This is a genomic window from Streptomyces sp. NPDC058307, from assembly GCF_042880295.1.
In the GTDB taxonomy this organism is placed as follows: domain Bacteria; phylum Actinomycetota; class Actinomycetes; order Streptomycetales; family Streptomycetaceae; genus Streptomyces.
In genome coordinates, this window is record NZ_JBHVYZ010000012.1 from 1 (window position 1) to 111910 (window position 111910).

Genomic DNA, 111910 nt, shown 5'->3' on the forward strand with positions numbered 1-111910 from the left:
CGCCCGCATGTGGGAACTCCAGGAGGTCGCCCAGCGCTACGACGACTGCAAGACCGTCCTGCATCCCGAACTCGGCCGCATCGACGTCGACGCCCAGCTCCTGTACACCGAGAACCGCGCCCAGACCCTGGCGGCACTGACCACCCGCCCCGGCACGGACAGCCACAGCAAACTCGAACTGCTCTCCGTCATCGGACACCAACAGCTCACCCCCTGACGTCCCGGACCGGGGACCCGAGCCGGTCGTCAGCCGCGCGTTCAGCGATCTCAGCGGTTGCCTGGCGGACGCAGAGGAAGCGACTGACGACCATGGCAGGCGGTTCGGGGGCCGGCTCGACCAGCGCGGTGCCGCGTGCCATCCGGAGCCGGATGCCGTGAGCGTGCAGTCCGCGCATCACCTGGCTGCGGCTGAAGGGGCGGCCTGGGTATCGACCGGGGAATCATCAGCGCTCGGCCGCGGTGGAGTCCGCCATCGCGTCGGCGTGAAGGGCGAGCAGGACGTCGTCCAGAGGCGGAGGAGTCCGGGCCGGGACGCTGCCGAGCCGCAGCGCCACCGCATCGGCGGGGCCGGCGCTCGCATAGGCTTCCGAGCCTCGACCAACGCACCCGGGAGACACGTTGACCACGCGCCCCCTCGACCCCGAGTCCGTCAACGCCGAGGCATGGCACGCCTACGGCGACCACCATCTTCGGCACGGCACGGTGCTGCCGGAGCTGGCGCGGTTCGACTGGGGGCCGCGGGGCACCGGCCAGGGCGCCGAGATCCTCGGCGAACTCGCCGGGCGGCGGGTGCTGGACCTGGGCTGCGGTCCGGGGCGGCACGCGGCGCACCTGGTCCGGACGTACGGAGCCTCGGTGGACGCGGTCGACTCCTCCCCCACGCAGCACGCACGCGCCGGCGCCCGCTACGACTCCCTGCCCGGCCTGCGCCTGATCAGGGCCGACGCCGTCGAGCACCTCCGCACTGCGGAGCCGTACGACGTCGTCTACTCCGTCGACGCGGTGCCGTACATCGAGCCCCGCCGGCTGCTGCCCGCCCTCGCCACGGCACTCAGGCCCGGCGGGAGGCTGTGCTTCACCGTGCTGCACACCAACGCGCGCGGCGACGGGCCCTCCTCGGTCGTCGAGTCCCGGCCCGAGATCCTGCGGCTCGCCGGGGGCGGGGAGGTGACCGTGCGGATGTGGGTGCTGACCCCGGAGCTGTGGACGGACATGCTCGGCGAGTACGGCCTGCGGGTCGAGGGCGTCGACGTCCTGGACGCGCCGGCGGAGGGCAACCGCGCCTCGTACCGGATCTTCCGGGTGACCCGGCCGGTCCGGGTCTCCTCCCGCGAGCGCAGCGCCCGCGGTCCGGTACCGCACGCGGCGATCGGCGTCGGCGCCATCCTGTACGGGCCCCGGGGACTGCTCCTCGGCCGGCACCGGCGCGGCACCTGGGAGCTGCCCGGCGGCACGGTGGAGCCCGGGGAATCGCTGGCGGAGACGGTCGTGCGGGAACTGCGCGAGGAGACCGGGACCGAGGCCCGCCCGGCCGACGTCCGGCTTCTGGGCACGCTCCTCGACGAGGTCGCCGGCGTGGTGCGGATGACCGTGGCGGCCCAGGTCACGGCGTGGCGGGGCGAGCCGTCGGACCAGCCGGACGAACGCGTCGGCGACTGGCGCTGGTTCGCGCTGGACCGGCTCCCGGAGAACCTCTTCGTGTGCAGCGCCCAGGGCCTGACCGCCTGGCGCCCGGACCTGCCGATCGACCACACTCCGGCCCACTTCACGCCGTTCGCCGGCTGATCGACTTGGTCAAGCGGATGTTCTGGGTGGGCCGATCGCAGCGGGGTTCCACTTGTACCGCGTTGAAGCACCGCGTCGTGCAACCCCCTCGCGACCTTCCCCGTGCTGCACTCGACGACCATGGACGACGATTTCGCACGTGCCGGATACGACGAGGTGCCGCGCGTCGAGTTCACGGCCGCGGCAGCCGAGCTGCTGCGGCGGTTGCGCGAGGCGCACGGGCCGCTGATGTTCCATCAGCCGGGCGGCTGCTGTGACGGCAGTGCGCCGCTGTGCCTCACGGCGGGCGAGTTCCGCACCGGCGGCTCGGACGTGCTGCTCGCCGAGCTGGACGTGGCGGGGGCCGGGGAACCGGTGACCTTCTGGATGTCGAGGAGCCAGTACGAGGTGTGGGCCCACGCCCGGCTGATCGAGTGTGGGCCCACACCCGGCTGATAGTCGATGTCGTCGAGGGCCGGGGCGGCGGATTCTGCCTCAAGGCACCCGAGGGGGTGCGTTTCCTCGTCCGTTCGCGTGTGGTCGGCGCAGAGCAGCCCCACGGGTCGCCGTCGTCTGGTGCACTTCCCCTGAGTTCTGGGACAGTCGACACGACCTCAGGGAGAGCTGTGTGACGCACCGTCAAAGACGTTTTGGCGCAGGCAGATCGGTACTGACACTTCTCGCGGCACTGGGCACGCTGGCCGGTGCGGCCCTGGTGGGGGCGGCACCGGCCGGCGCCGCGCCGGGGTGGACACAGCTCGCGGCGGGCGTGGACTACGAACAGTTCGACGTCTCCGCGGCCGCGGGGGTGGCCCACGCCCATGTGATCCGCGTGGACCTGGGCGATCCGCGGGTGCGGGTGGAACTGCTGTATCCGGGGGCGGTGGCCGCGCGGGCCACGGTGTCCCGGCTGGCCACCGCGCAGGGGGCGCTCGCGGGGGTGAACGGCGACTTCTTCAACGTCTCGGAGACCCAGCACCCGGGCGTCGAGGCCACCGGCGCGAGCGTGGGCCCGGCGATCGCGCAGGGCCGGGCGCTGAAGGCGGCGGTGCCGAACGGGCAGCGTTTCGGGCCCGCGCTGCCGCCCGGCACCAGTACCAAGGACGTGTTCGGCGTGGGCACCGACCGCCTGGCCCGCCTGGACGCCCTGGCACTCGACGGGTCGGTGAAGACGCCCGAGGGGCAGCTGCCGCTGCGCGGGCTGAACCAGTACGCGCTGCCCGTCGGTTCGGTCGGGGCGTTCACCTCGGACTGGGGCGGCGCGTCCCGGGTGCGGGCGACGTGCGGGACGGACCGGGACCGGGCCGCCCCGTGCAGTACGGACACCCACGAGGTGACGGTCCGTAACGGGCAGGTCGTCGCCACGGCCGACACCCCGGGCAGCGGGCCGATCGCCGACGGCACCACCGTGCTCGTGGGCCGGGAGGCGGGCGCGCAGCAACTGCGGAAGCTCTCGGTCGGCTCGGCGGTGACGGTGCGGCACCAACTGGTCGCGGCCTCCGCGGGAACCCCGTACCGCTTCGCGATCGGCGGTTATCCGGTGCTCGAAGGCGGCCGACCGCTGCCCGGCCTCGACGACACCACGTCCGCTGTGCGCACGGCGGTGGGCATCGCGGACGGCGGCCGGCGACTGTACCTCCTCGCGCTGGACGGCGCGCCGGACTATCGCGGTGGGCTGACGATCGCCGAAGTCGCGGACACCATGCGGACGTTGGGATCGGTCGACGCCTTCAACATGGACGGGGGCGGCTCCACGACGATGGCCGCCCGTAAGCCGGGCGCCGGCGCCGTCACCGCCCTCAACCACCCCTCGGGCGGTGCCGAGCGGGCCGTGGCGAACGGCATCGGGGTCTTCTCGACGACCTGACGCGGCGCCGGTCAGGGGCGCAGACCGCTGACGATGTCCGCCGTCGCCGCGACGCCGCTGTGAATGGTGGGCGCGAGGCTCGTACTGGCCAGATAGAAGCCGAGCAGCGCGCACACCAGCGCATGGGAGACCTTGAGGCCGCCGCTGCGCAGGAAGACCACCGCCAGGATCAACAGCAGCACCAGTACAGAAAGGGAAATCGCCATGGACAGCCTCCTCCGCCACGCCGACAAGTCCGTTTCGCGGCGTTCGGCCGCAAGTGTGGCGTAGCGGAGGGTTCGTCCGGGCGGCTGAAGTGTCCTCCGAACGAGTGGTGTCCACGCCCTCTCGAAGGCGCCTACCGGTGGGCGTCCAGGAAGGCCTCCAGGCCCGCCAGGTCGTCGGTGTTGAGGTAGTCGACCCCGGCGGCGAGGAGTTCGGCCCACAGCGCGTCCCGGGCGGGTCCGGCGAGGTCCGGGGTGGCCCAGAACCGCACCTTCTGCCCGTGCGCGTGGGCCTGCTGGACGAGGCTCCGCAGCTTTAGCCGCTCGGCGTCGGGGAAGACACCCGCGCCGAGCCAGGTGAAGTTGAGCGTCCAGTTGTCGCTGATCAGCGGGATGAGAGAGGCGGGCGCCGAGCTGCCGAGGTCGGTGAGCCGGCCGTCGTAGAAGGCCCGGCGGACGGGCTGGGCCTCCATGGGGATGCGGGCGGCGCGGTCGCCGGAGATCACGGCGGTAACCGGACCGGGAACGACCTTGCCGTGCACGTACGTCGTGAACAGGTGCCGGTGGTGGCGCAGATGGCGGTCGAGTTCGAGGTAGGTCGAGGAGCCCTCGGTCTTGATGTCGACGAGCAGTTGGAGGGGCCGGCGGTAACCGCGGTACACGGAACCGTGGTTGGCCTTGACGATCCTGGCCAGCGGGTCGAGGTAGAGGGACTCCAGGGTGCGCGTCGGGTCGAGGTCGTCCACGGTGTGGCCGATGAGGAGCTGGTCGCCGACGAGGAAGATGTCGGCCTCGACACTGCCGAATCGGTGGTCGAGCGCGTCGAGGAGGGGGCGCGGGTGCTCGTAGTCGTTGTGGGCGTGGGCCCGCCACAGCGGACGGGGGCGGTGCCTGTGGCCGTCGGCCCATGCGTTGCCGACGGGCGGGGCCAGGGTCGCCGCGACCGCGGCGCCAACGGTGGTGAGGGCTCTGCGGCGGGTGATGAGGGCCATGTTCTGCCTCCCTGTGGGGCGGGTCGCAACCACAGGGAGTATGGGGCCCTTCGGCCCCCAATGGACCTGTACGTGCCAGGAGTTGGCCGGACTGCCGCCGCCCGTTCACTCCTTCCGCGCGGGCGCACGGAAAAGCCCGCCCCAGGTGGGGCGGGCTTCACCGGCGTTCACCGGGTGACGCTCAGGGCGCCTGGAGGTCGACGAGTTCGGCCAACCGGGCGCGATGGGCCCCCGTCGTACCGTAGGCGATCGAGTCGGCCTTGGCCCGCTTGAGATACAGATGGACCGGGTGCTCCCACGTCATGCCGATCCCCGCGTGCAGCTGGAGCGCCTCCTCGGCGGCGTGGACGGCGACGGACGCCGCGTAGGCCTGCGCGACGGCGACCGCCACCTCGGCGTCCTCACCGGTGGCCAGCGCGTCGGCGGCGTTGCGGGCGGCGGCCCGGAGGTTGACGACCTCCAGCCACAGCTGGGAGAGCCGGTGCTTGAGCGCCTGGAAGCCGCCGACGGGCCGGTTGAACTGCTTGCGCTCCTTGAGGTAGCGCACGGTCTCGGTCAACGTCCATTCGGCGAGCCCGAGTTGCTCGGAGGCGAGCAGTCCGGCCCCGGCCCGCAGCGCCCGGTGCACGGCGACTTCGGCGTCACCCAGCAGACGGCCCCGCGCCCCGTCGAGGGTGACGGTCGCGAGCGGGCGGGTCAGGTCGAACGAGATCTGCGGGGTGACGGTCGCGGAGGAGGCGTCCACCGCGTACAGACCACCGTCGTCCGCGGGCACCAGCAGCACGTCGGCCGCCCGCGCGTCCGCGATCGCGGTCAACTCCCCGTGCAGAGCCCCGCCTTCGTGGCGTACGACCTTGTAGGCACCGCCCGGAGCGACGTTCAGGGCGACGGCGAGGGCGCCGATCCTCCGCCCGGACGCGAGCTCGGCGAGCAGCTCGTCGGCGTTACAGGCGAGCAGGGCCTCGGTGGCGACGACCGCACTGGTGAGATAGGGCACGGGAGCGACCGCGCGGCCCAACTCCTCCAGGACGACGGCGACTTCGCGGTGCGAGGCGCCCTGGCCGCCCTTGTCCTCCGGGACCAGGAGTCCCGCGAGGCCCATGCCGTCGGCGAGGGCCTTCCAGGCGGCGAGGTCGTGCGGGGTGTCCGACTCGGTGCGGGCGATCACACCCGGCGCGTCGCAGTGGTCGGCGAGCAGGTCCCGTACGGCGGCCCGCAGCGCCTCTTCCTCCTCCGAGTACAGCAGATCGGGCTGTGCGCTCATCGGGACAGGTCCTTCCAGGCGACGTCCTTGTCGGTGCGCGGCTCGGCCGGCAGGCCCAGGACGCGCTCGGCGACGATGTTCAGCAGGACCTCGCTGGTCCCGCCCTCGATGCTGTTGCCCTTGGAGCGGAGGTAGCGGTAACCGGCGTCGCGGCCGGTGAAGTCCACCAGTTCGGGGCGGCGCAGGGTCCAGTCGTCGTACAACAGGCCCTCCTCACCGCGCAGTTCGACCTCCAGGCCGCTGATCTCCTGGTTGAGGCGGGCGAAGGCGAGCTTCATGCCGGCGCCCTCGGGTCCGGGCTGTCCGGCGACGAGCTGCTGGCGCAGGCGCTCGGCGGTGAGGCGGGCGACCTCGGAGTCCACCCAGAGCTTCAGCAGCCGCTGGTGCAGGTCCTGGGTGCGCAGTTCGGGACGCTCGCGCCAGGTCTTGGAGACCGGGCCGATCATGCCGCCCTCGCGGGGCAGCCGCATGCCGCCGATCGCGACGCGTTCGTTGTTCAACGTGGTCTGCGCGACCCGCCAGCCGTCGCCGACCTCGCCGAGGCGGCGGGAGTCGGGGATGCGGACGTCGGTGAGGAAGACCTCGTTGAACTCGGCCTCGCCGGTGATCTGCCGCAGCGGGCGGACGTCGACGCCGGGGTCGGTCATGTCGCAGATGAAGTAGGTGATGCCCGCGTGCTTGGGCACGTCCGGGTCGGTGCGGGCGATGAGGATGGCCCAGCGGGAGTTGTGGGCGCCGGACGTCCACACCTTCTGCCCGTTGACCACCCAGCTGTCGCCCTCCCGCACGGCCCGGGTGCCGAGCGCGGCGAGGTCGGAGCCGGCGCCGGGCTCACTGAACAGCTGGCACCAGATCTCCTCCCCCACCCACAGGGGCCGCAGGAAGCGCTGCTTCTGCTCCTCGGTGCCGTACCTGAGAATCGTCGGCGCGGCCATGCCGAGGCCGATGCCGTTGCGCCGCGGGTCGTTGTCGGGAGCGCCGGCGGCCTCCAGCTCGGCGTCCACGACGGCCTGGAGGGAGCGGGGCACACCCAGTCCGCCGAGCCCCTCGGGGTAGTGCACCCAGGCGAGCCCGGCGTCGAAGCGGGCCTTCAGGAAGTCCAGGCGGTCGGTCGCCGCCGGCGGGTTCGCGGCCAGCAACTCGGCGGTGCGGCGCCTCAGTTCGGCTGCGTCGGTCATGCCTGTGCTCCCGTGGGTACGACGGCGATCCGGCCCGTGGTCACCCCGTCGCCGAGGCGCTGCACGGCGTCCGCAGCCCCCGTCAGGGGCACCCGCTCGCTCACCAGCGGCTTGATGGCGCCCCGGGCGGCCAGTTCGGTGAGCTGCTCGTGGCAGTGCTGGACCAGCTTGGGGTTCTTGGTGTTGTACAGACCCCAGTGCAGGCCCAGGATCGCGTAGTTCTTCACCAGGGCGTGGTTGAGCGACGGGCTGGGGATCGTGCCGCTCGCGAAGCCGACCACGACGATCCGGCCCTCGAAGGCGACGACCTTGGTCGACTGCGTGTAGGCCTCACCGCCGACCGGGTCGTAGACCACATCGGCGCCCCGACCGCCGGTGGCCTCCTTGACAGCGCCGATGACGTCCTCGCTCCGCCGGTCGATCACCACGTCACAGCCCAGCTCCCGGGCCACGACGGCCTTGTCGGCGCCGCCGACGACACCGATGACGGTGGCCCCGGCCGCCTTGCCGAGCTGTACGGCCGCGCTGCCGACCCCTCCCGCGGCAGCGTGGACGAGCAGCGTCTCACCGGCCTCCAGATGAGCCCGCCGGTGCAGACCGAACCAGCCCGTCTGGTAGCCGATGTGCAGCGCGGCGGCCTCGGCGTCGTCCAGCGAGTCCGGCGCGGACAGCAGAGCGGCGGCGTCCGCGACGGCGTACTCGGCGAAACCGCCGTGCGGCAGCGCGGGGTTGGCGATCACGCGGCGCCCGTCCTCGGTCTCGCCGCAGATCTCCACGCCCGGCGTGAAGGGCAGCGGCGGGCGGACCTGGTAGTGGCCGCGGCACATCAGCACGTCCGGGAAGTTGATGTTCGCGGCGCGCACCTTCAGCAGGACCTGGCCGTCGCCGGGCACGGGCCGCGCCACGTCCGCGAGGCGCATCACCTCGCTCGGCTCACCGTTCTCGTGCACTTGCCAAGCCTGCATGGGGGGCCTCCACGGGACTGCGTCGTCATGCCGGGTCTGACCGGGGTCCTCCGCATACTAAGCGGTCGCTTGCCGATCAGGGAACAGTCGACCGGGGAAAGTGTCGGCATCCACAAAAAGGGGGGCCGGCCGAGGCCGGCCCCCTGGGCCCGAACCGGGTCGCTCAGCCCGTCTTCAGTGCTCCAGCCGGTGCGGATGGGCCGGGTACACACCCAGAAGGCGCACCTCGGTGGAGAAGAACCGCAGTTCGTTCAGGGCGAGGGCGACGTGCGGCTCGTCGGGGTGGCCCTCGATCTCGACGTAGAAACGGCTGGCGTTCAGGCCCGCGCCGATCTGGTAGCTCTCGATCTTCGTGAGGTTCACCCCGCTGGTGGCGAACCCGCCGAGCGCCTTGAAGAGGGCGCTGGGGATGTTGCGCACGGAGAAGAACAGGCTCGTCATCGTGGGCTGCCCGGTGTCCGGGGCCACGACGGCCTCCCGGGACAGGACGACGAACCGGGTGGTGTTGTCGGGGTCGTCCTCGACCCCGGCGCGCAGCACGTCCAGGCCGTACAGTCCGGCCGCCGCGGGCGGGGCGAGCGCCGCGTGCCGCGGATCCGTCAGCTCGGCCACCTCGCGCGCCGCTCCGGCCGTGTCGTCGGTGACGAGGGTGCGCCAGCCGCCCTCCCGCAGCACCTTGCGGCACTGCCCGAGGGCGTGCACATGGCTGCGTACGCACTCCACCTGGTCCGCTGTCGCCCCGGGCACGCCCATCAGGTCGAAGCGGATGGCGAGGAAGTGCTCGGCGATGATGAACAGCCCCGACTCGGGCAACAGGTGGTGGACGTCCGCCACCCGTCCCGCCGCGGAGTTGTCCACCGGGATCACGGCGACGTCGGCCGTGCCGAGCGTCACCGCGTCCAGCGCCTGCTCGAAACCCGTGCAGGGCTGCTCGGCGCACCCGGGGTACAGGGTGTGCGCGGCGGTCGCCGAGTTGGATCCGGGTTCACCTTGGTAAGCGACGGTCGTCACGGGGTTCGGTCTCTTGTCGTCGGGCGGCAGAAGCTCCGTAACGTATCAGGGAGGCCCCGTCCTCAGATCCAGGTGTCCAGCCACATCCGGGAGTGCCAGCCGGCGTACGGGATCGTCTTCCCGGTGTAGAGCGGGAAGAAGTACACGAAGTTCCAGGCGATCAGCAGCACGAGGGTGCCCGCGGCCACCGCGCCTCGTGTGCGCCGTCCGCGGCCCGCCCCCGGTGGTCCCACGATCGCGCCCAGCGTCATCGTCACGGCCAGGCACAGGTAGGGCACGAAGACGACCGCGTAGAAGGAGAAGATCGTACGGTCCTGGTACAGGAACCAGGGCAGATACCCCGCGCCCACCGCGCACAGGACGGCCCCTGCCCGCCAGTCGCGGCGCAGCGCCCAGCGGAAGAGCAGGTAGATCAGGGCGCCGCACGCCGACCACCACAGGAGCGGGGTGCCGAGGGCGAGCACCGTCCGGGAGCAGTCGACCGCCGTGGTGCAGCCGTCCTGGCCGGGTTTCGGGGACTGGTAGTCGAACAGCACGGGGCGGCCCTGGACGAGCCAACTCCAGGGATTGGACTGGTACTTGTGCGGGGTATGCAGGCCCACGTTGAAGTCGTACACGGCGGACTCGTAGTGCCACAGGCTGCGCAGTGGGGCGGGGATCCAGGACCAGGTGCCACCGCGGCCGTCGGCCCAGTGGCGGTCGTAGCCGTCGTCGGACAGGAACCAGCCGGTCCAGGTCGCCAGATAGGCCGTCAGCGCGACCGGGACGAGGGACAGGAGGGACCAGCTGAGATCCCTGTTCAGCACCGCCAGGTAGGGGCGGGGCGAACCGGCCACGCGGCGGGAGCCGACGTCCCACAGCACCGTCAGGACCACGAAGAAGACCAGGACGTACAGGCCGTTCCACTTGGTGGAGGCCGCCAGCCCCAGGAGGACGCCGGCGGCGAGCCGCCAGGGACGCCATCCGGTCCCGGTGTGGTCGGCGGTCTGCTCGTCCGGGCGCGCGCGGCCGTCCTCGCCGGCCGGCAGGGCGGCCGCGAGCCGGGTGCGCGCGTGGTCCCGGTCGGCCAGCAGGCAGCCGAACGCCGCCAGGACGAAGAACATGACGACGAGGTCCAGCAGCGCGGTACGGCTCATCACCACATGCAGACCGTCCACCGCGAGGAGCGCGCCCGCCAGACAGCCCAGCCAGGTCGAACGGAACAGCCGGCGTCCGATGCGGCACAGCATCAGCACCGACAGGGTGCCGAGAGCCGCCGTCATGAAGCGCCAGCCGAACGGGGTGAGGCCGAACATCCACTCGCCGAGGGCGATCACCCACTTGCCCGTCGGCGGGTGCGCGACGAACGCCCCCGTGTCGGAGAGCGAGACGACCTGCGGGTGGCCGAGGATCTGCGGGTCGGCGATCTTGCGGTCCGGCCAGCTGCCCTCGTAGCCGAGCCGCAGCAGCGACCAGGCGTCCTTGGCGTAGTAGGTCTCGTCGAAGACCACGGCCCGCGGCCGGCCGAGGTGCCAGAAACGGATCCCCCCGGCCAGGGCGGCGACGAGCACCGGACCCAGCCAGTCCCACACCGACCGCTTCGGAAAACGCGGAACGAGGCGCTCGCGGAGGTCGGGACCCGGACGGGCCGCGTACCCGAACCGTCGAAGGCGCGCCTCCCAGTCCCGGGGCGCTGTCGTCGAAGAAGGGGTGTCCACGACGGGGGAAGTAGTCACGTCGCTGCTCGTCACCGGGCGACCTGCCGTGCCGTCACCTGTGCCCGGGGCGGTATCTCGTCCATCCGGTGAACCTACCTGCCGGCGGGCGGAGTTCCTCACGCCTTCCGGGGACGGGCCCGTACGTGCATCCGCTCCCCCTGCGGCCCGAAGAGACTGAGGAACTCCGCCGGGCCCTCCCCCGTCGACCCGAACCAGTGCGGCACCCGGGTGTCGAACTCGGCCGCCTCCCCTGCCGTCATCACCACGTCGTGGTCCCCGAGCACCACCCGGAGCCGCCCCGCCAGCACGTACAGCCACTCGTAGCCCTCGTGGGTGCGCAGTTCCGGCTCCTCCTCGCGGCGCGGCACCAGCACCTTGAAGGCCTGGAGACCGCCGGGCTGCCGGGTGAGCGGCCAGAAGGTGCGCCCGTGCCGTTCCAGCGGCGCCGACCGCACCCGGGGGTCCCCGACCGGCGGGGCGCCGACCAGTCCGTCCAGCGGCACCTGGTGGGCCTGGGCGATCGGCAGCAGCAGTTCCAGGCTGGGCTTGCGCAGGCCGGACTCCAGACGGGAGAGCGTGCTCACGGAGATGCCGGTCGTCTCCGACAGGGCCGCGAGGGTCACCTCCCGGTCCTTGCGCAGCCGCCTGAGCCTGGGTCCCACTTCGGCGAGAACGTCGTCGGTACTCATACCCGTATTGCAGAATCGGCAAAGCAGTTTGTCAATCCCGCATCCGCGGAGCGACCGTGACGGCATGACCGAGACATACGACGAGACCTACGACGAGACCTACGAAGTGATCGTGATCGGTGGCGGCGCGGCGGGGCTGTCCGCCGCCCTGGTCCTGGGCCGGGCCCGGCGTCGCACCCTGGTCGTCGACGCGGGCGAACCACGCAACGCGCCCTCCGCACACCTGCAGGGCTTCCTCACCCGGGACGGCATCCCGCCCGCCGAGTTCCTGGCGCTCGGCCGCGAGGAGATCAGGGGCTACGGCGTCGAGCTGGTCCGGGACCGGGTGACCGAGGTCGCCCCGGGCTTCGCCGTGACCCTGGCGAGCGGACGCGTGGTCCGGGCCCGTCGCCTGATCGTCGCGACCGGCCTCGAGGACGTGCTCCCGGACATGCCCGGGGTCGCCGAGCGCTTCGGCAAGGACGTCCTGCACTGTCCGTACTGCCACGGCTGGGAGGTCCGCGACCGGGCCTTCGGCGTGCTCGCCACGACCCCGCTGAGCGTGCACCAGGCGCTGATGGTCTCCCAGTGGTCGAAGGACGTGACCTTGTTCCTGCACCAGGTCACGGAGGAGGCGTTGACGGACGACGACCTGCGCAGGCTGGCCGCGGCCGGCGTCCAGGTGGTGCCGGGCGAGGTCGCCGGGCTGGTGGTGACCGAGGACCGGCTCACCGCCGTGCGCCTCACCGACGGCACGACGCACGCGCGCGAGGTCGTGTTCACCGCGCCCCGGGCCGTCCCGCGCACCGGCCTGCTGGAGCGCCTCGGCGCCGAACTCCAGGAAACGCCCTTCGGCAGCTATCCCGTGGTCGACGGGAACTGGCAGACCACCGTGCCGGGCGTGTACGCCGTGGGCAACGCGGCCGGCTTTGGCGAGCAGGTGATCAACGCGGCGAGCGCGGGCTACCGGGCGGCGGCCACGATCAACGGGGAGCTGCTGATGACCGATCTGGACGCGGCCGTAGGGACATAGTCGGGGTGTGGCCGGGGTGTAGACCCGCCTCCTCCGGTGCACCCTGGATGCATGCTGCTTGCCCGGCTGGCCCACGTGTCCCAGGAGGTCGCCGCCACCTCGGCGCGGTCCCGGAAGATCGCGCTCCTCGCCGAGCTGTTCCGCGACGCCGAGGCGGACGACGTGCCGATCGTCATCCCGTACCTGGCGGGACGGCTCCCGCAGGGCCGGCTCGGCGTCGGCTGGAAGGTGCTGAGCCGCCCGGTCACCCCGGCCGCCGAACCGACCCTGACCGTGCGCGAGGTGGACGCCCTGTTCAGCGAGCTGGGCAAGGTCGCGGGCGCGGGCTCCCAGGCCGAACGCACCCGGCTGGTGGGTGAGTTGATGGGCGCGGCCACCGAGGAGGAGCAGCGGTTCCTGTTCGGGCTGATCAGCGGGGAGGTACGGCAGGGCGCGCTGGACGCGGTCGCCACGGAGGGACTCGCCCAGGCGACGGCAACACCTCCCGCCGACGTACGCCGTGCCGTGATGCTCGCGGGCTCGCTCCAGACGGTGGCCGAGGCCCTGCTCGCCGAGGGCCCGTCCGCCCTGGACCGCTTCCGTCTCACCGTCGGCCGCCCGGTCCTGCCGATGCTCGCGCACAGCGCCTCCTCGGTGGCCGAGGCGGTCGACAAGCTCGGCACCTGCGCGGTCGAGGAAAAGCTGGACGGCATCCGCGTGCAGATCCACCGGGACGGCGATGTCGTACGGCTGTACACGCGCACCCTCGACGACATCACCGACCGGCTGCCCGAACTGACGGCTGCCGCACTGGAGTTGAGGGGTGAGCGGTTCATCCTGGACGGCGAGGTGATCGCCTTCGACGAGGACGGGCGGCCGCGTTCCTTCCAGGAGACCGCGGGCCGGGTCGGCTCCCGTGTGGACGTGACGACGGCCGCCGAGGCGGTCCCCGTCTCCCCCGTCTTCTTCGACGCCCTGTCCGTCGACGGCCGCGACCTCCTCGACCTGCCCTTCGCCGAGCGGCACGCGGAGCTGGCCCGGCTGGTGCCGGAGCCGATGCGGGTGCGGCGCACCCTGGTGTCGGGACCGCAGGAGATCCCGGCGGCCGAGGAGTTCCTCGCCGAGACCCTGAAGCGCGGCCACGAGGGAGTCGTCGTGAAGTCCCTCGACGCGCCCTACAGCGCGGGCCGGCGCGGCGCGTCCTGGCTGAAGGTCAAGCCCGTGCACACCCTCGACCTGGTCGTGCTGGCCGCCGAGTGGGGCCACGGCCGCCGCACCGGCAAGCTCTCCAACCTGCACCTAGGCGCCCGCACGGCCGACGGCGGCTTCGCCATGCTCGGCAAGACCTTCAAGGGCATGACCGACGCGATGCTCACCTGGCAGACCGAGCGGCTCCAGGAGCTGGCCGTCGACAGCAGCGGCTATGTGGTGACGGTACGGCCCGAACTCGTCGTCGAGATCGCGTACGACGGCCTGCAGAAGTCGACCCGCTACCCGGCCGGCGTCACCCTCCGCTTCGCCCGCGTGGTCCGCTACCGGGAGGACAAACGGCCGGAGGACGCCGACACGGTCGAGACGCTGCTGGCCGCGCATCCCGAGGTGAGGCCGTGAGGACGAGCGCGGGCCTGCTGTTGTTCCGGCACACCGGTGACGGCCTGGAGGTGTTGCTGGGCCATATGGGCGGCCCGTTCTTCGCGCGGCGGGACGCCGGAGCGTGGACGATCCCGAAGGGCGAGTACGAGCCGGACTCGGAGGCGGCCTGGGCCGCGGCCCGCCGGGAGTTCCAGGAGGAGCTCGGGCTGCCGCCGCCCGACGGGGAGGCCGTACCTCTGGGAGAGGTCCGGCAGACGAACGGGAAGGTCGTCACGGCGTGGGCGGTCGAAGCGGACCTCGATCCGGCGACCGTGGTTCCGGGGGTGTTCGCCATGGAGTGGCCGCCGAAGTCCGGGCGGACCCAGGAGTTCCCCGAGCTGGACCGGGTGGAGTGGTTCGGGCTCGACCGGGCCCGGGCGGTGATCGTGAAGGCGCAGGCCGCGTTTCTCGACCGGCTGGCTGAGCACTCGGCCTGATGTCCACGCGTTGCGGTCGCCCCCGCCGCGCGGGAAGGTCGAAGCACAGTCAGCTCTTCAGGAGGTCGGTCATGCCCATCGCGACGGTGAACCCGGCGAACGGCGAGACGCTCAAGACGTACGAGGCCATGGGCGAGGAGGAGATCGAGCGCAGGCTCCAGCTCGCCCAGGCCACGTTCCGCACCTACCGCACCACGTCCTTCGCCGAGCGTGCCGGTCTCCTGAACCGGGCCGCCGAGCTCCTCGACGACGCCACGCAGGACATCGCCAGGGTCATGACCACCGAGATGGGCAAGCCGGTCAAGCAGGCCCGCGCGGAGGCCGCCAAGTGCGCCAAGGCGATGCGCTGGTACGCCGAGCACGCGGAGTCGCTGCTGGCCGACGAGGAGCCCGCCGCGTACGACGTCAAGGACTCCGGGGCCTCCCGCGCCCTGGTCCGCTACCGGCCGCTCGGCCCCGTGCTCGCGGTGATGCCGTGGAACTTCCCGCTGTGGCAGGTGATCCGCTTCGCCGCGCCCGCGCTGATGGCGGGCAACGTCGGCCTGCTCAAGCACGCCTCGAACGTGCCGCAGACCGCCCTGTTCCTGGAGGACCTCTTCCATCAGGCGGGCTTCCCGGAAGGCTGTTTCCAGACCCTGCTCGTCGGGTCCGGCGCGATCGACGACATCCTGCGCGACGAACGCGTCAAGGCGGCCACGCTCACAGGGAGTGAGCCCGCGGGGCGGGCCGTCGCCTCCACCGCCGGGGACATGGTGAAGAAGACCGTCCTTGAGCTCGGCGGCAGCGACCCGTACATCGTCATGCCGTCCGCGGACGTCGACCGGGCCGCCGAGATCGCGGTGACCGCGCGCGTGCAGAACAACGGGCAGTCCTGCATCGCCGCCAAGCGGTTCATCGTGCACACGGACGTCTACGACCGGTTCGCCGAGCGGTTCGTCGAGGGCATGAAGGCCCTCAAGGTCGGCGACCCGCTGGAGGAGGACACCGAGGTCGGGCCGCTCTCCAGCGAGCAGGGACGGACCGACCTGGAGGAACTCGTCGACGACGCCCGGCGCAGCGGGGCGAGCGTGCTGTGCGGCGGGGAGCGGCCCGACGGGCCCGGCTGGTACTACCCGCCGACCGTCGTCGCCGACGTGAACCGCGAGATGCGCATCCACCGCGAGGAGACCTTCGGTCCGGTGGCCACGCTGTACCGGGCGGCCGACCTGGACGAGGCGGTGTTGATCGCCAACGACTCGGCGTTCGGGCTGAGTTCCAACGTGTGGACCCGGGACGAAGCCGAGGTCGACCGGTTCGTACGGGATCTGGAGGCCGGCGGGGTGTTCGTCAACGGGATGACCGCCTCGCATCCGGCGTTCCCGTTCGGCGGGGTGAAGCGGTCCGGGTACGGGCGTGAGCTGTCCGGGCACGGAATCAGGGAGTTCTGCAACATCACGACGGTTTGGCACGGAGCGTGACACTTGCGCGGTTACCATCCCGGGTGTGAACCGCGAAGTGACTCTGCCTCTGATCGTCGACGACCGCGGGACCCTACAGGTGGCCGCGGCCGATGTGAGCAAGCTGCTCCGCAGTCTTGGCGGGCGGTGGTTGCACCTGGTCGAGGCCGGGGCCGACGGGCTGGACGAGGACACGGTCGCCGCCCTGACCATCGAGCTCGCGAAGCTCGCCGACCGGATCGACGTGGCGTGCATCGCGCACAGCAGCGGTGGGACGCCGTAGGAGCTGCGGTCCCGGCTTCGGCCCGCGCTGCGGCCGGGGCGCCCGTGCCCCGGCCCGGCGCCGTCAGCGGATGGACATGCCGGACAGGGTCCGGGCGATGACCAGTCGCTGGATCTCGCTCGTGCCTTCGAAGATGGTGTAGATCGCGGCGTCGCGGTGCATGCGCTCCACCGGGTACTCCCGGGTGTAGCCGTTGCCGCCCAGGATCTGGACCGCCTGCGCCGTGACCTTCTTCGCCGTCTCGCTCGCGAAGAGCTTCGACATCGAGCCCTCGGCGGCGGTGAACTGCTTCCCGTTGATCGCCATCCAGGAGGCACGCCAGACCAGGAGCCGGGCCGCGTCGATGGAGGTGCGCATGTCCGCCAGCTGGAAGGCCACGCCCTGGTTGTCGATGATCGGCCGCCCGAACTGCTCACGGGTCTTGGCGTAGTCGAGGGCGACCTCGTAGGCGGCCCGGGCGGTGCCCACGGCCATCGCGCCGACGGCGGGCCGCGACGCCTCGAACGTGGCCATCGCCGCGTTCTTCACGCGCTCGCCGCCGCTCTTCGCCCGCTCCCGGGCCCGGGCGAGACGCTGGTCGAGCTTCTCCTTGCCGCCGAGGAGGCAGGAGCCGGGCACCCGGACGTTGTCCAGCACGACCTCGGCGGTGTGCGAGGCGCGGATGCCGTGCTTCTTGAACTTCTGGCCCTGGGACAGCCCGGGGGTGTTCGGCGGCACGATGAAGGAGGCGTGGCCCTTGGAGCCGAGCTCCGGGTCGACGACCGCGACGACGACATGGACGTTGGCGATACCGCCGTTGGTCGCCCAGGTCTTGGTGCCGTTGAGCACCCACTCGTCCTTGGCCTCGTCGTAGACGGCACGCGTGCGCATGGAGGCCACGTCGGAACCGGCGTCCGGCTCGGACGAGCAGAACGCGGCGACCTTGACGTCGTTGGCGTCGCCGTACATCTGGGGGATCCAGGTGCCGATCTGCTCCTCGGTGCCGTTGGCGAGGACGCCGACGGCGGCGAGACCGGTGCCCACGATCGACAGGGCGATGCCCGCGTCGCCCCAGAACAGCTCCTCCATCGCCATCGGGATACCGAGCCCGGTGGGGTCGAAGTACTGCTGGGCGTAGAAGTCGAGGGAGTAGATGCCTACCTTCGCGGCCTCCTGGATGACCGGCCAGGGAGTCTCCTCACGCTCGTCCCATTCGGCGGCCGCGGGGCGGATGACGTCGGCGGCGAAGCCGTGCAGCCAGTCCCGGACCTCCTTCTGTTCGTCGTTGAGCTCCATGGTGAACTCGGCCATGTCCCCTCCAGCGGCGACGCACGTGCGTGTTACTTGCGGTAACCCGAGTCTGTTACCCACGGGTAGTAAAAGTCAACTCCCCATGGCCAGTCAGCAGCCTGTTCGATGCCGAGCGCCGGTCGAGTGTTAGTTTGCGCAGGCGTTACCGATTCAGTACGGGTGGGGAGAGCTCATGGACACCACACAGCGGACCGATCAGCAGCGGTCCGCCGACCGCCGCCGGCGCGAACTGCTGGAGGCCGCGGACAGAGTGGTGCTGCGCGACGGCCCGCATGCCTCCATGAACGCCATCGCCGCGGAAGCCGGCATCACCAAGCCGATTCTGTATCGGCACTTCGGTGACAAGGGAGGACTTTACGCTGCGCTTGCCAAGCGGCACACCGACGCCCTCCTGGACTCGCTGCGGGCGGCGCTGGACGCTCCCGCGGACCGGCGTGAGCGGGTCGAGGCCACGTTGGACACGTACCTGGCCGCGATCGAGGCCCGGCCCCAGGTGTACCGGTTCCTGATGCACCCCGCCGAGGGGGGGCAGGTCGGGGAGCAGGGGTTCGATGTCGGTAAGCATTCCGCGCCCTTGCTGCGCAGGATGGGTGAAGAGTTGGGGCAGGTCATCGAGGAACGGCTGGACCTCGGGCCCGGGAGCCAGCTGCTGGCCCGCGTGTGGGGGCACGGGATCGTCGGGATGATGTACGCGGCGGGTGACTGGTGGCTGGGGGAACGGCCTTGCCCGCGGGCGGAGTTGGTGAAGAGTCTGGCGGATCTGCTGTGGGGGCGGCTTGCGGCCGTGAGGGACAAGGTCGGAGGTCCGGGGTTCTGATCGTCGTGTGACGTCTGCGGGGCAGTGGGGGCTGGTCGCGCAGTTCCCCGCGCCCCTAAGTGGGATCAGGCCCCGTGTGCCAAGCGGCTCGCCCAACCTGTCGTAGCAATCGGCCACGGCGCCAACCCTTCACACGGTCCGCGTAGACCCTGCCCTCCAGGTGGTCCATCTCGTGCTGTAGGCATCTCGCGAAGAACCCCGTGCCGTCGATCGTCACGGGCTCGCCCGTCATCGTGAAACCCTCCACGACAGTGTGGTCGTGACGCTCCGTTCCCGCCTCCAGGCCCGGCAACGACAGGCAGCCCTCGGGGCCCCTCAGCACCACACCGTCCGTCTCCACCAGGCGTGGGTTCACCACATGTCCCAGGTGGCGGACCTCCTCGTCGTCCGGGCAGTCGTAGACGAAGACGCGCAACGGCACGCCCACCTGGTTCGCCGCCAGGCCGACTCCCTGCGCCGCGTACATCGTCGCGAACAAGTCCTCCACCAGCGTCGCCAGTTCGGGGCCGAAGTCCGTGACGTCCTCGCAGGGGGTGTGCAACACCGGGGTGCCGAGCAGGGTGACCGCGCGGACGCGCCCCCGCGTGCCCGGAATGGAGCCGTTTCGCATGGCCGCAAGGGTACGGCGATTCGGGAGTGCCTACGGATCTCGATAGGCTGAGGTCCACACCACGTGGCCGGAGGCTGAGGCGCGGCGCGTACGCAAGGAGGATCGAGATCTGATGACAGGCAACTCGGACCCGCTCTCGCCGCGGGCCAAGCTGGCCGTGACGGCGGGCAAGGCCGTCGCGGCGGCATCCCGGGCCGCGGGTCGCGGCAGCGGTTCGGTCATCGGCGGCAAGGTGGCCCTCAAACTCGACCCCGACCTCCTCGCCCGGCTCGCCCAGCACCTGGACGTCGTCCTCGTCTCGGCGACCAACGGAAAGACCACCACCACCCGGTTGATCGCGGAGGCGCTCGGGGCCGCCGGGCCCGTCGTCTCCAACGCCCTCGGCGCCAACATGCCCGCCGGCATCACCTCGGCGCTCGCCGGTGGCTCGGACGCCCGGTACGGCGTCATCGAGGTCGACGAGAAGTACCTCGCCGGCGTGGCCCGGGACACCGACCCCAAGTGCATCGCCCTGCTGAACCTCTCCCGCGACCAGCTCGACCGCGCCGCCGAGACCCGCATGCTCGCCGAGAACTGGCGCGAGGGGCTCGCGGGTTCGAAGGCCGTCGTCGTCGCCAACGCCGACGACCCGCTCGTCGTGTGGGCCGCCTCCTCCTCCCCCAACGTCATCTGGGTCGCCGCAGGCCAGATGTGGAAGGACGACGCCTGGTCCTGCCCGTCCTGCGGTGGCGTGATGCAGCGGCCGGGCGACGACTGGTTCTGCGGCGAGTGCGGGTTCCGTCGGCCCACGCCCAGCTGGGCGCTCTCCGGTGACCATGTGCTCGACCCGCACGGCTCCGCCTGGCCGATCCACCTCCAGCTGCCCGGCCGCGCCAACAAGGCCAACGCCGCCTCCTCCGCCGCCGTCGCCGCCGTCTTCGGTGTGCCGCCGCAGGTCGCCCTGGAACGCATGTACCAGGTCCAGGCCGTGGCCGGACGGTATGACGTGGTCCAGTTCCAGCAGCGCGACCTGCGGCTGCTGCTCGCGAAGAACCCGGCCGGCTGGCTCGAGACGTTCAGCCTGATCGACCCGCCGCCCACCCCGGTGATCCTCTCCGTCAACGCCCGCGGCGCCGACGGCACCGACACCTCCTGGCTGTGGGACGTGGACTACACCCGGCTCACCGGCCACCCGATCTGCGTGATCGGCGACCGGAAGCTGGACCTCGCGGTGCGCCTCGAGGTCGCGAACCAGAACTTCCAGGTCTGCGACAACCTCGACCAGGCCGTGTCGATGAGCCCGCCCGGCCGCATCGAGGTCATCGCGAACTACACCGCCTTCCAGGACCTGCGCCGCCGCGTCGGCAACTGAGACACAGGGGACTTTTGTGAGCGACAACCAACTGCGGATCGTCTGGATCTACCCCGACCTGCTCAGCACCTACGGCGACCAGGGCAACGCCCTCGTCATCGAGCGCCGGGCCCGTCAGCGCGGTCTCGACGTGGCCCGCCTGGACGTGCGCAGCGACCAGCCGATCCCGACCTCCGGCGACATCTACCTGATCGGCGGCGGCGAGGACCGGCCCCAGCGGCTGGCGGCCGAGCGGCTGCGCCGGGACGGCGGTCTGCACCGGGCCGTCGGCAACGGCGCCATCGTCTTCTCGGTGTGCGCCGGCTACCAGATCCTCGGCCACGAGTTCATCAACGATCTCGGCCAGCGCGAGCCCGGCCTCGGCCTGCTCGACGTGGTCTCCGTGCGCGGTGAGGGCGAGCGGTGCGTCGGTGACGTGCTCGCCGACATCGACCAGCGCCTCGGCCTGCCCCCGCTGACCGGCTTCGAGAACCACCAGGGCGTCACCCACCTCGGCCCCACCGCCCGCCCCTTCGCCAACGTCCGCCTCGGCAAGGGCAACGGCACCGGGGACGGTACGGAGGGGGCGTACAACGACACGGTCTTCGGTACGTACATGCACGGACCCGTGCTGGCGCGGAACCCGCAGATCGCGGACCTGCTGCTCAAGCTGGCCCTCGACGTGAACGCACTGCCGCCCACCGACGACCGCTGGTACGAGGCCCTGCGCAACGAGCGCATCACGGCCGCTCAGCAGCCCGCCTGACCGGAAGTTCACCTGGGTTCCAGGCGTTTGTCACCGGCCCGTCTGACGAGAAGTCCGCACAGGTGAGCGGGGCCGTCCAGCAGGCGGACGCGTTCTTCGGCCCCGCCCCCTCCTGCCGTTAGGGTGGCGGGGTTCGAGCCGGACAGCGTGGTCCGGACCCGTGCCACGTCCCCTCGCTGAGAAGGTTCCCGCGGCTATGCGCATTGGTGTCCTCACGTCCGGCGGCGACTGCCCCGGCCTGAACGCCGTCATCCGGTCCGTCGTGCACCGTGCCGTCGCCGACCACGGCGACGAGGTCATCGGCTTCCGGGACGGCTGGAAGGGCCTCCTGGAGTGCGACTACCTCAAGCTCGACCTCGACGCGGTGGGCGGCATCCTGGCCCGCGGCGGCACGATCCTCGGCTCCTCCCGCGTCCAGCCCTCGCATCTGCGGGACGGCGTGGAGCGGGCCAGGGGGCATGTCGAGGAGCTCGGACTCGACGCGATCATCCCCATCGGCGGTGAGGGCACGCTCAAGGCGGCCCGGCTGATGTCGGACGCCGGTCTGCCGATCGTGGGCGTGCCGAAGACCATCGACAACGACATCGCGGTCACGGACGTCACCTTCGGGTTCGACACGGCCGTCGGTGTCGCGACCGAGGCCCTCGACCGGCTGAAGACCACCGCCGAGTCCCACCAGCGGGTGCTCGTCGTCGAGGTCATGGGACGGCACACCGGGTGGATAGCGCTGCACTCCGGGATGGCGGCCGGCGCGCACGCCATCGTCGTACCGGAGCGTCCCTTCGACATCGAGGAGCTGGCCCGGCGGGTCGGCGAGCGGTTCGAGGCGGGAAAGCGGTTCGCGATCGTCGTCGCCGCCGAGGGGGCCAAGCCGGCCCCCGGCTCCATGGCCTTCGACGAGGGCGCCAAGGACATCTACGGCCACGAGCGCTTCGCCGGGATCGCCCGCCAGCTGTCGATCGAGCTGGAGCAGCGGCTGGGGAAGGAAGCCCGGCCGGTCATCCTCGGTCATGTGCAGCGCGGCGGTACCCCGACCGCGTACGACAGGGTGCTGGCCACCCGGTTCGGCTGGCACGCGGTGGAGGCCGTGCACCGTGGGGAGTTCGGCCACATGACCGCTCTGCGGGGGACCGACATCGTGATGGTGCCGCTCGCGGAGGCGGTCGAGACGTTGAAGACGGTGCCGGAGGACCGGTACGCCGAGGCGGAGTGCGTGCTGTAGGCCGCAGCGCGGTGGTGGGCCCCGGTCCCGGAGGTGACCGGGGGCGGTCTTAGTCTGGGTCCGGACAGACTTGCACAACCCCCACGAATCAGGAGCCGCCGCGATGGACCACAGCGGGCACGGCATGACGCACGATCTGCCGCCGTTCACGCTGGGACGAGGGCTTCAGTGGTCGACCGACCCCTTCTTCCTCGTCGCCTGCCTCCTCGCCCTCGGTCTGTACGTGTGGGGAGTCGTGCGGCTGCGGCGACGGGGCGACTCGTGGTCCGTGGCGCGGACCGTCTCCTACGTGGTCGGTGTGCTCACCATCGCGCTGATGATGTGCACCGGGCTGAACGACTACGGAATGGTCATGTTCAGCGTGCACATGGTGCAGCACATGGTGATCAGCATGCTGTCGCCGATCCTCATCCTGCTCGGTGCCCCGGTCACCCTGGCTCTGCGGGCGCTGCCCGTCGCGGGCCGGGGGCGCAAGGGGCCCCGTGAGCTGCTGCTCGCGCTGCTGCACAGCCGGTACATGCGGATCATCACGCATCCGGCGTTCACCATCCCACTGTTCATCGCGAGCCTGTACGGCCTCTATTTCACGCCGATCTTCGACTTCCTGATGGGGTCGAAGACCGGACACATCGCGATGATGGTGCACTTCCTCGCCGTCGGTGTCGTCTTCTTCTGGCCGATCATCGGCGTCGACCCGGGGCCGCAGCGGCCCGGGTATCTGATGCGGATGCTGGAGCTGTTCGCGGGGATGCCGTTCCACGCGTTCTTCGGCATCGCGCTGATGATGGCGTCCGAGCCCATGGTGGAGACGTTCAAGAACCCGCCCGCCTCGCTCGGCATCGACGCGCTCTCCGACCAGAACTACGCCGGCGGTATCGCCTGGGCGTTCAGCGAGATTCCGTCCGTACTCGTCCTGATCGCACTGTTGTTCCAGTGGTACGGCTCCGAACAGCGGCAGGCCAAGCGCACGGACCGGGCCGCCGACCGGGACGGCGACAAGGAGCTCGAGGCGTACAACGCCTATTTGGCCTCATTGAGCACCCGCGAGCAGTGAAAGGCTTCGCCTTTCCGAAGCATTCAGTAGCATGAAGCGCGTTGGGGGAACCGCCGGGGGGAGCGGTCATGGCACTTCGCGCATTTATGCACAGGGTCATCTTGCTCGCGATTTTCTCGCTGCTGCTGAGCGGCTGCGAGAAGGGAAATCCGCTGACGGTGGTCAAGGCGGCCGCCGTCGGTGTGCCCTCGCTCGCACCGTTCTTCGAGGAGAACAGCGGCCTGGGCAGGGACGCCGCGGCCGTGCGGTCACAGCCCGTCCAGGGAAGTCTCCAGCAGGGGGACACGCCCGGCCTGTACGGCGGCAGCAAGCAGCCGACCATCTGTGACGTCGCCAAACTCGAACGATTCCTCACCGATCCCAGGAATCACAAAAAGGCGCAGGCGTGGGCCGAGGTACTGAACATCGGCACGGACCGGATACCGGAATATCTGCATCGACTCACACCGGTTCTGTTGCGTCACGACACTCTCGTCGAGAACCACGACTACAAGAAGGAAAATGCCGTCCCGTACAACTCCTTGCTGCAGGCGGGAATCGCGATTCTCGTCGATGAACAAGGGCTTCCGGCTGTGAAGTGCTCGTGCGGAAATCCGCTCCGGCCCTTCAAGGGTGACACCGGCAGGATTTCCGTCCAGTTCGAGGACGGCAACAAGAAGTGGGCGGGATACGAGCGGGAGTCGGTGGTGGCCGTGAAGCCCGCGCCGCGGAAACTGGAACGGGTCGCTCTCGTGGACGTCCGGGAACCAGCCCGCGGCATCAACCGTCCGGTCGGCACCACCGGTGAGAAGGACAGCACCTTCAACGCCGGGATGCGGCGCACGGTGCCGGACCTCGCCGGGAGGAGCTTCGCCCAGGCCGGCCGGGAGCTGATCGGCGCCGGGCTGGCGGCCGGGTACGCCGGGCAGGAGTCTCCGCCGGGCGGCGCGAAGGTCACGGCGACCGATCCGCCCGCGGGGACGGAGTTGCCGTTCGGGCGGTACGTGCTGCTGACCGTGGCCGGGGGCGGCACGAGTGGCTCCGACGGGGGGACCGGGCCGACGACCACTCCCCCGCCACCGTCGACCGGGCCCAGGACACCGCCGTCCAGCGGCCGGGCCGGGGTGTCCTCCTCGCCCCCTCCGTCATCGTCGCCTCCGTCCTCGTCGAGCGGCAGGCCCAGGGGGTCGTCATCGTCGCCGCCGCCGCCATCGGCGAGTACGGCTCCCGTCTCGCCGTCGCCCGAGAAGTCGAGCAGCTGGCCGAGCCCACCGTCCTCGACCAGCTCACCGCCGACCGGCTCACCGCTCACCAGCAGCGCGCCGCCCCCTCCTCCGCCGTCGACACCGCCTCCTCCGTCAACGGCCAGCGCACCCGTCACCAGCCGGCCGGCGACCAGCGAACCCGCGACATCGCAGCCCGCCACCAGCCAGCCCGCCACCAGTGAGCCGGCGACCAGTGAGCCCGCCGGCGACGGGCCGAGCGCCACCGTCGCCACGTAGCGTCCCGCAGAACCGGGGAGTCACCGGATGCCTTCAGGATCACCGACGTCGGGAGTGGGCCGGGTCATCGCCGACCGGTATCTGCTGCTGCACCCGCTCGGCAGCGGCGGCATGGGCCATGTGTGGCTCGCCCACGACCAGAGACTCGCCTGCGAGGTCGCACTCAAGGAGATCCTGTTCCGGGACCCGGTGGAGGCGGTCGAGCGGGAGGCCCGGGTGGCGCGGGCCCGCGCGGAGGCCCGGCACGCGGCGGGACTGCGCGGCCACCCGCACGTGGTGACCGTGCACGACGTGCTGGAGCACGACGGGCTGCCGTGGATCGTCATGGAGTACGTGGCGGACGCCGTGGACCTGCGCGACCTGGTCGACTCCCGCGGACCGCTCGCCCCGGCGGAGTGCGCCCGCGTCGGCCTCGCCGTGCTGGACGCGCTGACCGCCGGGCACCAGCGGGGCGTGATGCACCGGGACGTGAAGCCGGCGAACATCCTGCTGGCGCCGGACCGCGCGGGATCGCCGTACGGACGCGTCCTGCTCACCGACTACGGCATCTCGGTGCAGCCGGACGCCGGGGAGACCCGGTACACGCTGGCGTCGGTGCTGGTGGGCACGGCGGGCTATCTGGCGCCGGAGCGGGCCACGGGCGGCACGCCCACCCCGGCCGCCGACCTGTTCTCCCTGGGCTGCACGCTGTACCACGCGGTAGAGGGGGTGGGTCCCTTCGAGCGGGACTCGCATCTGGCCGAGGTGACCGCGGTGGTCATGGAGGAGCCGCGGCCCGCGGTGCGCGCCGGTGCGCTGGGTCCCGTACTGCAGGCGCTGCTCGCGAAGGACCCCGGGCGGCGGCTGTCGGCGGCGGAGGCGGAGGCCGCGCTGTCACGGATCGTGACGCCGCAGCCCGAGCCGTACGTCCGGACGCAGACCGACCTCGGTTCCCAGCCGCCCTGGGCGGGAGTGCAGGTGCCGTCGCCCGGGCCCCCTTCGAACGGACAAGGGCTCACACCTCCGTCGCCGCAGGGCGGCCGTCGGCGGCGGGAGCGCTCGCACGCCCTGCGGGCCGTCCTCGCCTGTGGTCTCGGGCTGCTGCTGGCCCTGGGCGGTGTGTGGTACGCCATGGCCGACCGGTCCCCGGACGGCGGGAGCGGTCAGCAGGGTTCGGGGCAGCCGTACGGCGAGACGGTCGGGCTGACGAAGCCGCTGCGGGACGGCGACTGTGTGATCGCCGACTGGCCGGGGGCGGAGCGGTTCCGGGGGACGCCCCGGCTGCGGCTGGATCCCACCTGTGGCACGGTCCCCGACGGTCAGGTGGTGGCGTTCGCCGCGGCCAACTCGGCGGACGAGGCGCGGCGGACGGGGTCTGCGCAGTGCGAGGAGCGGACGCGGGAGGTCCGGGAGCGGCTCATGGACGTCCGCAGCCAGGCCGTCGTACCGACCGACGGGGGGTTCGCGGCCGCGGGACGGCGTACCGCGTGTCTGGTGCTGGGCGGGAACGGGCCGGTGTACGGGCCGATCGGTGCCCGTCGCAGGCTGGGCTCGGGGTTCGCGGACACGGCGACCATGCAGCGGCGGGACTGTCTGGACGTGCGCACCAACCGGGACGCGCGGCTGGTCTCCTGCAAGGGCTCCCACGACGAGGAGGTGCTCGGATTCACCCGACTGGACCCCGACGTCACACTGTCCGAGGCGCGGACCGATTCGGACACCGCGTGCGCGCGTGACGTGCCGCCGGCCGACTACGGCTTCGATCCGTCCGTGTACACGGCGGGCTCCTGGACCAGCCAGGGCCCCTGGAAGAACGGCACACATTTCGTCGTGTGCACTGTCCGCAGGCAGAACGGGGGCACCATGGAGGGGGACGAATCCTGAGGAGGGTGTTGCGATGCCCGGTAGCGGTTCCACGGATGGCTCGACCCGGACGATGGGGGTGCTCACCGTCGGCGGTCTCGTCGCGGTGACCGCCTACACGGTGGCGCTCGGCAGCAACGGCTGGCTGTGGTTCGGCTGGGTCGTGCTGGGACTGATCACTCTCGGCATGGTGGCCACCAGCAGTACCTGACCATCAGCCGTCGGTGAGACGGCCCGCCGAGTGCACGCCCGGCTGGTACTTGGGCAGCCGGGCGGTGATCTTCATGCCGGCGCCGACGGCCGTCTCGATGACGAGGCCGTAGGAGTCGCCGTACACCTGGCGGAGCCGGTCGTCGACGTTGGACAGTCCGATGCCGCCCGAGGGGCTGACCTCGCCGGCGAGGATACGGCGGAGCAGGACCGGGTCCATTCCGGCGCCGTCGTCCTCGATGACGACGAGGGCCTCGGCGCCGGTGTCCTGGGCGGTGATCTGGAGCCGGCACGTGTCGGTCTTGCCCTCCAGGCCGTGCTTGATGGCGTTCTCGACGAGCGGTTGCAGGCACAGGAACGGCAGGGCGACCGGCAGTACCTCCGGGGCGATCTGGAGGGTGACGGAGAGGCGGTCGCCGAAGCGTGCCCTGACGAGCGCCAAGTAGTGGTCGATGGCGTGGAGTTCCTCGGCGAGGGTGGTGAAGTCGCCGTGCCTGCGGAACGAGTAGCGGGTGAAGTCGGCGAATTCGAGGAGCAGTTCGCGGGCGCGTTCGGGGTCGGTGCGGACGAAGCTGGCGATTACCGCTAGCGAGTTGAAGATGAAGTGCGGGGAGATCTGGGCCCGAAGTGCCTTGATCTCGGCCTCGATCAGGCGGGTCCGGGACTGGTCCAGGTCGGCCAACTCGAGTTGGACGCTGACCCACCGGGCGACCTCCCCGGCCGCGCGGACCAGGACGGCGGATTCGCGGGGCGCGCAGGCGACCAGGGCGCCATGGACGCGGTCGTCGACGGTCAGCGGGGCGACGACCGCCCAGCGGACCGGGCAGTCGGGTGTGTCGCAGGTGAGCGGGAAGGCCTCGCCGCGGCCGGTCTCCAGCGGGCCCGCGAGGCGTTCCATGATCTCGGTGCGGTGGTGACCGCCCACGCCGTCCCAGACCAGGACCTGTTTCTGGTCGGTGAGGCACAGCGCGTCCGTGCCGAGCAGCGAGCGCAGTCTGCGGGCCGCCTTGCGGGCGGTCTCCTCCGTCAGTCCCGCCCGCAGCGGGGGCGCGGCCAGGGAGGCGGTGTGCAGGGTCTCGAAGGTGGCGTGTTCGACGGGGGTGCCGAGGCCGCCGAGGGTCTGCGGTCGGGCCGTGCGCCGGCCGAGCCAGAAGCCGGCGGCCAGCAGCGGGAGGATCGCCACGCACAGCCCGGCCAGGAATCCGCTCATGCCACCACCTGCCTCATGCCTTGGCCCGCCTCATGCCTTTGCTCGTCTCATGCCTTTGCCCGCCTCATGCCTTTACCTCCGCCCGGAGTTCCTCCGCCCGCAGTTCCTCCGGCAGGTGGAAGCGGGCCAGGATCGCCGCCGTGCCCGCCGGTACCCGGCTCGCGGTGGCCAGGGACACCAGCACCATGGTGAGGAAGCCGAGCGGCACCGACCAGAGCGCGGGCCAGGCGAGCAGGGCGTGCTGCGGGCCGCCGGCCGGGAAGCCGGCCATGGTCGCGGCCACGGCGAGGAACGCGGAGCCGCCGCCGACCAGCATGCCCGCGGCGGCGCCGGGCGGGGTCAGCCGCCGCCACCAGATGCCGAGCACGAGCAGCGGGCAGAACGAGGACGCGGAGACGGCGAAGGCGAGTCCGACCGCGTCGGCGACGGGCAGTCCGCCGACCAGGACGCTCGCGGCCAGCGGGACGCACATCGCGAGGACCGTGCCGAGCCGGAAGTGCCGTACGCCGCGCGAGGGCAGGACGTCCTGGGTGAGCACGCCGGCCACGGCCATGGTGAGTCCGGAGGCCGTGGACAGGAACGCGGCGAAGGCGCCGCCCGCCACCAGCGCGCCCAGCAGGTCGCCGCCGAGGCCGCCGATCATCCGCTCGGGGAGCAGCAGGACGGCGGCGTCGGCGTTGCCGGTGAGGGTGAGTTCGGGCGCGTACAGGCGGCCGAGGGCGCCGTAGATCGGGGGCAGGAGGTAGAAGCAGCCGATCAGGCCGAGGACGGCGACCGTGGTGCGCCGGGCGGCGACGCCGTGCGGGCTGGTGTAGAAGCGCACGACGACGTGCGGCAGGCCCATGGTGCCGAGGAAGGTGGCGAGGATCAGTCCGTACGTGGCGTACAGGGGCCGGTCCTCGCGGCCCGCCGCCAGGGAGGTCGACATGCCGTCGCTGGTGCCGCGGTCGGCGGCGGGGACGGTGGTGCCCTTGGCGAAGGTGAGGCGGGTGCCCTGTTCGATGTGGTGGGTGCCGGTGGGCAGTTGGAGCCTCTGGTCGGTGTGGCGGCGGCCGTCGACCGTGCCGGTGACCGTGACGGTCAGGGGGCGCTCCAGCGTGAGGTCGAGGGTGGAGCCGACGCGGACCACCCGCTGTTCGCGGAAGGTCGCCGGTTCCTCGAAGGCGTGGCTGGGGGCGCCGTCGCCCTGCCAGGCGAGGATGAGGAAGAGGGCGGGGACGAGCAGGGCGGTGAGTTTGAGCCAGTACTGGAATGCCTGCACGAAGGTGATGCTGCGCATGCCGCCCGCGGCGACGGTGGCGACCACGACGGCCGCGACGATGACTCCGCCGAGCCACTGGGGAGCCCCGGTCAGCACGGTCAAGGTCAGCCCGGCGCCCTGGAGTTGGGGCAGCAGGTAGAGCCAGCCGACGCCGACGACGAAGGCGCCCGCGAGCCGTCGTACGGCCTGTGAGGCGAGCCGGGCCTCGGCGAAGTCGGGCAGGGTGTAGGCGCCGGAGCGGCGCAGCGGGGCGGCGACGAACAGGAGCAGGACGAGATAGCCGGCCGTGTAGCCGACCGGGTACCAGAGCATGTCGGGGCCCTGGACGAGGACCAGGCCCGCGATGCCGAGGAAGGACGCGGCGGAGAGGTACTCGCCGCTGATGGCGGCCGCGTTGAGGCGGGGGCCGACGGTGCGGGAGGCGACGTAGAAGTCGGAGGTGGTGCGGGAGATGCGCAGGCCGAAGGCGCCTACGAGCACGGTGGCGACCACGACGAGCGCCACGGCGGGGACCGAGTAGCTGGAGTTCATCGGTCCTCGACCAGGCGCACGAAGTCCCGTTCGTTGCGCTCCGCGCGGCGCACGTACCAGCGGGCCAGCAGGACCATCGGGACGTAGAGGCCGAAGCCGAGGGCGGCCCATTCGAGGCGGTGGGCGTCCGGCATGGCCGCGAAGAGCAGCGGGAGCGGTCCGATGAGCAGTCCGAGGAAGGCGAACACCGCGAGGGCGGCCCGCAGTTGGGTGCGCATCAGGGAGCGGACGTAGGTGTGGCCGAGGGTGGTCTGTTCGTCGATCTCGGTGCGCGGCCGGTAGTACCCGGAGGCGGGGCGGCCGCGTCGGGGCGGCCCGGTGACGACGACCCGGCGCTCCACGGGGTCCTGGGGCATGGCTACGGCCTCCTCATCAGCAGGTCCCGCAGCTCGCGCGTGTGCCGGCGGCTGACCTGGAGCTCCTCGCCGCCGACGAGGACGCTCACCGTGCCCGCGTCCAGGCGGAGTTCGCCGACGTGGCGCAGGGCGACGAGATGGCGGCGGTGGATGCGGACGAACCCTCGGGAGCGCCAGCGTTCCTCCAGCGTGGACAGCGGGATCCGGACGAGGTGGCTGCCCCTGTCGGTGTGCAGGCGGGCGTAGTCGCCCTGGGCCTCGACGTGGGTGATGTCGTCGACGGCCACGAAGCGGGTCACGCCGCCGAGTTCGACGGGTATGTGGTCGGGGTCGGGTTCGTGCACGGGTATGCGGGGCGCGGCGTCGAGGCGTTCGGCGGCGCGGCGGACGGCTTCGGCGAGGCGTTCCTTGCGGACCGGTTTGAGGACGTAGTCGACGGCCTTGAGGTCGAAGGCCTGGACGGCGAAGTCCTCGTGGGCGGTGACGAAGACGACCAGCGGCGGCTTGGCGAAGCCGGTCAGCAGCCGGGCGAGGTCGAGGCCGTCAAGGCCCGGCATGTTGATGTCGAGGAAGACGACGTCGATCGCCTCGGGTCCGTCCGGCCCGGACTCCAGCGCGCGGTTGATGCGGCGCAGCGCCTCGGTGGCGTCACCGGCGCCCTCGACACTGCCGATCCGGGGGTCGGCGCTCAGCAGGTAGAGCAGTTCCTCCAGCGAGGGGCGTTCGTCGTCGACAGCCAGGGCGCGCAGCATGACCCCGGAGTCTAGGAGTAATTCGTACGACTGGACACGTGCCGAGATACGGGCGCCCCCGCTGGATACAGTGCCGACATGAACAGCAGGACCGTCTCCTTCGACGAGCTGGACCGGAAGATCATCACCGCGCTGATGGCGAACGCGCGGACGTCCTTCGCGGAGATCGGTTCGGCGATCGGGCTGTCGTCCACGGCGGTGAAGCGACGCGTGGACCGGCTGCGGGAGACCGGGGTGATCACCGGGTTCACCGCCACGGTGGAGCCGTCGGCGCTGGGCTGGCGCACGGAGGCGTACGTCGAGGTGTACTGCGAGGGCGCGGCCCCGCCGCGGCGGCTCGCGGAGGTGGTCCGCAACCATCCGGAGATCACCGCGGCGATGACGGTGACCGGGGGCGCGGACGCACTGCTGCACGTGCGGGCGCGGGACGTGGAGCACTTCGAGGAGGTGCTGGAGCGCATCCGCGTGGAGCCGTTCATCCGGAAGACGATCAGTGTGATGGTGCTGTCCCATCTCATCCCGGAAAGCCCCGAGGCGGGCGCGACCCACGCCGCTCCCGAATAAACATCCGGGGGCGCAGCACTCGTGCGTCATGTCCGTCGAATACGCAGCGTTTCTGCGCGGACACGCAATCCCTGTTCCTTGTCGGGCGTGACCGTCACTTTCTACCGTGGTGTCAACCCCAGTCGACACCGCAGGAAGCGGAGGAACCCCTCTGTGTCCGACCCCCGTGTGCCGCGCCGGCGGCGATTCCTCGTCTGCGAACCCAGACACTTCGCCGTGCAGTACGCGATCAATCCCTGGATGCATCCCGACACCCATGTCGACGTGGACCTCGCGCAGGAGCAGTGGCGGACGCTGATCCGCGCCTACGAGGACCACGGGCACGGCATCGACGCCGTGGAGCCGGTCCCCGGTCTCCCGGACATGGTCTTCGCGGCGAACTCGGCGGTCGTCGTCGGCGGCCGTGTCTTCGGTTCCCTCTTCCACGCGCCGCAGCGGCGCCCCGAGTCCACGCACTACGACCTGTGGTTCAAGAAGGCGGGCTACGACGTCCGGCGCCCCGGGTCGGTCTGCGAGGGCGAGGGCGATCTCGTGTGGACGGGCCGGTACGTGCTGGCCGGCACCGGGTTCCGCACGACCCGGGAGGCGCACCGTGAGGTCCAGGAGTTCTTCGGGCACCCGGTGATCAGCCTGACGCTGGTGGATCCGCACTTCTACCACCTGGACACCGCGCTGTTCGTCCTCGACGACTCCGAGGGCGGCAACAACATCGTGTACTACCCGGAGGCCTTTTCGCCGGGCAGCCGCGCGGTACTCGCACAGCTGTACCCGGACGCGGTGCTCGCGACCCGCGACGACGCGACGGCGTTCGGCCTGAACTCCGTGTCCGACGGCCGGCACGTCTTCATCGCCCCGCAGGCCGAGGCCCTCGCCCTGCGCCTCGACGACCACGGCTATGTCCCCGTCCCCGTCGACCTCTCCGAGTTCCACAAGGCCGGCGGCGGCATCAAGTGCTGCACCCAGGAGATCCGCTCATGACCGCACCCGTAGGCACGCGTTCCTCCGCCGATCTCATCAGCGCCGAGGAACCGGTCCTCGCGCACAACTACCACCCGTTGCCCGTGGTCGTCGCCCGGGCCGAGGGCAGCTGGGTCGAGGACGTGGAGGGCCGCCGCTACCTCGACATGCTGGCCGGGTACTCCGCCCTCAACTTCGGCCACCGCCACCCGGCACTGGTCGAGGCCGCGCACCGGCAGCTGGACCGCCTGACGCTGACCTCCCGGGCCTTCCACAACGACCGCCTCGCCGAGTTCGCGGAGCGCCTGGCCGAGCTGACCGGCCTGGACATGGTGCTGCCCATGAACACCGGCGCGGAGGCGGTGGAGAGCGGCATCAAGGTGGCCCGCAAGTGGGCGTACGAGGTCAAGGGCGTCCCGGCCGACCGGGCGACGATCGTGGTGGCGGCGGAGAACTTCCACGGCCGGACGACGACGATCGTGTCGTTCTCCACCGACGAGACGGCGAGGGCGGGCTTCGGCCCCTTCACCCCGGGCTTCCGGATCGTGCCGTACAACGACCTCGCGGCGCTGGAGGCGGCCATCGACGAGACGACGGCCGCGGTGCTCCTGGAACCCATCCAGGGCGAGGCGGGCGTGGTCATCCCGGACGACGGCTATCTGACCGGCGTCCGCGAGCTCACCCGCCGCAAGGGGTGCCTGTTCGTCGCGGACGAGATCCAGTCGGGCCTCGGCCGCACGGGCCGCACCCTTGCCGTCGAGCACGAGGGGGTCGTCCCCGACGTCCTGCTCCTGGGCAAGGCCCTGGGCGGCGGCATCGTCCCGGTCTCCGCGGTGGTCGCCCGCCGTGACGTCCTCGGCGTACTGCGCCCGGGCGAACACGGCTCGACCTTCGGAGGCAACCCCCTGGCGGCAGCGGTAGGTACGGCGGTGATCGAGCTCCTGGAGACGGGCGAGTTCCAGCGCCGGGCGGCCGAGCTGGGCACGGTCCTGCGCGACGGCCTGGCGGACCTGGTCGGCAAGGGCGTCGTCGGCTTCCGGGCCCGGGGTCTGTGGGCCGGCGTCGACATCGACCCGTCCCTCGGCACGGGCCGCGAGGTGAGCAGGCTGCTGATGGACGGGGGCGTCCTGGTCAAGGACACCCACGGCTCCACGATCCGCCTGGCACCCCCGCTGACGATCACTGCGGAGGAACTGGTGTCGGCACTGGGAGTGCTGGAAAGGGTACTGAGGCGGTAGGTTCACCCGCTTCTCCCCGGCCGCGCGGTCCACCACACCGGGTGAAGATGTGACGAAGAGGTGATAGACCACTCTCAGCGACAGAGAGGTCGGCCGTGGGCGCTCAGGAGGAGCACGACACCGCGCGGCACCGGTTCGACGTGGCCGATGCCGCACCTCTGCTGCTCGACGCCCACGGCACGGTGACGGGCTGGACCAGGGACGCCGAGCGCCTGCTGGACTACCCCGCCACCGAAGCCGTCGGACGGAGCGTCGCGAGCCTTCTCGCCCCCGAGGACGCCCGTCGGCTGCCGGAGATCACCGCGCGCTGCCGGACCGACGGCAGCTGGGCGGGGCTGCTGACCGCCCTGCACAAACACGGCCGGCCGGTCCCGGTCATGGTCCGGATCGCGGTGGCCGAGAACTCCCGCAACCCAGACCGCTCGGAACGCTGGCTGGTCCTGCTCTCCGAGATGGCGCAGGCGCCCGGCTGGGACATGAGCCGCCGCGTCCTGGAACAGATGGTCACCCGGTCCCCCATCGGCATCGCGATCGTGGACACGGACCTGCGCTGCGTGTGGTCCAACCCGGCGCTGGAGCAGTTCGGCAGCGCCCCGGCCCAGCGGCGTCTGGGACTGCGGTTCGCGGAGATCCAGCCGGGTCTGGACGCCGAGGCGATAGAGGCTCAGATGCGGCGCGTGCTGGAGACCGGTGAGCCGATCGTGGAGTACGAGCACGTCGGCCGGGTCCGCTCCGCCCCGCACCGCGAGACCGCGCACACGATGTCGTTCACCCGGATCGACGACGACCGGGGCCACCCGATGGGCGTCTACTACACGGTCGTCGACATCACCGAGCGGCACCGGGCCCGGCAGCGCCTCGCCCTCCTCGACCGGGCCGGCGAGTACATCGGCCGCAGCCTGGACATCCGGCGCACCGCGCAGGAGCTGGCCGACGTGGCCGTACCGGCGCTCGCCGACTACCTGACCGTGGACCTGCTGGAGTCGGTGCTGCGGGGAGCGGAGCCCACCGCGGACGTGACGCTGCTGCGGGCCGGGCAGCAGTCGGTGAACGAGGGCGTCCCCGAGGCCGTCGTGGAGGTCGGCGAGGTGGCCGCCTACCGGCCAGGGTCGCCCCCGCTGCGGTGTCTGGCCGAGGGCACGCCCTGGCGGGAGGAGCGACTGGACCCGCTGGCCGCGGAGTGGGCGACCGGGATACCGGGCGACCGCCGGGCGACCTTCCTGGAGCTGGGTCTGCACAGCGTGCTGGTCGTGCCGATCCGCGCGCGGGGCGTCACCCTGGGCGTGGCCACCTTCTTCCGCCGGCGCCGCCAGGAACCCTTCGACGAGGACGACCTGAACCTCGCCGAGGACCTCGTCTCCCGGGCCGCCGTCTGTGTGGACAACGCCTGGCGCTACACCCGTGAGCGCGAGGCCGCGCTCGTCCTGCAGCGCAGTCTGCTCCCCCACCGGCTGCCCGAGCAGGACGCCGTGGAGGTGACCGCCTGCTACCGCCCCGCCGACGAGCTGACCGGCCTGGGCGGGGACTGGTACGACCTCATCCCGCTCTCCGGCGCACGGGTGGCCCTCGTGGTCGGCGAGGCGCCCGGGCACGGGATCGGCGCCGCCGCGGCGATGGGCCGGCTGCGGACCGCCGTACGGACGCTGGCGGCGCTGGACCTGCCGCCCGAGGAGGTGCTGGGCCATCTGGACGACCTGGTCGCCCGCGCGGCGCGCGAGGAGGGGGCGGGGCCGGAGACGGAGGACACCGACAGCGCCCTCGGCTCGGGATGCGTGTACGTCGTCTACGACCCGGTCGACGGGCAGTGCACGATGGCCGCCGCCGGCCACCCCGGGCCCGCCGTGATCCTGCCCGACGGCACGGTCGCCTTCGTGGACCTTCCGCAGGGTCCCTCGCTCGGCGTCGGCGGTCCGCCCTTCGAGTCGGTCGAGGTGGCCCTGGCGGAGGGCAGCACCCTGGCGCTGCACACCGACGGACTGCTCGCCCACGGTGAGGGGTGGGCCGCGGACGCGGGCCGCAATCGGCTGCGCCAGGCCCTGGAGAAGTCCACGTCCCCGCTCGACCTGCACTGCCGATCCGTGGTCGACGCCCTGGCCCCGGACCGGCCGCACGACGACGTGGCCCTGCTCATGGCCCGCACCCGGTTGCTGGGCCCCGACCAGGTCGCGGACTGGGACGTGCCCGTCGATCCGGCCCGGGTCGCCGAGGCCCGCAAGACGGCGTCCCGGCAGCTGACGGAGTGGGGCCTGGAGGAGTTCGCCTTCACCACGGAGCTGGTCGTCAGCGAACTGGTCACCAACGCCATCCGGTACGCCGTCGGCCCGATCCGGCTCCGGCTGATCCGTGAGCGGTCCCTGATCTGCGAGGTGTTCGACAGCGGGGACACCGCGCCCCATCTGCGCCATCCGCGCACCACCGACGAGGGCGGCCGCGGGCTGCTGCTGGTCTCCCAGTTCGCCCGGCGCTGGGGCACCCGGTTCGTACCCGACGGAAAGATCATCTGGGCCGAGCAGTCCCTCGCGGATCCACCGGACTGACGGCCGAACCCCGCATACCGTGGGAAAATGGTGCGATCCCGGCAGGGAGGCGGCAGCCATGAGCGACATACCCAGCGACACCGACTCCATCGACTACCCAGCCGTGTTCCAGGCCCTGCCAGGCATGGTCGCCCTCCTCACGCCCGACCTGGTGTACGCGGACGTCAACGAGGAGTTCCTGCGCACGACCGGGCGCCGGCGCGAACAGGTCGTGGGCCACTATCTCTTCGACGTCTTCCCGGACAACCCGAACGAACCCGCGTCGACCGGCATGCGCAATCTGGCCGCCTCCCTGCGCCGGGTGCTGGAGACCGGGGAACGCGACTCCATGGCCGTCCAGCGCTAGGACGTGGAGGCGCCGGGCCGGCCGGGGGCGTGGGAGGAGCGCTACTGGAGCCCCTGCAACGCGCCGGTGCTCGACACCGACGGCAAGGTCCTGCTGCTCGTGCACCGGGTCGAGGAGGTCACCGAGCTGATCCGGGCCCGCGGCGGTCCGAGCGCCGGCCAGGATCGCGTCCTGGAGGCCGAGCTGTACACCCGCGCCCGTGAACTCCAGGAGGTCAACGACCGCCTGCGGCAGGCCCACGCCCGTGACCGCGAGGTCGCCCTCGCCCTTCAGGAAGCCATGCTGCCCACCGGCAGGCAGACGTTGCACCCGAGGGCCGCCGTGCGCTACCGGCCGGCGGTCGGCGCGCTGCACGTGTGCGGGGACTGGTACGACCTGGTCGACCTGGTGGGCGGCCACCGCGTCGGTGTCTCGGTCGGTGACGTGGTGGGCCACGGTCTCGCGGCCGCCGGGGTGATGGGCCAGCTGCGCAGTGCCCTGAGCGCCGCCTCCCGGGTCGCCGCGGGACCCGGTCAGGCCCTGGACGTCCTTGGCCGGTACGCCCATGTCGTCGACGGCGCCGAGTCCGCCACGGCGGTCACCACCTTCATCGACCTCGACCACCGCACCCTCACCTACAGCAGCGCGGGGCACCCTCCGCCGATGCTGGTGCACCCCGACGGACGGGTGGAGTACCTGGACAAGGCGACCGACCCGCCGCTCGACGCCCGTCCCGACCCGATGCCCCGGCCGCAGGCCTCGACCACCTTCACCAGCGGCGCCACCCTCGCGCTGTACACCGACGGCCTGGTGGAGCGGCGCCGCGAGGACATCGACACGGGGCTCGCCCGGCTCGCCGACTCCCTCGCCCGGCACCGCGAGGACGACCCCGAGACCCTCGCCGACGCGGTCCTGCTGGAGCTGCTCCCGCCCGGCGGCGCCACGGACGACACGGCGTTGGTGATCGTACGGCTGTGAACAGGCCAAGGTCCGGTGAGACCTCTCCTCGTCCTGTTCCGGGCGTCGCCGCCTGCGCCTACACTGGCAGCCCCGCCTCACGCCGGTTGACCAGCCAGAACGCGGAGTTGAGCCGTCCGCCCGACCGAGGAGCGCCCCCTCTTGTTCTACTACCTGCTCAAATACGTGCTGTTGGGGCCGTTGCTGAGACTGGTCTTCCGGCCCCGAATAGAGGGTCTGGAGCACATCCCGGAGTCGGGTGCGGCCATCGTCGCCGGGAACCACCTGTCCTTCTCGGACCACTTCCTGATGCCCGCGGTGCTCAAGCGGCGCATCACCTTCCTGGCGAAGGCCGAGTACTTCACCGGCCCCGGCGTCAAGGGCCGGCTGACCGCCTTCTTCTTCCGCAGCGCCGGGCAGATCCCGGTCGACCGCTCCGGCAAGGAAGCGGGTCAGGCCGCCATCCGCGAGGGTCTCGGCGTGCTGAGCAAGGACGAACTGCTCGGCATCTACCCGGAGGGCACCCGCTCCCACGACGGCCGCCTCTACAAGGGCAAGGTCGGCGTCGCGGTGATGGCGCTCAAGGCGCAGGTCCCGGTCATCCCCTGCGCGATGATCGGCACCTTCGAGGCCCAGCCGCCCGGCAAGGTCATCCCCAACGTCCATCCCGTGGTGATCCGCTTCGGCAAGCCGCTGGACTTCTCCCGCTACGCCGGGATGGAGAACGAGAAGGCGATCCTGCGGGCCATCACCGACGAGATCATGTACGCCATCCTGAAGCTGTCCGGCCAGGAGTACGTCGACCAGTACGCGGCCGTGGTGAAGGCCGAGGAGACCGCTGCGGCCAAGGAGCGCAAGTTCCCGCGGCTGCCGCTGGGTTGAGGTCTGCCGTCGGCAGAACCCCTGGAGGACGAGCGGGTGATCGCCGTACGGTCGCCGCATGACACGACGTGCTGTGGTGGTCGGAGCGACGGGACAGATCGGGCGGGTGGCCGTGGGCGCGCTGGCCCGGGACGGCTGGGAGGTGACGGCCGTCTCCCGGGGCGGCGGCCTGGACGAGAGCTGGCCCGCCGAGGTCCGTACCGCGCGGGCCGACCGGGCGGACGAGACCGCGCTGGCCGCCGCCGTGGGCGAGGGCTGCGAGGTCCTGGTGGACATGGTCGCCTACGGCCCCGCCCACGCACGGCAGTTGGTGTCGCTGGCCGACCGTGTGGGCTCGGCCGTGGTGATCTCCAGCGTCTCGGTGTACGAGGACGACAAGGGCCGGAGCTTCGACACCCAGGACGAGCCGGACGGCTTCCCGGAGTATCCGGTGCCCGTGACCGAGGACCAGCGGACCGTCACGCCGGGCGACACCTCGTACAGCACCCGCAAGGCGGGGCTCGAGCGTGAACTCCTCGCGGCCGGGGAGCAGTTGCCCACCACGCTGCTACGGGCCGGCGCGATCCACGGACCGCACTGCCTGACGCCGCGTGAGCTGTACTTCGTCAAGCGCAACCTGGACGGCCGGTCCCGGCGCGTCCTGCCCTTCGGCGGCAAGAGCCGCTTCCACACCGCGAGCGTCCACAACATCGCGGAGCTGATCCGGCTCGCAGCTGCGAAGCCGGGCACCAGGGCCCTGAACGCCGTCGATCCGGACGCCCCGACGGTGGCGGAGATCGCCGGCGCGATCGACGCCGTCATGGGCGTGCAGACCGAGACGGTCCTGCTGGACGGGCCACCGCCGTCGTCGGCCGTGGGCGAGACCCCGTGGTCGGTGCCGGTGCCGGTCGTCTGCGACATGTCCGCCGCGGAACGGGAGTTGGGCTACCGCGCGGTGGTGCGGTACGCGGACCGGCTGCCGGAGACCGTCGCCTGGATCGAGGCGCGCCTGGCTGGACGGGACTGGCGGGAGGCGTACCCGAAGATGTTCCAGGCCTACGGCGACCTCTTCGACTACGCGGCGGAGGACGCGTATCTCGACTCGCTCGGCGCATGAGGATCGGTGGATGAGGATCGGTGCATGCACTTCGGCGTGTGAGAAAAGGCGGCCGGTGGCTCCGGCCGCCTTGTCCCGTGGTGCGTGCTATGTACTACGGCTTGGGCGTGGCGTGCGGGGCGCACGTCACGTCGGCCTTGTCCAGCCTGCCGGTGAGCAGGTAGGCGTCCACCCGCGGGTTGATGCACGGGTTGACCAGGCCGGTCACACCGTGCGAGCCCGCGTCCTTCTCGGTGATCAGGCGGGAGCCCTTGAAGCGCTTGTGCAGTTCGACGCCGCCCTCGTACGGGGTCGCCGCGTCACGCTGGGACTGCACGATGAGCACGCCGGGCAGGCCCTTGCCGGTGCGGACCTCGACCGGGGTCTGCTGCTTGACCGGCCAGGTCGCGCAGGGCAGGTTCAGCCAGGCGTTGGCCCAGGTCATGAACGGGTACTTCTTGTTGAGCGCGGTGTTGTCCCGGTCCCACTTCTTCCAGCTGGTGGGCCACTTGGCGTCGGTGCACTCGACGGCCGTGTAGACGGCGTTGCCGTTCTCCGAGGAGATGTTGCCCGCGGTGTCGGTGAGGTCCGGGGCGGCCGCGTCGACGAGCGCCTGGGTGTCACCGGCGACGTACTTGCTGAAGACCGTCGCGACCGGCACCCACGAGGAGTCGTAGTACGGGGCGCTCTGGAAGAAGCCGATCAGCTCGGCCGGGCCGACGACCCCGCCGATGGGGTTCTTCTTGGCGGTGGCGCGCAGTTCGAGCCACTTCGCCTGGACCGCGGCCCGGGTGGTGCCGAGGTGGAAGGCGGCGTCGTTGGCGGCGACCCAGTCCTCCCAGTCCTTCCAGCGGCCCTCGAAGGCGATGTCCTGGTCGAGGTTGGCCTCGTACCAGATGTTCTTCCTCGACGGGTTGACGACGCTGTCGACGACCATGCGACGGACGTGGCCGGGGAACATCGTGCCGTAGACGGCACCGATGTAGGTGCCGTAGGAGACGCCCAGGTAGTTGAGCTTCTTCTCGCCGAGCGCGGCACGGATGACGTCCAGGTCGCGCACGGTGTTGGGCGTGGTCATCTGCTGGAGCATCGCCTTGCCGGTGCGCTCGGCGCAGCCCTCGGCGTACTCACGGGCAAGCTTGCGCTGGGCGCGCTTGTCGGCCTCGGTGTCCGGCACCGGGTCGGCCTTGGGCGCCTTCACGAACTCCTGCGGGTCGATGCAGGAGATGGGCGCGGAGTGGCCGACACCGCGCGGGTCGAAGCCCACGAAGTCGTACGCCTTGGCAACGTTGGCCCAGATCGGGTTCTTGGTGGTGACCCGGAGCGGGAAGCGCATGCCCGAGCCACCGGGTCCGCCCGGGTTGTAGACGAGGGCGCCCTGGCGCTCCGCTGCGGTGCCGGTGTTGCCGATGTGGTCGACGGCGAGCTTGATCTGCTTGCCGTTCGGCTTGGCGTAGTCCAGCGGCACGCTGACCCAGCCGCACTGGACCGGCTTGGCGATCCCCCAGTCGGCGGGGCAGTCCGTCCAGTCGATACCGGCCTTCGCGGCGCGGGCGGCGGCGATCGTGGCGCCGACGGCCTCGCGCTCCTGTCCGTGCCGGGCCGTCCTGTCGGACGTGTTGGCGCCGGACGCGGGTGCCGCGACGGCACCGGATATCAGCGTGGCCGTGATGAGCACGCCGGCCGAACCGAGTGCCGTCGTGCGCCACTTCGGTTTCGTCTCCCTCAAGAGGGATCCCTCCCCGTACGTCGTTTCGATTTCGTACCGGGATCCTCGTGGTTGTGAAGTCGCTGTGAACAGGGTTTGTCGAGCTTCTTTGCCAATCCGATAAACGGAAGAAGCTGTTCGCTCGGCGGACTAGGGCCCTAGGGGGCAAGCGTCAGCAGCGCCGCGTCCAGCACCCGGCGCAGCAGCCGGGCGTCCGGGGCCACCGCGGTGACGAGCGCGGCGGGTCCGGCGAGCGGCATGACGGCGGCACCCTCGCCGAGCACCTGCGCCGGCACCGGCTCGTCGGCGAACTCCGGCCGTACGACGAGGAGCTGGCCGACCGCCCGGTGGCCCGCGAGCACGGCGGGGCCGTCCCAGCCGCCGGGCGCCCCCGGGCCGCAGGACAGCTCCTGGTCGAGCACGGTCCGGCCCGCGACCCGCAGCACGAGCCGGCTGCTGAGCCGCCCGGGCTCCTCCCCCACTCGCCCGAGGACCTGCTCCTCGCGCAGCACGAGCCGGCTCGTCGATGCGAGGTCGATCCGCGTGGTGACGTACAGGTCACTGCCACCGGCGGAGATCAACTGCTCGGGAAGCCAGCGCAGTTCGCCGCCGTCGGCGACGGTGAGCCGTACGTCGTAGCGGGCCTCGCCCTTGGTCTGGCCCGGCAGGGCGATGGTGGCGGCGGCCGATCCGACGCGCAGTCGAGCGCCTGTCAGGACGTTCGCCTGCACGGTGAAGTGGTCGCCGCCGAGTGGTCCGCTCATCGCGCCGACGAGCACGACCCGCGTCTCGGCGCCGCTCCCCCGGGTCCGCCGCAGCGCCAGCGGCCCGTCGCTCTCCAGTACGGGCAGGGCCGTGCCGCCACGCCCGTCGTCCCGCGCGACCATCCGCGCGGTGGCCCGCACCCCGGTCACGGCCGCGCTCACGCCGTCCACGCGGCGAGCCGCGCCCGCACCCACGCGGCAACGTCCTTGACGCCGGCCTCGCTGCGCAGGGACTGGAAGACGACGGGCAGTTCGGCGCGCTGGGCCTTGGCGTCGGCGGCCATCCGCGCGAGGTCGGAGCCGACGTACGGGGCCAGGTCGGTCTTGTTGACGATGAGCAGGTCGGCGGTGGTGACGCCGGGGCCGCCCTTCCTGGGGATGTCGTCCCCTCCGGCCACGTCGATGACGAAGATCTGGGCGTCGACCAGGCCCTTGGAGAAGGTGGCGGTGAGGTTGTCGCCGCCGCTCTCCACGAGGATGAGGTCCAGGGGTCCGACCTCGTCCTCCAGGTCCTCCACGGCTTCCAGGTTGGCGGAGATGTCGTCTCTGATCGCGGTGTGCGGACAGGCGCCGGTCTCCACCGCGGTGATCCGCTCCGGGGGCAGCACGGCTTCCCTGAGCAGGAACTCGGCGTCCTCGCGGGTGTAGATGTCGTTGGTGACGACGGCGAGGGACAACTCGTCGCGCAGGGCCCGGCAGAGGGCGGCGACGGTGGCGGTCTTGCCGGAGCCCACGGGGCCGCCGAGGCCGATGCGCAGGGCACGGCGGGAACCGTCGGGGCGGTGCGCGTCCGCGCTGAGGGCGGCGGGGGTGTCGTGGTGGTGGTCCAAGTGCATGTACGGCTCCTGGGGTTCGTTGTCGGGTGCGGATTCGTGGGGGCTTGTCGCGCAGTTCCCCGCGCCCCCAAAAAGCGGGTGCCCTGGGCCCTCTACGATGCGAACAGGCGTACTGGCCACGCCGCGTGCAGCTCGGCGGCGATCTCCAGCAGGGGCGCTGAAGCCGCGGGCAACGCGTCGGTCCCCTCGTCTACAGCCCTCCGTGCCGCCTCGACCGCCAGGCCGGCGACACGGTCCAGGTCCATCGTCAGGCGGGCCAGCGCCCCCGTCGCGTCGAAGGGGTCGAGGCTCAACAGGCGGACCGTGGCGCTCGCCGGGCCGCTCACGCTCTCGTACGCCGCGCAGTAGGCCGCGTCCAGGGGCTCCAGGCCCGCCGCCCGGGCTGCCAGCCCCAACACCACGGGCTGGTGTGCCCCTTTGGGGAACTCCCTTGCCACCGCTTCGAGTTCGTCCGACGGCCAGGTCGCCCGGGCGGCCCGCATCAGCTGTCGGCCCAGCTTCCGCGCGGCGGCCCGCAGCGCGGGCGACGGCGTGCGGGCGTCCGCCGCCGCGTCCAACTCCCGTGCATCCACACCGAGTACGGCCGCCGCGGCCAGCGCCGCCGACACCAGCCCCGCTGTGTGCAGCCGCCCCCGGCAGAAGGACTCCAGGCTCTCCGCCCCGGTGATCTGCCCCGCCTTGACGGCCGCCTCGGCCCCGCCGGAGTGCGCGTGGCCCCCGGCGGGAAAGCGGCCGTCGGCCAGGACGAGCAGTGCAGCCCTGGACATCAGAAGAGGAAGTAACGCTGGGCCATGGGCAGTTCGGCCGCCGGTGTGGCCTCCACCAGCTCGCCGTCGATGTGCACGGCGAAGCTGTCGGGGTCCACCTGTACGTCGGGCCGCGCGTCGTTCTCCCGCATGTCGGCCTTGGTGACCCCGCGCGTCGACTCGATGGCCACGAACCGCTTCCCGAGCTGGAGCCGCTCGGGAAGCCCGTCGTCTATGGCGAGCGGTGCCACGAAGTTGAAGGAGTTCGAGGCGGGGGCCCGCCCGATCGCCCCGTACATCGGCCGGGGAAGGATCGGCTGCGGGGTCGGGATGGACGCGTTCGCGTCGCCCATCTGCGCGTAGGCGATCTGGCCGCCCTTGATCACGAGATGCGGCTTGACCCCGAAGAACGCGGGCTCCCACAGCACCAGGTCGGCGAGCTTGCCCGTCTCCACCGAGCCCACCTCGTGTGCGAGCCCCTGCGCGACGGCGGGGTTGATCGTGTACTTGGCGACATAGCGCCGCACGCGGTGGTTGTCCGCCCGGCCGTCGCCCGGCAGGGCGCCCCGGCGCCGCTTCATGACGTGGGCGGTCTGCCAGGTCCGCATGATGACCTCGCCCACGCGTCCCATGGCCTGCGCGTCGGAGGAGATGATCGAGATGGCGCCCAGGTCGTGCAGGATGTCCTCGGCGCCGATGGTCGTGGGGCGGATGCGGGACTCGGCGAAGGCGAGGTCCTCCGGCACCGCCGCGTTGAGGTGGTGGCACACCATCAGCATGTCGAGGTGTTCCTCGGCGGTGTTGACGGTGAAGGGCCGGGTCGGGTTGGTCGAACTCGGCAGCACGTGCGGCTGGGAGACGACGGTCATGATGTCCGGCGCGTGCCCGCCGCCCGCACCCTCGGTGTGGTAGGCGTGGATGCCCCGGCCGGCGATCGCGGCGAGGGTGTCACCGACGAACCCGGCCTCGTTGAGGGTGTCCGTGTGGATGGCGACCTGGATGCCGGTCCGCTCGGCGACGGTCAGCGAGGCGTCGATGACGGCGGGGGTGGAGCCCCAGTCCTCGTGCAGCTTCAGGCCGAGCGCGCCCCCGCGGATCTGCGACAGCATCGCCTCGTGGGAGACGGTGTTGCCCTTGCCGAGGAAGCCGATGTTGAGCGGGTACTGCTCCATCGCCTCCAGCATCCGCGCGAGATGCCAGGGACCGGGGGTGACGGTGGTGGCCTTGGACCCCTCGGCGGGGCCGGTGCCGCCGCCGACCAGGGTGGTCACGCCGGACGCCAGCGCCTCGTCGGCGATCTGCGGGCAGATGAAGTGGACGTGCGCGTCGATGGCGCCCGCGGTCAGGATCCGGCCGTTGCCGGCGATGATCTCGGTCTCGGGGCCGATCACCAGGTCCGGGTGGATCCCGTCCATGGTGTCGGGGTTGCCCGCCTTGCCGATCCCGGTGATCCGGCCGTCGCGGATGCCGACGTCGGCCTTGACGACACCCCAGTGGTCCACGACCACCGCGCCCGTGATGACCGTGTCGGGGGTGCCTTCTGCGCGCGTAGCACGCGACTGGCCCATCGACTCGCGGATGACCTTGCCGCCGCCGAACACGGCTTCGTCACCGGCGAGTCCGGGGCCGCCGGAACGGTCCTCCTCGACCTCGATCAGCAGATCGGTGTCCGCGAGCCGGATGCGGTCGCCGGTGGTGGGGCCGAACAGGTCGGCGTAGGCGGCACGGGAGATCTCAGGCATCGAGGGCACCTCCGGTCTCTCCGCGCAGTCCCGGCACCACGCGGGCGCCGCTGAGCGGGACGAGTTCCACGTCGACCGGGATGCCGGGCTCGAAGCGGACGGCGGTGCCGGCGGCGACGTTCAGCCGCTTTCCGCGCGCGGCGCCGCGGTCGAACTCCAGGCCGGGGTTGGCCTCGGCGAAGTGGTAGTGGGAGCCGACCTGGACGGGCCGGTCGGCGGCGTTGAGGACGGTCAGCCGGGTGACCTCACGGCCCTCGTTGTAGGCGATCGGACCGTCGGCGAAGAGGATCTCTCCGGGAATCATCGGGGCCCCTAGACGATCGGATCGTGGACGGTGACGAGCTTGGTGCCGTCCGGGAACGTCGCCTCGACCTGGACGTCGTGGATCATCTCGGGGATGCCCTCCATGACGTCGTCGCGGGACAGCAGCGTCCGCCCGGAGGCCATGAGTTCGGCGACGGTACGGCCGTCACGCGCGCCTTCGAGGATGTGTGACGTGATGAGGGCGACCGTCTCGGGGTGGTTGAGCCTGAGCCCGCGGGCCCGGCGCTTCTCGGCCACGTCGGCCGCCACATGGATGAGCAGCCTCTCTTGCTCGTGCGGGGTCAGTTGCACGTCCCACCTCACAGTCCTCGCTCCGGGCCGTGCGGGGCCCGGTTGCCTCAGCCCCGGGGCAAAGTCCCTGGTGGCGTGGATCCGCAGGCTAATTGGATCCGGTTTCAGGCACGTTAACCGAGCTGTGATCCATCAGCGCGTGTCGGCTTCGTCCCGGGTGCTCATCAGCGCCCGCAGACCGTCGCTCAGGACCTCGGCGGGGGTCGGCCCGAACAGGGCCTGCTGCGCGAGAAAGCCCATCGCGGCCGCCATCATGGTGCGGGCCACGTGCTCCGGGGGCACGTCCGAGCGCATCGTCCCGGCGTCCTGGTACGCCCCCACGATCCGCGTCCAGGTCTCGCGCACGGCGCCGTAGCCCTCGCGCAGGACGGCCGCGAGCTCCTCGTTGCGGAGTGTCTCGGTCCACACCTGGACGACCAGCCGCGGGAACGCGGGCCGCCCGTCCACGGTCACGGACTCCTTGGTGGCGAGGACACGGCTGAGCACCGACGCCACCAGGACGTCCGGGGGCGGGGGCGGGCTGCTGCGGGCCGCCTCCTCGAACCCGTCATGGACCTGGCCGAGGACCTCCTCGACGATCGCGCCGATGAGCTCCTCCTTGCCGCTGAAGTAGCGGTACACGGCTCCGGCCGAAAGGTCGGCCTCCTTCAGGACGTCCTGCATGGAGGTGGCGTGGAAGCCGTTGCGCGCGAAGCAGACCGCGGCGCCGTCGAGGATCTGCCGACGCCGGGCGTCGAGGTGTGCCTGGGATACGCGAGCCATGCCAGCCAACGTAGAACGAACATTCCTTCTTGACAAGGCGCGGCAGTGGCGGGACGGTGTGAGCGAACCTAAAACGAACGATCCTTCTTTTTGGAGACCTCATGTCCACCCGCCGCCTGCTCGGGGTCGTCGTCCTAGTGCCGCTGCTCGCCGCCCTGGCGCTGTGGGCCTTCGCCTGGCCCGCCGCCCGGACCGCCCCTCGCGATCTGCCGCTCGGCGTGGCCGGACCGGCCGCCGCGACCGCACCCGTGGAGCAACGACTCCGGCAGCACCAGGGCGCCTTCGAGATCCACCACTACGCCGACGAGAGGGCCGCGCGGGCTGCGATCGAGGACCGGACCGTATACGGCGCGGTCGTCGTCACGGCACAGGGCCCCGAACTGCTCACCGCGTCGGCCGCGAGTCCGGTCGTGGCCCAGCTCCTCCATCAGGCCGTGACCCGGCAGGCCGCGGCGAGCGGCGCCGAGGTGAAGACCGTGGACGTCGTCCCGACCCCGGCGTCCGACCCGAGGGGCGCGGCCCTGAGCTCGTCCGTGCTGCCACTGGCACTGAGCGGGATCGTCGCGGGCGCGGTCGTGACCCTGCTCGGGCTGCGCGGCGTGCGTGCCGTGACCGCTCTAGTCCTCAGCGCCGCACTGGTGGGCGTCGTCGCGGCCGCCCTGGCCCACAGCTGGCTCGGCGCGCTCACGGGGAACTGGTGGGCGGAGGCGGGGACGCTGGGCCTTGCGACGCTGGCGGTGAGCGCGGCTGTCGCGGGACTCGCCGCCCTGGCCGGACCCGCCGGGATCGGCGCCGTCGGGTTCCTGGTGATGTTCCTCGGCAACCCGTTCTCCGGTGCCGCCTCGGCCCCGCGGCTGCTGCCCGAGCCGGTGGGCACGATCGGCCAGTGGCTGCCGCCGGGGGCGAGCGCGACCCTGCTGCGCTCGGTGTCCTTCTTCGACGGCGCGGCGGCGACCGGGCCCGCCCTGACGCTCATCTGGTGGGCCGCGCTGGGCCTGGGGGCCGTGGTGCTGGGCAACGCACTGAAGGCGCGGACGAAGGGCACCGCACCGGCCACCGGCGAACGTGAGCTCACCGCCGTCGGCTGACCGAAGGCACTGTCCTGCACCCCCGGCCCCGGTGGTCGGGGGCACCCGCATCTCTACGAGGCGCCCGGCCCCCGGTGGCGCGCCGCGATGCCGAACCGCTGTTGTTCGCGAGGAGCGGACGCGACCTCGCGCACGGTGGAGACCGCACTGATCACCGGTGCCTCGACGGGCTCCTTCGACTCCTCCAGCCGTTCGAGGTCGGCGGCCGAGACCAGGGCGACCAGCGGCTTTCCGTGCCGTGTGACGACGACGCGCTCACCGCCGTACACCACCCGGTTGATCAGGTCGGCGAGCTCAGCCCTGGCTTGCGTCACCGGAATCTCATACGCCATACCCCTAGCTTACGGGGCGTCCAGCTGGTCCACCGTGGTCTGTGACGACATCAAAGTTCCAGGTCAGGGGCTCTCACGTGCCGACAGCTCGTCGTCACCTCGTCTCACCTCGTCTCACACATTTCTCGAAGACGGGAGCACACACGGGAGCGGTCATCTGGCCCTCGGCCTGGGCTCAGCTCCCGTTCACCGTTGCGAGACGCCCAGGATTTCGCACACCGCGCTCAGGGGTGGCTCGCCGTGTCGATGTACGTCTTGGTGACGTCGGTGATGAAGCTGCGGCTGCTGTCGGGGCTGAGGGCCAGGGCCTGGAGGTGGTCGTACATCACGCCGTAGTGCTGCACGTCGGATGGCTTCTCCAGGTAGAGATCGCTGGTGAACCGTTCCAGATACACCACCCCGTCGGGGTTCCCGGCGAACCTCAGGACGGAGAACTGCCCTGACAGACCCGCATGGGCGCCCACGGTGTGCGGGAGGACCTGCACCGTGATGTGCGGTTCCCTGCCAAGTGCGTTCAGGTGCTCCAGTTGTTCACGCATGACGTCAGGACCGCCGACGACGCGGCGCAGTGCCGATTCGTCCAGAACGACCCACAGACGCAACGGGCAGGCCGGGTCGTAGATCCGGTGCTGCCGGCGCAACCGCACCTTGAGGCGCATGCCGGCCTGTTCGGCAGTGGGCAGAGGGATCGTTTCCCTGATGACGGCGTAGGCGTAGGCGGGGGTCTGCAACAGGGCGGGAATCATCATGGGCTCGTAGGTGTGGAGGACGGCGGCGTCGGTCTCCAGTGCGATGTAGACGCTCTGGGGGATGTCGCCGTAGGCCTGCCACCAGCCCTGCTGTCCCGATTCCTTGGCCATCTGGAGCAGGGAGTCGATGACCTGCTGGTCCGTCACTCCGTAGATCGTGCACAGGTCGCGCACGTCGCGGGGGCTGACGGCGCGGTTGCCGTTCTCCAGATGGCTGATCTTGGGCTGGGAGACCATGAGCCGTTCGGCCACTTCTGTGCTCTTCAGCCCACTGGCCAGGCGGAGCCGGCGGAGCTCGGCTCCCAGACGGCGTCTCCTGACGGTGGGGTTGGTTGTCGCCGCCACGAGCGGTGTACCTCCGGCTCCAAGTCATCGTGCTGGTCCGCAGATTGCCAGGGAGCAAAGGCTGTTGATCACGCGCCATGCCGTGTTGTTCGACAGGCAACCAAAACGGACCGTGACCTTGTCATTTGCCTCACGGCAGGAACAGGCGCCGCTCCGGAGCGGTCCCCACCAGGGGACCGGTGCCCGGGCCGATCTCCCCGGCCAGGGTGATCAGTGCTCGCTGCCCGAGTCGTGCCGGTGGATGTTCAGCGGTGGAAGAGTCATGGCGCCTCGGTTCTGACGCCCCCTTTCGTGGTCCCGTGCCGGCTGGGTCGACGCTCCGGGCGCGGGCTGGTGACGGAAACCGGCTGGTCACCTGTGGTGAGTGGTACGACTGCGGCGGCGCGGCGGGAAGCGGCCAGAGCCTCCGTCGCGGTGGTCTCGTCGTTCGCCGGTGGTCGACGACTGATACGGGTCCGGTCCCACCGGGGGTTGCGGCGAGCCGCGTCCGCGGCGGCCGGGAAGAGCACGGCTGTAGCGGTGTACGGCGATTCTTTCCGCGTGTTCGATGTTGAGCCGGTGGATCACGTATGCCGCCGCCGCGATGAGGACCAGGAAGGCGGCGGTTGTCAGGAAGGCGTTCATGGCGGCCGCCTTACCTACTCGTGGCCGGACGACCGGCCCGACCGGGCCGGCCGACCTGTTCCGGAACGGCCGCGGCCACCGCGGCGGCGCCGCCTTCGTACTCCCAGGTGCCGTCCGGGTCCAGGGGCTCGCCGGTCGCACCGTCGCCGTGCCCGGTCCCGTCCGCGGCGAGGAGCGCGCTCGCGGACAGTGGTGGGCCGTCGTAGTCGGACGCGGCTGCCATCAGCCGGGCTGCCGACGCCGCCTCGGTCTCGGGCGGGATGATCAGCAGGTCCCAGCGGCCGGTGCCGTAGGAGAGCAGCAGCAGCTTGTGCGGGTCGATTTCCTGGGTGAACCAGCCGACCTTGACGATGTGGCCGTTCACGGGAACCCGGCGTGGGATGACCGGCCAGTGCTTCGGGTTGACGGCGATGCGGGTGATGCGGCCCCACAAGGGGTCCAACGCGTCGGTAAGCTCCGGCAGTTCCCTCAGCAGATCCCGGGAGCGGGGCCACCAGGCGCCGTCCAGGAGTCCGCGGGAGGTGCCGTCGGTCTTCAGCGCGAGACGCGCGGCCGGGGCTGCGACGAGCTCGGTGTGCGGCAGGGTCGGGTGCAAGGTCGCCGACATGATGCGGACCCGTCTCCGGGCCGCCTCTGCGGCGGCCCGGGTTTCATCTCTCACCGACGACGACCCGGCGTGGAAGCCGGTGTGCGAAATGCCTTCGGTACCGTCCACGCTACTCCGCGCTGCGCCGTGGCGCGCAGTGATGGCCCCATGGATGTGGAGCACCGACCAGGCCGTCTCCCGGCGCGGGGAGCCGATGCCGGCTCAGCGGGTGCAGGGCGGCTTCTACTGCGTCACCGTCGGGCCGGACGGCGGCCGGCCACCACGATCGTTTGCCGGGCGGGACACCGGCCTGGATTCGCTTCAGCCGTCCGGGTGGCCGACCTGCGGAGGGACGGTTCCGAGCCCTGTTTCCCGCCCGGGCGCCGGGGCCGGCGCACCGCATTGCCGGGTACCGCGCCGAAGGAGCCGGGGCAGCAGCGTGTAGAAGCGGTCGGGAAGGAACACGGCGTCCGCGACGATCATCGTGCCCGAGAAGAGAGGCAGTCCGAGGACCACCGCGATGGCGACGTGCATGCCCAGCAGCAAGGCCAGGACGGGGTACTTGAGCCGGCCGAAGAGCACGAACGGGAAGGCGACCTGGGTGAGAACGGTCAGGTACCCGACGACCGCCATCGCGAGCGGGTACTGGTCCATGGCGTGCGAGAGCGCGGGCCACGGCTGGAAGAGCTCCAGGTTCAGCACGTAGTGGAGCGCGGTGCCGTCGTCCCAGAATGAGCCCTGGACCTTGTAGAGACCGGCCGATCCGTACAGGAAGCAGACCTGAGCCGCGATCACGAAGACGCCGCAGTTGTGCACCACGGTCACCAACGTGGTGCGGGCCGCCCGCAGGTCCTGCGCGGCGACGCCGCGCGCCCGCGGCGCTGTGCCGTTCGCACGGGCCGCCTTGATCCGTGCTCTGCGCGCGTCCAGGGACCAGCGCCGGCCGCACGCGGTGAGCATGAGGTAGAGGGCCATCAGCAGGAGGAGATTGTCGCCTCCGTCCGTCATGAAGACCGCCCTGGCATGGAAGGAGGCCACCACGGCGGCGAAGAGCACGGATGTGGCCCGGGTCCGCCAGCCCAGCATGAACAGCGCGGAGGTCACGAGGGCCAGCACATAGCAGAGTTCGAAGTAGGCACGGCTGTCCGACAGGATCAGGAAGCTGTACCAGCCCGTCTGGTCGAAGAGCTGCGCCGCCAGTGCAGGTGTCCACGGGGAGCCGGGACCCCAGATCTCGGACCGGTGCGGGAACTCCCGCAGCAGGAAGAGCAGGTAGAGCAGCCCGTAGCCGATACGCAGAACCGACGTGGCGTACAAGGACACCGGCCGGCCGGTGAGCATGTCCCAGAAGGCGTCGGTGCGGGCGAGAAGCAGACGGCGGACTGCGCCCCGGGCCCCTACCCCGCCCGCCGACCTGCCCGGTGCGGCCGTCGTGGCCGTCGTGGCCGTCGTGGCGGGAAGTTCGTGGATCTGCTCATTTCCCATGGGCGGTCACCTTCCACCAGGGCAGGAGCCGGTTGTCCACCGGCGTCGGCGGCCGACGCCCGGCCGCGGCGCCGGGCGCGGCGACGGGCAGAGTGACGACCCGGAGCTGGATGAACTCGAACGTGCCTGCGCGGTGACCGGCGACGCGCTCTGCGGCGATATTGCTCAGGTACTTCTGCATCATCACGGCCCGCGGCGAACGTGACGTGTCGTCCGTGCCATGGGTGTCGGCGTAGGAGGCCCAGGCGCGGCGCAGGAGGTTCTGAGCCGTGTGGCTGGGAAACGGATCGTGTTCGACGGCGGCGCGGTCCAGTGCGGTCAGGTCGGTCCAGGGGCTGACTCCCACCGATCCGTCAGGTGCGGTGTGCGCGGTCCTCACCATGACCCGTCGGTTGACGGAGTCGGGGTTGGGGGCGAAGAGCCGCCAGTTCTGTTCGAAAAGGGGGTACACCCACGCGTCGACCTGGCGGCTGTACCGCTGCGAGACGGGGTTGGCAGGCGCCACATGAAGAAAGACGGCACCGACATGGACCAGGGTCGCCACCACACACATGAGGACGGCTGTGTGCAGCCCCGCTCTCAGGGCCCCGGCACCCCCGGACCGTTTGCCGGGTGGGTCCGCGTCCCGCACGTGTGTTGAACCAATTCCGCTTGACACCGCCCACCTTGCTTTCTCGTGTCCGCTGCCCGGCGTCCGGGGTTGCTGTGGACCGCCACCGGCGGCGCACGGCGGAATCGGGATCCCGCCGCGCGCCGTCATCCGGCGGTCGGACCTTTCGTGACCTGCCGACTAGCTTTCGTGGTGGCCTTCCTGGCCGTCGAGCTTCGGTGCGTTGGCGTAGCCGTAGTTGCCGGAGCCGTAGTCGCCGGAGCCGTAGTCGCCGGAGCCGGTGTGGTCGCCGTGGCCGTGGCCGTTGTTCTCATCGGGCCGATCGCCATGGCCGTGGTCCGGCTTCCCGGGCGCGCCCTGGTGTTCGTCGCCTGGCTTGCCGTTGTGGTCGGGCCCGCCACCGTGGCCCGGTCCGCCGTGCTCACCCGGCTTGCCACCGTGCTCACCGGGTTGGCCTCCGTGCTCACCGGGTTGGCCTCCGTGCTGTCCCGCGGAGTCTCCGGCCGTGTTGCCCGCAGTGTTCCCGGCCGTATTGCCAGACGTGTTCCCGGACGTGTTCCCGGAGGTGACGTTGTTGCCCGACGTGCTCCCGGCACCGGTGCCGCCCGTGACACTGACGACGGGCCCGCCCAGGAGACCACCGCTGACCAGCCCACCGCTGGTCAGCCCGCCACCGATCAGACCGGCGGTGGTGCCGGTTGTCGATCCCGGCGTGGGGCCGTTCGGGGTTCCGGCCGTCGTTCCGGTGGTCGTTCCGGTGGTCGTTCCGGTCGTCGTCGTGCCGGTGGAGCACGAGTTGAGGAAGATCCGGTTGGTGTCGAGCGTCACGGCGCCGTTACGGGCCAGTGCCCGGCCCTCGATGTTCGTCCCCGTGGTCACGTGAATGTCCGTCAGCGCCATGATGGTGCCCACGAAAGTGGAATTCGTCCCGAGGGTGGCCGAACTCCCGACCTGCCAGTACACGTTGCACGGCGAAGCGCCGTTCGTCAGGAGCACCCGGCTGGAGGACGCCGTCGTCAGAGCTTCCGGAATCTGGAACACCCAGACGGAATTCGGATTGCCCCCGGCGTCCAGGATCAGGTCGCCGGTGAGTCCGACACCGGAGGAAGCGGTGTAAACGCCCGGAAGCAGCGTGGTGGCATTTCCGATTCCCGCCGCGAGTGCGAAGTCCTCGGCCTGCCCCGCCGCATTGTTGTACGCCGTGACCAGGTCGGACTTGGCCTGAAGCGCCACAGCGTCGGCGGCGTGCACGGCGCCGAGCACCTGGCCCGGCGGGAAACCGGTGATGGCCGGGTTCGGATGGGTGCCGAGGTCGTGGCTGATCACCGTGGGGCCGGTGTTGGTGACTCCCGCGCCCGCGAGCACGGAGAAGCTCGCCGCCGTGGCCAGCGGTACCGGCGTGGCGATAGCGACTGCCTGGGCCGGCGACAGGACGACCAGCGCGGCGGCGACCGTTGCGGCGAGGGCCGAGGCCAGCACGCCGGGCAAAGTGCGGCGGCGAGCCATTTCAGGGATTTTCAGCTTCATCAAGATGCCATTTCCTGTGGGAGCCGTGGCGTGCCGGGCCCTGACCAAACGCCCGGGGAGCCTTGATCTGACGGATGCATATTACGGAGGAATCTCCGAGAGACGGCACAGAACAAGCGAGTCGCGCTCCCTGAACGTCAATCCCTCGAATGCGGAGCATTTATTGGGGAATTCGTATTTCTGATTATCCGGCGCGTTCCATGCGGACACGCGGGGCCGCTTCTCTCGATCGAGCCGGCCCACCTTCCGGGCCTGGAACACCTCTTCTGGCCGCTCGCGTACAGGAAGCCGCCCAGCTCCCCAGAAGCGCCCCACCCGGCGCGCAGCCCGGCAAAGCGCTTGGCATTGGGGTCCTTCTCGTCGATGACCGGCGGCTCGGACGTCTGGTCGAGCACGTCGAAGAAGCTCGGGATGTTCGGGGTCGCCTGGCCGTTGACGGGCTTGTCGTCGGACTGCGTGCGGGGTGTCTCCCTCGCCCGGGCGGCTGTGGTGGGTGGTGGTGCGCAGGCCGAATGGCCTGGCCCGCACCCGACCGCGAGGGGTCCGGTTGCCAGGCAGGTGGCCCGAAGTGCGGGTACTACTCCATCCACCCGTTCTGCGAAACACCGAGGTAACCCGGCATGCCCGCTGCTGGGCCCGCCATCAGTGCATCACCGGCCGCACCCACGCGGCCGCCGCGAAAGCCAGACCATGAACGGACGCGGGAGCGGCCGGTCCCGGCCGACCAACTCGAGCTCGAAGAAAGGCCGTCGGGCACCTACGACCGGATCTTCGGCGTCATCGACGGCGGCCTCGGCAAGGAAGTCGTCGCCTCATGGCAGGACCACTGTGAAGCAGAGCACGAACAGCCGGCCCGAGCCACCAGGGCCTGGCTGCCCGCCCTCGTGGACGGCCAGGTGCAGAGGGACGCAGGAGCGCGAACGCGCCACACCACGGCCGACGCCCTCGCGGCCCGTACGCGCTCAAGCACCACTACGAACAGCAGACGGCCGACGCCTCCAGCTAGCCGCCGACCGCTCCCCCGACCCCGGCGCGTCTGCGCCGCCCGGCGCGCAACAACGGTGAGCGGCGCCCCAGTCCCCGGCTGCGTCCGCGCCGCCCATTCCGCCCTCCTACGCTCCTCAACTCCAGCCAGGCATGGGCGAAGGGGGTCGCAACGGGGATGTCAGCAACCCGACCACGCCGTACGCCCGTGATGACCTGCACAGACTTCGGAGCCGCTGTGCAGGCCGGTGCAACACTCACCGCAACGAGTTGGCGCAACCTCTACCGCAACACCCAGCGCAGCACGGCGCCGGTATGAGGCGAAGCCGCGGCTGGCGGGCTGGTCACGGTGTCGCCCTGCGATCGGGTGTCCAGGGTCCGGAGCTGGTCGCCGGTCGCCGCACGACCAGGCCCATGACGTCGCCCCGGGCGAGCCGCAGTTCACGTCCGTCCTGCGACGCGGCACGGGGAGTCCAGGACCGCGGCGCACCGCGCTGCGACCGGTGCAAGCCGCCCGGGGCAGGCCTCGGGGCCGTACGGGGACGCTGTCGCACATCGCATGTGCACTGACCGCGCCCGCTCCCGAGACGGCAAATCAACCGGGCTGGGCGACGCGTTCGCCAGGACGAAGGGAACGCTCAGGGATACGCGCCCACCGGGACGACATGCTCCGTGTGACGGGTTCCTTGACTCTCGGCGAGGTTGGCGGCCACGACCTGATCCGCATGCTCACTACGGGCCGCCCCAGGCGGTCACGACCACACCATCCGCCTGGACCGGATCGCCACGAAGCGCCCGCGAATCCGAAAGATCGCGAGCCGGTCGGACGCCGTCTGAAACCATCCGCCCCCGCCGCTGCGACGCGGACGGAAGATCGAGGGCCATGCCGCTATCGGCGGTGGCGCCGCGTGCCCTGTCGCGGTGGCAGGGTCAGCGTGATCTGCCGGACGAGTTGCTGGAAGCACGCGAGGGAGGCGAGGGCCGGCAGGCACGCTCCAGCGATACCGGTGACGGTTCTGTCCGCCTGAGCCACGCACAGCATTATCGCGACGGAGGAGAACAGCAGAACGATGAACCACGAGTGCACAGCCCGGCGCTGGTGCAGGGCCGCCCGGAGGATGGAGAGTGAGGCCACCATCCAGGGGCCGTACACGAGAAGGGGCCATGACGAGGCCATGGTGCCTCCCGCCCCGGTGGTGATCTTCTGCAGAGGCCTGTAGGCCACCATGCCGCCGAAGACGCTGACCATCGCCACGATGACGGCAACGAGCGCGACGATGGAGAAGCTGCCGGTCTGCAACCACTTGAGCCGGGCTTTGCGGACGTGGAGCTTGCGGTGCCCGGCGGCGGCGGACCTTCGGATGGGCGGCAGTTGAGCAGTGATCTGCGCCAGATTCTCCATCGGGTCGGCGCCGGACGCGGGCTCGCTGCGAGGTTGCGGGATCCTCGCCGCGTGCTCCGCCGGAACAGCCTCCTGCAGAAGGTAGGCGAGTTCCTCGACCGGGTCCCAGCCTCCGGCGGGTGCGGTCAGGGGAACTCCTGAGTGCACGCCGTCGGCATGTCCTCCGTTCCAGCCAGTGCTCGGCCCATAGGAGTACGCATCGGAGTAGTACTCACGCTGCGCAAAGGCAGGATCGACGTAGTCATGATTCACGAAAATGCGACCCGTCATGCTGTACGCGGCGGCCGGAGTTCTCCTGACCGTTCCATCGCAGATTGAGTTCCTTCTGGGCTTCCTCCAGCAGGGTAAGGAACTCCCGAAGCAGTGGCTCAGTGACCTGCCGCTCTGACCGCTCGTCACACCCGGCCACCCGCCCCTGTGCCGTCAGCGCCGCGTACTCCGCACCAGGATGGTAAGTGGACTGGCCCACTGTCAGATCGCGGGCCACAGAATTATTATCCGTCCTCGTGGTGCGCCGAGGCAGACCGTGGATCCTTGATGTCGTCATGGCTTGATAACGCGACCGCCTTCCTTCAGGGCGTGCGGCAAACGAGTGAGCCGCGAAGACGGAAAACCTGAGAAAAGGGTTCTCAATCAATTATGCTACACATCTAACTCTGCACCTTATTGGGCGATAAATTCTTCTTCCCGACTCCACTTAAGGAGTAAATAGGATTCACCGCCGGTAGTGCCGGGCCGCCGACCGGATGGTCACATCACGTGACCGCCACCGCCGCGCTCTTGCCCACCAGCTCGCGGTGGACCTCGAAGCTCCAGCAGACGGCCGTGCCACTTCCAGACCATGCCGTCCCAGGCGCTGAGGCCCCTGGCCAGGATCACCGGCAACTGCGACTCGCTGTCCCACACCACGACCGCGACGGCCTCCAGCGATAGCCATTGGCGGAACTGATGGTGCGCGACCTTGTGACCGACGCGGAATGGCCCTGCTGCTGGCCTGGGAACTCACCGGACGGATCAGCCGCTCCTGTCCAAGCCGGGCACCGACTGGAGCTACTCGCACCCCTTCATGGACCACCGCTCCCGGAGCGGTGGTCGTACAGAACATCTGCGACCTGAACCGCTCGGCCCGTGCCATCGGCACCGGGGAACTGTTGTCCAAGAAGTCGTTCCGGACCCCCATCGAGCCGGGCACCGTCGGCCTCGGCCACGCCACGTCTTCGTGCCCGGCCAGCGTCTGCCTGGCTAACACGGCGGCGCAGCACTTCGGGCTCGGCTTCCTCGTCGTAAACGGCTGGATCCTGTCGAACCCGTCGTTCTCGGGCTACCCGGGAATGCAGGCCTACCTGCCCAAACAGCAGCTGTCGATCGCGGTCAGCGTGACGACCGCTCCCAAGAGCCCCCAGGGCAACTCGGCCCGGCCATTGCTGAACCCGCCGCCCTGGCCCCCGGACAGCCACTCAAGCAAAGCTGACGGAAGTAGCTGAACACCGTTGGCCGGGCGGTCCCTGTGTCAGGGGCTGCCCGCTCGGGAATGCCGACAGTCGCCCTGCGGCCCTGTGCCAGGCGTCTGCCGCCCGCGGCGGAAGCCTGGCACTTGTTGGGCCGGGGTGGGGAAGTCGCCGTCCGCCGCTTGCCGTGCGCCCAGTGTGCGGTGTCATTCGGGCCAAGGACGTGTTGTACGCGTTGTTGTCGGCGGTGAGGACCACAGCGGCCGGGTCGCCCCGGCGCTTGGTGCGCTGTGCGCGCGGTCCCCCTTGGTCGTGTAGGCATCGTCGCCCTCATGTGCGCTGGGGGCCACGAACTCCATGGATGGGAGCGTGTGTCGGATGCGCCTGCCGACGCTGGTGAGCGTGTGCGACGCTGCTCGAAGCCTCGGGTTCAGGCGGTGACGAATTAGGGCGCGATTTGCAGTCTGCTGCGGCCACCGCGTGGCGTGTGACCTGCTGGGCGTCCAGGTAGTTCCTCCTGCCCGACACCCGCATGGACGTACGAGGGACCGAACGGCGGGGACTCAATGTGCAGAGGCCCTCCTCACGAGGCAGGGGTCGAGTCCGGCGTAGCGGTGGGACGGCCCCGTGCTGCCCTCACCTTCGAGGCCGGAGCCCCGGTGCCCGCAGGCTCCACCGCGCCAATTCTTGGCGTGAGCCGGGCAGGGGTCTGGCGGCTTTCCGGGAGTTGATGTCGTCGGTCGCCTGCGTGTCCGGCTGCAGGCCTGTGTCTGATGTCCGACCCTTCCGGTTCACTGTGCGCCAAACCAAAGCAAGGGCAGGGACGTTGGACCTGGTGTACGACGACCCTCGCGGTTGGTTGCAGCACTACATCAAGAAGCGACCGGTCCCCAGCTTCTACACTGTGACCTGCGGCCACCGCGTGATGCCTGCCAGTGCCAGCAGGGCAGAATTGACTCGTCGAAGGAGGCGCAGTGCTGGGATTGCTGGGCTTCTACGACGAACTCGACACCCGCTCCGGCCAGCCGAACGGATCGATCCGCGACGCCGTCCGGTCCGTCGGCGAGCCGGACGAGGCGGACCTGGTGGCCTACCTGGACGCCGGCCACGTCCTGATCGACGTCATGGAAGCCGAACACGACGTCATCACCGGCAGGACCCACCGACACTCTCCGGGATGCTCGTCACTGGTGACCGACGGCACCTGGTTGTGGCGCCAGGACTTCCCGCACTACCTGGAAACCCACCACGTCTCGCTGCCCCAGGCGTTCCTCGAACACGTCCGCAGCCTGAACTACCGGATGACCACCATCGCCGTCGCGCAGTTCGCTCCGCACTACGACGAGACCATGCCCCTGGTTGGTTGGGCCTCGGCCGTCCCGTGGCGATCGACGGCGACCACGCTCGTACCTGAACCACGAGCAGTCACCAACAAAGCCCAGTTCGACGCAACGATGCCGGCCCAGGACCGGAACCGGCCACAAGGCAGCTGGGGCAAACGGCGCAAACCACGGAAAACATAGGCACCAACAGCCCAAGAGAGATCTACAGCTGGATTACTAGCAGGCTCCCGTCGCCCAGCACCCACCCTCCGTCGACCCCATACCCTGAGCCGCCTCCGCACACGCGAAGCCTGCGCCTGCCGACGCAGGCCTTCCCCGCAGTCGCGACATCTCACCTCCCGCACCCCCGGCGTAGTTCCCGTCCAGGACAGCAAGGTGCCGGACGGGCACGTCCTTCTTGTCGGGTCTGTCGCGTGGACGGAGTTCGTCGGCGCCGTGGAGGCGTCGGCTGTCAGTCGGTGATGTCGACCCGGAACTCGTCCGTGTTGTACAGGATGCGGTCGCTGAACTACCCGCGCGCTCGTCGAGTCCATCCAGGTCCGCGGCCTGGGCGAGCAGTTCGGGCACCGCACCCGCTGGTACGACGTGCGCGGCGGCTACCCGCTGGACGGCCGCCGACGGCTCGTCGAACTCTTCGAGGCCGCGGCCCGGCACGGCTGCAAGGTGATCGTGTCCTCGTGGGAGTACCAGCAGTCCCCCAGTTTCGCCGACACCGACACTTGGCACCGCGCCCTGGCCGCGGTCCCGGCCCGGACCGCGCCGAGGCGGTGGCCGAAGCCCTCGCCGGAGTGCTGGACTTCCTCGACGAACGCGCACTGGCCGACCCCGTCGCCTACGTCGAGGTGCACAACGAGGTCGACAACTGCGACCTGGTACCGGCGGACGGCACCCCCGGCCACTACGCCAGACTCCGCGGCCCCCTCGAACGCGCCGTGAAGCTCCTGCAGACACGCCACCTCGACATCCCCGTCATCTGCTCACTGGGCGAGCCCTGGCCCGCCGAACTCGACGACCTGCCGGAGCAGGCACAGATCGCGCACTTCCACATCCACGTCCACGTCCACGTCCACGTCCACGTCCACGTCCACGTCCACGTCCACGTCCACGGCGTGCTCGGCGCCCGTTACGAGGCGGTCGGACTCGGCCACGGCACCGAGGCGGCGCCCGAGACGGCCACCTGGCCGACCCCCGAACCGGCTGCCATGCTGCGCCCCGACGCACCCTCAGCAGAAGGCGTTGGAGACGCCGTGCCGGCCGGGCCGCGTTCGATGTGGTGTTCCTCGCGAATCGAGCCGAAGAGGTCGGTGCAGAAAATCGAGTTCGGTGAGCAGCCGCTCGACGCCCGCGCGCATCGCCGGCTCGTCGTACGACGCCCAGGCGCAGGGCGGTGCCGTCGATCCCGGCCCGCTGGCCCGACAGCTCAGCCTGATCGTCCACGGCACCAGCGCCCGCGGTCACCCGGCACGTCGCCGAACGTGCCCCCGCCGCACGTCGCCGCGCACGTCGCCGCGCTGACACCCATGAGCAGGGAGCCCTGTTGAGCACGGAGCCCTGTGCCTGGACAGCGGGGAGAGCCGACGCGGGGTACGGCGGGCAAGGGGCGTGACGGGGCTTGTTCCTGACGGACCCTAGGTGACCCCCTGATCCCGGCGTCGGGGCGCGTGGCCCTTTGTTCCGGGTAACCCCTTCGTTCCGCAGGTGGATTCGTCGTACCGGCGTGGCCGGGCAGCATCGTCCAGGCCAGCAGACGGCACCACGGAACAGCGAGGGCGGGAGAACGATGAGGGGCTCACGACTCGGGGCGGTGGCACTGGTGACGGTGTGCGCGCTGGTTTCCGCGGCGGGCAGCGCGGTCGCCGCGCCGCCCTCCGCTGTACCGGACGGAACCGCGTTGCAGGCGGCGCTTGACCGGGTGACGGCAACCGGCGCGATCGGCGCGGTCGCCGAGGTCAGGCGGGGCGATGCCGTATGGCGCGGCAGCAGCGGCAAGTCCAGGCTCCACGGCCGGCAACCGGCCCCCATCGACGGTCGTTTCCGCGCCGGAAGCGTCACTAAGACGTTCACCGCCACCGTGGTGCTCCAACTGGTGGGCGAGGGGCGGCTGCGCCTGTCCGACACAGCCGAGTGGTGGCTCCCCGGACTCGTTCCCGCTCTCGGAGGCGACCGGATCACGGTCCGGGACCTGCTCCAGCACGCCAGCGGTCTGCCCGAGTACACCGACGGACTGCTGGACGGCGACGCCCCCTATGACCGCTTCCGCACCTGGACCACCGGCGAGCTGGTCCGACGGGCCGTGAAGGACGGCAACCGGGACCGCCCTCTGCTATTCCCGCCGGGCACCGATCACCACTACTCCAATACGGACTACATCGTGCTCGGGATGATCGTCGAAAAGATCACCGGCCGCTCGTACCGCACGGAAATCGACCAGCGCATTATCCGGCCTCTCGGGCTCAGGAACACCCGCCTGCCGGGCTCCTCTCCCTTCATCACCGGACCCCACGCCCACGGCTACGAACCCGTGAGGAAAGCGGACGGGACACTCGTCCCGGTCGACTACACCACCGTCAACATGTCCGTCGCCGGAGCCGCGGGTGAGGTCATCTCCACCACCGCCGACCTCGACCGCTTCTTCCGCACCCTGCTCAGCGGCGGCCTCCTGCACCCCGCCGAGCTGCGCGAGATGACCGCCGACACCAGCGGCGGCGGCTGGGGCCTCGGCCTGGAGATCGCCACGCTCCCCTGCGGCACAATCGTGGGCCACGGCGGCGGCACTCCCGGATACCGCACCATCTCGTTCCACACACTCGACGGCGCCCGCCAGATCACCGTGGACTGGACCGACTGGGGCACCGAAGCCGACGCCGGCCCCGCGGCCCTCGCCCTGATGACCGCCGCCCTGTGCCCGTCGTAGCCACCACCGGCGAGCGTCCCGATCTCCTCCGCAACGAGGTAACAGATGCAAAGGTGGGATCGGTCTTCGTGGGGAACAGCCGCTCCGCCGCAGTGCCTTGAGGAGGAACGGCGGAATTCTTCTGCGCCGCTGCTGCCGGCCCGCTCCCGCCATGCCTTCACCATGGCCCGGGGCTCATCCCGTCGGCCCTCGGTCCAAGTCTCGGGCACACCACGCTTAAGCTGCGCGCGTGGATTACAGCGAGCTAGAGGCAGAGGTTCTCCAGCTGATCGTCGGGGCCGCTGAGGGCGACGTTCGTGCCTTCGGCGAGGAGACAATCACTCGTCTGGTGCGGCCGGAGCTGCTGCGCGGTGCGGCCGAGGACGAACTCTCCGAAGCGGCCCGGGCGGCACTGACCACCGCCTGCGCGAACGTCCTGACGATCAGCGCACCGCAGCTGCACCACGACCTTGCGACGATCTATGACGGAATCCTGGTCGAAGACGATCTGGATCCCGGAGTCCTCACCGCCATCACCGCGTTGGCGCACTGGAAGAGCTACCTGGAGCACAACCGGCGCGGAGAGCTCTACGAACTCGCCATCCGTTCCATCGAGGACATCGACCACGAGGTCTCCGCCGACCTCGACGACATCCTCGCCACACCGCAGATGGCCGCCGAGTACGAGCGCATCCGTCGGCTGCTGGACCCCGGCGCGAGGTAGGAAGGCGGGACCCGGCGCAGGCAGTTCCGGAACGACGGCCATGCGGGCAGCCTGGCGCTGCGCCCGTCGCTGTTCAGTCCCCGGCCCGTATCAGCCCGCTCTCGTAGGCGAAGATCACCGCGTGAATTCGGTCGCGGAGGCCGAGTTTGGTCAGGATGCGGCCGAGGTGAGTCTTGACGGTCGTCTCTCCCACGAAGAGGCGCTCGGCGGTCTCACTGTTGGTCAGTCCCCGGGCGATCAAGGCGAGGACTTCTTGTTCCCGGTCGGTGAGCGCTGCCAGGAGTTCGCGCTGGGCGGGCGCGGATGCGGGGGCTTGCAGGACGAAGCGTTCGACCAGGCGTCGGGTGAGTGAAGGCGCCACCATGACCTCGCCCCGCAGCACCGCGCGGACGGTGACCAGGATCTCCTCGGCCGGGGCGTCCTTGACAAGGAAGCCGTTCGCGCCGGCGCGCAGGGCAGCGTAGGCGTACTCGTCGAGGTCGAAGGTGGTGACGACGAGGATCCGGGGTCCCTGGGGCAGTGCGCAGAGGTGCTCGGTCGCGGCGAGCCCGTTCATGCCGGGCATGCGTACGTCCATCAGGACGAGGTCCGGCTCCAGCGCGGCCACCCCCGTGATCGCCGCATCGCCGTCGGCGGCCTCGCCCACCACGGTGAGGTCGGGCTGGCTTTCGATGACCATGCGCAGGCCCATCCGGATCAGCGCATGGTCGTCGCAGATCAGCACCCGTGACGATGACGGAACGGAAGCCGAGGACGGGGACGGGGTCGGGGTCGGGGTCGGGGTCGGCTTGGTCATGGGGTCACCGGGGCGGTCTTGAGTCCGGTGGGGCGCAGGGTGGCGGTGACCCGGTAGCCGCCGTCGGGTGTGGGTCCGGCGTCGACGTTCCCGTCGTACAGGGCGGTGCGTTCGCGCATGCCGGTGAGTCCGTGACCGGACAGAAGCAGCGGGGTGGGGTGCTCCGGGGCTGCTCCCCTTGTGGCTCCTGCCGAGTTCTCCACCCGGACGCTGACCTGCCGCCCGGGCCCTTGAGAACCTGTGTCGACCCGTACGCGGATCGTGGCGTCCGGCGGCGCGTGTTTGACGACGTTGGTGAGCGCCTCCTGCACGATGCGGTAGGTCTGCGCGGTGAGATCCGCCGGAAGACCGCCCCGTTCCCCACGAAGATCCAGCCGGACGCGCCTGCCGCTCGTGTCGAGGCGCCCGACCAGCCTCCGAAGATCAGCCGAAAGGGACTCGACGGCCCCACTGTGATCCGGCCCGGCCCCGCGGCCGGGGCCGCCGGCTGGGGCATCCGCGTCGGGGGTGCGCAACACTTCCAGCAGTCGGCGCAGTTCGTCCAGGGCCTCACGGCCGGTCGCGCTGATGACGCCGAGGGTGCGGTCGACGACCGTGGGATCGGTGTGCCGCATCAGCCGGCCGCCCTCGGCGTTCAGCACCATCACGCTGACACTGTGCGCGAGGACGTCGTGGATCTCGCGGGCGATGCGCGCCCGCTCCTCGGTGACGGCGACCCGGGCCAGGGCGAGGCGCTCCGACTCGGCGAGCGCGGCCCTGCGTTCGAACTCGGCGATATAGGCGCGCCGGGCACGGACGAACTCGCCGAACAGCCAGGCCCCGGCCAACAGGAGTCCCACCGCGAGCGGGGTGAGCAAGGCACCGCGGGCACCCGGCCCCCCGTAGTCCCGCTGCCAGGCGGGAACCCACAGCGCTACGCAGCCGGCGGCGCAGAGCACCGTCGCCGCAGCAGCACGGCGCAGGCCGCGTACCGTGAGGGTGGCCACGACCGCGGCCAGGGCGACGGCGCCGCGTCCCGGTTCCTGTCCCCACACCTGTCCGAGATACTGGGCCCAGAACGCGGCCGTCACCACGGCCGCGACCAGGACCGGTCGGCGGCGGCGCCACAGCAGGGGCAGCACCAGGGCGGCGTACACGACCATCTGTACCCAGACCGGTCGCCAGCCCGGCTGCGGGCGGATCACCGGGGGCACGGCCACCAGCACAATCAGCAGCACGTCCGTCAGCCACGGATGTGCGCGCCGCAGACGAGGCAGGGTCTCCATCAGCCGTTGCACGGCCTCACGCTACGGCCGGGCCCCGCTCCCCGGCATCGTCCTGGCGGGCGTCACCAGGTCCTCCCCCAGTCGTACGGACACCAGCCCGGGATACGACGTCCGGCCACCCGGCGCTCTTCCAGCATGGCCGCCATGTCCATCACCACCGAGTTCCTCAGACGGCCCCTCATGACCGGTGCCGTAGCCGCCAGTTCACGGCGGCTGGCGTACACGATGACCGAGGGCATAGGCCTGGAGCGGGCCCGGCTCGTTGCCGAACTCGGCCCGGGGACCGGGGTGTTCACCGACGCGATCCTCGCCCGGCTCGCCCCCGACGCACGGCTCGTCGCAGTCGAGCTCAACGAGGTGCTCGCCGCCCGGTTGTCGGCCACCCGGCGTGACAGCCGGCTGACCGTGGTCCAGGGCTCGGCCGCCGGGCTGGCCGCCGTGGTGGGCGAACCGGTCGACGCGGTGGTCTCCGGGCTGCCGTGGACGGTCATGCCGCAGGACCGGCGCGGACACATCCTGGACGCCGTGAGCGAAGTCCTCGCGCCCGGTGGCCGGTTCACCACCTTCGCCTATCTGCACGCGGCCTGGACCCCGCCCGCCCGCCAGTTCACCGCCGAACTGGCCTGCCGCTTCGACCGGCTGGAGCGCTCGAAGGCGGTGTGGGCGAACCTCCCGCCCGCCTTCGTACACCGGGCCAGCCGGAGGCTGTGACCACGAGCAGGTGGCCCTCGGCCCAATAGCGGGAAGCAAGCCGAGGGCCCTCGGGACGGCGGTGCGTCCGTCCTGCCCGGCTCAACGCTCCGGGCGCGGGTCAGGTCACTGAGGCGTCAACCGGCCGCGTCACCGTCTTGATCAGCGGCAGGCAGGCACCGCGCGGTGCAGCGGCCCCAGATCTCCATACAGGGCGGCGTGGAAGGCGGCGGTGAGTTCACGGGCCCGCCCTTCGCTGGGCACGCCGTGCAGCATGAAGTACACCGGGCCCGCAAAAGCATCCGATCCTGCCTCCCGCGCGCGGACCAGGCGGACGATGGCGGCCCGCATGGCGAGGTTCACGCTGTCCTGGACGATGTGGGCGGGGCCGGCGCTCAGCGCATCCGCCTTGACCGTCCACCGCTCGCCCTCGCGTTCGATACCCACGTACACGGCACGCTGCGCCTTGGCCGCCCGGTATGCGGCGTCGAACCTGTCGGTGGCATCCGGGATCAGATGGCCGGGGCAGGGGACGGGCACCCGTTGCATAACAGGCATCGTGCCAGGAATCAGCCTGATTCGCCGCAAGCCCCCCAGAGTACGGACGACGGGCCCTCCGGCGCTCGGAAGCTTGCAGACGGTCACTCACGGCTGCCGGTGACCTGGAGCGCGGTGGTCCAGTTGCCTACGCGCCGCCTCGGATCACCTCACGGTTCTGCTCGGCTTTGAGGGCGACGCGGGCTGCCTGAACACACCAGACGATCGTGAGGGAAACCTGCTTCACGATCAGCTTAAACACGGCCTGACCTGCGGTGATTTGTGGATCACTTCAATGCGCCCCATCATCACGTCACGTACGTCCTGTACATTTTTTACGGACAGCCTGCCGCGAGGAGGGGTACGCCATGATCCGACCCACCGCCCGTCACGTCCTGCCCGAGTTCCATGAGCGCACGAGCTTCGGGCACACGACGACGGATCCGTACTCGAAGCTGCTGGAGGAACGGATCGTCTTCCTCGGGACGCAGATCGACGACACCTCGGCGAACGATCTGATGGCGCAGTTCATGTACCTCGAGTACCAGGCCCCCGACCGGGACATCTCGCTGTACATCAACTCCCCCGGCGGCTCGTTCAGCGCGATGTCGGCGATCTACGACACGATGCAGTACGTCAGTTGCGACGTGGAGACGACCTGCCTCGGACAGGCCGGCTCCTCCGCCGCGGTGCTGCTGGCGGCGGGCACCCCCGGCAAGCGGTCCGTCCTGCCGGGCGCCCGGGTGGTGATCCACCAGCCCGCGCTGAGCGAGCCGGTGCAGGGACAGGCGAACGATCTGGCCATCCAGGCCGAGGAGTTGATCCGGGTGCGGGCCCGCCTGGAGGAGATGCTGGTCCGGCACACCGGACGCAGCCCCGAACAGGTGAGCGCGGACATCGAGCGCGACAGGATCCTGGACGCCCGGGGCGCCGTGGAGTACGGCCTGGCGGACGCGATCGTCCCGAGCCGCAGGTCCTCCCACCCCGCACCGGGCGCGAGGTGATCGCCCGATGGTCCCGGACCTTCCACCGCTGCCCGCACTCACGCGCGCCGAGGGCGAGCTGATCGACCGTTATCTCGACGTGGTCGACCTGCTGGGCCGGATCAACCCGGCCCGGCGCGAGGACACCTACGGCGGCCTGCGCGCCGCGCAGGCGCTGGTGAGCAGGGCGACCGAGCTGCGCGACGCGCTGGTGCTGATGCACGGCCGGGGTGAGCGCGAACTGCACGCCGAGACGCTGGCGCGGGCGCTGCGGGTCCTGGACGGCGAGCGGCGTACGGCCCGGGTCACCGTCCCTCCCGAGCCCGACAGTTGATGAGGCGTCCGGACCTGAGTCGAAACGGACCAAACGACGTACCCCCTATTGGAGGAGGCACGGCTCCCTTTTTGCGAGCGTCGAACTTGCGCAACGCGCCTGGTTCGCTACCGGAACGAGGCCCTTCTGTGCTGGTCCGGGGGTCTCCTGACCCCTCGACACCCCTTCCTTCGGGGTCCTTCGAAGGGGTGTCCACCCAAACGGGTGAGTGGTGAGTAACACCACAAATCATCGGTTCCGTTGGGCTTTTCGCACTTTCTTGCGCCAAGATCCCTGTCTGACGACAAGCCCCCGCCGCAGTGGCGGGGCGATCCGGGCGGACGCCGAGTCCTGCCGCCGCCCGGATGACCGGTCGACAGAAGTGGATCGGCAGGAGTGGAGGACCCAAGCACGACGGGTCGCCGGAACGGTCACACCATGACCGGGCCGAGCATCCCTTGGGGTGAAGCCGCGTCAGCGGCCGGGCAACTTCGCCAGCCCGAATCCGACAGGTCATCCTTCACAGGCGGCTGACGAAGGGTTGCGCATGACTGCGCTCAATCGTGTCCCGTCGCTGATGGTCCGGGCCGGTACGGCCTCGGCCTTCGCCATCGCCGCCGTGGGCGGCTCCGTCGTGGTCCCGGGCCTCGCGCCCGACGCCGCGGCAGCGACACCTGCGACGAAGGCACTCAAGGTAGCGGCCTCCAAGAAGGGCTCGCCGTACAAGTACGGCGCCACCGGGCCCCGCCGCTTCGACTGCTCAGGGCTCACGCTGTACTCGTTCAAGAAGGCGGGCAAGAAGCTCCCGCGCACGGCGGCCCAGCAGTACAACAAGACCCGCCACATCGGCGTGCGCAGCCGCAAGGCCGGCGACCTGGTGTTCTTCCACTCGGGTTCGAACGTGTACCACGTCGGCATCTACGCCGGGAAGGGAAAGATCTGGCACGCCCCGAAGACCGGGGACGTGGTGCGACTGCAGAAGATCTGGACGAAGAGCGTCTGGTACGGCCGGGTCAAGTGACGCCCCCGAGGGGGCGGCGGCGACCTGACCTCCCGTCGCCCTCTCGGGCCTCCCGTGACACGGGCTCAGGTGGTTACCCGTGCCGCATGGCCGACCACAGCCGGTGCACCGCCCGCAGCGAGACCCGTTGGAGTGCGCCGGCCGCAACTTCGGCGAACTGCTCCAGGAACTGCGCGTCACCCAGACCGGGGTGCAGATCCTCTTCGCCTTTCTGCTGACCCTGGCCTTCACCCGGCGCTTCCCGTCGCCCGACACCTTCCAGCGCGCCCCGTACGTCACCACGCTGCTGTTCGCGGTGCTCGCGGCGGCCCTCTTCACCGCGCCCGCCGCCCTGCACCGCTCGCTCTTCCAACGCGGCGCCAAGGCCCGCATCGTGCCGGTCTCCTCCCGGCTCGCGACGGTCGGCATGGGGGTTCTGGTGTTCGCGTTCACCGGATCGGTGCTGCTCGTGGTGGACGTGACGACGGGCCGGGCGGGCGGAGTGGCCGCGGGCGCGGCGACCCTGATGGTGTGTGTGGGCCTGTGGGGCACGCTTCCCCGACTGGTCCGGCGGGCGGGCCTCGCCGAGGAGCGCGAGGCGGCACCGGCGCGCCCGGCACCCCGGCCGGCGGAGCACGAGGTGATCAGGCCGCGCGCGGCGGCCCGCCCGGGAGCATCACCCCGAGAGCCGTCACCGCGCCTGCGGCGACCCCGACGACGGCTCGGCCGCCCCAGCGTGCGACAGAGCGCGGCCGGTCTGACACGCGTGCCCGCGGCACCCGCGTCCGCGACCGGTCGGTCACGGCTCCTGCTGGCCGGCGGCGGTGACCGGCTCCGCAGGTACGGTCCAGGGCAGTTCGATGGAGACGGTCTTGCCGCCTTCCCGGGTGGGCCTGACGCTCAGTCTGCCGCCGTACTCCGCGGCGAGCCAGCGGATGATCACCATCCCCCGCCCGTTGTCCTGCTGGACCGCGGCCGGCAGCCGCTTGGGGAAGCGGGGGTGGCTGTCGGTGACCCCGATGCGCAGGTGTTCGTCACGCTCCAGCTCGATGTCCACCGTGAAGGTGGGTGACTGCCCGAAGGTGTGCTGTACGGCGTTGGTGGTGAGTTCGGAGACGATGAGCCGGACGGTCTCGGCGGCGTCGGTGGTCGGCGGCAGCCCCCACTCCGCCAGTGTGGTCAGGACATAGGTGCGGGCCGCGGAGACCGAGGCGGGTTCGCTCGGCAGAGTGACGGATGCTTCCAGGTGGTCTGCCATGGCGACGTCGTCCCTTTCCCACGGGACCGGAGTCCGACACGGTGCGGATGGTTCGAGTACGGTCCCGGACTGGTGGTTCATCGTCAGAGTGCCATCACCGAGGCCGTGACGGGTGCCGATCCACCAAGATGTGCATATATCTGTCGCTCGAAGCGGTGAACTCCGCGACGCGAGACCGTATGCGGGCGGCTCGCACGGAGTAAGGAGTAGCGCCATGCAGCACGGCCCCGCGGTGCGTCGGCGAAAACTGGGCGCCGAACTGCGTGCGCTGCGCGCGAGTGCGGGGCTCACCAGCGGTGAGGCCGCCCGGCTCGTGGGCTGGCACCAGTCGAAGGTGAGCCGCATCGAGACCGGTGCCAGCGGCGTGAAGCCGGCCGATGTGCGGTTACTTCTCGACGCCTACCGCGTGGGGGACGCGAATCTGCGGGAGCTGCTGATGGTATTGGCGGGCTCCGACGAGACCGGCGGCCGGCACCACTGGTGGCACGCGTACCGGGGTGTCCTGCCGCCGACGTACCGGGACTTCATCAGTCTGGAGGCCCAGGCGAGCGCGATGCGCACGCTGGAGACCTCGGTCGTGCCCGGGCTGCTGCAGACGCCCGAGTACGCCCGCGCGGTGACCCGGGCCGCGGTGGATGGCCTCGACGACGAACGTCTCGACGCACTGGTCAAGGTGCGGCTGGCCCGGCAGGACATCCTTCGCGCGCAGCCGCCTCTGGAGTTGAGCGCCGTCCTGGACGAGGCGGTGCTGCGGCGGGAGGTCGGCGGTCCCGAGGTGATGGCCCGGCAGCTGAGGAGGCTCCTGGAGGCGGCGCGGTTGCCTCAAGTGCGGCTGCAGGTACTGCCGTTCACTGCCGGGGCGCATGTGGGTATCACGGGGCCTTTCGTAATCTTCTCATTCCCGCGCACTTCTGATCTGGATGTAGTTGTTCTCGACCACTTGACGAGTAGCCTCTATCTCGAGCGGAAAGAAGACCTCCAGGCCTACACCGAGGCCTTCAACACCCTTCAGTCCCACGCCCTTTCGCCCGAGGACTCGTTGGATTACCTCGCCGCGATGGGTGACGGCGCGTAAGGAGGCACCATGTCTGCACTGCCTCGGAACGTATCCACCACTACGGAACTGCCCGAAGTGCGCTGGCTGCGCAGCAGCTACAGCACCGGGGCGAACAACTGCGTCGAGACGGCGAGGCCGTCGGCCGGGCCCTGTGCCGGGCTGCTCGCCGTACGCGACTCCAAGAATCCGGACGGACCCGCGCTGCTCTTCTCCCCCGAGAGCTGGGCGGGCTTCACAGCCGCGTTCTGACCGTCAGACCATCAGGAGCACGGCCGTGTCACGCCGACTCATGGTCGTGTTTCGCCGATCACACGCACAGCGCGTTCGATCTGCTCCTCGGAGAGGTCCGCGCGGGCGGTCAGCCTGAGCCGTGAGATGCCGTCGGGCACGGAAGGGGGCCGGAAACAGCCCACGAAGAGCCCGGCGGCACGGCAGTTCGCCGCCCACTGCACGGCCTCCTCCGGGGAGGGCGCGCGCACCGAGACCACCGCGGCGTCCGGACGTACCGCTTCCAGACCCGCGGCGGTCAGGCGTGCGTGCAGTCCGGTCGCCACCTCGCGCGCGCGTGCGGCCCGCTCGGGCTCACGGCCGAGCAGCCGCAGGGCCGCGAGGGCGGCTCCCGCCGACGCGGGGGCCAGACCGGTGTCGAAGATGAACGTCCGTGCCGTGTTGACCAGGTGTTCGACGACCCGTGCGGGGCCGAGGACGGCACCGCCCTGGCTGCCGAGCGACTTGGACAGCGTGACCGTGACGACCACGTCGTCGGCGCCCGCGAGTCCCGCCGCCTGCGGGGCGCCGCGGCCGCCGGCGCCGAGCACACCCAGACCGTGGGCGTCGTCGACGACCAGGCCGGCGCCGTGCTCCCGGCATGCCTCGGCGAGGGCGGCCAGGGGCGCCGCGTCGCCGTCGACCGAGAAGACCGTGTCGGACACGGCGATGGCCGGGCCGTCGTGCGTGCCGAGCGCCTTGCGCACCGCGTCCGGGTCGGCGTGCGCGACGACCTGGGCCGTGCCGCGGGCCAGCCGGCAGCCGTCGATGAGCGAGGCGTGGTTGCCCGCGTCGGAGACGATCAGCGAGCCGTGCGGCGCGAGCGCGGTGACCGCGGCCAGGTTCGCCGCGTATCCGGAGGAGAAGACGAGCGCCGCCTCGAAGCCGCAGAAGTCGGCCAGTTCGCGTTCGAGTTCGGTGTGCAGCCCGGTGGTGCCGGTGACGAGCCGGGACCCGGTGGCGCCGCCGCCCCAGGTCCGCGCGGCCGCCGCGGCGCCTTCGACGACCTCGGGATGGCGGGCCAGGCCCAGGTAGTCGTTGCTCGCGAGATCGAGCAGCGGCGAGTCGGCCGGACGCGGCCGCAGGGTCCGTACGAGTCCGGCCCGCCGGCGCGCCGCCGCCTGCTCGTCGATCCAGCCGAACGCCATGGGTCCTCCGGGGCTTTTGTAGACAACGGACAGACCCTAGCGGCAGCAAACGCTACCCACGGTGTGGCAATACCCACACGTCGAAGCGGGTGTGTTGTCCGATCCCTACCTTGGCCAGGGGCGGGTCCGTAGGACAGGATCGGCTCTCATGGACCTGCTGAACACGCTGGTGGACAAGGGGCTTCGGCGCGAGCTGCCGACCCGCGAGGAGGCGCTGGCCGTGCTGGCCACCTCCGACGACGACCTGCTCGACGTGGTGGCCGCGGCCGGAAAGGTGCGCCGGCACTGGTTCGGGCGCCGGGTGAAACTCAACTATCTCGTCAACCTGAAGTCCGGGCTCTGCCCCGAGGACTGCTCCTACTGCTCGCAGCGGCTCGGCTCCGAGGCCGGTATCCTGAAGTACACCTGGCTCAAGCCGGAGCAGGCATCCCAGGCCGCGGCGGCGGGCCTTGCGGGCGGCGCCAAGCGGGTCTGCCTGGTGGCCTCGGGGCGCGGTCCGACCGACCGTGACGTGGACCGGGTCGCGGGCACCATCAAGGCGATCAAGGACCAGAACGAGGGCGTCGAGGTGTGCGCCTGTCTGGGTCTGCTCTCCGACGGCCAGGCCGAGCGGCTGCGCGAGGCGGGCGCGGACGCCTACAACCACAACCTCAACACCTCCGAGTCGACCTACGGCGACATCACGACCACGCACACCTACGCCGACCGGGTCGACACCGTGAACAAGGCGCACGCGGCCGGCCTGTCCGCCTGCTCGGGCCTGATCGCCGGCATGGGCGAGAGCGACGAGGACCTGGTCGACGTCGTCTACTCGCTGCGCGAGCTGGACCCCGACTCGGTTCCGGTCAACTTCCTGATCCCGGTCGAGGGCACCCCGCTGGCCAAGGAGTGGAACCTCACCCCGCAGCGCTGCCTGCGCATCCTGGCGATGGTCCGTTTCGTCTGCCCGGACGTCGAGGTCCGTATCGCGGGCGGCCGCGAGGTCCATCTGCGCACCATGCAGCCCCTCGCCCTCAACCTCGCCAACTCGATCTTCCTGGGCGACTACCTCACCACCGAGGGCCAGGCCGGCAAGGCCGACCTGGAGATGATCGCCGACGCCGGCTTCGAGGTGGAGGGCGCGGGCGAGGTGACACTGCCGGAGCACCGGGTCACGTCCGGGGGTGGGTGCGGTTCCCACGAGAGCGCCGGCTGCGGGTCGCACGCGGACGGCGGGGTCTGCGGTACGGCCGCCCCGGCCGCGCCGACGGTCAGCGAGCCCCGTACGGATCTGGTCGCCGTACGCCGCCGAGGCGCCGGAACGGATCTCGCGCCCAATGCCTGATCTGCCCGCCCTGCCGGTGCCGGAGCTGCTGGCGCTGGACCGGCGGCACGTGTGGCATCCGTACGGTCCGATGCCCGGCCGGGTGGACCCGCTCGTCGTGGAGTCGGCGAGCGGGGTGCGGCTGAAGCTCGCCGAGGGCCCGGAGCTGGTCGACGGGATGTCCTCCTGGTGGTCGGCGATCCACGGCTACAACCACCCGGTGCTGAACGAGGCGGCGCGCGAGCAGCTCGGGCGGATGAGCCATGTGATGTTCGGCGGGCTCACCCACGAGCCCGCCGTCCGGCTCGCGAAGCTCCTTGTCGACATGTCTCCCGACGGCCTGGAGCATGTCTTCCTCGCCGACTCGGGGTCGGTGTCGGTCGAGGTCGCGGTGAAGATGTGCCTGCAGTACTGGCGCTCGCTGGGCCGTCCGGGCAAGCAGCGCCTGCTGACCTGGCGCGGCGGCTACCACGGTGACACCTGGCAGCCCATGTCGGTGTGCGACCCCGAGGGCGGGATGCACGAGCTGTGGTCCGGGGTGCTGCCCCGCCAGGTGTTCGTGGACGCGCCTCCGGCCGAGTACGAGGAGTCGTACGCCGACGAGCTGCGCGCGGCGATCGAGCGGCACGCGGACGAACTGGCCGCGGTGATCGTGGAGCCGGTGGTGCAGGGTGCGGGCGGGATGCGGTTCCACTCCCCCGCGTATCTGCGGGTGCTGCGCGAGGCGTGCGACGCGCACGACGTGCTGCTGGTGTTCGACGAGATCGCGACCGGGTTCGGCCGTACGGGCGCTCTGTTCGCGGCGGAGCACGCGGCGGTCACGCCCGATGTGATGTGCGTGGGCAAGGCGCTGACCGGCGGTTACCTGACGATGGCGGCGACCCTGTGCACGTCTCGCGTGGCCGACGGCATCTCGCGCGGCGAGGTCCCGGTGCTCGCACACGGCCCCACCTTCATGGGCAACCCGCTGGCCGCGTCGGTGGCCTGCGCGTCGATCGGGCTGCTGCTCGGACAGGACTGGCTCGCCGAGGTCAAGCGGATCGAGGCGGGGCTGCGGGAGGGACTGGCGCCGGCTCGTGAGCTGCCGGGCGTGCGGGACGTACGGGTTCTCGGCGCCATCGGGGTCGTGCAGCTGGACCACGAGGTCGACATGGTGGCCGCGACGGAGGCCGCCGTACGCGAGGGCGTGTGGCTGCGGCCGTTCCGCGACCTCGTCTACACGATGCCGCCCTACGTCACGGGTGACGAGGACGTGGCACGGATCGCGCGTGCGGTGTGTGCCGCCGCTCTGGAGGGATGACATGCCGGTACTGGTGATCACGGGCACGGGCACGGAGGTCGGCAAGACCGTCACCACGGCCGCCGTCGCCGCCGCCGCGCTCGCCGCCGGACGGACGGTCGCCGTCCTGAAGGCGGCGCAGACGGGCGTACGGCCGGACGAGCCCGGGGACGCCGAGGAGGTGGCCCGGCTCGCGGGTGCCGTGACGAAGGCCGAACTCGCCCGCTTTCCAGAGCCGTTGGCCCCGGCGACGGCCGCGCGGCGGGCCGCTCTCGAACCGGTGCGCCCGCATCAGGTCGCCGAGGCCGCCGCCAAGCTGGCCGTCGACCACGACCTGGTCCTGGTGGAGGGGGCAGGCGGGCTGCTCGTCCGCTTCGACGACGAGGGCGGGACGCTCGCCGACGCGGCGGAGCTGCTGCGGGCGCCGGTCCTGGTCGTGGCGGCGGCGGGTCTGGGCACCCTCAACACCACGGAACTGACGGCCCGTGAACTCCGGCACCGCCGGGTGGAGTTGGCGGGCGTGGTGATCGGGAGCTGGCCGGAGTCCCCCGATCTCGCCTCGCGCTGCAACCTCGCGGATCTGCCTGACGTGTCCGGGGCCCCGCTGCTCGGCGCGCTGCCGGCGGGCGCAGGAGGGTTGGCGCCCGCCGACTTCCGTGCGGCGGCGCCGGGTTGGCTGGCACCGCGGCTGGACGGGACGTGGGACGCGGCGGCGTTCGGGGTACGCGAGGCACCCTGAGCGCGCGAAGTCCGGCTCGGGCCTGGGCCGCTCAGCGGGGTGCTCCGCAGTGGCCGAAAGGTCCCAGGGCGTCGGCCGGCGCGCAGCTGCCGGTGCACAGGCTGATCATCCGGGCGCCACGCGCGTGTGACCCCGCGCGGGACGACGTTGTCCGGCCGTCCGGGTACGGCAAGGGGGTCGGCGGCGTCCACGAGCAGATGCGCGACGCCGCCCAGTGAGCGTCGGCAGGGGTGCGACGGGGTCCCGCGGGGGACAATGGCGGTGAGGTCGGTCCTGTCCTGCGAGGGAGGCTGCCATGGCGCCGCGGTCCGCCGGTTCCGGCAAGGTGTCCCGGGACCCCGTCCACCATCCGTTGTTCGCCCGGTACTACGCCCGGGTCAGTGTCACCGCCGAGAGCAGATGGGGCATGGCCGGGGTCCGTGAGCGGCTGCTCGCCGGGCTGTCCGGGCGGGTGATCGAGATCGGGGCGGGCAACGGCCTGAACTTCTCGCACTATCCCGGCGCGGTCTCCGAGGTGGTGGCGATCGAACCGGAGCGCCGACTGCGGAAGTTGGCGGTGGAGGCCGCCCTGCGCGCGGAGGTGCCGGTCGACGTGGTGCCCGGGGCCGCGGAGGCGCTGCCCGTCAAGAGCGAGGCCTTCGACGCCGTGGTGATCTCGCTGGTGCTGTGCAGTGTGCGCGATGTGCCGCGTGCACTCGGCGAGCTGCGCCGGGTGCTGCGGCCCGGTGGGACCGTGCGGTTCTTCGAGCACGGCAGGGGTGGCGGCCCGGCGATGCGCTTCACCCAGCGCGCCCTGGACCGCACGGTGTGGCCCCCGCTGAACGGCGGCTGTCATCTGGCCCGCGACCCGGTCGCGGCCCTGCGCGAGGCCGGATTCGAACTCGGCCCCTACCGGCGGGTGTCGATGCCGGAGAAGGGGCCGGCGACGCCTACGTCCTTCTGCGTGCTGGGCACCGCCTGGCGGCCGCCACGGGAAGTGTCCTGATCACAGGGTCCACCTGCGCAGCTCGCGCGCGATGTCGTGCACCGAGGCGTCGCCCTTCTTGGCCACCTTGGCGAGGTCCCGGACGAGTTCGGGCGAGGTGACGACCCTCAGTCCGCTCGCGACGAGATAGGCGTACCCGACCGCGCACGCGAACAGCGCGTTGGTCCGCTCCAACGCCGGGACGTGGATGAGGAGTTGCAGCAGCGCGGCGGCGCGCAGGTGCGGGCTGTCGTAGACGGGGATGTCGAAGATCTCCGCCTGGTGGCGTGCCACGGCGGCGACCAGGGCGCCCCAGTCGGTGACCTGGGGATCCCCCGGGGTCTTCTGCTCCGCGAGCATCAGGAGCCAGGCGAGATCGATGTGCAGATCGCTCAACGAGTCTCGTGATCCTTGCCGAACTCCTCCGCGAACACGGATTCGTACTGCTTCATGAAGTCGGCCGCGGCCTCCACGAAGGCCTGGCCCGCCTCGCCGGTGTCTTTCATGACCAGTTCCTCGATGTAGCGGTTGACGCTCACGCCGCGGGCGAGGGCACGTTCACGGGCGGCGCGGGCGGTGCCCTCGTCCACCCGCACGTTCAACTGAGTCTTCGCCATACCTCGAAGCTAGCGCCGAAGTGCTAGCAACGGCAAGGGGTGCTTGCGGCGGGTGGAGGGTGCCCCTTACATCGATACGGGAGGCCCGACCTGCGATGGAGAGCGTCTCGACCCCACGGGGGATATCCGGTGTGGGGTGGGTCACATTACTCTCGGCCGGATGGGGACCGCCCGGTCCGCGAGCGACGTCACGAGCGAGGAGAGAGCCTTGTCCACAGCTGCTGCGGAGCACGCCCCGGCCGACACGATCGCGGCCCGCGCCCGCGGTCTGACGAAGGCGTACGGCTCGGGTGAGACGGCCGTGCTCGCCCTGGACTCGGTGGACGTCGACATCGCGCGGGGCCGCTTCACCGCGGTCATGGGGCCCTCGGGCTCCGGGAAGTCCACGTTGATGCACTGCCTGGCGGGGCTCGACACCGTCTCGGCCGGCCAGGTGTGGCTCGGCGACACCGAGATCACAGGGCTCAAGGAGCGTGAGCTGACCCGGTTGCGCCGGGACCGGATCGGGTTCATGTTCCAGTCGTTCAACCTGATCCCGACGCTGAACGCGGCCGAGAACATCACCCTGCCCATGGACATCGCGGGCAAGAAGCCTGACGAGAAGTGGCTGGACCAGGTCATCGACACCCTGGGTCTGCGGGACCGCCTCAAGCACCGGCCCTCGCAGCTCTCGGGCGGTCAGCAGCAGCGGGTCGCGTGTGCCCGTGCGCTGGCCTCCCGGCCCGAGCTGATCTTCGCGGACGAACCGACCGGCAACCTCGACTCACGTGCGGGCCTGGAGGTCCTCGGGTTCCTGCGCGAGGCCGTCGACCAGCTCGGGCAGACCGTCGTCATGGTCACCCACGACCCGGGCGCCGCCGCCCACTCCGACCTGGTGCTCTTCCTCGGGGACGGACGGATCGTGGACAGGACGGAGCGGCCCACCGCGGAGGCCGTACTGGAGCGCATGAAGCGGTTCGACGTGATCCGCGGCCAGTACGAGGGCGACCGCGACGCCGAGCCCGAGCCCAAGGCCGGTCCCGACGCCGACCCCCACGCCGACCCCCACGCCGACTCCGACGAGGAATGACCCCGTGCTGAAGGCGACGCTCCGCAGTTTCCTCGCCCACAAGGGGCGGCTGCTGCTCTCCGCGCTGGCCGTGGTCCTGTCCGTGGCGTTCGTCTCGGGCAGCCTGATCTTCTCCGACACCCTGAGCCGCACCTTCGACCGGCTCTTCGCCTCGACCGCGCCCGACCTCACGATCAGCCCCAAGCAAGACCTGAAGGAGGCCATCCCGTCGGGCACGACGGCCACCCTGCCGGCCGCGCTCGCCGACCGGGTCGCCCGGGTCGACGGGGTCCGCGCCGCACGCTTCGACGCCGAGGTGGACGGAATCACCGTCGTCGACTCCGACAACGAGTCGGTGGGCTCGACCACCGGCGCCCCCACCATCGGCACCGACTGGAACCCGACCTCGCGCAGCCCGGTGAAGCTGACCTCCGGCCATGCCCCGCACGGCCCGGCCGAGGCGCTGCTCGACTCGGAGACCGCCGACCGCAAGGACCTGCGCATCGGCGACCCGCTCACCGTGATCGCGGGGCCGGGCTCCTTCAAGGTGCGGATCGTCGGCATCGTCACCTTCACCACCACCAACCCCGGCGCCACACTGCTGTTCCTCGACCCGCCGACCGCGCAGGCGAAGCTGCTCGGCTCCCCGAAGGCCGCCACCAGCATCTCCATCGACGCGGCTCAGGGCGTGAGCAACGACCGGCTCAAGCAGCGCGTGGCCGCCGCGCTCGGGACGGGCACGTACGAGTACCGGACCGCCGATGAGCAGGCCAAGTCGGACGTCGACCAACTGGGCGGATTCCTCGACGTCATCAAGTACGTGATGTTGGGATTCGCCGGGATCGCCGTCCTGGTCGGCATCTTCCTGATCGTCAACACCTTCTCCATGCTGATCGCCCAACGCACCCGTGAACTGGGCCTGTTGCGGGCGCTCGGCGCCGACCGCCGCCAGGTCCGCCGCTCGGTGCTCACCGAGGCCACGCTGCTCGGCCTGGTCGGCTCCACGGTCGGGCTCGGCACGGGCATCGGACTCGCCGTCGGGCTCATCGCGCTGATGAACGCCTTCGGCATGAACATCCGGACGAGCGAGATGGTCATCGGCTGGGGCACCCCCGTGGCGGCGTACGTCGTCGGCGTGGGCGTCACCTTCGTCGCGGCCTATCTCCCGGCCCGGCGCGCGGCCGGCGTCTCCCCCATGGCGGCCCTCTCGGACGCCGAGATCGCCGGGATCGGACGGCCGCTCAGGGTCCGGGCGATCGTCGGCGGCCTGGTGGGCGCGGCCGGCACGGCCGCGCTCGTCGGCTGCGCCCTTGCGTCCAAGACCGCCTCCGCGGCCTCGCTCCTCGGAATCGGTGTCGTGCTGACGCTCCTCGCCACCGTCATCGCCGGACCCCTCCTGGTGCGGCCGGTGATCCGGGTGCTGGGCGGCGCCTTCCCGGCCCTCTTCGGCCCGGTCGGGCGGATGAGCCAGCGCAACGCCCTGCGCAACCCCCGCCGCACCGGCGCCACCGCGGCCGCCCTGATGGTCGGCCTGGCCCTGGTCGGCGGGATGTCCGTGGCCAGCGCCTCCATGTCCAAGTCCTTCGACGACCAGATCGACAAGACGCTGGGCGCCGACTTCGTCGTGCAGAACGGCAACTTCCTGCCGTTCCCGCAGGAGGTCACGGACGCGGTGCGCAGGACCGACGGCGCCGGGCTCGTCGTACGGTCGAGGTTCGCGCCCATCGCCGTACGGCTGCCCGACGGCAAGCGCGTCGAGACCACCGCCGCCGGGTACGACCCACGGCTCGACGAGGTCGCCCACATCACCTACGCGCAGGGCGACACCGCGGCCGCGCTCGCCGCCGGGCACCTGGCCATGGACCTGGACTTCGCGCGCGAGCACGACGTGAGGGTCGGCAGCAGGGTCCCCGTCGAGTTCCAGGGCGGGCGCCGGACCGAGCTGACCGTGGGCGCCCTCACCGACCAGGACTCGGCCGAGGGGTTCGGGACGCAGGGCGGCATCTACTTCGGCCTGGACACGCTGGAGCGGTTCACGCCGGGCGGCCAGGACTCCGCGCTGTACGTGAACGCCGCGTCCGGCACCGGCGCCGACCGGCTGCGCGCGAGCCTGGAGAAGACGCTCGACCCGTATCCGCAGGTCCAGGTGCGCGACCTCGCCGACTACAAGGACCTGGTCCACGACCAGATCGCCGTCCTGCTCTATCTCGTGTACGCGCTGCTCGGGCTCGCGATCGTCATCGCCGTGCTCGGCGTGGTCAACACCCTCGCCCTGTCGGTCGTGGAGCGCACCCGGGAGATCGGGCTGCTGCGCGCCATCGGGCTCGCCCGGCGGCAGCTGCGGCGGATGATCCGGCTGGAGTCGGTGGTCATCGCCGTGTTCGGCGCGGTCCTGGGGCTCGCGCTCGGGCTGGTGTGGGGGGTGTGCACCCAGCAGGTGCTGGCCCTGCAGGGCCTCAACGCATTGGCGATCCCCTGGGGCACGATCGTCGCGGTCGTCGTCGGCTCGGCGGTGGTGGGCGTCGTGGCGGCGCTGCTGCCGGCGTTGCGTGCATCGCGCATGAACGTACTGGCGGCGATCGCGCACGAGTGATGCAATCGCGGGGCAGACGACTCAAGTCGCTTACAGCTGAGGAGAGTCCATGCCCCGCTCCGTGCAGCCCAGCCCTGTGCAGGCCCGCTCCTTTCGCTTCGCCGTCAACCTGACCGCCGCCGCCACCGACGAGGACTGGCGTTCCAAGTGCCGACGGGCCGAGGAACTCGGCTACGACGTGATCCTGGTCCCCGACCATCTCGGCAAGGTCGCGCCGTTCCCGGCGCTGGTCGCGGCGGCGGCGGTCACCGAGCGGCCGCGGCTCGGCACGTTCGTCCTCAACGCGGGGTTCTGGAACCCGACGCTGCTCGCGCGTGAGGTGGCCACGGTGGACGCCCTGACCGGCGGCCGCCTGGAACTCGGCCTGGGCACCGGCTATGTGCAGTCCGAGCACGACCGGGCGGGGCTGCCCTTCGGCTCGCCGGGCGAGCGGGTGGACCATCTGCGGCGCACGGTCGGGGAGTTGGAGCGGTTGCTGTCCTCGCCGGACCATGTGCCGCAGCCGGTGCAGCTGCCCCGGGTACCCCTCCTGATCGGCGGCATAGGCAACCGGATGCTGAGGCTGGCCGCCGAGCACGCCGACATCGCGGCCTTCACCGGGGCGACCCTTGTGCCGGGCAGCGCGACCGGCAAGCTGACACCGACCACCGCCGAGCAGCTCGACGAGCGCGTCGCGCGCTATCTTCAACTGGCCGAGGGACGCAAGGAGCCGGCCGAACTGAACCTGCTCATCCAGACGGTGGTCGTCACCGACGACCGTGAGGCCGTCGCCACCCCGTTCCTGCACCGGCTGCCGGACCTGACCCTCCGGCAGGCGCTGGAGCTGCCCATCATGCTGATCGGCACAGTCGAGGAGATCGTCGCGCAGGTGCGGGCACAGCGCGAGCGGTACGGCTTCACCTACCTGACGGTGCTGGAGGCGTCCATGGAGGCGTTCGCACCGGTGATGGCGCGGCTGCGCGGCGGCCGGTAGCCGTCCGGATCGTGGAATTTCCCGTACCGGTGGGAACGGCCGTGATGGGATCGCCGTATGACAGACCTGCGGATACGGGCCGCGACGCCCGACGACCTCGACACCGTGCTGGCCTTCTGGAAGCAGGCCGCCGAGGGGACGAGCATCAGCGACGACCGGGGCGGCGTGGAGCGGCTGGTCACGCGCGACCCCGAGGCGCTGATCCTCGCCGAGCTCGACGGCGAACTCGTCGGCACGGTGATCGCCGGCTTCGACGGCTGGCGGTGCCATCTGTATCGGCTCGCGGTGCACCCCGAGCGTCGGCGGCGCGGCATCGGGTCGGCGCTGCTCACGGCCGCGGAGGAGCGGTTTGTACGGCTCGGCGGGCGGCGCGGGGACGCGATGGTGCTGGTGCGCAACGAGACGGCCCAGCACGCATGGCGTGCGGCGGGGTATGCGCCCGAGGAGAAGTGGCGGCGCTGGGTGAAGCCCCTCGCCGGGTAGGACGGGCGATCCTGGGGACCCTGTCCGATCATGGGACGGAGGTGACCCGATGACCGAAGTGCTCCTCCTGCTGCTGGCGATCCTGCTCTCGCTGGCCTGCGGTGCGTTCGTGGCGGCGGAGTTCTCGCTGACCACGGTGGACCGCGGACAGCTGGAGCGGGCGGCGGAGCGGGGCGAGCGGGGCGCGTCCGGCGCCCTGAAGGCCGTACGGAATCTGACGTTCCAGCTCTCCGGGGCGCAGCTCGGGATCACCGTCACCAACCTGGTCGTCGGCATGCTCGCGGAACCGTCGATCGCCGCGTTGATCGCGGGACCCCTGGAGTCGCTCGGGATCTCGCGGTCCACGTCCCGGTCGGTGGCGCTGGTACTGGGCACCGCGCTGTCGACCGTCTTCCTGATGGTGGTCGGTGAGCTGGTGCCCAAGAACTGGGCGATCTCCTCTCCGTTGGCCATGGCCAAGCGGGTGGGCACCGCGCAGAGCTGGTTCAGCGCGGCCTTCCGTCCCTTCATCACCCATCTCAACAACACGGCCAACCGGGTGGTGCGCCGCTTCGGCCTGGAGCCCGCCGAGGAGCTGGCCTCCGCGCGCGGTCCGCAGGAGCTGGCCGCGCTGGCCCGGCACTCCGCCCGGGCGGGCGCGCTGGAGGCGGACACCGCCGAGCTGTTCGTACGGACGCTCAACCTCGCCGACCTCACCGCGGAGAACGTGATGACCCCGCGGGTGCAGGTGATCGCCCTGGACGTCCAGGCGACCTGCGAGGACGTGGCGAACGCGACACGCGCCACCGGTCTTTCCCGCTTCCCCGTCTACCGCGGCAGCCTCGACTCGGTCGTGGGCATCGCGCACATCAAGGACATCCTCGCGGTACCGGCCGAACGCCGTCCCCGCGCCTCGGTCGTCGAGCTGCTGCGCGAGCCGCTGCTGGTGCCCGAATCGCTCACCGTGGACCGGCTCCTGGACCGGCTCTCCGGCAAGCGCACGATGGCGGTCGTCATCGACGAATACGGCGGTACGGCGGGCGTGGCCACGCTGGAGGACATCGTCGAGGAGGTCGTCGGCGAGGTGCGCGACGAGCACGACCCGCACGAGACGCCCGACCTGGACCCCGCGGGCACCGACGAGGAGGGCAGGGAGCTCTTCCGGGCCGACGGTTCGCTGCGGGTGGACCAGCTCGCGCGCGTGGGACTGCGGGCCCCCGAGGGACCGTACGAGACGCTGGCCGGCCTGCTGGCGACGGAACTCGGCCGGATCCCGGCCGTCGGCGACTCGGTGGAGGTCACCGGCTGGCAACTCGACGTGGTGGACGCGCAGGGCCGCCGTGCGGCGCGCGTACTGCTGCACGCGCCCGTGTCCGGCGAGGGGGCCGAGTCATGACCGTCGTCCAGTCATCGGAGGAGGGGGCCCGCGCGATGACGGCCCCCCGTCCGCTCGAGGGGACCCGCGGCCCGACCACCGTCCAGCCACCACCGGAGGCGACCCGCGCCACTCCCGCCCCGGTGCCGCCCGAGCGGAGGGCCGAGGGATGACCGCCGTCCAGTTGCTGATCGGTCTGGCGACTCTCGTCGTGAACGCCTTCTTCGTGGGGGCCGAGTTCGCGCTGATCTCCGTTCGGCGCAGTCAGATCGAGCCCTACGCCGATCAGGGAGACCGGCGCGCGAAGGGCGTGCTGTGGGGGCTGGAGCACGTGTCCGCGCTGATGGCGGCCGCGCAGCTCGGGATCACGTTGTGCACGCTGGTGCTGGGTGTGGTCGCGGAGCCCGCGATCGCGCATCTGCTGGAGCCGGTGTTCCACGCGGTGGGCGTGCCGGAGAGCGCGGGGCACGCGGTGTCCTTCGTCATCGCGCTGACCCTGGCGACCTATCTGCACATGCTGCTCGGCGAAATGGTCCCGAAGAACATCGCGCTCGCGGAGCCGGTGCGCAGCGCGCTGCTGCTCGGGCCGCCGCTGGTGGCCCTGGCGCGAGGGCTGCGCCCGGTGATCTTCGCGGTCAACGCCTTCGCCAACGCCCTGCTGAAGCTGTTGCGCGTGGAGACCAAGGACGAGGTCACGGCCACCTTCTCGGACGCCGAGCTGGCACGGATCGTGCGGGACTCCGGCGAGGCGGGACTGATCGACGAGCGCGCACGGGAGCGGCTGCACGACGCGCTGGAGCTCGGCCGGCGGCCCGTACGGGACGTGGTGCTGCCCCTGGAAGGCGTGATCTACGCGCGCGTGGGCGTCACCCCGGAGCAGCTGGAGGCACTCTCGAACGAGTCCGGGTTCTCGCGGTTCCCGGTGGTCGACGAGGGACGCCGGATCGTCGGCTATCTCCACGTCAAGGACGCGCTGGACGCCTCACCGCGGGACCTGCCGTTCCCGGTCCGGGACATGCGGCCGATCGCACGGATCCGGGAGGGCACACCGATGGACGACGTGCTGACGGCGATGCGGCGCAGCCGGACGCATCTGGCCGCGGTGCTCGGCGCGGACGGACGGCTGGCCGGACTGGTGACGATGGAGGACGTGCTGCGGGAGCTGTTCGGGCGGCAGTCGTGACAACCCGGACCTACCGACCGGCGGGTATGTGACCGCGTTACCATTTCTTCCGCCATGCAGACGAATCCCACTTACTCCAGCCTGGTCGCGGTCGGCGACTCCTTCACCGAGGGCATGTCGGACCTGCTTCCGGACGGCTCCTACCGGGGCTGGGCCGACCTCCTGGCCGGCCGGATGGCCGCCGTGACGCCCGGCTTCCGGTACGCCAACCTCGCCGTGCGCGGCAAGCTGATCCAGCAGATCGTCGACGAACAGGTCGACGTGGCGGCGGCGATGCAGGCGGACGTGATCACGCTGGTCGGCGGCCTCAACGACACCCTGCGACCCAAGTGCGACATGGTCCGGGTGCGCGACCTGCTGACGGAGGCCGTGGAACGGCTCGCCCCGTCCTGCAAGCAGCTCGTCCTGATGCGCAGCCCCGGCCGCCAGGGCCCGGTCCTGGAGCGCTTCCGGCCGCGCATGGAGGAACTGTTCACGGTCGTCGACGAGCTCGGCGCACGGCACGGCGCGGTGGTTGTCGACCTGTACGGCGCCCCCTCCCTCTCCGACCCGCGCCTGTGGGACGTCGACCGGCTGCACCTGTCGGCCGAGGGTCACCGCCGCGTCGCCGAGGCCGTGTGGCAGACCCTCGGCTACGACCCCGAGGACACGGAGTGGCGTACGCCGATCCCGGCGACGGTCCCCCCGAGGTGGGTCGCCCGGCGCATCGCGGACGCGCGCTTCGCCCGGCAGCACCTGCTGCCGTGGATCGGACGGCGCCTGACGGGCCGCTCCTCCGGCGACGGCCTGCCGCCGAAGCGGCCCGACCTGCTGCCGTACGAGCACCTGCCGCACGAGCACTGAGGACGTCGTGCACACGCGCGTGGTCAACGTCAGGGGCCGTATCCACGAGTACGGCCCGCGCCTCGAACACGCGCCCGCCGACCTCGTCCACGTCGGCCGCCGCTGGACCATGGGCGGCTGGGACCTGCCCAAGTACCCGCTGTACAACCCCTTCGTCTACGACACCCCCACGCACCGCCGGGACGGCACGCGAGCCGAGGTGATGGCGAAGTACCGGGCGTATCGCACCGACCGGTACCCCCGCGGCCGGGCAGCCCCGGCTGCAGACTCTCAGCGAGCGCGAACGCGAGGTACTGGTCGCCATCGGCCAGGGCTGGACCAACGCACTCACCGAGATCGGGGCACGTGACCGCATTCAGGCCGTGAGAGCATCACGCTGCGCTACATGTCCGTTGGCCGTAGCTGTACGAGAACAGGGCCGTCGCGGCGGTGGCGTGGTCAGTCCTGGGTGGTGGGGAGAGGGAGAAGCCGCTGGAAAGTCGGGACGGCGACGGCGGCAACAGCGACGTGCATGACCATCAGGGCGATGACGGCGCCCCAACTGGTGCCGGGCCGACTGTCGGAGATGCCGACCATGACGTCCGGGATCAGGCTGACGATCAGGACGACGGGCACGAGGGTGCGCAGCAGCCGGGCCGGGCGTGCCGAGCGCGCGCGGATGATCGCCCAGGCGGCAGCGGCGATCAGGACGCCGAAGACGGTGAGGGCGGCGTAGGCGGGCAGTTGGAGGGCTTCGAAGTCGTCCGAGGCGCCGGCGGCGTGGGCTGTCGCGGCGACAATGGCGTTGATGGCGACGGCGACCGCAGCGGTGCCTATCAGGCCGCCGGCGACGACGAGGCCGCTGCGGCGGGCCGGGTGGGCGACGAACTGGTGGCTCATGGTGTTTCTCCGGATCGTGTGGGGGACGGGTCAGGGAAGCGGGTGGGGTCAGCCGGCTATGACGACGGAGCGGCGAGTGGTGGTGGTGTCGGAGAGCGCGGTGAGCATCCAGGTGGCGACGTCGGCGCGGCTGACGGTGTTCCCCATGCGCAAGGTGGCCGACTCGGGCAGGGGCTTGGCGGCGCCTGTGGCGGGACCGTTGGTGAGACGGACGGAATGGACGAGGGTGCAGTCGAGGTCGCTGGCGCGCAGCGCGTCCTCGGCGGCCGCCTTGTCCTTGACCATGGCGCCCATGGCTGTGCTGGACGTGAACTCGGCGGGTCCGCTCAGGCGCTCGCGCAGCACGGCGGAGGAGGACAGCTCCAGGAACCGGGTGACGCCGGTGGTGGCGGCGCCGGAGATGACGGCACGCGTGGCGTCGGTGATGACGGTTCCGCCGGTGGCACCGAGCGTACTGATCACCGCGTCGATGCCGGCCATGGCCTGCGTGACGTCACCGGCGTCGGTGGCCCGCCCGAAAACAACGTCGAGGCCGGGCTGAGCATCCAGCTTCCGCGGTGAGCGGACGAGCGCACGCACGGTGTGGCCCGCGGCCGACGCCTGCTCGACGACCAGGCGCCCGGTGGCACCGGTGGCACCGAGGACAAGCAGCTCCATCGGGGACTCCTCAAGGTTCGGCGCTGCTCGGAACCCCGGGCAGTCACTTAAAGCGTTAAGTCGAAAGTAGCGGCAATGACTTAAAGCTTCAAGTGAAAACGAGAGGGAGTCACTTGAAGCGTGAAGCGTCGGTACATTGGAGGGCATGACGAACACCCCTGCTGACGAGGCACCCCGCTGGCTTGACGAGGAGGAGCGCCACGCCTGGCACGGATTGATGGGCGTCATGCGGCGCCTGGAACACGCGCTCGACACGCACCTGCGCGACGAAGGGCTGACGCACTTCGAGTACGGGGTGATGGCGGCACTGTCGGAATCACCGCAGCGGGAACTGCGCATGAGCGCGCTCGCCGCGTTCGCCGAAAGCTCGCTCTCTCGCCTCTCCCAGGTCGTGGCCCGGCTCGAACGCAAGGGATACGCCCAACGCCGCCCCGATCCGGCCGACGGCCGCTACACGCTGGCCGCCCTGACCGACGAGGGGTATCAGAAGATCGTCGACGTCGCTCCCGGCCACGTCGCGGAAGTCCGCCGCCTGGTGTTCGACCCGTTGACCAAGGCACAGGTCAAACAGCTCGCCCACATCGGCCAGCGCATCCTGCACACCATCGCCGGCGACGGCGACCGCGGCTGAGACCGTCCGGGCGCCAGCGGCTCGACATGGTCGTTGCGGCACCTGGCTACGATCGCCGCCGCAAGCCCGGTCGCGCGACAGCTCCACCGGTCACAGCTCGGTGGTCAGCCGGTCCTGGGTCCTCCTCAGCGTTCGCCCGGTGCGGCTCTTCAGCGGTGAGCCGGTGATGCCGTGCGCCGTTGCCCTTCGTGGTCGGAAGGCGGATCGTCCTGTCCCAGGACGCGGTCCTGGAGACGGCGATGGCGTCGCGGCTGGAGAAGCTCGATCGGCGGGAAGCCGCCGCTCAGGGCTCGGTGATCTCCGAACGCAAGAACGTCATGGCTTGCCTGGGCTGAGGGCCGTGACGCGCCGATCAGGCCACGTGGCCACTCTCGAAGAGGTGGCCCACGTCATCACCACTGAGCGAACCGGGGGCCGTTCCGGGTGCGGTAGGAACGTGTGGTGATCTGTCACAGCGGTTCCTCCACCACTCGGTTGGCCCCCGCCCGGGCAGCGGGACCGGGATGAGGGCCCGTCACCGGTGCTGGGCCGTGCCCAGCTCGTCGGTGTACCGGGCGAGGGCCTCCTCGGCCGTGGGGACGGGGCCGAACAGCTGCTGCTGGCGGCGGGGGTCGGCGACGTAGCGGCCGGTGTCGAACCAGCCGAACATCGCGGCCATGTCCTTGACCACCGGATTGAAGCGGCCGACGACGGCTCCTGCGGCGCGGACGACGACGGAGGGTACGGCCCACACCTTGATCTTCTTTCCGGCCCGGCGGCCCATCAGGTCGGCCACTTCGCGCATGCTGGCCGCACGGTCCCAGCCGATGTCGATGCGCTCACCGTTGTCTGCCTCGGCGTCGACGGCGGCCGCCAGGTAGGCCGCGAGGTCGGAGGTGTGGACGAAGGTCAGCGGGACGGTGGCCTTGGCCGGCCAGATCAGGCGGCCCGTGTCGAGCGGGTTGCCCGCCATGGTGGCGACTTGGTCGAGGAAGGCCCCCGGGCGCAGTGCGACGAAGGGGACGCCGAGCTGTTCGAGCTTGTCCTCGGCGAGCTTCTTGTGCCAGAAGTGCGGGACCTGGGGTGTCTGGTCGCTGGTGAGGATGCTGGTCAGGACGAACCGCCGGATGCCGGAGCGGTGGGCGGCCTCGGCGAGGTTGGCGTTGCCGACGGTGTCGATGTCGTGTGCGTTCTTGCCGCCGCGGGTGTAGCCGGCGGCGGTGGTGATGACGGCGTCGGCGCCGTTCATGGCGGCGACGAGCGAGTCGAGGTCGAGCATGTCGCCGCGGGCGATCTCGACACCCCGCTTTTCGAGTCTGCTCGCGTCGGTGGTCGGCCGGACCAGGGCGCGGACGTTCTTGCCGCGCGTGAGTAGTTCGTCGACGACCTTGCCGCCGAGGGAGCCGGTCGCGCCGACGACGAGGACGGGGAGGGTGGTGGTCATGGGGGTCTCACTTTCCATCAGGGCAGGAGTGGGGGGATTCAAGGTGGCGCGGACGTGGGCGCCGTCGGCCAGGGTCGCTCAAGGTGCGGGCCTGTGATGGGCGGATCTGCGGCGCGGGTCACCGCCGGTCCGCAGGAGCTTGTGGGGGTCGGCTGTGAACGGGACGCGGGTGATGCGGCCGTCCTCGATGTGCAGCCTGGCTGGCGACGGTGAAGGGCTCGACATCCCCGTCTGAGGCCCCGCTCAGCCCGTACTCCCTGACGTACCGGGGTGAGCGGGGGTCGCGCCACATCCGCCGGCGCGGCTCACCGGGCCTTGTCCGACAGCCGCGGAGCCCGGGCTCCGTTCAGCACGTGCCTTCGTGCAGTTGGGTGCGCTGCAGCGCTGTCGCGAGGACGCCGAAGCGATGTGCACTCCAGGCGGAACCGGGTGCACAGGCCGCGGGAGTTACTCAGACTCTTCCCGGGGAAGAACGCCGCTGTTGATCGCGTCGGCTATGGCGTAGGCGGTGCGGACAAAGGCCTCTGCCTGCTGCGCCGAGAGGTCCCGTGCGGAGGTCTCCTCCAGGGCCTGCCACATGGCTGTGATGGGTTCGCGCATAGCGCGGCCTTTGTCGGTGAGGTGGACGACCATGACGCGCCGGTCGTGTGCGGCAGGCTCGCGGACGAGCAGGCCGGCGTCCTGCATGCGGCGCAGGGACTTGGAGACGGTGGAGTGGTCCAGGCCGACGCTTTCGAGCAGCTCGGACTGGGTCTGGCCGTCCCGGTCGAGGAGTTGCATCAGCAGCAGTTCCTGTCCGGGGTGCAGGTCCATCTCGCGGAGCATGGCGCCGGCGCGGGCACGGTGGGCGCGGGCGAGCTGGAAGATCGCGTAACTCATCGGCCCCTCGCTCGCCGTAGAGGGGGTGCGGTGGGTGGAGCGGGGCATGATGCGGTTCCTCAGACGGTGTGGGTGGGGTAGTCGGTGTAGCCGGCCGCTCCGCCGCCGTAGAAGGTCGCCGGGTCGGGGGTGTTCAGCGGCGCGTCAGAGCGTAGCCGCTCGACCAGGTCCGGGTTGGCGAGCGCGAGGGCGCCGACGGAGACGAGGTCGGCCGTGCCGTGGTCGATGTCCTTGGCGCGGGTGGGCAGATCGGTGCCGGCCCGGTTGAGGATCAGCGTGGTCGGCCACAGCGCGCGCAGGGTGGCCAGCAGTTCCTCGTCGCCGGCGTGCGTCACGTGGAGGTAGCCGAGGCCGAGCGGGGAGAGGGCGCGCAGGAGCGCCGGATACAGCTCGGCGGTGTCGGACTCGGCGATGTCGTTGAAGGGGTTGCCCGGGGAGATGCGCAGGCCGGTGCGGTCGGCGCCGATCTCCTCGGCCACGGCGGCCGCGACCTCTACGGCGAAGCGGATGCGGTTGTCGATGGAGCCGCCGTAGCCATCGGTGCGCTGGTTGGTGTTGTCGGCCAGGAACTGGTGCACCAGGTAGCCGTTGGCGCCGTGGATCTCCACACCGTCGGCACCCGCCGCGACGGCGGCCGCTGCGGCGCGGCGGAAGTCGTCGACGGTCGACTCGACCTCCTGCGTCGACAGGGCACGGGGCGTCGGCATCTCCTGGGGCCCGGACGCGGTGAACATCACGCCCTGCGGCTGGACCGCCGAAGGGGCGACCGGCTGACGCCCGTGCGGGGTGTTGTCGGGGTGCGCGATACGTCCCGTGTGCATCAGCTGAATGACGATCCGGCCGTCGGCCGCGTGTACGGCGTCGGTGACCTTGCGCCAGCCGGCGATCTGCTCGTCATCGTGGATACCGGGGGTGAAGAGGTAACCCTGACCGTCGGCGGAGGGCTGGGTCCCCTCGGTGACGATCAGCGCGTGCGAGGCGCGCTGCGCGTAGTACTCGGCGTTCAGCTCGGTCGGAACGCCTTCCGGTGTGGCCCGGCTGCGGGTCATCGGGGCCATGACCAGGCGGTGCGGGAGGGGGATGCCACCGACGGTGGTCGGTGTCCACAGGGCGTTCAGCATGGGTAGTCCTTCGGTGCGGTGGATCGGAACAGGGGGAAGGGCGGGTGTGATCAGTCGAGGGTGAGGGCGAGCTTGCCGCGGACGTGTCCGGCGTCGCTGACCTGCTGGGCGGTGGCGGCCTCGGCGAGCGGGTAGGCGGTGACGGTGGTGACGAGCTTGCCGGTGGCGGCGTCCTGCGCCAGGGCGGCCAGGCGGGCGGCCGAGCGTTCCTGGCCACCGCTGGAGAAGGTGACGCCGAGCTGGTGCGCGCGGAAGTCGGCGATGGTGACGATGCGCTCGGTGCCGCCGCGCAGGGCGATGGAGTCCTCCAGGGCTCCCTTGCCGGCCAGGTCGAACACCGCGTCCACGCCGTCGGGGGCGAGCTCCCGGACCCGTTCGACCAGGCCCTCGCCGTAGAGGGTCGCGGTGGCGCCGAGCGCGGTGAGGTACTCCTGGTTGCCCGGGCCGGCGGTGGCGATGACCCGCGCTCCGCGGGCCGTGGCGAGCTGGACCGCCAGAGTGCCGACCGCTCCGGCCGCGCCGTGCAGCAGTACGGTCTCCCCGGCTGTGACGCCGAGCAGGTTCAGGACCCGCTCGGCCGTCTCGCCCGCCACCGGCAGCGCGACCGCGTGCTGCCAGTCGAGGCCGGCGGGCTTGGGGGCGACGGTGGTGGCCAGCGCGTACTCGGCGTACGAGCCGGTGTCCGACCAGCCCAGGACCTCGTCACCGACCTGCACGTCCCGCACGCCCTCGCCCAGGGCGTCCACCACGCCGGCGAGCTCGACACCGGGGACGGCGGGGAGCGGGGTGGGGAACGCGGCCTCCATCGCACCGGAGCGGATCTTGCCGTCCAGCGCGTTCAGCCCGGCCGCCCTGACGCGGACGCGGATCTGCCCGGGGCCGGGCTGCGGGACCTCGATGTCCGCCTCGTGCAGCACGTCCGTGCCTCCGAAACGGTCGAACTGGATGGCTCTCATGACGACTCCTCTCGTGCCGCCACCCATTTAGGTGGCTGGCCACACGGATTAACGTACCAGCAATCGCGTGGCTAGCCAAGTATTTGTCATTGCGGGGTGGAAGTGGCCGCTTCTACCTGGACCCGGACATCCCGTACGTGGTCGGCGCGAACGCCGAGCAGGTGGTGGACCGGCTGCTGTCCGCCGAAGGGTTGCGTCGCTCCAACATCGGCCACTGGCTGGTGCATTCGGGCGGCAAGAAGGTCATCGACGCCGTGCGGGTCAATCTCGGGCTCACCCGGCACGATCTGCGCCACACCAGCGGCGTGCTGCGCGACTACGGCAACCTGTCGAGCGGCTCCTTCCTGTTCTCGTTCGAGCGGCTGATGCGTGAACGCGTCGTACGGGCGGGCGAGTTCGGGGTCCTGATGACCATGGGACCCGGCTCCACGATCGAGACAGCACTCGTCCAGTGGTGAGGAGAATCCGGTGAACGACCAGCTGAGACTGCGTATCGACGGCAGCCGGCCGCTGAGTGCGGAGACCGTCGCGGCGGTGGGCGCCGTGTGCGACGCCGCGGAGGACGGCCGGGCACGGGGCCCGGTCGTCCTCGAACTGACCGGCAGCCCCGCCGGCCCCGGTTGGACGGACGGCCTGACGGTCGGGCTCGTCAGCAAGTGGGAGCGCGCTCTGCGCCGGCTCGAACGGCTGCCGGCGGTCACGGTCTCCATCGCCGACGGCGCCTGCGGCGGCGCCGCTCTGGACGCACTCCTCGCCACCGACCTCCGCGTGGCGACCCGCTCCCTCCACCTCCGGCTCCCGGCCCTGGACGGCACGACGTGGCCCGGCATGGCCCTCCACCGCCTCGCCCAACAGGCCCCCGGCATCGCGTCGATCCGCCGCGCGACCCTGTTCGGCACTCCGATCGACGCCTCCGAGGCCCTGACCCTGCATCTGATCGACGAGGTCGCGGACGATGTCACGGGCGCGGCCGCAGCGGCTGCAGGCCTGGCGGCCGGCGTCAACGGCCCGGAAATGGCCATCCGCCGCCAACTCGTCCTGGATGCCCACGCCGTCCCCTTCGAAGAGGCGCTCGGCGCCCACCTGGCAGCCTGCGACCGAGCCCTGCGACGAACGGCGGCGGAGGCGGCCGCGTGATCCACACGCACAACGAGCCCGGCCCGCGCCGACTGCGGGCCGGGTTTGCGTGCGTCGAGGCGGCGCCGGCGACCGGCGTCAACGGCCCCGAACGCCAACCAGCCCGCACCACAGCGGAAGCGAGCCCATGACAGACACGCCCATGACAGACACGTACGCCCCACCCGACCTGCACGCTCGCAAGCAACGGGCCGGGCTCGCGCACGACCGCGCCGCCCTCCGCCACGCCGCCGGCCTCGGTCCGGCGCGCGCGGACGAACGCCGGGCGTTGCGAGCCGCGGTCCTCGCCGTGCACGCCGATGCCGTGTATGCCGAGGTCACCGAGGAGTACACCCGCCGACTGCGGTTGGCCGAGTTGGCCGAGTCCGCCGGGGCGGCCTTTCCCGGGCTGTTGCCGACGCCGGCCGAACTGGCCGCGGACCAGCAGTTGCCGCAGGCGCTGAAGGAGGGCCACGAGATCGATCTCGGCATCTTCTTCGGGGCCGTCCTGCACGCACCCGCCGCCGGTGGACATCTGATGGGGACGATGCTGCGGCCGACCTCGCGCGCGCTGGAGCTGCTGCCCACGTACACGGCGGTGGGCGAGGCCGACCTGGGCTCGGTGCGGATCGAGCGCCGGGACGGCGTGGCCCGGCTGACGATGTGCCGCGACGACTGCCTGAACGCGGAGGACGACCGCCAGGTCGACGACATGGAGACGGCCGTGGACCTCGCCCTGCTCGACCCGGCGGTGGAACTGTGCCTGCTGCGCGGCGGCGTCATGACGCACCCCCGGTATCAGGGCAGACGGGTCTTCAGCGCCGGCATCAACCTCAAGTCCCTGCACGCGGGCGGCATTTCACTCACCGGCTTCCTGCTGCGCCGCGAGATGGGCTACCTCCACAAGATCTGGAGCGGCCTGCGCACCGGCGAGGACGGCGAGTGGCCACCGCCGGTGCGAACCAAACCCTGGGTGGCAGCGGTCGACGGCTTCGCGATCGGCGGCGGCATGCAGCTGCTCCTCGTCTTCGACCACGTACTCGCCGCCGCGGACGCGTATCTCAGCCTCCCCGCCGCCCAGGAGGGCATCGTGCCGGGCGCCGCCAACTTCCGTCTGGCCCGGTACACGGGCCCTCGGCTGGCCCGGCAGATCATCCTGGAGAGCCGCAGGATCCACGCCACGGACCCGGAGGCACAGCTGCTCGTGGACGAGGTGCACCCGGCTGAGCAGTTGGACCAGGCCGTCGAGGACAGCGTCGCCCGGCTGCGCGGCCAGGCCGTGGCGGCCAACCGGAAGATGCTGAACTCGGCCGAGGAGGACCCGGAGGCGTTTCGCCGTTATCTTGCGGAGTTCTCCCTGGAGCAGGCCCAACGCCTCTACAGCACGGACGTGTTGACCAAGGTCGACCGCTTCACCACGAAGAGCACGGAGGGCTCCGCCGGTATCGGCGCCGCACCGCCCGGCTGACAGGCCACTCCTCCCCGCACCGCAAGGAGAACACCCGGGCGGTACCGGATCCACCGGTACCGCCCGGGCGTTCCTCGTCAGTTCACCCTGTACGCCTCCCGCTCACTCCGTACGCAGGGCCCGAGCCGTCCCCGTCCGGGCCGCCCACCCCGCCGGCAGCAAGGCGCCCGCCGCCGCGATGACCACGCCGCCCAGGGCGAGCAGGACCAGGATGCCAGGACCGTAGATGTCGATGTCCGCGGCGGGGATCTCCGTGCCGGTGGAGCGGCCCATCGCCGGCATGACGAGGTGGTGCAGGGCCACGCCGAGGGGTACACCGATGGCGCCGGCCACCAGACCGGTGGCGGCCACGGAGGTGAGGACCATGGTGACGGTCTGGCGCGGGCTCATCCCCAGCGCCTTGAACACTCCGAGGTCGTGGACCCGTTCGCGGGTGTCGAGCACCACCGTGTTGAGGACGCACAGGCAGGCCACGACCACGAGCATCGCCGTCAGCATCGCGATCAGCGACTGCATCACCACGATGACGGTCGAGGTACGGCTGTCGTCGGAGCTCGTGGCGACCCCGCCGATCTTCTTCAGCCGGGTGTTCAGCCCGTCCAGGTAGTCGCCCTTGTCCTTGCCCGAGGCGAGGTCGACGGTGAAGTGGTCCAGCTTCACGTCGGGCACGATCTGGGCCACCGACGCGGCGTCGGCGCGTACCGCCATGCCCTGGTCGCCGAGGTCGAAGATCTCGCCGACCAGCTTCAGCCGTGCGCTGTGGCCCTGGTCGGTCAGCGTCACGGTGTCGCCGATCCTGGCCCCGGTGGCCTGCAGGAACCGGGCCGGTGCCACCGCCTCGCCGGGTGCGGAGAACCAGCGCCCCGACACCATCACCTGACCGGCGCCCTTGGCGTCACCCTCGTAGACCACGAGCGGTGTACCGCCCTTGACGCCGGCGACGCTCACGAAGGTCTTGCCGGTGCCGAAGTACGATCCCGTGCCGGACTGCGCCTTGATGGCCGCCTCGACCTTGGCCGGGTCGGCCGGCTTCACATCGTCCTGTGGACCCGTCGTCGTACCGGGCGCGCCGCGGCCGTCCTGCTCTTCGCGGGCCGTGGCGCCGCCGTCCGAGCGGGAGCCCGTCCCGGGCACCGTGCCTTCGTCGCCGCGCGTCGGCGCCTGGCGGTCGCCGGCTCCGCTCCGCTCCGGCGCGCCGGGCCGTCCCATGGTGCTGACGGTGACGTCACCGACCGAGTCCGGGTTGCCGTGCGTCTGGATGGCGAACAGCGAACTGCCCAGCCCCACCGCGAAGGTGATCGCGAGCGCGCCGAAGCCGACGGCCGCCGCGGTGGTCGCCGCCCGCGCCGGACGCGCGAACGGTGTCGCGAGGCCGAGGCTGACGGAACGCGGCACCGGCAGCCGGGCCAGCAGTCCACGGACGTGGCGCCCGCGCCCCTCGCTCGGCGTGCGCCCGACGTTGATCGCCACCGCCGTACGCAGCCGGGCGGCGCGCAGGGCCGGGCCCAGCGCGGCGGCCACGACCAGCGCCAGTGCCGCAAGGGGCACCAGGATGTCGATCCACAGCGGGATGAGGAGGGCGCTCGTGTGGTACGCGGTCTCGACCTCGTTCAGCATCGGGATCGCCAGCAGGTTGCCGACGACCGCGCCCAGCAGCGCGCCGAGCGAGGCCGGGATCAGGGCCTGTCCGACGTACGCCCGGCCCACCTGCGACGGTGTGAAGCCGATCGCCTTGAGGATGCCGATGCGGCGGGTGGACGCGGCGACGGCACCGCTGACCACGATGGAGATGATGAGCACCGACATCGCCAGGGCGATGAGCGCGAACGCGCTCACGAACGGGACGAACGCCGAGACGTTGTTGTCCGCGATCTGCTTGACGTCGAGCCACGACTGCGCGCCACGCAGGGCGCCGTCGGGCAGCCCCGCAGAGACGGCCTTCTTGCCGGCCGCGACCGCGGACTGGCTGTCGGCGTCGTCGAAGCGGTACAGCATCTGGTAGCTCGAGTCCGCGCCGGACGCGGCCAGTCGGCTCAGCTGTGCCGGCAGCACCCAGGCGTCGGCGCTCTCGCCGACCGATTCGGCGATCCCCGTCACGGTCAACTCGGCTTTTCCGGCCGGCCCGGTGGCCTCCACCTTGCTGCCCACCGCGATGCCCGGGGTACGGGCACTGGTCTCCAGCACGATCTCGCCGGTCTTCGTGGCCCACTTGCCCTCGACGAGGTTCACCTGGTCCACCGGCTGGTCCGCCTCCGCGCGGCCGACCACCGTCACCGGCGGCGGTTCGATGCCCGGGGGCCCGCCGCTCGCCGACTCCAGCCGCAGCGAAGCCACGGGGAACGGCCCGGCGGCCGCAGTCACGCCGTCGGCGGCCGCGGTTGCCGCCAGTTGCGCCGAGGACACCTTCGTCGCGTCGAACTCCGCGCTGAGATGCGCCCCGTGCTGCTTGGAGAAGGCCTGCTCGAACGGTCCCTGTGAGGCCACCAGCAACCCGGCGCCGAGCACCGAGGCCGCCACCGCGAGCAGCGTGGTCAGCACCATCACGACGGTCTGCACCCGGCGCCGTCCCACGCCCGCGCGGACCACGCGGCCGAGCGCACCGCCACCGCTCGGCCCGGTTCTGCCGTCCTGGGTCCCTCCGGGCGGCGGGGACGCGATCGCGCCGGGCTCCGCGAGTCGGGTGCCGGCCGGGCCCACCGGCCCCAGCGCGCTCATCGGGCCACCTTCGGCATGCTGTGGGCGGTGTCGCGGGCAACCTGTCCGTCGACCAGTTCGACGGTCCGGGTCGCGCAGGCCTCCGCCAGCGACAGGTCGTGGGTGACGAGCATCATCGTCTGTCCGTCCGCGTTGAGCTCGCGCAACAGCGCCTGTACGTCCGCCCCCGACGCGGAGTCGAGTGCGCCGGTCGGCTCGTCGGCCAGCAGCAGCGCGGGACTGTTCATCAGCGCCCGGGCCACGGCGACCCGCTGGCGTTCGCCGCCGGAGAGCCGGCCGGGGTAGGCGTGCCGGTGCCGGGCGATGCCGAGGTAGCCGAGCAGTTCGTCGGCGCGGGCCGCGGCGCGGCCGCGGGGCATGCCCGCGAGCTGGGCCGGCAGCAGGACGTTGTCGGCGACGGTCAGGTCGTCCAGCAGGTTGAAGAACTGGAAGATCATACCGATCCAGGCCCTGCGGTACTTGGCGGAGCCGGTCTCGTTCAGTTCGTCCACCCGTACTCCGGCGACGGTCACGCCGCCCTGGGTCGGCCGGTCGAGCCCTGCGACCAGGTTCAGCAGCGTCGACTTGCCGCTGCCGGACGGGCCCAGCACGGCGACCGCCTCGCCGGGCTGCACGTCCAGTGTCAGCCCGGACAGCGCGGGCGGGCCCTCGTCGTACGCCTTGCTCACGTCACGCAGTTCGATGAGCGGGTCGATCAGGTCCCTCACGGCGCCTCCAGGTGTGCCAGATCTCGTTCAGTACTCGAAGAAGCTAGGGGTGAGGGGTCAAGTAGCGCGTCGGCCGCTGTGTCGAATGTTCCTACCGTGTGGGGCGGAGGCCCGGCGGCCTCAATACAGCGATGTAGTCCTCAGGCTGAGGCCTGACCGACTCGTGGACTGATCCCCGGCGGACGCCCGCTTGCCACAATGGAGCGGTGAACTCAGCGAGGCGAATCCTTCGACGCCGACCGTTCCCCACGAGAGGGCTGCGGACAGGTCTCATGCAGTCGTACGGTGGCCGCGGAGCTTCGGTGCTGCGCGCCATCGGCATGCCGCCGCGGCGCTCACGCTGGACCTGGATCGCCGATGTGCTGCTCGCCGCGGTGCTCGCGGTGGGCACGGTCTCCGCCGACCTGGGCCGCTCGGCCTACGACGACCGGCCGCAGGTGCCGCGCGTCACGACCTCGGCTCCGGCCTCGACATCGTCATCAGCTCCGGCCTCCGCGGCGCCGGCCCGCCCGCTCCCGCCGCGCGAGCAGGACTCCACGCCCGCTCAGCAGACCGACCGGAAGCTGCCCCCCGCCAAGCCGTGGGAGCTGGCGCTCGCCGTGCTCTGCGCGGCCCCGCTGGCACTGCGCCGGCGGTATCCGCTGGCCGCGTTCTGGGCGGTACTGGCCGCGACCTGGCTGTTCCACCTGGGCGAGATCACCACGGACGCGGCGGTGTTCGCCTTCGCCGGCGCGCTGATCGCGGCGTACAGCGCGGCGATGTACAGCCCCTACCGGGTGGCCGCGCTGGTGAGTCTGGCGCTGGGCGGCGGCGCGTTCACCGCGCTGTCCCTGCTGCCGGAGATAGACCGTGGTCTGATCCCCCTGCTGGTACTGCTGCCGGTGGCGCTCGCCGCCAACCTGGTGCACGCCTGGCAGCAGCGGGGCCGCGCCCAGCAGGAGGCGACCCGGCTCGCCGTGGAGCGCGAACGCTCGCGTATCGCACGGGAGTTGCATGACGTCGTCACCCACAACGTCAGCATGATGACGATCCAGGCCAGCGCCGCCCGCAAGACCCTCGACGCCTACCCCGACCAGGCCCGCGAGGCGCTGCAGGCCGTCGAGGCCGGCGGCCGGGCCGCGTTGGCGGAACTGCGGCACGTGATGGGTCTGCTGACGATGGTCTCGGACGGGCCGGATCCGGCCGCGACGGCGGACCTGGCACCGCAGCCGGGCCTGGGCCAACTGACCGAACTGACCGGGCGGGTGCGCGGCACGGGCGTACCCGTCGAACTGTCCGTCACCGGCACCCCGGCCCCGCTGCCCGCGGGCGTGGACCTCGCCGCGTACCGGGTGGTGCAGGAAGCACTGACCAACGCCGTCAAGCACGCCGCGGGCGCCAAGGTCACGGTGTCCGTGGAGCACGCGCCGGGCGAGCTGCGGGTGGCGGTCGAGGACACCGGCGGGCAGCGCAGGACACGGGTCACAGGCAGCGGCCGCGGACTGATCGGGCTGCGCGAACGGCTCGCCCTGTACGGCGGTACGCTGTCTGCCGGCAGCCGCCCGCACGGGGGCTTCGCGGTCCTGGCGGTCATCCCGGTGGAGGTCGAGTGAGCACCGAGGCACAGCACACGGACGACGGCATCGGGCCGCCCCGGGTGGTGATCGCCGACGACCAGGCGCTCGTCCGCACGGGCTTCCGAATGATCCTCGCGGCGGACGGCATCGAGGTCGTGGGTGAGGCGACCGACGGCGAGGAGGCGGTGGCCGTCGTCCAACGCACGCTCCCCGACGTCGTGTTGATGGACATCCGTATGCCGGGCACGGACGGACTGGAGGCGACCCGCCGCATCCTCGGCCGGGACGCCCCCTCGACCCCGCCGCGGGTCATCATCCTCACGACATACGACCTCGACCAGTACGTCTACGGGGCCCTGGCGGTCGGCGCCAGCGGCTTCCTGCTCAAGGACGTCACCCCGGAGCACCTCTCCGCCGCCGTGCGCCTGGTCCGCTCCGGCGACGCGCTGCTCGCGCCGTCGATCACCCGCCGTCTCGTAGAGCGCTTCGCCGTGCCCACCGGGCGTACGACCACGACGACACACCGCGATCTGTCCACGCTCACCCGGCGTGAACTGGAGGTCCTCGAATCCCTGGCCCGCGGCCTGAGCAACGCGGAGCTCGCCGCCCGTTTCCACCTGAGCGAGGCGACGGTGAAGACCCACGTGACGCACATCCTCGCCAAGCTCCAACTCCGCGACCGTGCCCAGGCGGTCATCGCCGCCTATGAGACGGGCCTGATCACACCGGGCTCCCTGGAGACCCCGTCGGCGGGCTGACGGCGCCGCCCGGGCCTTCGGGGCCCGGGCGGCGGTGTTTACCGGGGCTGTCGGGGCAGGGTGTCAGTTGCCACCGCGCGATGTCCCCGCGGCGGTTGAGCAGGAAATAGACGGTGCCGTTGGGGCCGACGAGGTCGGCGGTGAGGTCACCGCGGTAGGTGTGGACGATGTTGACGTACACCTTGGTCGTCGCGGAAGCGTTGCCGTCGCGGCCGGTGATGGTCACCGGAGACCCCACGGCGGCGCCGTTGTCGGGGATGTCGACGCGGGTGGAGTTGGCGTAGGCGTAGGCGATCTGGCAGCTGAAGGTGTCCGAGGCGCTCGCTCCGGTGCTGTCGGTCACCGTGACCGTGACGCCCCCCGTGCCGAGGGTGGTCGGGGTTCCTCTGATCAGGCCGCTCTGGGCTGAGGGTCAGGCCGTCCGGCAGGCCGCCGGCCTCGTAGGTCAGCGAGGATCCCGTGTTGGTGGTGTAGGCGTCCAGCTGCAGGCTGACCACCTGGTTGACGCCGCTGATCTGGTCGGCGATCGGGGCGAGGTCGACGCCGAGGGCGATGGGGTTGCCGACGTTGATCGCGGCCCAGGCGTCGGCGACGGCGAGGTAGGTCGGGCTGTACGCGCCGAACAGGTCGGCGGCGGCCGACAGGGTGGCGGTGCGGGCTCCGGCGTAGTAGGTGGTCGAGGTCATATACGTGGTCAGCGCCCGGTACCAGATGGCGGCGGCGTTCTCGATGCCGATACCGGTGACGGGCCGGCCGTCATGGGTCGGGCTGTCGTAGGAGACGCCGTTGACGGTCTTGGCTCCGCTGCCCTCGGAGAGCAGGTAGAAGAAGTGGTTGGCGGGCCCGGAGGAGTAGTGGACGTCGATGCCGCCCAGGGTGGAGCTCCAACTGTCCCTGGAGTCACCGTCCTTGGAGGGCTTGTCCATGTAACGCAGTGGAGTGGCGTCGCCGTTGATGTCGATCTTCTCGCCGACGAGGTAGTCGCCGGGGTCGGCGGCGAGGTTCTCGTGGAACTCGACCGCGGCGGCGAAGATGTCGGAGGTCGCCTCGTTCAGGCCGCCGGACTCGCCCGAGTAGACGAGGCCCGCGGTGGCGGCGGTGACCCCGTGGCTCATCTCGTGGGCGGCCACGTCGAGCGCGGTCAGCGGGTGGGGGTTGCCCGAAGCCGTCGCCGTAGGTCATGCAGAAGGACTCCCGGACGTCCCACAGCCGAGAGGCGATGCCGCGGTGGGCCTCGGACTCCTCCTCGAACTTGGAGGTCTTCGTCCCAAGGCTCATCCAGCTGACCAGGAGCGCGATAGAAGAGGTCGCGAGGCTCGTCATCACTGCGTTGCCGAGCAGGCCGACCACCGCGGCCAGGAAGGTGCCCGAGCTGATCGCCGTGAGAGCAATGAGGACGCCCTGCTGCCACCGGTGCTTGGTGAAGCAGATGTCCGCCTGCTTCTCATGGGTCTTGTGGCTGTAGACCACGCGCCCGAAGGCCTCTCGCATCTGCGCCAGAAGGTACGGGTCGCGGTCGGGCACCGCTTCGCTTTCGTGTGTCAGTTCGTTCCTACTCGGTCGAGGACTCCTGGACATGCGCCTGAAAGTCAGGTGCACGTCTTCTTTGTATGGCGGCGACCACTGACACTCCGACCGACGTGAGCTACCTCCCGTTCAGGTCTCGTTCGATCCGGCCTGCCCTGCGGCCCTCTCCTGCTTCGCGCAGGTAGCGGAGAGCGGTGGACACGATGCCGCAAGGCCGCTCGCCCTCCTTCTCCGCGGCGGCCCCGCGAAGCTCCTGGCTCCAGGCCCGGGCGAGAGCGAGGCTCGGAACAACTGGTGCTGTTCCGGACGGACCGGGGGCGGCCCCGGCAGCTCGCCGACGCCTGTGCCGCGTGCGCGGTGGTGATTCCGTAGGCGGCGACCATCCCGGAGCCCCCTGCGGCGTGCGACGGCACGGCCCGCGAGCCGCCGTCGTCCGGCCGTCGACCTCGATCACGCGGGGACCGCTCGCCGTCAGCCGCAGCTCGACATGAAGCACCCCCAGCTCAGGCCCAGAGCCCGGACCGCGGCGGCCACGACCCCTTCAACAGGCCGCTCGACCTACGCGGCATCGCCTGACCTGCACGATCACCCGCAAACAGGACTTCGAATCGACCCTGCCCCATGCCTCCCGCGTCAGGCACGAGGAGACACCGCGTGGGAAGCAGTACCTGCGTGTACTGCTTCGCCCGCAAGACCCACAGCCATCTCGACCTGGACACCGGTCTCGGCTTCGCCTCGCAGATCGTGGTCAAGGTGAACGCCCCGGAGCTGCTGCGCCGCCAGCTGGGCTCGCGCCGGTGGGTGGACGATCACATAGCGATGGGCACCGACGTCGACTGCTACCAGCGCGCCGAGGGCCGCTACCGCCTGATGCCGGGCATCCTCGCCGCCCTGCGCGACCAGGCGAACCCCTTCTCGATCCTGACGAAGGGCACGCTGATCCTGCGGGACCTCGGCCTCCTCACGCAGGCCGCCGAGGTGACGGACGTCGGGATCCCCGTGTCCGTCGGCTTCACCGACTCCGAGCTGTGACGCACCGTCGAGCCGGGCACACCGGCTCCCGAGCGGCGCCTGGACGTCGTACGGACTCTGGGTTCGAGCACGGGATCGGGTGCGGGGTGCTGATGGCACCGGTGATCCCGTTCCTGAGCGACCAGCCGGCCCAGCTGCGGGCCACCGTGCGCGCGGTCGCCGCCGCGGGGGCCACCTCGGTCACCCCGCTGGTGCTGCACCTGCGGCCGGGCGCCCCGCGAGTGGTTCATGGCCCGGCTGAATCGCGAGCACCCGCATCTGGCGTTGCCTGAACTGCGGCAGCCACGTGTCCACGAGCGGCCAGGGCACACCGCACGTGTCCAGCGGCAAGGCGCAATGTGCTCAGGAGCCCTCGAGAGAGCACGCGTCGCGACGGCAGAAGCGGGCGTCTCACACCCGTCTCACAGAACCCACGGAAGAGTGCAGGTCGGAGTGCATCCGACCTGCACTCTCTGGACCCTATGGACGTTTCAGAGCCCCCACGGACGGCAGGTAAACTCCGTACACGTGACTTCCGCTCCCGCCAAGCCCCGCATCCCGAACGTCCTCGCCGGACGTTACGCCTCCGCCGAGCTCGCCACGCTCTGGTCACCCGAGCAGAAGGTGAGGCTCGAGCGTCAGCTCTGGCTCGCCGTGCTGCGGGCCCAGAAGGACCTCGGGATCGAGGTGCCCGAGGAGGCCCTCGCCGACTACGAGCGGGTCCTGGACACCGTCGACCTGGCCTCCATCGCCGAGCGCGAGAAGGTCACGCGGCACGACGTGAAGGCGCGGATCGAGGAGTTCAACGACCTCGCCGGGCACGAGCAGGTCCACAAGGGCATGACCTCCCGTGACCTCACGGAGAACGTGGAGCAGCTCCAGATCCGGCTCTCCCTGGAACTGATCCGCGACCGCAGCGTGGCCGTCCTGGCGCGCCTGGGCAAGCTGGCCGGGGAGTACGGCGAGCTGGTCATGGCCGGCCGCTCGCACAACGTGGCCGCGCAGGCCACCACCCTCGGCAAGCGTTTCGCGACCGCGGCGGACGAGCTGCTCGTGGCGTACGGCCGGGTCGAGGAACTCCTGGCCCGCTACCCGCTGCGTGGCATCAAGGGCCCGGTCGGCACCGCGCAGGACATGCTGGACCTGCTGGGCGGGGACGCGTCGAAGCTGGCGGAGCTGGAGCAGCGGATCGCCGGTCACCTGGGCTTCTCGCAGGCGTTCACCTCGGTCGGCCAGGTCTATCCGCGCTCCCTGGACTACGAGGTGGTCACCGCGCTGGTGCAGGTGGCCGCGGCCCCCTCCTCGCTGGCGAAGACGATCCGTCTGATGGCCGGGCACGAGCTGGTGACCGAGGGCTTCAAGCCGGGCCAGGTCGGCTCCTCCGCGATGCCGCACAAGATGAACACGCGGTCCTGCGAGCGCGTCAACGGCCTGATGGTCATCCTGCGCGGCTACGCCTCGATGACCGGCGAACTGGCGGGCGACCAGTGGAACGAGGGCGACGTGTCCTGCTCGGTGGTGCGCCGGGTCGCGCTGCCGGACGCGTTCTTCGCACTCGACGGTCTCCTGGAGACCTTCCTGACGGTCCTCGACGAGTTCGGCGCCTTCCCGGCCGTCGTCGCGCGCGAACTGGACCGCTACCTGCCCTTCCTCGCCACCACCAAGGTGCTGATGGGCGCGGTACGCGCGGGCGTCGGCCGTGAGGTCGCGCACGAGGCGATCAAGGAGAACGCCGTCGCCTCCGCCCTCGCGATGCGCGAGCAGGGCGCCGAGCGCAACGAACTCCTCGACAAGCTGGCCGCCGACGAGCGCATTCCGCTCGACCGCGCCGGGCTGGACGCGCTGATGGCCGACAAGCTGTCCTTCACGGGCGCCGCGGCCGACCAGGTCGCCGCCGTCGTCGGCCGGATCGAGGAGATCGTCAAGCAGCACCCGGCGGCCGCGGGTTACACGCCGGGGGCGATCCTCTGACCCGGTTCACCCCCGCGGACCTGGAGGCCGCCCGCGACCGGCTCGTGCCGGATGTCGTCGCGGACGGCCTCCGCGTGCTGTTCTGCGGCATCAACCCCGGGCTGATGACGGCGGCGACGGGCCATCACTTCGCCCGCCCCGGCAACCGGTTCTGGCCGGTGCTCCATCTGTCCGGCTTCACACCGAGGCTCCTGAAGCCGTCGGAGCAGCAGGAGTTGCTGTCGTACGGGCTCGGGATCACCAATGTCGTGGCCCGGGCGTCCGCTCGGGCGGACGAGCTGAGCGCCGAGGAGTACCGCGAGGGCGGGCGGCTGCTGGCGCAGAAGGTGGCGCGGCTCAGGCCCCGCTGGCTGGCCGTGGTGGGGGTCACCGCCTACCGCGCGGCCTTCGACGACCGGAAGGCACAGGTCGGACCCCAGGAGCGGACGATCGGGGACTCGCGCGTGTGGGTGCTGCCCAATCCGAGCGGCCTCAACGCGCACTGGACCGCGGCGACCATGGCGGAGGAGTTCGCCCGGCTGCGGGTGGCGGCGGAGCGGGGCTAGCGGGTCACAACGGGTCGATGTCCGAGGCCACGGCGAGGACGTGGACCTCGTCGGTCTCGTCCCGGTAGTCCACGCCGAGGGCGATCCAGCGGTCCTCGCCCGGAGGCTGCCACAGGCCCAGGTCGTCCGCCACGCGGCTCGTCATGGCCCAGGGTTCGGGTATCTCGTCGCCCCGCTCGCCGTGCACCCGGAGCGTGCCCGTTCCCCCGGGGCGGCTGCTGCGGTAACCGGGTCCCACCCCGTAGGGAGGCTCGCCGTCCGCCGCGGTCAGGCCGCGGGCGCACAGCGAGTCGATCGCGGCGAGGTACTTCGCACTGTCCATGTGATCCAGTAAACCGGCCACCACTGACATTTGGCGGGGCGTCAGGCGACTTGCGGTCAGGCGACTTGGGGTCAGGCGTCCCGGTGGCGCACGCTCCAGGCCCCCGCGGCCAGAGCGGCGGCGGCCCAGGCCGCGGTCACGGCGAGTCCCGTCCACGGTCCCAGCGGGCCCTCGTGCGTCTCGTACAGGACGATCTGTCCCGCCCGGTCCGGCATGAAGTCGGTGGCGCCACCGGCCACGTCGCCGATCACGAACGAGACGACCAGGACGAACGGGATCAGGAGCGAGAGCGCCGCCACCCCACTGCGCAGCGCTGCCGCGAGACCCGCCGCCAGCAGCGCCATCAGGGTGAGGTAGATCCCGCAGCCGACGACACCGCGTACCTGTTCACCGGTGCTGAGGCCGCTCGCCGCCTCGCCCAGCCCGGCACGTGCCACGACGAGGGCGGCGCAGGCGGTCACCAGGCCGACCAGGAGGGTGGGTACGGCGACGGCGGTCGCCTTCGCCGCGAACCACCGGCCCCGCCGCGGCACGGCGGCCAGTGACAGCCGCAGGCCACCTGCGTGGAACTCCGACGACACCGCCATCGCGCCGAAGGAGATGGCCGCGATCTGGCCCGGCGCGACCCCGGACAGCGCCATGGACAAGGGATCGAACTCCGGGTCGGAGGTCTCGGACACTCCGGCGATCGCGGAGAACGCGGTGGTCGCGGCGAACAGGGCGAGCAGTGACCCGAGGAGCGAGCGCAGCGTACGGATCTTCAGCCACTCGGAGTGCAGAACGGCGGTGAAGGACATGTCAGGCCTCCTGGGACTGTGCGGTGAACTCGGTTTCGGCGGCGGTGAGGTCGAGATAGGCCTGCTCCAAGGTGCCTTCCTGCGCGGCCAGTTCGAGGAGGGGGACGCCCGCGGCGGAGACGATGGCGCCGATCTCGTCCACGCGTGCGTGCTGGACGGTCCAGTGCCCGTCCTCGTGTTCCTCGGCGTCATGGCCGTGCCGCGCGAGGGCGCTCTTGAGGGCGGTCGGGTCGCTCGTGCGGATACGGACGCTGGGCTGCACGCGTGCGTGGATGAACTCCCGCATCGGTGTGTCGGCGAGGAGGTGTCCCCGGCCCAGGACGACGAGGTGGTCGGCGAAGGACGCGGTCTCGTTCATGAGGTGGCTGGAGACCAGCACCGTGCGGCCCTCCCCGGCCAGCCGGCGCAGCAACGCGCGGATCCAGATGATGCCTTCGGGGTCGAGGCCGTTCGAGGGCTCGTCGAGCATGATCACGCCGGGGTCGCCGAGCAGGGCGGCCGCGATGCCGAGCCGCTGCCGCATGCCCAGGGAGTACGTCTTCACCCGCCGCCGTGCGACCGCGGCCAGCCCCGTCTGCTCCAGCATCTCGTCGACCCGGCGGCCGGGAATGCGGTTGCTCGCCGCCAGCGTGCGCAGGTGATCGCGGCCGGTACGGGAGCCGTGCGCGGCTTGGGCGTCGAGCAGGGCGCCGACATGACGCAGGGGTTCGTCGAGGGTGGCGTAGGCGCGGCCGCCGATCGTGGCCGTCCCGGAGGTGGGGCGGTCGAGGCCGAGGACGAGCCGCATGGTGGTGGACTTTCCGGCGCCGTTGGGGCCGAGGAAGCCGGTGACACGGCCGGGGAGGACTCGGAAGGTGACGTCGTCCACGGCGCGTCGGGTGCCGAACTCCTTGGTGAGGGCCTGGACTTCGATGCTGGTCATGGCAGCAGCCTGGCCGGTGGCAGGGGGGCGGGGCCTCCCCCGCGCGTGGAGATCGGCTCCCCCGTGCGGGGGAGGTTCGTTGTCGGTGCCGGCTGGCACGATGACCGCATGGCCCGCTTGCTGCGCCCGTTCGGACGGGCGGTCACTTACACACGATGGCTGCATCTGTTCGTCGCCGTCGTGTGGCCGGCCATGTGGTTGTTCGTCGAGGAGGCGTGGTGGATCTGGCCGTTGGCGGCCGTGACGCTCGCGCCCGCCGGGCTGGTGCCCGCGATGCGCACCGTGGAGGGACTGCAGGCGAGGCTGCTGCTGACCGGACACCGGGACGACGACGAGAGCTCCGACATCGTCGTCGCGCCGTCAGCGTCCTGGAGCGACCGGTGGCGGCTCCTCCTGTGGCTGGAGGCGCGGCTGCTGCTGGGCAACGCGACGGCGATGCTCACCGTGCAACTGCTCATCAGCGTCGTGGATCTGGTGGCGTCCGCCTTCGGTCAGGACGTCGACGAGGGGGTGCTGGTCCTCCTCGACGGCCACCACTGGTGGCACGTCCTGCTCGCACCCGTGTCGTTGGCCGCGCTGGCGGCGACCGTGGTCGGTTCGGGCCGTCTGATCACCGCGCTCGCCCTCCGGCTGCTCGGCCCCTCCCCCGCCGAGCGCCTGGCCGCCCTGGAGGAGCGCACCGAGCAGCTCCTGGAGCGCACCCGTATCGCCCGTGAGCTGCACGACTCCATCGGGCACGCCCTGACCGTCGCGGTCGTCCAGGCGGGCGCCGCGCGGGCGGCCGGCGATCCGGCCTTCACGGACCGTGCCCTGGACGCCATCGAGGAGACCGGCCGGGCCGCGCTGGAGGACCTGGAGCGGGTCCTCGGCGTGCTGCGCGAGTCCGAGCGACCGGTGAGCAGCCGCCCGACGCTCACGGACGCCGACCGGCTCCTGGAGTCCGCGCGGGCGTCCGGAGCCAAGGTGGACGCCGAACTGACCGGGCCCGTGGACACCGTCCCCGGGCCGGTCTCCCGCGAGGGTTACCGGATCCTCCAGGAGGCGCTCACGAATGTGCTGCGGCATGCCGGGTCCGTCCCGGTCCGGGTCCGTGTCGAGGTCACGGACGGGGTCCTCGCTCTGGAGGTCCGCAATCCGCTGACGACCGGCATACCGGGCCCGGGGCGGGGCAGCGGGCTGCGCGGCATACGCGAGCGTGCGGCCCTGCTCGGCGGCCACGCGCACACCGGGCCCGACCGGGGCGACTGGCAGGTGCATGCCGAGCTGCCGCTGCGCTGACCTACGCTGGCGGAATGCCGGTCACCGTTCTCCTCGTCGACGACGAACCCCTGGTCCGCGCCGGTCTGCGGGCCGTACTGGAGGCGCAACCCGACATCGAGGTCGTCGGCGAGGCCGCGGACGGGGCGGCGGTGATCCCCCTCGTACGGCAGTTGCGGCCCGACGTGGTCGCCATGGACGTACGGATGCCCCTGCTGGACGGCATCGAGGCCACGCGCGCGGTGCTGCGGACGGTCGAGGAGCCGCCGAAGATCCTGGTGGTGACGACGTTCGAGAACGACGAGTACGTGTACGAGGCGCTGCGGGCCGGCGCCGACGGGTTCCTGCTGAAGCGGGCGCGGCCGGCCGAGATCGTGCACGCCGTGCGGCTGGTCGCCGAGGGCGAGTCGCTGCTGTTCCCAGCCTCGGTACGGCAGCTGGCCGCCCAGTACGGTGACGAGGGCGGCAATCGGGCCGCCCGGGCCGCGATGGAGAGGGCCCAGTTGACCGAGCGGGAGTCCGAGGTGCTGCGGCTGATGGCACGCGGTCTGTCCAACGCGGAGATCGCCGCGCGGCTGGTCGTCGGCACCGAGACCGTGAAGTCGCACGTCAGCGCCGTGCTGGCGAAGCTGGGGGCGCGCGATCGGACCCAGGCGGTGATCGCGGCGTACGAGTCGGGGTTCGTGGCGCCGGGGTGAGCCGAGCGTCCCGCCGGGGCGTGTGACGTATCTCCCGGCCCGGCACTGCCGACGGGGCGTTTCCCCGAGTACGATCCGCCCAACACGCGCACGAGCTGGGAGGACGGACGTTGGGGCGACTGACCGGCGGGGATCCCTCTCTCCTGCGAAGGATCAATTCCGCGGTGGTGCTGCACGCCCTGCGTGCCACGGACTGCGCGACGCTGACCGAGATCACCCGGGTGACGGGCCTGTCCCGGCCGACGGTCGAGGGGGTCGTCGAGGGGCTCATCGAGGGCGGTCTGGTCGTGGAGAAGGCGGCGGACGAGAGCGTCGCCCGACGACAGGGGCGGCCCGCGCGGCGGTTCCGGTTCCGGGCCGAGGCCGGGCATCTGCTGGGCCTCGACATCGGACCGCACCGGGTCGCCGCGCTCCTGTCCGACCTCGACGGCCGGGTGCTCGGCGCCGTCGCCAAGGACGTCGACGAGACGGCCGCCGCCGACGAGCGCCTGGAGCGGCTGCGCACCGCGGTCGCCGAACTGCTGCGCCGGGCCGGCGTCGCGCGCGACTCCCTGTGGGCCGTGGGCGTCGCCTCGCCGGGCATCGTGGAGGCGGACGGCACCATACGGCTGTGCGCGGCGCTGCCCGGCTGGACGGGGCTGCGGCTCGGCGAGCGGCTCAGCCGTTCCTTCAAGTGCCCGGTGCTGGTCGAGAACGACGCCAACGCGGCCGCGGTCGCCGAGCACTGGAAGGGTTCCGCCACCGAGTCCGACGACGTGGTGTTCGTGCTGGCCGGGCTGAGCCCGGGGGCCGGTTCGCTTATCGGCGGGCGGCTGCACCGGGGGTACGGCGGGGCGGCCGGGGAGATCGGCGCGCTGCATCTGCTGGGCAGCGAGGTCAGCCCGGAGACGCTGCTGTCCACCACCGACGAGCCCCTGCACCCGCTCGACGAGCAGGCCGTGGCCGAGGTCTTCGCGCAGGCGCGCGAGGGCGACCAGCGGGCCCGGGCGGCCGTGGACCGCTTCATCCAGCGGCTCGTGCACGACGTGGCGGCCCTCGTCCTGGCCCTCGATCCGGAACTCGTCGTGGTCGGCGGCTGGGCGGCCGGCCTGGACGGCGTACTGGAGCCCCTGCGGCGCGAGTTGGCCCGCTACTGTCTGCGCCCGCCGAAGGTCGCCCTGTCGCTGCTCGGCGAGGCGGCCGTGGCGACGGGTGCGCTGCGGCTGGCCCTGGACCATGTGGAGGAGCAGTTGTTCGCGGTGGAGGGCACGGTCACGGCACGGCGCTGAGCGGTCCGGTGCCGGCGTCGCGGTGCCCCGGACACCCGCCGGGGCACCGCCGTATCGCTCAGGAGGCCTGGCGTTCGGGGCTCTCATGGATCTCCACCGCGCCGGAGTCCCCGAAGGTCAGCCGGCAGGTGTCCGCGCGGTAGGTGGCCACCGAGACGGCGGCGGTGCGGCCCCCGGCCAGGTAGCGGGTGGTGACGACGAGCACCGGGGCGCCGGGCAGGCGGTCCAGTTCCTTCGCGTCGTCCGCGCGGGCCGAGCCGAGTTCGACGGCGTTCTCGCGGCTCTCCAGCTCCAGGCGCTGCAGTTCGCGCAGCACGGCACGCGCGCGTGCCGCCCCCGACGGGGCGTCTATGGCGGAGAGCTCCGGCACCGACACCTCGGGGATGTACAGCAGTTCGGCCGCGACGGGCTGGCCGTGGGTCATCCGGGAGCGGCGTACGACGTGCACCGGCTGCTCGCGGTCGGTGCCGAGCGCGTCCGCGACGGACGCGGGCGGCACCGCGGCGGCGCAGTCGACGGCCTGCCAGTCGTCGCCGGCCGCACCGGGCCAGGCCTGCTGCTCGCTGCCGACGGCCACGCCCACGCGTGGCGGCGCGACGGTCGTCCCGACACCGCGGCGGCGCTGCAGCCTGCCTTCCAGCTCCAGCTGCTCCAAGGCCTGGCGGAGCGTGGCGCGGGCGACGCCGAAACGGGCGGCGAGGTCGCGCTCGTTGGGCAGGATCTCGCCCACGGAGAATTCGGAGTCCAATGCCTCACTGAGCACGGTCTTGAGATGCCAGTACTTCGGTTCCGGCACCGATTCGAGCTGCGTGGTCCCCACCCTTGCCTCCGCAATCGCCGTGGTCCGGCGGCGTTTTAGCGCCCTTGTTTATTAAAGGTTGTTGCACTTCTCTGCGACCATAGGGCGGCACCCACCCTTGGTCAAGACCAATCCTCGATCCCCTGCAGGCCACGCGGCCGGGATGCCACACAGCGTTCATGAGGCCTTCAGACAACAGGCAGAGCGCGCAGCTTGTCCGGGTTGCGGATGATGTAGACGGACTG

General features: G+C 71.2%; 106 protein-coding genes, 10 pseudogenes and 1 riboswitch (1 of these 117 cut by a window edge). Of the genes and pseudogenes, 64 read left to right on the top strand and 52 right to left on the bottom strand.

Annotated elements, in window-relative coordinates:
* The 4 genes and pseudogenes from ACFVYN_RS11335 to ACFVYN_RS11350 all read left to right on the top strand — a co-directional run.
* Window positions 1-217 (top strand): annotated as a pseudogene (locus tag ACFVYN_RS11335) (transcriptional regulator); the annotation flags it as partial.
* 401 nt (window positions 218-618) lie between these two features.
* A complete protein-coding gene (locus ACFVYN_RS11340; protein ID WP_389995867.1) occupies window positions 619-1785 on the top strand; it encodes an NUDIX domain-containing protein in 1167 nt (388 codons plus the stop codon).
* Window positions 1786-1905: 120 nt separating this feature from the next.
* Window positions 1906-2312: pseudogene (locus tag ACFVYN_RS11345) on the top strand (DUF779 domain-containing protein); the annotation flags it as partial.
* Between the two features lie 80 nt (window positions 2313-2392).
* Window positions 2393-3631 carry a phosphodiester glycosidase family protein gene (locus ACFVYN_RS11350; RefSeq protein ID WP_389995870.1) on the top strand — a complete coding sequence of 413 codons (1239 nt, stop codon included), beginning with the start codon at window positions 2393-2395 and terminating at the stop codon, window positions 3629-3631.
* Window positions 3632-3642: 11 nt separating this feature from the next.
* Here the strand turns inward: ACFVYN_RS11350 and ACFVYN_RS11355 are convergent, their stop codons facing one another.
* The 8 genes from ACFVYN_RS11355 to ACFVYN_RS11390 form a co-directional block, all read right to left on the bottom strand.
* A complete protein-coding gene (locus ACFVYN_RS11355) occupies window positions 3643-3837 on the bottom strand; it encodes a hypothetical protein (RefSeq protein WP_389995873.1) in 195 nt (64 codons plus the stop codon).
* 131 nt (window positions 3838-3968) lie between these two features.
* Complete coding sequence (locus ACFVYN_RS11360; RefSeq protein WP_389995875.1) at window positions 3969-4826, bottom strand: phosphatidylinositol-specific phospholipase C/glycerophosphodiester phosphodiesterase family protein; 858 nt, start codon at window positions 4824-4826, stop codon at window positions 3969-3971.
* Window positions 4827-5007: 181 nt separating this feature from the next.
* On the bottom strand, window positions 5008-6090 hold the full coding sequence (locus tag ACFVYN_RS11365) for an acyl-CoA dehydrogenase family protein (protein ID WP_389995878.1): 1083 nt from the start codon (window positions 6088-6090) through the stop codon (window positions 5008-5010).
* Complete coding sequence (locus tag ACFVYN_RS11370; protein WP_389995881.1) at window positions 6087-7268, bottom strand: acyl-CoA dehydrogenase family protein; 1182 nt, start codon at window positions 7266-7268, stop codon at window positions 6087-6089. The genes ACFVYN_RS11365 and ACFVYN_RS11370 overlap by 4 nt, the downstream gene beginning before the upstream one ends.
* Window positions 7265-8233 (bottom strand): NADPH:quinone oxidoreductase family protein, encoded by a 969-nt coding sequence (locus ACFVYN_RS11375; RefSeq protein ID WP_389995884.1) that lies wholly within the window; start codon window positions 8231-8233, stop codon window positions 7265-7267. Before ACFVYN_RS11375 ends, ACFVYN_RS11370 begins: the two co-directional genes overlap by 4 nt.
* A gap of 174 nt (window positions 8234-8407) precedes the next feature.
* A complete protein-coding gene (locus ACFVYN_RS11380) occupies window positions 8408-9244 on the bottom strand; it encodes a prephenate dehydratase (protein WP_389995888.1) in 837 nt (278 codons plus the stop codon).
* A gap of 62 nt (window positions 9245-9306) precedes the next feature.
* On the bottom strand, window positions 9307-10959 hold the full coding sequence (locus ACFVYN_RS11385) for a dolichyl-phosphate-mannose--protein mannosyltransferase (protein WP_389995891.1): 1653 nt from the start codon (window positions 10957-10959) through the stop codon (window positions 9307-9309).
* Window positions 10960-11057: 98 nt separating this feature from the next.
* Entirely contained in the window at window positions 11058-11630 is a 573-nt protein-coding gene (locus ACFVYN_RS11390; RefSeq protein WP_389995894.1) for a helix-turn-helix domain-containing protein, read from the bottom strand.
* 64 nt (window positions 11631-11694) lie between these two features.
* On the opposite strand from ACFVYN_RS11390, the gene ACFVYN_RS11395 reads away from it, so the two are divergent.
* From ACFVYN_RS11395 to ACFVYN_RS11415, 5 genes are all read left to right on the top strand, one after another.
* A complete protein-coding gene (locus ACFVYN_RS11395) occupies window positions 11695-12642 on the top strand; it encodes an NAD(P)/FAD-dependent oxidoreductase (RefSeq protein ID WP_389995898.1) in 948 nt (315 codons plus the stop codon).
* A 51-nt stretch (window positions 12643-12693) separates the two neighbouring features.
* A complete protein-coding gene (locus ACFVYN_RS11400; RefSeq protein ID WP_389995900.1) occupies window positions 12694-14232 on the top strand; it encodes an ATP-dependent DNA ligase in 1539 nt (512 codons plus the stop codon).
* Window positions 14229-14690 (top strand): NUDIX domain-containing protein, encoded by a 462-nt coding sequence (locus ACFVYN_RS11405; protein ID WP_389995903.1) that lies wholly within the window; start codon window positions 14229-14231, stop codon window positions 14688-14690. The genes ACFVYN_RS11400 and ACFVYN_RS11405 overlap by 4 nt, the downstream gene beginning before the upstream one ends.
* A gap of 71 nt (window positions 14691-14761) precedes the next feature.
* A complete protein-coding gene (locus ACFVYN_RS11410; protein ID WP_389995906.1) occupies window positions 14762-16147 on the top strand; it encodes an NADP-dependent succinic semialdehyde dehydrogenase in 1386 nt (461 codons plus the stop codon).
* A gap of 25 nt (window positions 16148-16172) precedes the next feature.
* Window positions 16173-16409, top strand: coding sequence for a DUF6213 family protein (locus tag ACFVYN_RS11415; protein ID WP_389995909.1), 237 nt, complete (start codon window positions 16173-16175; stop codon window positions 16407-16409).
* Between the two features lie 63 nt (window positions 16410-16472).
* On the opposite strand, the gene ACFVYN_RS11420 is transcribed toward ACFVYN_RS11415, so the two are convergent.
* The gene (locus tag ACFVYN_RS11420) at window positions 16473-17699 is read right to left on the bottom strand and encodes an acyl-CoA dehydrogenase family protein (protein ID WP_352386923.1); all 1227 of its coding nucleotides are present in this window, start codon (window positions 17697-17699) and stop codon (window positions 16473-16475) included.
* Window positions 17700-17871: 172 nt separating this feature from the next.
* Between ACFVYN_RS11420 and ACFVYN_RS11425 the strand changes: the two genes are divergently transcribed.
* Window positions 17872-18516: a TetR family transcriptional regulator gene (locus ACFVYN_RS11425; protein WP_389995912.1), complete on the top strand. Its 645-nt coding sequence runs from the start codon at window positions 17872-17874 to the stop codon at window positions 18514-18516.
* A 55-nt stretch (window positions 18517-18571) separates the two neighbouring features.
* On the opposite strand, the gene def is transcribed toward ACFVYN_RS11425, so the two are convergent.
* Complete coding sequence (gene def / locus ACFVYN_RS11430; RefSeq protein WP_389995915.1) at window positions 18572-19126, bottom strand: peptide deformylase; 555 nt, start codon at window positions 19124-19126, stop codon at window positions 18572-18574.
* Between the two features lie 112 nt (window positions 19127-19238).
* On the opposite strand from def, the gene ACFVYN_RS11435 reads away from it, so the two are divergent.
* From ACFVYN_RS11435 to ACFVYN_RS11465, 7 genes are all read left to right on the top strand, one after another.
* Window positions 19239-20477 carry a MurT ligase domain-containing protein gene (locus ACFVYN_RS11435; RefSeq protein WP_352386929.1) on the top strand — a complete coding sequence of 413 codons (1239 nt, stop codon included), beginning with the start codon at window positions 19239-19241 and terminating at the stop codon, window positions 20475-20477.
* Window positions 20478-20493: 16 nt separating this feature from the next.
* Window positions 20494-21222 (top strand): glutamine amidotransferase, encoded by a 729-nt coding sequence (locus ACFVYN_RS11440; protein WP_352386931.1) that lies wholly within the window; start codon window positions 20494-20496, stop codon window positions 21220-21222.
* Between the two features lie 196 nt (window positions 21223-21418).
* Entirely contained in the window at window positions 21419-22444 is a 1026-nt protein-coding gene (locus ACFVYN_RS11445; protein ID WP_389995917.1) for a 6-phosphofructokinase, read from the top strand.
* A gap of 103 nt (window positions 22445-22547) precedes the next feature.
* Window positions 22548-23498 carry a cytochrome c oxidase assembly protein gene (locus ACFVYN_RS11450; protein ID WP_389995919.1) on the top strand — a complete coding sequence of 317 codons (951 nt, stop codon included), beginning with the start codon at window positions 22548-22550 and terminating at the stop codon, window positions 23496-23498.
* Between the two features lie 101 nt (window positions 23499-23599).
* A complete protein-coding gene (locus tag ACFVYN_RS11455; RefSeq protein WP_389995921.1) occupies window positions 23600-24979 on the top strand; it encodes a DUF6777 domain-containing protein in 1380 nt (459 codons plus the stop codon).
* Window positions 24980-25006: 27 nt separating this feature from the next.
* Window positions 25007-26842: a septum formation family protein gene (locus ACFVYN_RS11460; RefSeq protein ID WP_389995923.1), complete on the top strand. Its 1836-nt coding sequence runs from the start codon at window positions 25007-25009 to the stop codon at window positions 26840-26842.
* A 13-nt stretch (window positions 26843-26855) separates the two neighbouring features.
* Complete coding sequence (locus ACFVYN_RS11465; protein ID WP_389995925.1) at window positions 26856-27032, top strand: hypothetical protein; 177 nt, start codon at window positions 26856-26858, stop codon at window positions 27030-27032.
* A gap of 3 nt (window positions 27033-27035) precedes the next feature.
* Here ACFVYN_RS11465 and ACFVYN_RS11470 read toward each other — a convergent pair whose 3' ends face one another.
* The 4 genes from ACFVYN_RS11470 to ACFVYN_RS11485 all read right to left on the bottom strand — a co-directional run bounded on the left by ACFVYN_RS11470 (window position 27036) and on the right by ACFVYN_RS11485 (window position 31141).
* Complete coding sequence (locus ACFVYN_RS11470; RefSeq protein WP_389995927.1) at window positions 27036-28241, bottom strand: sensor histidine kinase; 1206 nt, start codon at window positions 28239-28241, stop codon at window positions 27036-27038.
* 64 nt (window positions 28242-28305) lie between these two features.
* Window positions 28306-30033 (bottom strand): cation acetate symporter, encoded by a 1728-nt coding sequence (locus ACFVYN_RS11475; RefSeq protein WP_389995929.1) that lies wholly within the window; start codon window positions 30031-30033, stop codon window positions 28306-28308.
* Window positions 30030-30389, bottom strand: coding sequence for a hypothetical protein (locus ACFVYN_RS11480; RefSeq protein WP_389995931.1), 360 nt, complete (start codon window positions 30387-30389; stop codon window positions 30030-30032). Before ACFVYN_RS11480 ends, ACFVYN_RS11475 begins: the two co-directional genes overlap by 4 nt.
* 2 nt (window positions 30390-30391) lie before the next feature.
* Entirely contained in the window at window positions 30392-31141 is a 750-nt protein-coding gene (locus tag ACFVYN_RS11485) for a LytR/AlgR family response regulator transcription factor (RefSeq protein WP_389995933.1), read from the bottom strand.
* A 78-nt stretch (window positions 31142-31219) separates the two neighbouring features.
* Between ACFVYN_RS11485 and ACFVYN_RS11490 the strand changes: the two genes are divergently transcribed.
* From ACFVYN_RS11490 to ACFVYN_RS11520, 7 genes and pseudogenes are all read left to right on the top strand, one after another.
* Window positions 31220-31705, top strand: a complete 486-nt coding sequence (locus ACFVYN_RS11490) for an Lrp/AsnC family transcriptional regulator (protein WP_389995936.1) — start codon at window positions 31220-31222, stop codon at window positions 31703-31705.
* Window positions 31706-31858: 153 nt separating this feature from the next.
* Window positions 31859-32683, top strand: a complete 825-nt coding sequence (gene ddaH, locus ACFVYN_RS11495) for a dimethylargininase (RefSeq protein WP_389995938.1) — start codon at window positions 31859-31861, stop codon at window positions 32681-32683.
* On the top strand, window positions 32680-33900 hold the full coding sequence (gene rocD, locus ACFVYN_RS11500) for an ornithine--oxo-acid transaminase (protein ID WP_389995941.1): 1221 nt from the start codon (window positions 32680-32682) through the stop codon (window positions 33898-33900). The genes ddaH and rocD overlap by 4 nt, the downstream gene beginning before the upstream one ends.
* Window positions 33901-33995: 95 nt before the next feature.
* Window positions 33996-36437 carry a SpoIIE family protein phosphatase gene (locus ACFVYN_RS11505; protein ID WP_389995944.1) on the top strand — a complete coding sequence of 814 codons (2442 nt, stop codon included), beginning with the start codon at window positions 33996-33998 and terminating at the stop codon, window positions 36435-36437.
* A gap of 58 nt (window positions 36438-36495) precedes the next feature.
* Window positions 36496-37740, top strand: a pseudogene (locus ACFVYN_RS11510) (PP2C family protein-serine/threonine phosphatase).
* A gap of 141 nt (window positions 37741-37881) precedes the next feature.
* Entirely contained in the window at window positions 37882-38601 is a 720-nt protein-coding gene (locus ACFVYN_RS11515) for a lysophospholipid acyltransferase family protein (RefSeq protein WP_389995947.1), read from the top strand.
* 73 nt (window positions 38602-38674) lie between these two features.
* Complete coding sequence (locus tag ACFVYN_RS11520; RefSeq protein WP_389996235.1) at window positions 38675-39697, top strand: NAD-dependent epimerase/dehydratase family protein; 1023 nt, start codon at window positions 38675-38677, stop codon at window positions 39695-39697.
* Window positions 39698-39791: 94 nt separating this feature from the next.
* Here ACFVYN_RS11520 and ACFVYN_RS11525 read toward each other — a convergent pair whose 3' ends face one another.
* The 8 genes from ACFVYN_RS11525 to ACFVYN_RS11560 form a co-directional block, all read right to left on the bottom strand.
* The gene (locus tag ACFVYN_RS11525; protein WP_389995951.1) at window positions 39792-41405 is read right to left on the bottom strand and encodes an alpha/beta hydrolase; all 1614 of its coding nucleotides are present in this window, start codon (window positions 41403-41405) and stop codon (window positions 39792-39794) included.
* Between the two features lie 137 nt (window positions 41406-41542).
* Window positions 41543-42271 carry an urease accessory protein UreD gene (locus tag ACFVYN_RS11530; RefSeq protein ID WP_389996238.1) on the bottom strand — a complete coding sequence of 243 codons (729 nt, stop codon included), beginning with the start codon at window positions 42269-42271 and terminating at the stop codon, window positions 41543-41545.
* A gap of 35 nt (window positions 42272-42306) precedes the next feature.
* Window positions 42307-42984 carry an urease accessory protein UreG gene (gene ureG / locus ACFVYN_RS11535; protein ID WP_389995953.1) on the bottom strand — a complete coding sequence of 226 codons (678 nt, stop codon included), beginning with the start codon at window positions 42982-42984 and terminating at the stop codon, window positions 42307-42309.
* A gap of 92 nt (window positions 42985-43076) precedes the next feature.
* Entirely contained in the window at window positions 43077-43751 is a 675-nt protein-coding gene (locus ACFVYN_RS11540; protein WP_389995956.1) for an urease accessory protein UreF, read from the bottom strand.
* Window positions 43751-45472, bottom strand: a complete 1722-nt coding sequence (locus ACFVYN_RS11545) for an urease subunit alpha (RefSeq protein ID WP_389995959.1) — start codon at window positions 45470-45472, stop codon at window positions 43751-43753. The genes ACFVYN_RS11540 and ACFVYN_RS11545 overlap by 1 nt, the downstream gene beginning before the upstream one ends.
* Complete coding sequence (locus tag ACFVYN_RS11550) at window positions 45465-45776, bottom strand: urease subunit beta (RefSeq protein ID WP_389995961.1); 312 nt, start codon at window positions 45774-45776, stop codon at window positions 45465-45467. The genes ACFVYN_RS11545 and ACFVYN_RS11550 overlap by 8 nt, the downstream gene beginning before the upstream one ends.
* Before the next feature lie 8 nt (window positions 45777-45784).
* Window positions 45785-46087 (bottom strand): urease subunit gamma, encoded by a 303-nt coding sequence (locus ACFVYN_RS11555; protein ID WP_389995963.1) that lies wholly within the window; start codon window positions 46085-46087, stop codon window positions 45785-45787.
* 132 nt (window positions 46088-46219) lie between these two features.
* Complete coding sequence (locus ACFVYN_RS11560) at window positions 46220-46849, bottom strand: TetR/AcrR family transcriptional regulator (protein WP_389995965.1); 630 nt, start codon at window positions 46847-46849, stop codon at window positions 46220-46222.
* Between the two features lie 101 nt (window positions 46850-46950).
* Between ACFVYN_RS11560 and ACFVYN_RS11565 the strand changes: the two genes are divergently transcribed.
* On the top strand, window positions 46951-47937 hold the full coding sequence (locus ACFVYN_RS11565; RefSeq protein ID WP_389995967.1) for an ABC transporter permease: 987 nt from the start codon (window positions 46951-46953) through the stop codon (window positions 47935-47937).
* A 53-nt stretch (window positions 47938-47990) separates the two neighbouring features.
* Here ACFVYN_RS11565 and ACFVYN_RS11570 read toward each other — a convergent pair whose 3' ends face one another.
* The 8 genes from ACFVYN_RS11570 to ACFVYN_RS11605 all read right to left on the bottom strand — a co-directional run bounded on the left by ACFVYN_RS11570 (window position 47991) and on the right by ACFVYN_RS11605 (window position 57068).
* Window positions 47991-48269, bottom strand: coding sequence for a type II toxin-antitoxin system Phd/YefM family antitoxin (locus ACFVYN_RS11570; protein WP_389995970.1), 279 nt, complete (start codon window positions 48267-48269; stop codon window positions 47991-47993).
* A gap of 224 nt (window positions 48270-48493) precedes the next feature.
* Entirely contained in the window at window positions 48494-49363 is an 870-nt protein-coding gene (locus ACFVYN_RS11575; protein ID WP_389995973.1) for a helix-turn-helix domain-containing protein, read from the bottom strand.
* A 634-nt stretch (window positions 49364-49997) separates the two neighbouring features.
* Window positions 49998-50702: a DUF5994 family protein gene (locus tag ACFVYN_RS11580; protein ID WP_389995976.1), complete on the bottom strand. Its 705-nt coding sequence runs from the start codon at window positions 50700-50702 to the stop codon at window positions 49998-50000.
* 192 nt (window positions 50703-50894) lie between these two features.
* A complete protein-coding gene (locus ACFVYN_RS11585) occupies window positions 50895-51914 on the bottom strand; it encodes an HTTM domain-containing protein (RefSeq protein ID WP_389996240.1) in 1020 nt (339 codons plus the stop codon).
* 133 nt (window positions 51915-52047) lie between these two features.
* Window positions 52048-52611: a DUF5819 family protein gene (locus ACFVYN_RS11590; protein ID WP_389995979.1), complete on the bottom strand. Its 564-nt coding sequence runs from the start codon at window positions 52609-52611 to the stop codon at window positions 52048-52050.
* Between the two features lie 237 nt (window positions 52612-52848).
* On the bottom strand, window positions 52849-54195 hold the full coding sequence (locus ACFVYN_RS11595) for an ice-binding family protein (protein ID WP_389995981.1): 1347 nt from the start codon (window positions 54193-54195) through the stop codon (window positions 52849-52851).
* 1873 nt (window positions 54196-56068) lie between these two features.
* Entirely contained in the window at window positions 56069-56851 is a 783-nt protein-coding gene (locus tag ACFVYN_RS11600) for a DUF2637 domain-containing protein (RefSeq protein WP_389995984.1), read from the bottom strand.
* On the bottom strand, window positions 56823-57068 hold the full coding sequence (locus ACFVYN_RS11605; RefSeq protein WP_389995987.1) for a hypothetical protein: 246 nt from the start codon (window positions 57066-57068) through the stop codon (window positions 56823-56825). Before ACFVYN_RS11605 ends, ACFVYN_RS11600 begins: the two co-directional genes overlap by 29 nt.
* Before the next feature lie 601 nt (window positions 57069-57669).
* Here ACFVYN_RS11605 and ACFVYN_RS11610 point away from each other — a divergent pair.
* The 6 genes from ACFVYN_RS11610 to ACFVYN_RS11635 all read left to right on the top strand — a co-directional run bounded on the left by ACFVYN_RS11610 (window position 57670) and on the right by ACFVYN_RS11635 (window position 62989).
* Window positions 57670-58065 (top strand): hypothetical protein, encoded by a 396-nt coding sequence (locus ACFVYN_RS11610; protein WP_389995989.1) that lies wholly within the window; start codon window positions 57670-57672, stop codon window positions 58063-58065.
* 938 nt (window positions 58066-59003) lie between these two features.
* On the top strand, window positions 59004-59552 hold the full coding sequence (locus tag ACFVYN_RS11615) for a hypothetical protein (protein ID WP_389995992.1): 549 nt from the start codon (window positions 59004-59006) through the stop codon (window positions 59550-59552).
* 84 nt (window positions 59553-59636) lie between these two features.
* Window positions 59637-59834 carry a DUF397 domain-containing protein gene (locus tag ACFVYN_RS11620; protein WP_389996243.1) on the top strand — a complete coding sequence of 66 codons (198 nt, stop codon included), beginning with the start codon at window positions 59637-59639 and terminating at the stop codon, window positions 59832-59834.
* A gap of 257 nt (window positions 59835-60091) precedes the next feature.
* The gene (locus ACFVYN_RS11625; RefSeq protein WP_389995995.1) at window positions 60092-60913 is read left to right on the top strand and encodes a hypothetical protein; all 822 of its coding nucleotides are present in this window, start codon (window positions 60092-60094) and stop codon (window positions 60911-60913) included.
* A gap of 239 nt (window positions 60914-61152) precedes the next feature.
* Complete coding sequence (locus ACFVYN_RS11630) at window positions 61153-62286, top strand: serine hydrolase domain-containing protein (RefSeq protein WP_389995997.1); 1134 nt, start codon at window positions 61153-61155, stop codon at window positions 62284-62286.
* A gap of 229 nt (window positions 62287-62515) precedes the next feature.
* Window positions 62516-62989, top strand: a complete 474-nt coding sequence (locus tag ACFVYN_RS11635) for a hypothetical protein (RefSeq protein ID WP_389996000.1) — start codon at window positions 62516-62518, stop codon at window positions 62987-62989.
* Window positions 62990-63062: 73 nt separating this feature from the next.
* On the opposite strand, the gene ACFVYN_RS11640 is transcribed toward ACFVYN_RS11635, so the two are convergent.
* Window positions 63063-63785 (bottom strand): response regulator, encoded by a 723-nt coding sequence (locus ACFVYN_RS11640; RefSeq protein WP_389996003.1) that lies wholly within the window; start codon window positions 63783-63785, stop codon window positions 63063-63065.
* On the bottom strand, window positions 63782-65062 hold the full coding sequence (locus tag ACFVYN_RS11645) for a sensor histidine kinase (RefSeq protein ID WP_389996006.1): 1281 nt from the start codon (window positions 65060-65062) through the stop codon (window positions 63782-63784). Before ACFVYN_RS11645 ends, ACFVYN_RS11640 begins: the two co-directional genes overlap by 4 nt.
* Before the next feature lie 132 nt (window positions 65063-65194).
* Here ACFVYN_RS11645 and ACFVYN_RS11650 point away from each other — a divergent pair, with 132 nt between their 5' ends.
* Entirely contained in the window at window positions 65195-65761 is a 567-nt protein-coding gene (locus tag ACFVYN_RS11650) for a class I SAM-dependent methyltransferase (RefSeq protein ID WP_389996009.1), read from the top strand.
* Window positions 65762-65902: 141 nt separating this feature from the next.
* Here ACFVYN_RS11650 and ACFVYN_RS11655 read toward each other — a convergent pair whose 3' ends face one another.
* Window positions 65903-66289, bottom strand: a complete 387-nt coding sequence (locus ACFVYN_RS11655; protein WP_389996011.1) for a hypothetical protein — start codon at window positions 66287-66289, stop codon at window positions 65903-65905.
* A 356-nt stretch (window positions 66290-66645) separates the two neighbouring features.
* Here ACFVYN_RS11655 and ACFVYN_RS11660 point away from each other — a divergent pair, with 356 nt between their 5' ends.
* From ACFVYN_RS11660 to ACFVYN_RS11675, 4 genes and pseudogenes are all read left to right on the top strand, one after another.
* Window positions 66646-67281 carry an ATP-dependent Clp protease proteolytic subunit gene (locus ACFVYN_RS11660; protein ID WP_389996014.1) on the top strand — a complete coding sequence of 212 codons (636 nt, stop codon included), beginning with the start codon at window positions 66646-66648 and terminating at the stop codon, window positions 67279-67281.
* Between the two features lie 7 nt (window positions 67282-67288).
* Window positions 67289-67594 (top strand): hypothetical protein, encoded by a 306-nt coding sequence (locus tag ACFVYN_RS11665; RefSeq protein ID WP_389996016.1) that lies wholly within the window; start codon window positions 67289-67291, stop codon window positions 67592-67594.
* Window positions 67595-67905: 311 nt separating this feature from the next.
* A riboswitch (cyclic di-AMP (ydaO/yuaA leader) is annotated at window positions 67906-68117 on the top strand.
* Between the two features lie 3 nt (window positions 68118-68120).
* Complete coding sequence (locus tag ACFVYN_RS11670; protein WP_389996019.1) at window positions 68121-68594, top strand: C40 family peptidase; 474 nt, start codon at window positions 68121-68123, stop codon at window positions 68592-68594.
* 190 nt (window positions 68595-68784) lie between these two features.
* Window positions 68785-69072: pseudogene (locus ACFVYN_RS11675) on the top strand (DUF6328 family protein); the annotation flags it as partial.
* A 300-nt stretch (window positions 69073-69372) separates the two neighbouring features.
* Here ACFVYN_RS11675 and ACFVYN_RS11680 read toward each other — a convergent pair.
* Window positions 69373-69831 carry an ATP-binding protein gene (locus tag ACFVYN_RS11680; protein ID WP_389996022.1) on the bottom strand — a complete coding sequence of 153 codons (459 nt, stop codon included), beginning with the start codon at window positions 69829-69831 and terminating at the stop codon, window positions 69373-69375.
* A 214-nt stretch (window positions 69832-70045) separates the two neighbouring features.
* Here ACFVYN_RS11680 and ACFVYN_RS11685 point away from each other — a divergent pair, with 214 nt between their 5' ends.
* Both ACFVYN_RS11685 and ACFVYN_RS11690 read left to right on the top strand, forming a co-directional pair.
* Window positions 70046-70906, top strand: coding sequence for a helix-turn-helix domain-containing protein (locus ACFVYN_RS11685; protein WP_389996025.1), 861 nt, complete (start codon window positions 70046-70048; stop codon window positions 70904-70906).
* 9 nt (window positions 70907-70915) lie between these two features.
* On the top strand, window positions 70916-71137 hold the full coding sequence (locus ACFVYN_RS11690; RefSeq protein ID WP_389996028.1) for a DUF397 domain-containing protein: 222 nt from the start codon (window positions 70916-70918) through the stop codon (window positions 71135-71137).
* 38 nt (window positions 71138-71175) lie between these two features.
* On the opposite strand, the gene ACFVYN_RS11695 is transcribed toward ACFVYN_RS11690, so the two are convergent.
* Window positions 71176-72303 (bottom strand): 8-amino-7-oxononanoate synthase, encoded by a 1128-nt coding sequence (locus tag ACFVYN_RS11695; protein ID WP_389996031.1) that lies wholly within the window; start codon window positions 72301-72303, stop codon window positions 71176-71178.
* A gap of 148 nt (window positions 72304-72451) precedes the next feature.
* On the opposite strand from ACFVYN_RS11695, the gene bioB reads away from it, so the two are divergent.
* The 4 genes from bioB (at window position 72452) to ACFVYN_RS11715 (ending at window position 76609) form a co-directional block, all read left to right on the top strand.
* Window positions 72452-73627, top strand: a complete 1176-nt coding sequence (gene bioB / locus ACFVYN_RS11700) for a biotin synthase BioB (protein ID WP_389996034.1) — start codon at window positions 72452-72454, stop codon at window positions 73625-73627.
* Window positions 73620-74906, top strand: a complete 1287-nt coding sequence (locus tag ACFVYN_RS11705; RefSeq protein ID WP_389996037.1) for an adenosylmethionine--8-amino-7-oxononanoate transaminase — start codon at window positions 73620-73622, stop codon at window positions 74904-74906. The genes bioB and ACFVYN_RS11705 overlap by 8 nt, the downstream gene beginning before the upstream one ends.
* Before the next feature lies 1 nt (window position 74907).
* A complete protein-coding gene (bioD, locus tag ACFVYN_RS11710) occupies window positions 74908-75624 on the top strand; it encodes a dethiobiotin synthase (protein WP_389996040.1) in 717 nt (238 codons plus the stop codon).
* 295 nt (window positions 75625-75919) lie between these two features.
* Complete coding sequence (locus ACFVYN_RS11715) at window positions 75920-76609, top strand: class I SAM-dependent methyltransferase (protein ID WP_389996043.1); 690 nt, start codon at window positions 75920-75922, stop codon at window positions 76607-76609.
* On the opposite strand, the gene ACFVYN_RS11720 is transcribed toward ACFVYN_RS11715, so the two are convergent.
* Window positions 76610-76984, bottom strand: coding sequence for a fic family toxin-antitoxin system, toxin component (locus tag ACFVYN_RS11720; RefSeq protein ID WP_389996046.1), 375 nt, complete (start codon window positions 76982-76984; stop codon window positions 76610-76612). It lies immediately after the preceding gene.
* Window positions 76981-77205, bottom strand: a complete 225-nt coding sequence (locus tag ACFVYN_RS11725; protein ID WP_007380443.1) for a hypothetical protein — start codon at window positions 77203-77205, stop codon at window positions 76981-76983. Before ACFVYN_RS11725 ends, ACFVYN_RS11720 begins: the two co-directional genes overlap by 4 nt.
* A 208-nt stretch (window positions 77206-77413) precedes the next feature.
* Between ACFVYN_RS11725 and ACFVYN_RS11730 the strand changes: the two genes are divergently transcribed.
* The 9 genes and pseudogenes from ACFVYN_RS11730 to ACFVYN_RS11770 all read left to right on the top strand — a co-directional run.
* Complete coding sequence (locus ACFVYN_RS11730; RefSeq protein WP_389996049.1) at window positions 77414-78274, top strand: ABC transporter ATP-binding protein; 861 nt, start codon at window positions 77414-77416, stop codon at window positions 78272-78274.
* Between the two features lie 4 nt (window positions 78275-78278).
* Complete coding sequence (locus ACFVYN_RS11735; protein ID WP_389996052.1) at window positions 78279-80846, top strand: ABC transporter permease; 2568 nt, start codon at window positions 78279-78281, stop codon at window positions 80844-80846.
* Window positions 80847-80895: 49 nt separating this feature from the next.
* Window positions 80896-81819: an LLM class F420-dependent oxidoreductase gene (locus tag ACFVYN_RS11740; RefSeq protein ID WP_389996053.1), complete on the top strand. Its 924-nt coding sequence runs from the start codon at window positions 80896-80898 to the stop codon at window positions 81817-81819.
* A 57-nt stretch (window positions 81820-81876) separates the two neighbouring features.
* A complete protein-coding gene (locus ACFVYN_RS11745; RefSeq protein ID WP_389996056.1) occupies window positions 81877-82302 on the top strand; it encodes a GNAT family N-acetyltransferase in 426 nt (141 codons plus the stop codon).
* A 49-nt stretch (window positions 82303-82351) separates the two neighbouring features.
* Window positions 82352-83677 (top strand): hemolysin family protein, encoded by a 1326-nt coding sequence (locus tag ACFVYN_RS11750; protein ID WP_389996058.1) that lies wholly within the window; start codon window positions 82352-82354, stop codon window positions 83675-83677.
* A 148-nt stretch (window positions 83678-83825) separates the two neighbouring features.
* Entirely contained in the window at window positions 83826-84839 is a 1014-nt protein-coding gene (locus ACFVYN_RS11755; protein WP_389996061.1) for a hemolysin family protein, read from the top strand.
* A 54-nt stretch (window positions 84840-84893) separates the two neighbouring features.
* On the top strand, window positions 84894-85682 hold the full coding sequence (locus ACFVYN_RS11760) for an SGNH/GDSL hydrolase family protein (protein WP_389996063.1): 789 nt from the start codon (window positions 84894-84896) through the stop codon (window positions 85680-85682).
* A gap of 7 nt (window positions 85683-85689) precedes the next feature.
* A pseudogene (locus ACFVYN_RS11765) lies at window positions 85690-85905 on the top strand (hypothetical protein); the annotation flags it as partial.
* A pseudogene (locus ACFVYN_RS11770) lies at window positions 85904-86047 on the top strand (DNA-binding response regulator); the annotation flags it as partial. The pseudogenes ACFVYN_RS11765 and ACFVYN_RS11770, both read left to right, overlap by 2 nt.
* 73 nt (window positions 86048-86120) lie before the next feature.
* Here ACFVYN_RS11770 and ACFVYN_RS11775 read toward each other — a convergent pair.
* Both ACFVYN_RS11775 and ACFVYN_RS11780 read right to left on the bottom strand, forming a co-directional pair.
* Window positions 86121-86561, bottom strand: coding sequence for a DUF6069 family protein (locus ACFVYN_RS11775; protein WP_389996066.1), 441 nt, complete (start codon window positions 86559-86561; stop codon window positions 86121-86123).
* Between the two features lie 48 nt (window positions 86562-86609).
* Complete coding sequence (locus ACFVYN_RS11780) at window positions 86610-87218, bottom strand: NAD(P)-dependent oxidoreductase (protein WP_389996069.1); 609 nt, start codon at window positions 87216-87218, stop codon at window positions 86610-86612.
* A 145-nt stretch (window positions 87219-87363) separates the two neighbouring features.
* On the opposite strand from ACFVYN_RS11780, the gene ACFVYN_RS11785 reads away from it, so the two are divergent.
* On the top strand, window positions 87364-87849 hold the full coding sequence (locus tag ACFVYN_RS11785) for a MarR family winged helix-turn-helix transcriptional regulator (RefSeq protein WP_389996072.1): 486 nt from the start codon (window positions 87364-87366) through the stop codon (window positions 87847-87849).
* A 179-nt stretch (window positions 87850-88028) separates the two neighbouring features.
* Window positions 88029-88184 carry a hypothetical protein gene (locus ACFVYN_RS11790; protein WP_389996075.1) on the top strand — a complete coding sequence of 52 codons (156 nt, stop codon included), beginning with the start codon at window positions 88029-88031 and terminating at the stop codon, window positions 88182-88184.
* A 179-nt stretch (window positions 88185-88363) separates the two neighbouring features.
* Here the strand turns inward: ACFVYN_RS11790 and ACFVYN_RS11795 are convergent, their stop codons facing one another.
* The 4 genes from ACFVYN_RS11795 to ACFVYN_RS11810 form a co-directional block, all read right to left on the bottom strand.
* Window positions 88364-89272, bottom strand: coding sequence for an SDR family oxidoreductase (locus ACFVYN_RS11795; protein ID WP_389996078.1), 909 nt, complete (start codon window positions 89270-89272; stop codon window positions 88364-88366).
* 447 nt (window positions 89273-89719) lie between these two features.
* Window positions 89720-90199 carry a MarR family winged helix-turn-helix transcriptional regulator gene (locus ACFVYN_RS11800; RefSeq protein WP_389996080.1) on the bottom strand — a complete coding sequence of 160 codons (480 nt, stop codon included), beginning with the start codon at window positions 90197-90199 and terminating at the stop codon, window positions 89720-89722.
* Between the two features lie 11 nt (window positions 90200-90210).
* Complete coding sequence (locus ACFVYN_RS11805) at window positions 90211-91272, bottom strand: alkene reductase (RefSeq protein ID WP_389996083.1); 1062 nt, start codon at window positions 91270-91272, stop codon at window positions 90211-90213.
* Window positions 91273-91322: 50 nt separating this feature from the next.
* On the bottom strand, window positions 91323-92228 hold the full coding sequence (locus ACFVYN_RS11810) for an NADP-dependent oxidoreductase (protein ID WP_389996086.1): 906 nt from the start codon (window positions 92226-92228) through the stop codon (window positions 91323-91325).
* A gap of 110 nt (window positions 92229-92338) precedes the next feature.
* Between ACFVYN_RS11810 and ACFVYN_RS11815 the strand changes: the two are divergent.
* From ACFVYN_RS11815 to dpgC, 3 genes and pseudogenes are all read left to right on the top strand, one after another.
* Window positions 92339-92686: pseudogene (locus tag ACFVYN_RS11815) on the top strand (3-oxoacyl-[acyl-carrier-protein] synthase III C-terminal domain-containing protein); the annotation flags it as partial.
* 10 nt (window positions 92687-92696) lie between these two features.
* Complete coding sequence (gene dpgB, locus ACFVYN_RS11820) at window positions 92697-93365, top strand: enoyl-CoA-hydratase DpgB (protein ID WP_389996089.1); 669 nt, start codon at window positions 92697-92699, stop codon at window positions 93363-93365.
* Between the two features lie 142 nt (window positions 93366-93507).
* Window positions 93508-94812, top strand: a complete 1305-nt coding sequence (dpgC, locus tag ACFVYN_RS11825; RefSeq protein WP_389996092.1) for a (3,5-dihydroxyphenyl)acetyl-CoA 1,2-dioxygenase DpgC — start codon at window positions 93508-93510, stop codon at window positions 94810-94812.
* Window positions 94813-94914: 102 nt separating this feature from the next.
* On the opposite strand, the gene ACFVYN_RS11830 is transcribed toward dpgC, so the two are convergent.
* Both ACFVYN_RS11830 and ACFVYN_RS11835 read right to left on the bottom strand, forming a co-directional pair.
* A complete protein-coding gene (locus tag ACFVYN_RS11830) occupies window positions 94915-97527 on the bottom strand; it encodes an ABC transporter permease (RefSeq protein ID WP_389996095.1) in 2613 nt (870 codons plus the stop codon).
* Complete coding sequence (locus tag ACFVYN_RS11835; protein ID WP_389996098.1) at window positions 97524-98234, bottom strand: ABC transporter ATP-binding protein; 711 nt, start codon at window positions 98232-98234, stop codon at window positions 97524-97526. The genes ACFVYN_RS11830 and ACFVYN_RS11835 overlap by 4 nt, the downstream gene beginning before the upstream one ends.
* Before the next feature lie 272 nt (window positions 98235-98506).
* Here ACFVYN_RS11835 and ACFVYN_RS11840 point away from each other — a divergent pair, with 272 nt between their 5' ends.
* Window positions 98507-99826, top strand: coding sequence for a sensor histidine kinase (locus ACFVYN_RS11840; RefSeq protein ID WP_389996101.1), 1320 nt, complete (start codon window positions 98507-98509; stop codon window positions 99824-99826).
* Window positions 99823-100548 (top strand): response regulator, encoded by a 726-nt coding sequence (locus ACFVYN_RS11845; protein WP_389996104.1) that lies wholly within the window; start codon window positions 99823-99825, stop codon window positions 100546-100548. The genes ACFVYN_RS11840 and ACFVYN_RS11845 overlap by 4 nt, the downstream gene beginning before the upstream one ends.
* 76 nt (window positions 100549-100624) lie before the next feature.
* On the opposite strand, the pseudogene ACFVYN_RS11850 reads toward ACFVYN_RS11845, so the two are convergent.
* A pseudogene (locus ACFVYN_RS11850) lies at window positions 100625-101739 on the bottom strand (M4 family metallopeptidase); the annotation flags it as partial.
* 54 nt (window positions 101740-101793) lie between these two features.
* Window positions 101794-102126 (bottom strand): annotated as a pseudogene (locus ACFVYN_RS11855) (SLATT domain-containing protein); the annotation flags it as partial.
* Window positions 102127-102741: 615 nt separating this feature from the next.
* Here ACFVYN_RS11855 and ACFVYN_RS11860 point away from each other — a divergent pair.
* The 3 genes and pseudogenes from ACFVYN_RS11860 to mug all read left to right on the top strand — a co-directional run.
* Window positions 102742-103368 (top strand): annotated as a pseudogene (locus ACFVYN_RS11860) (radical SAM protein); the annotation flags it as partial.
* Window positions 103369-103614: 246 nt separating this feature from the next.
* Window positions 103615-105057 (top strand): adenylosuccinate lyase, encoded by a 1443-nt coding sequence (purB, locus tag ACFVYN_RS11865; protein ID WP_389996245.1) that lies wholly within the window; start codon window positions 103615-103617, stop codon window positions 105055-105057.
* A gap of 44 nt (window positions 105058-105101) precedes the next feature.
* Entirely contained in the window at window positions 105102-105602 is a 501-nt protein-coding gene (mug, locus tag ACFVYN_RS11870; RefSeq protein ID WP_389996107.1) for a G/U mismatch-specific DNA glycosylase, read from the top strand.
* Window positions 105603-105606: 4 nt separating this feature from the next.
* On the opposite strand, the gene ACFVYN_RS11875 is transcribed toward mug, so the two are convergent.
* The 3 genes from ACFVYN_RS11875 to ACFVYN_RS11885 all read right to left on the bottom strand — a co-directional run bounded on the left by ACFVYN_RS11875 (window position 105607) and on the right by ACFVYN_RS11885 (window position 107643).
* Window positions 105607-105924, bottom strand: a complete 318-nt coding sequence (locus ACFVYN_RS11875; RefSeq protein WP_389996110.1) for a hypothetical protein — start codon at window positions 105922-105924, stop codon at window positions 105607-105609.
* 71 nt (window positions 105925-105995) lie between these two features.
* Window positions 105996-106721: an ABC transporter permease gene (locus tag ACFVYN_RS11880; protein WP_389996112.1), complete on the bottom strand. Its 726-nt coding sequence runs from the start codon at window positions 106719-106721 to the stop codon at window positions 105996-105998.
* A gap of 1 nt (window position 106722) precedes the next feature.
* Window positions 106723-107643: an ATP-binding cassette domain-containing protein gene (locus ACFVYN_RS11885; protein WP_389996115.1), complete on the bottom strand. Its 921-nt coding sequence runs from the start codon at window positions 107641-107643 to the stop codon at window positions 106723-106725.
* 108 nt (window positions 107644-107751) lie between these two features.
* Between ACFVYN_RS11885 and ACFVYN_RS11890 the strand changes: the two genes are divergently transcribed.
* From ACFVYN_RS11890 to ACFVYN_RS11900, 3 genes are all read left to right on the top strand, one after another.
* On the top strand, window positions 107752-108921 hold the full coding sequence (locus tag ACFVYN_RS11890; protein WP_389996118.1) for a sensor histidine kinase: 1170 nt from the start codon (window positions 107752-107754) through the stop codon (window positions 108919-108921).
* Between the two features lie 14 nt (window positions 108922-108935).
* Complete coding sequence (locus tag ACFVYN_RS11895) at window positions 108936-109598, top strand: response regulator (RefSeq protein ID WP_389996121.1); 663 nt, start codon at window positions 108936-108938, stop codon at window positions 109596-109598.
* 110 nt (window positions 109599-109708) lie between these two features.
* Window positions 109709-110866 carry an ROK family transcriptional regulator gene (locus ACFVYN_RS11900; RefSeq protein WP_389996123.1) on the top strand — a complete coding sequence of 386 codons (1158 nt, stop codon included), beginning with the start codon at window positions 109709-109711 and terminating at the stop codon, window positions 110864-110866.
* A 58-nt stretch (window positions 110867-110924) separates the two neighbouring features.
* Here ACFVYN_RS11900 and ACFVYN_RS11905 read toward each other — a convergent pair whose 3' ends face one another.
* Both ACFVYN_RS11905 and ACFVYN_RS11910 read right to left on the bottom strand, forming a co-directional pair.
* Entirely contained in the window at window positions 110925-111686 is a 762-nt protein-coding gene (locus ACFVYN_RS11905; RefSeq protein WP_389996126.1) for a GntR family transcriptional regulator, read from the bottom strand.
* 167 nt (window positions 111687-111853) lie between these two features.
* On the bottom strand, window positions 111854-111910 hold the final stretch of the coding sequence (locus ACFVYN_RS11910) for an RNA polymerase sigma-70 factor (RefSeq protein ID WP_389996129.1). 828 nt of this gene lie beyond the right edge of the window; the window shows 57 of its 885 coding nt (coding positions 829-885); its start codon lies beyond the right edge, outside the window — the gene reads right to left on this strand; it ends in the stop codon at window positions 111854-111856.

What these genes read in the sequence shown, in the direction of transcription:
- ACFVYN_RS11355 (WP_389995873.1), bottom strand. Translation starts at nt 3,837, where the DNA reads ATGGCGATTTCCCTTTCTGTACTGGTGCTGCTGTTGATCCTGGCGGTG.
- ACFVYN_RS11360 (WP_389995875.1), bottom strand. Translation starts at nt 4,826, where the DNA reads ATGGCCCTCATCACCCGCCGCAGAGCCCTCACCACCGTTGGCGCCGCG.
- ACFVYN_RS11365 (WP_389995878.1), bottom strand. Translation starts at nt 6,090, where the DNA reads ATGAGCGCACAGCCCGATCTGCTGTACTCGGAGGAGGAAGAGGCGCTG.
- ACFVYN_RS11370 (WP_389995881.1), bottom strand. Translation starts at nt 7,268, where the DNA reads ATGACCGACGCAGCCGAACTGAGGCGCCGCACCGCCGAGTTGCTGGCC.
- ACFVYN_RS11375 (WP_389995884.1), bottom strand. Translation starts at nt 8,233, where the DNA reads ATGCAGGCTTGGCAAGTGCACGAGAACGGTGAGCCGAGCGAGGTGATG.
- ACFVYN_RS11390 (WP_389995894.1), bottom strand. Translation starts at nt 11,630, where the DNA reads ATGAGTACCGACGACGTTCTCGCCGAAGTGGGACCCAGGCTCAGGCGG.
- ACFVYN_RS11395 (WP_389995898.1), top strand. Translation starts at nt 11,695, where the DNA reads ATGACCGAGACATACGACGAGACCTACGACGAGACCTACGAAGTGATC.
- ACFVYN_RS11400 (WP_389995900.1), top strand. Translation starts at nt 12,694, where the DNA reads ATGCTGCTTGCCCGGCTGGCCCACGTGTCCCAGGAGGTCGCCGCCACC.
- ACFVYN_RS11410 (WP_389995906.1), top strand. Translation starts at nt 14,762, where the DNA reads ATGCCCATCGCGACGGTGAACCCGGCGAACGGCGAGACGCTCAAGACG.
- ACFVYN_RS11420 (WP_352386923.1), bottom strand. Translation starts at nt 17,699, where the DNA reads ATGGCCGAGTTCACCATGGAGCTCAACGACGAACAGAAGGAGGTCCGG.
- ACFVYN_RS11425 (WP_389995912.1), top strand. Translation starts at nt 17,872, where the DNA reads ATGGACACCACACAGCGGACCGATCAGCAGCGGTCCGCCGACCGCCGC.
- def (WP_389995915.1), bottom strand. Translation starts at nt 19,126, where the DNA reads ATGCGAAACGGCTCCATTCCGGGCACGCGGGGGCGCGTCCGCGCGGTC.
- ACFVYN_RS11435 (WP_352386929.1), top strand. Translation starts at nt 19,239, where the DNA reads ATGACAGGCAACTCGGACCCGCTCTCGCCGCGGGCCAAGCTGGCCGTG.
- ACFVYN_RS11445 (WP_389995917.1), top strand. Translation starts at nt 21,419, where the DNA reads ATGCGCATTGGTGTCCTCACGTCCGGCGGCGACTGCCCCGGCCTGAAC.
- ACFVYN_RS11450 (WP_389995919.1), top strand. Translation starts at nt 22,548, where the DNA reads ATGGACCACAGCGGGCACGGCATGACGCACGATCTGCCGCCGTTCACG.
- ACFVYN_RS11460 (WP_389995923.1), top strand. Translation starts at nt 25,007, where the DNA reads ATGCCTTCAGGATCACCGACGTCGGGAGTGGGCCGGGTCATCGCCGAC.
- ACFVYN_RS11465 (WP_389995925.1), top strand. Translation starts at nt 26,856, where the DNA reads ATGCCCGGTAGCGGTTCCACGGATGGCTCGACCCGGACGATGGGGGTG.
- ACFVYN_RS11470 (WP_389995927.1), bottom strand. Translation starts at nt 28,241, where the DNA reads ATGAGCGGATTCCTGGCCGGGCTGTGCGTGGCGATCCTCCCGCTGCTG.
- ACFVYN_RS11475 (WP_389995929.1), bottom strand. Translation starts at nt 30,033, where the DNA reads ATGAACTCCAGCTACTCGGTCCCCGCCGTGGCGCTCGTCGTGGTCGCC.
- ACFVYN_RS11480 (WP_389995931.1), bottom strand. Translation starts at nt 30,389, where the DNA reads ATGCCCCAGGACCCCGTGGAGCGCCGGGTCGTCGTCACCGGGCCGCCC.
- ACFVYN_RS11485 (WP_389995933.1), bottom strand. Translation starts at nt 31,141, where the DNA reads ATGCTGCGCGCCCTGGCTGTCGACGACGAACGCCCCTCGCTGGAGGAA.
- ACFVYN_RS11490 (WP_389995936.1), top strand. Translation starts at nt 31,220, where the DNA reads ATGAACAGCAGGACCGTCTCCTTCGACGAGCTGGACCGGAAGATCATC.
- rocD (WP_389995941.1), top strand. Translation starts at nt 32,680, where the DNA reads ATGACCGCACCCGTAGGCACGCGTTCCTCCGCCGATCTCATCAGCGCC.
- ACFVYN_RS11530 (WP_389996238.1), bottom strand. Translation starts at nt 42,271, where the DNA reads ATGGTCGCGCGGGACGACGGGCGTGGCGGCACGGCCCTGCCCGTACTG.
- ureG (WP_389995953.1), bottom strand. Translation starts at nt 42,984, where the DNA reads ATGCACTTGGACCACCACCACGACACCCCCGCCGCCCTCAGCGCGGAC.
- ACFVYN_RS11540 (WP_389995956.1), bottom strand. Translation starts at nt 43,751, where the DNA reads ATGTCCAGGGCTGCACTGCTCGTCCTGGCCGACGGCCGCTTTCCCGCC.
- ACFVYN_RS11545 (WP_389995959.1), bottom strand. Translation starts at nt 45,472, where the DNA reads ATGCCTGAGATCTCCCGTGCCGCCTACGCCGACCTGTTCGGCCCCACC.
- ACFVYN_RS11550 (WP_389995961.1), bottom strand. Translation starts at nt 45,776, where the DNA reads ATGATTCCCGGAGAGATCCTCTTCGCCGACGGTCCGATCGCCTACAAC.
- ACFVYN_RS11560 (WP_389995965.1), bottom strand. Translation starts at nt 46,849, where the DNA reads ATGGCTCGCGTATCCCAGGCACACCTCGACGCCCGGCGTCGGCAGATC.
- ACFVYN_RS11565 (WP_389995967.1), top strand. Translation starts at nt 46,951, where the DNA reads ATGTCCACCCGCCGCCTGCTCGGGGTCGTCGTCCTAGTGCCGCTGCTC.
- ACFVYN_RS11570 (WP_389995970.1), bottom strand. Translation starts at nt 48,269, where the DNA reads ATGGCGTATGAGATTCCGGTGACGCAAGCCAGGGCTGAGCTCGCCGAC.
- ACFVYN_RS11585 (WP_389996240.1), bottom strand. Translation starts at nt 51,914, where the DNA reads ATGCTCACCGGCCGGCCGGTGTCCTTGTACGCCACGTCGGTTCTGCGT.
- ACFVYN_RS11590 (WP_389995979.1), bottom strand. Translation starts at nt 52,611, where the DNA reads ATGTGTGTGGTGGCGACCCTGGTCCATGTCGGTGCCGTCTTTCTTCAT.
- ACFVYN_RS11595 (WP_389995981.1), bottom strand. Translation starts at nt 54,195, where the DNA reads ATGAAGCTGAAAATCCCTGAAATGGCTCGCCGCCGCACTTTGCCCGGC.
- ACFVYN_RS11600 (WP_389995984.1), bottom strand. Translation starts at nt 56,851, where the DNA reads ATGACGGGTCGCATTTTCGTGAATCATGACTACGTCGATCCTGCCTTT.
- ACFVYN_RS11630 (WP_389995997.1), top strand. Translation starts at nt 61,153, where the DNA reads ATGAGGGGCTCACGACTCGGGGCGGTGGCACTGGTGACGGTGTGCGCG.
- ACFVYN_RS11640 (WP_389996003.1), bottom strand. Translation starts at nt 63,785, where the DNA reads ATGACCAAGCCGACCCCGACCCCGACCCCGACCCCGTCCCCGTCCTCG.
- ACFVYN_RS11650 (WP_389996009.1), top strand. Translation starts at nt 65,195, where the DNA reads ATGTCCATCACCACCGAGTTCCTCAGACGGCCCCTCATGACCGGTGCC.
- ACFVYN_RS11655 (WP_389996011.1), bottom strand. Translation starts at nt 66,289, where the DNA reads ATGCAACGGGTGCCCGTCCCCTGCCCCGGCCATCTGATCCCGGATGCC.
- ACFVYN_RS11660 (WP_389996014.1), top strand. Translation starts at nt 66,646, where the DNA reads ATGATCCGACCCACCGCCCGTCACGTCCTGCCCGAGTTCCATGAGCGC.
- ACFVYN_RS11665 (WP_389996016.1), top strand. Translation starts at nt 67,289, where the DNA reads ATGGTCCCGGACCTTCCACCGCTGCCCGCACTCACGCGCGCCGAGGGC.
- ACFVYN_RS11670 (WP_389996019.1), top strand. Translation starts at nt 68,121, where the DNA reads ATGACTGCGCTCAATCGTGTCCCGTCGCTGATGGTCCGGGCCGGTACG.
- ACFVYN_RS11680 (WP_389996022.1), bottom strand. Translation starts at nt 69,831, where the DNA reads ATGGCAGACCACCTGGAAGCATCCGTCACTCTGCCGAGCGAACCCGCC.
- ACFVYN_RS11685 (WP_389996025.1), top strand. Translation starts at nt 70,046, where the DNA reads ATGCAGCACGGCCCCGCGGTGCGTCGGCGAAAACTGGGCGCCGAACTG.
- ACFVYN_RS11690 (WP_389996028.1), top strand. Translation starts at nt 70,916, where the DNA reads ATGTCTGCACTGCCTCGGAACGTATCCACCACTACGGAACTGCCCGAA.
- ACFVYN_RS11695 (WP_389996031.1), bottom strand. Translation starts at nt 72,303, where the DNA reads ATGGCGTTCGGCTGGATCGACGAGCAGGCGGCGGCGCGCCGGCGGGCC.
- bioB (WP_389996034.1), top strand. Translation starts at nt 72,452, where the DNA reads ATGGACCTGCTGAACACGCTGGTGGACAAGGGGCTTCGGCGCGAGCTG.
- ACFVYN_RS11705 (WP_389996037.1), top strand. Translation starts at nt 73,620, where the DNA reads ATGCCTGATCTGCCCGCCCTGCCGGTGCCGGAGCTGCTGGCGCTGGAC.
- bioD (WP_389996040.1), top strand. Translation starts at nt 74,908, where the DNA reads ATGCCGGTACTGGTGATCACGGGCACGGGCACGGAGGTCGGCAAGACC.
- ACFVYN_RS11715 (WP_389996043.1), top strand. Translation starts at nt 75,920, where the DNA reads ATGGCGCCGCGGTCCGCCGGTTCCGGCAAGGTGTCCCGGGACCCCGTC.
- ACFVYN_RS11725 (WP_007380443.1), bottom strand. Translation starts at nt 77,205, where the DNA reads ATGGCGAAGACTCAGTTGAACGTGCGGGTGGACGAGGGCACCGCCCGC.
- ACFVYN_RS11740 (WP_389996053.1), top strand. Translation starts at nt 80,896, where the DNA reads ATGCCCCGCTCCGTGCAGCCCAGCCCTGTGCAGGCCCGCTCCTTTCGC.
- ACFVYN_RS11745 (WP_389996056.1), top strand. Translation starts at nt 81,877, where the DNA reads ATGACAGACCTGCGGATACGGGCCGCGACGCCCGACGACCTCGACACC.
- ACFVYN_RS11750 (WP_389996058.1), top strand. Translation starts at nt 82,352, where the DNA reads ATGACCGAAGTGCTCCTCCTGCTGCTGGCGATCCTGCTCTCGCTGGCC.
- ACFVYN_RS11755 (WP_389996061.1), top strand. Translation starts at nt 83,826, where the DNA reads ATGACCGCCGTCCAGTTGCTGATCGGTCTGGCGACTCTCGTCGTGAAC.
- ACFVYN_RS11760 (WP_389996063.1), top strand. Translation starts at nt 84,894, where the DNA reads ATGCAGACGAATCCCACTTACTCCAGCCTGGTCGCGGTCGGCGACTCC.
- ACFVYN_RS11775 (WP_389996066.1), bottom strand. Translation starts at nt 86,561, where the DNA reads ATGAGCCACCAGTTCGTCGCCCACCCGGCCCGCCGCAGCGGCCTCGTC.
- ACFVYN_RS11780 (WP_389996069.1), bottom strand. Translation starts at nt 87,218, where the DNA reads ATGGAGCTGCTTGTCCTCGGTGCCACCGGTGCCACCGGGCGCCTGGTC.
- ACFVYN_RS11785 (WP_389996072.1), top strand. Translation starts at nt 87,364, where the DNA reads ATGACGAACACCCCTGCTGACGAGGCACCCCGCTGGCTTGACGAGGAG.
- ACFVYN_RS11795 (WP_389996078.1), bottom strand. Translation starts at nt 89,272, where the DNA reads ATGACCACCACCCTCCCCGTCCTCGTCGTCGGCGCGACCGGCTCCCTC.
- ACFVYN_RS11800 (WP_389996080.1), bottom strand. Translation starts at nt 90,199, where the DNA reads ATGCCCCGCTCCACCCACCGCACCCCCTCTACGGCGAGCGAGGGGCCG.
- ACFVYN_RS11805 (WP_389996083.1), bottom strand. Translation starts at nt 91,272, where the DNA reads ATGCTGAACGCCCTGTGGACACCGACCACCGTCGGTGGCATCCCCCTC.
- ACFVYN_RS11810 (WP_389996086.1), bottom strand. Translation starts at nt 92,228, where the DNA reads ATGAGAGCCATCCAGTTCGACCGTTTCGGAGGCACGGACGTGCTGCAC.
- dpgC (WP_389996092.1), top strand. Translation starts at nt 93,508, where the DNA reads ATGACAGACACGTACGCCCCACCCGACCTGCACGCTCGCAAGCAACGG.
- ACFVYN_RS11830 (WP_389996095.1), bottom strand. Translation starts at nt 97,527, where the DNA reads ATGAGCGCGCTGGGGCCGGTGGGCCCGGCCGGCACCCGACTCGCGGAG.
- ACFVYN_RS11840 (WP_389996101.1), top strand. Translation starts at nt 98,507, where the DNA reads ATGCAGTCGTACGGTGGCCGCGGAGCTTCGGTGCTGCGCGCCATCGGC.
- ACFVYN_RS11875 (WP_389996110.1), bottom strand. Translation starts at nt 105,924, where the DNA reads ATGGACAGTGCGAAGTACCTCGCCGCGATCGACTCGCTGTGCGCCCGC.
- ACFVYN_RS11880 (WP_389996112.1), bottom strand. Translation starts at nt 106,721, where the DNA reads ATGTCCTTCACCGCCGTTCTGCACTCCGAGTGGCTGAAGATCCGTACG.
- ACFVYN_RS11885 (WP_389996115.1), bottom strand. Translation starts at nt 107,643, where the DNA reads ATGACCAGCATCGAAGTCCAGGCCCTCACCAAGGAGTTCGGCACCCGA.
- ACFVYN_RS11890 (WP_389996118.1), top strand. Translation starts at nt 107,752, where the DNA reads ATGGCCCGCTTGCTGCGCCCGTTCGGACGGGCGGTCACTTACACACGA.
- ACFVYN_RS11895 (WP_389996121.1), top strand. Translation starts at nt 108,936, where the DNA reads ATGCCGGTCACCGTTCTCCTCGTCGACGACGAACCCCTGGTCCGCGCC.